Source organism: Methylobacterium sp. ap11 (assembly GCF_900110515.1).
Classification (GTDB): domain Bacteria; phylum Pseudomonadota; class Alphaproteobacteria; order Rhizobiales; family Beijerinckiaceae; genus Methylobacterium; species Methylobacterium ajmalii.
On the sequence record NZ_FOEB01000005.1, the window covers coordinates 112,108 to 223,232 of the forward strand.

The following is a 111,125-nucleotide window of genomic DNA, read 5'->3' on the forward strand; positions in this document are numbered from 1 at the left end:
GCAGGGTCCAGCTTTCGTCACCGTTGAAGGCCGGCAGGTCGTTCTTCAGGCTCTTGTAGAGGTCGACCAGATAGTCGGGCAGCGCGAAGCGCAGGCCGAAGGCGGCAGCGACTGTGTTGTGCGGGTCCGACAGGATCGGGAAGGCGAGCCCGTTCTGGCGGACCGATTTGCGGCTGTTGGCTCCGTTCTGCGGCGAGATCGCCATGAGGCTCGCCCCGAGCTTCCGGAACTCCGGCAGCACCTCCTGGAGCGACTGCAGCTCCATGTTGCAGTAGGGGCACCACACGCCCCGGTAGAAGCTGATCACCAGCGACCCCTGGGCCAGCAGGTCGGCGGAGGCGATGGAACGCCCGTCGGGATCGTCGAGGGTGAAGGCGGGCGCCCGGTCGCCGGCCTTCAGGGCGCGGGCGGCCGCTCCGGAGGCGATCAGTTCCGCGGTGGCCCTTTGCATCGTCGCGATCACCGAGGGCGGGACGTTGTAGGGCGGCTTGCCAGCCTGGAAGTCGGCCTTGAACGCGTCGAGCTTGGCTTGAAGGGTCATGGATCGGCTCCTCGATGAAGAGTTGGGGCAGGACGGCTCGCGGCAGCCATCCGCGTCGGGGTCATGTCCGCTGCGGGGCGGCCCGCGGCGAGTGGACGGATGCCGGTCAGGCCTGCGGGACGAGGGCGTTCACCCGCTCGACCGCGCGCTGCACAGAGGGGCGCGCCGCCACGGCCTCGTACCAGCGCGCGACGTGCGGCGTGTCTTCGAGATTGACGCCCGCGAATTCGCGCCGCCAGAGCCAGCCGAAATGCGCGATGTCGGCCACCGTGAACGCGTCGCCGGCGACGAAGCGCCGCTCGGCCAGCACGCCATCGAGCACGGCCAGCGTCCGCCTCGCCTCGGCCGAGAAGCGCGCGATGGCAAGCGGCTGCGGCTCGGAAGCCTGGCGCTGGAAGAAGCCGGCTTGGCCGAAGGCCGGCCCGAGCCCGGAGGCGTGGAAGAACAGCTGCTCGAACACCTGCGCCCGGCCCTCGCCAGTGGCCGGCAGTAGCCGGCCGGTCGTCTCGGCCAGGTAGACGAGGATCGCGGCGGACTCGGTCAGGACCAGACCGCCCCCGGCTGCCGCGGGATCGACCAAGACCGGCACCTTCGCGTTCGGGTTCAACGCGACGAAGCCGGGGGCTTTCTGCTCGCCGCGGCGCACGTTCACCCCGTGCAGGCGGTAGGGGAGACCGAGTTCCTCCAGGGCGATCGGCACCTTGATGCTGTTGGGCGTGGCGAAGGCGTATACCTCGAACATGGCAACCGGGCTCCGGACGGGTCACCGCGGCGTCGCGGTGGGTACGGTCACCGTGATGCTCCTCGGGCGATGGACAGGGCAGCCGGCCCGGGGCGATAACGCTCATTCCCACGGGGAATGACCTTCGAGGAGAAATCGAGTGGACCGCTACCAGGCGATGGCCACCTTCGTGCGGGTGGTGGAGGCCGGCTCGTTCTCGGGCGCCGCCCGGCTCCTGAACGTCGGCCAGCCCGCCGTCTCGAAGACAATCGCGCAGCTGGAGAACCGGCTGCAGGTCAGCCTGCTCCTGCGCTCGACCCATGGCCTGAGCCCGACGGAAGCGGGCTTGCGCTTCTACGAGCGGGCGCGGGCGGCCATCGCCGAAGCCGACGAGGCCGAGCTCGCCGCCCGCGGCGCGGGAGCCGGGCTCGCGGGCCGCCTGCGGGTGTCCGCGGCGACCACCTTCGCGCGGCTCCACGTCGTGCCAATGCTGCCGCGCTTCCTCGGCCAGCATCCCGACCTCGACATCGAGGTGATCCTCGACGACCGGGTGATCGACCTCGTGAGCGAGGGGGTCGACCTGTCCCTGCGCATGGGGGCGCTGCCGGACTCCGCCGCCGTGGCGCGCCGGCTCGCGACCGGCGCCCGCTCAGTGCTCGCCACCCCCGGCTACCTCGCCCGGGCGGGCGAGCCGCACGCGCCCGCGGACCTCGCCGAGCACGAAGCGGTGATCTACAGCCAGCAGCCCGAGATCTGGGCCTTTACCCGGGAGGGCACCGAGGTCTCCGTGGCGGTACGCGGGCGCGTCCGGGTCAGCGCGGCCGAGGGCCTGCGCGCGGCGGTCCTCACGGACATCGGCCTCACCATCGCGTCCGACTGGATGTTCGCCCCCGAGATCGCGAGCGGTGCGGTGCGGCAGCTGCTCCTGCCCTGGAGCCTGCCCGCCATCGACCTGTGGGCAGTCTTCCCCACCGGGCGCATGGCCAGCACCAAGGCCCGGCTCTTCGCCGGCTTCGTCGAGGCGGTGATGGCGGAAGCGAAGGCCCATTCCGCGGCGGCATAGGCTTTATCGCTCCGCGCCGTCATCCGTCTCCGGGTGTAAGTCCTTAACTCGTCCTCACGCCGACCGGACCAGGGCCGGCACGACAACGAGGACCGCACCCATGGCCCGCTTCGACAGCTACCGCGACGCCTTCCCCAATGCCCGCCTGACCCGCAAGCCGAACGGCGTCCTGGAAGTCGTGCTGCACACCGAGGGCGGCAAGCTCGTCTTCGACGGCCACACCCACGAGCAGTTCGTCGACCTGTTCCACGCCATCGGCGAGGACCGCGACATCCGCGCGGTGATCCTGACCGGATCGGGCGACGCGTTCATGGACGCGATCAGCCCCGAGGGCTTCGACTTCTTCACGCCCCAGGGCTACGACAAGATTTTTCGCGAAGGTCGCAAGGTGCTCGGCAACATCCTCGACATCGAGGTGCCGATGATCACCGCGCTCAACGGCCCGGTGCTGCTGCATAGCGAGTACGCGCTCCTGACCGACATCATCCTGGCGACGCCCGAGACGGTGTTCCAGGATAAGCCGCACTTCGAGTTCGGCATCGTGCCGGGCGACGGGATGCATATCCTGTGGCCGGAGGTGATCGGCTCGATCCGCGGGCGGTACTTCCTGCTGACGCGGCAGATCCTCGATGCGCGGACCGCCCAGGATTGGGGCGTCGTCAACGAGATCGTCCCGCGGGACCGGCTGCTGGCGCGGGCGCACGAGATCGCCGACGGCATCGCCGCGCTGCCGCCGCTCACCGGACGCTACACCCGGATCGCGCTGACGCAGCGCCTGCGCCGGCTCGTCGAGGAGGGCACCGGCTACGGCCTGGCGCTCGAGGGCATCAGCGCCGCCGACGTGGCGAGGCGCATGGCCGCCCAGGTCTGACGCTCGCCCGTTCAGAACCGTTCTGGGGTTCTTGCAGCCGCCGTTTCATACCCTCGCGCCTTCGAACAGGTCTGTTCGAGGGTGCGACGTTGTCATGCCCATGACGTGTCCGGCTGTTCGATCGCCCGAGAAACGATCGTCTCGAGTCGAACGGCGCACCGGCTCCTACGCGTACGCGACGATGGCACCCAGGGATGCGCGAATGCGCGGCGTCGCGAAGTCGAGGAACGCCCGCAGCTTGAGCGGAAGGCGTCCACGCCCGACATGGACGACGCTGACCGGGACTGGGTCGAGCTCGAACGACCGCAGCACGAGGACCTGCCGCCCGGCGGCGACCAGAGGTGCCGCCTGGTAAGACAGCACCTGGGTGAGGCCGACGCCGGCCGCCGCCGCGTCGAGGGCTGCCTCCGCCGTGTTGACGTGCAGGCGCGAGCGCACCCGGACGGCCTGGACGGCCGTCCTGTCGGGCGTGGCGAAATGCCAGGCCGGACCGGCGGCCAGGTCGCTGAAGGTCACGCACGGCATCTCGGCGAGGTCGGCCAGCGTGCGGGGCGTTCCGTGGGCGGCGAGGAAGGTCGGGCAGCCGCAGACCACGCGGGTGACCGTGCCCAGCTGCGCCGTCACCAGGTCGCTGTCCGGCAGGTGCGAGATGCGGACAGCCAGGTCGACGTGATCCTCCACCAGGTCCAGGGCCCGGTCGGTCAGGACGAAGCGCACGGTGATGTCGGGGAACCGGGACAGGAAGGCGGTGACCACCGGCAGGACGTGGAGGCGCCCCAGGACCAGCGGGGCCGTCATCGTCAACTCGCCGCGGGGCTCGGTGTACTCGCCCTTCACCGCGCGCTCGGTCTCCTCGACCTCGCCGAGCAGGCGCCGGCACGCCTCAATGTAGGCGGCCCCCGCATCGGTCGGCGTGAGCTTCCGGGTGGTGCGGACGAGGAGCCGGGCTCCGAGATGGGCTTCCAGATCGGCGATCTTGCGGCTGACGCTCGGCAGCGGGATGCCGAGCTTGCGCCCGGCGGCCGACAGGCTCCCCGTGTCCACGGCCGCGACCAGGAGCGTCATAGCCTCCAGCCGATCCATCGCGTTCTCTCATTTCCGGCAACAGTCATTCTCGGATAAGCCTGATTATACCGAGCGGTGCAAGCCGGTATCCAGGCCGTACCGACGGCGTGCAGCACAGGCTGCAACGCCCGCACCGGAGGGCAAACGATGACCCGGATCACCTATCGCACCGCCGACGTCGACGGCGTCTCGATCTTCTACCGGGAGGCCGGCGACCCCGCGAAGCCGGCGCTCCTGCTGCTGCACGGCTTCCCCTCATCCGGCCACATGTTCCGCGACCTGATCCCTCTGCTCGCGGACCGCTTCCATCTCGTCGCCCCCGACCTGCCGGGCTTCGGCCTGTCGGAGGTCAAGCCGCGCGATAGCTTCACCTACACCTTCGACGCCCTCGCGAAGGTCATCGGCCGCTTCACGGAGGTGGTGCGGCTGAAGACCTACGCGCTCTACGTCTTCGACTACGGCGCACCCACCGGCTTTCGCGTGGCCATGGCGCACCCGGAGCGGGTGACCGCCCTCATCTCGCAGAACGGCAACGCCTACGAGGAGGGGCTGAGCGAGGGTTGGAATCCGATCCAGCGTTACTGGCAGGACCGGGGCGATGCCAACCGGCAGGCCCTGCGCGAATTGCTGACCCCTGCCTCGATCCGCTGGCAGTACGAGCACGGCGTGCCCGACACGTCGCTGGTCTCGCCGGATGGGAGCGCCCTCGACGCCTGGTACATCCAGCGGCCGGAGGTCGACGAGATCCAGCTCGACCTGTTCGGCGACTACGCCAGCAACGTGGCGCTCTACCCCGCCTTCCAGACCTATTTCCGCACGCACCGGCCGAGGTTGCTGGCGATCTGGGGCCGGAACGACCCGTTCTTCCTGCCGGCCGGCGCGGAGGCGTTCCGGCGCGACATCCCGGATGCGCAGGTCCGCTTCCTCGACACGGGGCACTTCGCCCTGGAAACGCATGCCGCTGTCATCGCGGAGGCCATCGCGGACTTCCTGCATGCCTGAAGACGATTGTCAGGACGGCGTAGCTCGCTCCATCCTGACTTTCCGCCGGTTCGGGCAAGACAATCGTCCCGGAAAGGACGCTTTCCGTTGAGCGTGCCAGGCGCGATCCGATGCCCCGCTGGGGGCTGGTAGTGAACGTGGGGCGGGGGGCTCGGCGTGCCAGCCTACGTCCCCGTCGTTCTTCACCAACCAGACCGTGAGACCTTCCGAGGAGGCGAACCATGACGACAGGGACAATCCTTGCAGCCGCCACTGCCCTGATGCTTGGACAGAGCTCTCCGCAGCCGCTTCCCTCGATTGCGGCCACGACGACGTACCATCGCGTCGCGGTCGACGGTGTCGGCATCTTTTACCGCGAGGCCGGTCCACGGGACGCCCCCACTATCCTGCTACTGCACGGCTACCCGTCGTCGTCGCGGCAATGGGATACGCTGCTACCACTGCTCGCCGACCGCTACCACCTGATCGCCCCCGACTACCCGGGATTCGGTCAGAGCGACGCGCCATCGCCCGCGCAATACGCCTACACGTTCGACAACTTGGCGGCGACGATGGCGGGATTGGTCGCTCACCTCGGTCTCGAACGATACACGCTCTTCATGCAGGATTATGGAGGTCCGGTCGGCTTCCGCATGGCGATGGCCCGCCCCGAGCGGGTGAGCGCGCTGATCATCCAGAATGCCAACGCCTACACGGAGGGCCTCGGCGCCAAGTGGCAGGCCATCGCCCGGTACTGGGCCGATCCCACGTCCCATCCCGAGCAGGTCGACGCCTTTACCTCGCTCGAGGGTGCCAAGCAGCGCCACCTCGGGACGAGCCCCAATCCCGAGCGCTACAACCCGGACACATGGAGGGACGAGCACGCCATCCTGGGTCGCCCGGGCGAGCGGGAGATCCAGGCGGCACTCCTCTACGACTATCGCACGAACGTCGCATCCTATCCGGCCTGGCAAGCCTGGATGCGCAAGCATCCGCGGCCGGCCCTCATCCTCTGGGGGCGCTACGACCCCTCCTTCATCGTGCCAGGAGCAGAGGCCTATCTGCGTGATATGCCGAACGCGGAACTTCATCTCCTTGATGCCGGGCACTTCGCATTGGACGAAGCTACGGACGACGTCGCGCGACTGACTCGGGACTTCCTCGGCCGTATCACTGCCGCGGTGCCGTGATCGGGCGACTGCCACTCGACCTTGAGCCCAGCAAGGATTCAATCAGGATGACGGCGACGCTGTCATCAGCATTCACTTTCGAAAATATTCGCCGACGATTGCAATGTCCGCTCACAAGTGGCAAGCAGCTCATGTGCTGCTGTACGCCGGAAGTCCGCATATGGCGCACAGCCGAACGAACCGAGGGTGCCTCCGATATCATGCGGGTGGTTCGGTCGACGCCTCCGAAGAACTGCGGAGGATCCATGATCCCGCTCCGCTGCGACATAGCCACGGCCCTGCGTGTCGCGGCCGGATACCTGACGGGGCAGGGGAGGGGGCTTAGGACGACGAGAGGATCCGACAGACAATGGCGCGCAGCCGAACAAGCGGCATGCCAATATCTGGCGCGAAGCGGAAAAGGCCATGGTGAACTCCCGAGCCCACGGCTTGCCTTGCCAATCCTTCGAAGGACCGCTTGGGGCGCATGCCCTGCTCTGTTGCGACAACGTCACGATTCGCATGTGGCGACGGATTTTCTGAACGAGCTGGGGGATTCGATGCGAGAACTACGATAATAATCATAAAGCCACAACTTGCTGCAATGATTTTCATTTAAAATAGTGATTTCTCAGTCGCGCCGATAATCCCATGCATCTGCGCGAGCTCTATGCAATCTGCCCAAGACGCTCTGGAATGAAACCTGCTCGGATCTGCTTGGGCGTAGCTGGCCAGTGTGCGTTCCAGGCGCTATGAGCGCACTCTCGGCCGTTGTAGGCTTTTCGGCACAGCCGCGCGATTTGCTCTCCGGTCAAACGTCCGCGCTCCATAAGCGCCTCGGCTATCGCCTTGATAGCGGCGGACCCCGGCTTCGACCGCACTAAAGCGGCAGCTCTTAATTCGGACAGCCGTAGTAGTGCTTGCTGCTCTTCATATGGTAAATCCCAGGCATCAACCAAACCCCGGGCATGATGCATGTCTTGTATACCGCCTGCCAACATACAGGCGCTCACCGACGCATGTCGATAGTGCGCTTCGGCTGTAATGCCTGCGAAGCAATTAATAAGTTCTATATCTCGGTTGATGGCGCGGAGGTAGTTGGAGTAATCCTGCTCCTCTGCAGAGCCTGTGGTAAGCATAGGGCCATACGGATAGCCGTGAATGTCGTATCCTTCGACTATGCCCTCGCATCCGTCGATAACTACGCCCTTGCGGTTCCTTATAGTCTTGCCGGCGCAGACCTCATCAACAGTGAGTACTAAGGCACTATCTGTTTTATGTCCGAAATACCATCGCGTCAACGCATGTCCGGCTTCATGATGGCAGGTCAGCCGGCGACGACCTTTAGTCCGAGCCATTTGCCTAAGTGCTCCTCGGGGGTAGCGTTCCGGTACATGCCGGACTAGATGTCCATGCTCCACCATCATGCATGATAAACCTTGAGTCCTGCTTTAAAGGAGTCGTTCCCCTCGGGCTTTGTTGACTATGGTAGATGCTTTCTCTACGACGCTGCGGGCTAGGGACTCCGTTCACCGGCAAAACGGGGATCCACTGCCGAAACCGTATTACTCCCCTGAGCTTAGTACTTTCGGCCCCTCTCCAAGGGGGAAAGTGCGTGGTAACGAAAACGCCCGACCGTGGGCCGAACCCGTGACTTCCGAGGCGGCCGGCCCCAGGCCCCGTAAGTCAGCTGGATAGAGCGGCTGCCTTCTAAGCGGCTGATTGCAGGCTCTGCCGGACCCGTTTCCCTCTACGCGAAGCAGCCGCCGGACCGGCGGTCGAGCCTGACTCGGACGGCACTCGGACGGCCGGAACCGCGCCACAGGGCGCTCGGACGGCGGCGGGTGGCGGTATACGCGGTTCGAGGCGTTGCCGGCGCCTGCGCGAGCTGACACCGTGTCAGCATGAGTGATCCCACCACCCGCGAGGGGCTCATCGCCGAGGCGCTCCGCCTGCTCGACCTGGCGAACGCGATGCCCGTTCCGGTTCCCGCGGGAGGGGAGGGCTATGGGTCAGAGGGTATCAAGGTCCTGCGCGATCTGGCCCGGGGCCGCGGAAGCGTGCTCTACCCCTCCCAGGACGGCCCCGGCGCCGGCGCGGTCGTCGAGGTCGTGGTCCGCGTCATGGTCGGCCCGGACCGGTCCACGGTCGTCGTCCGCCGCGGCGGCGAGCCCGCCATCCTGCACGAGGTCCGCCCGCATGGGACGGAGGCGGACTGCCTGGGCGCCATCGTCGAGGCCGCCGTTCGGGAAGGCGTTAAGCTTGCCAAATAGTGAACGTCGATTCTTGAGCGATGCGTAGAGTTTTAAGGATTCGATTCAGGTAAATGCGACCGGCCTACAAGCATCGTGCCCCCATCGAGAGACAGGGGGGAGAGAACCATGCGCCTGTACCACTTCACTTCCCTGGGACACCTTCCGGTCATCGTCGCTACCGGAGGGCTGTGGCGGGGCGAGGTCCCCGTTGGCGATGGGAGCCGGACCCTGCGGGCCACCTGGTTCACGACGGACCCGGACCCCCGTGGCCACGGCCTTGACGGAAGCGCCGCCGACAAGCGGGAGGTGCGCATCACGGTCATCATTCCGTCGAGCGACCGTGGCCTCAAGCATTGGCTCAAGTTCACCCGGACCTCGTTCGGCAGGCTGGCCGATGAATGCGTCGAGCAGCTGGTTCGCACGGGAGGCGGCAAGCGCAAGGCGGAGACCTGGTACATCTACCCGGACCTGATCCCGCCGACGGAATTCCGCGCCATCGAGATCCGCAGACCCGATGGGACCTACACCCACATGGAGCCGGATGACTTGGCAGCGTCGGTCGCTCACGAGGGACTGGAAGAGGCAGTGCGTGCGGACTTCAGCGAAATGCGCGCCCGCATGCCCTCCCGCGCCGCCTAACTGGCGTCGGCTTTCCCGACCGCCGCTCGGCATCTCGCCGGGCGTAGCGGGCACCCAGACTCGCCAGACGGATGCGACCGGCCGTGCGGCATGGTGCCCACAACAGAAAGAGGAGAGCACGATGCAGAGGACTATCCTGAAGGGCATGACCGAGGCCGAGATGGCCAAGCACATCGCCCAGGGCATCGAGAACCGCCTCGTCATCGAGGCGGCGCCTGACCCGGAGGCCAAGCTGGCCGAGATCATCGACCTCGGCGACTTCGTTTATGCCGTCTGGGTCGAGACGGACAAGCGGAAGCCGAAGATCTCTGGCCACGCACTCGCCCTGTTGAAGGGGCGCCCCTTAATGCAGTCCATGATCGACAGCGGTTCGAGTGCTCCTATGGCACACATCACAATCATGCTCGACAACCACTCGTCCGCGTACGGCGCTTGCGCCCGGTACGGTGATGAGGCCGAGTTTGAGGCATCCTAACCGGCCTTCGCCTTCCCCGCCCGCCGCTCGGCATCCCGCCGGGCGTAGCGGGCCCCGAGCTCGGCGGCATCGCGGGGCGGCCCTTCCTGACAGGGGGCCGCCCCGCGCAGCGTTTGGGCGAACCGCGGCGCGAGGACGGCGACCGGGCGGGGCGGCCTCACGATTTCCCTCCCCGTCAGCAGGGCCGCCAGGCGCTCGACATGCGTGCCCTCCAGGCCGAGCTCGTAGCCGGTCTTCACGTAGCGGGGCATCTGCTCGGGGAGCATGTCGCTGTCGTCGTCGACGATGGCGTAGGTGGGGACGCCCGGGTGGACCACGAGCCAGTCCCGGATCTGCTTCCCGCGGGGCCGGTCCTCGTAGTAGCGTCCGTCGCTCTCGACTTGGTCCCGGGTGCGCCAGTCCCGATGGAAGTGCCCCCGAAACCCGAGGCGGCGGAGATGCGCCCGGCATCCGTCAGGACCGCGGTACGGGCCGAGCCGCTAGGTTGACGAGACGACGACCTAGCAGCGCGTGTGGGCGCACAAAGCGTTCAGGTTCGCCATCGCGTCCGGGTCACCACCGGGACGGTGAAGACCCGACCGCCGATGGCGGCGGCGTTTTCGAGGAAGAGGTTGTAGACGCGTACCGCCTCGTCGACGGCCAAGCCCCCGGACGGCGTCAGGACGATATCGGACCTGGCGCTGAAGACGATTCGCGTCTCGAACCGCTGCTCGCGCGGCGGAGCGGGCTCATCCTCGGCGACTTCCAGCGCGAGGGAACCAACGAACCCGTCGATGCTGCCCTGTATCCAGGCGTTGACCTGATCCCTTGGCACCGTCGTGAACAAGTCGGGCTTGGGAACGCGAGTGGTGGAGGTAGCCACGGCGCCGTCGGCGCGCTGCGCCGAGAGGTCGAGGACAGCCTCGTCGGCTCGGTCGAGCATGAGGCTGAACCGATAGCCGGTCTTATCGAAGAGGGACTGCTCCGCCTCGACGAGCGCCTTCCGAACGAAGCCCTCGTCCGGCACCTGAATGATCCTGCCCATGTCCGTCCCCGCGAATCCGTCGATGCAGGGAGGCTACCGGTTCGCGATGCGAGGGACCTACGGGGGACGCCGAAGGAGAGCTTGACAGGCCGTTAACAGTGTCTACATATCTGAGACACGCGAACCCGGTCGTCATCGGGTCGCTGGAAGCCCGAACTGACACTAGACATGCAGTACGTGCGCATCGACAACCCGCAGTACACCCACCTTTTCGAGACCGCTGACATCGGCGAGGCCCTGGACCGGGCCGCGCAGGCCGGCGGCGCTGCCTCCTTCGAGGCGTCTGCCGAAACCGCCGGAAAGACCGTCGACGAGGCGCGAGGCGAGCTCGACATCGCCGTCGTCGGCGCCGCGGATGTCGTCGCCGACATCGCAGCCGAGGCACTCGATTCGGATGCCCTCGCCGGTGGCGCCGAGACTCCGTTCGCTAGCGCCCGCGATTGGGCTGACTGGTGCATCGAGGGGTCCGACGGAGACGCCGTCCGCGCCCTCGCCCATCTGCACGATCTCGACGTCGACCCGCTTGTCGGAGCGCTACGCGAAGCCCTGAGCGAGCGCGACCTCGACGACATCAACAAGCCCTTCCTCGACCGCGCGAAGGAAGCCGTCCGCGAGGCTGAGAGCCTGGACGAGCTCCGGAGCGCGCTCATGGGCGTCCACGAGCTCATCGGCGACGACGGCATGCGCGCTTGGTTCGGGCGCAGCTTCTCCGATGGAGAAGTACCTCATTGGGGCCCCGAGCCGAGAGAACTCGACTACGTCTGGTCCTGGGACGACGAGCGGGTCCTCGTGGATGCCGAGGACGGTCCTTTCGACCTCGACTTCCGGGACCGCTGAGATCGAACGACGGAGGGGCCTTCGGGTCCCTTTTTCGTGCAAGGGAACCTTGACAGTTGGTTAACGCTGTCGCAAATATCTAGACACTGCGAGATCGGTTATCACCGAGCCGCTGGACGCCCGATGGGACCAGACACGATGGCCACCGCCACCTACGACCGCCCCTCTATATTCCGCGACGCCTGGGCCCGTGCCCGCCGCGCCGCCGCGCAGGCTGCCGAGAGCGTCCGCCGCCACATCGGCGCCGGCATGCGCGCCGCCTGGGCCGCCGCCAAAGCCGCCCTCGGGGCGCCGGCGAAGCCCGCCGCGCCGGCCGCGCCCGTTCCGCTGCAGCTTGACTTGGTCGAGTATATTGCCGCGCTCCCGCCGGTCCCTGTGGCGCCCGTGGCTCCGGCTGCTCCGGCATCCCCGCGTCGGTTCGAGCATGACGGGTACACGCTGCTTTTCACGCCCGTCACGGCCGATGGCGACTCCGACGTCACGATTCTCCGTCAAGCGGCGGATGGGTCGGAGCACATTGTCGGCGCGGTACGCCTAAAGCCGGCAGAGTACCGCGACTTCGCCGACATCCTCCAGGATTCCCTGAGCGTCCTGGAGGTGCCTGAGCCCGAGCAGCAGCCCGAGCCGGCGCAGGAGCCGCTCCATCTGGATCTCGGTCGCGGACGCGCGGTCCTCGACGATGCCGGCATCCGGTTCTACGGCCAGGTCACCGGCGGCGGCGCACACGGCCCCGGCGTCGTCTCTGTCGCGACCGGATTCAAGGCGAGCGACCGCCTGCGCTGGACCGATGACCGGCGCTCCGGCTCGGGCCGCTCCGGTTCGGTCGTGTGGACCCTCAAGCCCGATAGGCTCTATTCCCTCTCCAGGGTCGCCGCGGGCTCGAACCGTTCGGCCGACTACTATCTCTCGACGTTCGACGGCACGCTGACGGAGCTCTCCCGCGACGAGTACCGCGCCGAATGCGCCCGCCTGTGGCCCCTGCAGGCGTTCGAGGCCGAGCAGGAGGAGGCCCACCGGGCCGAGGCCGAGGCGGCCCGCGTCGAGGCCGAGCGCCGTGAGGTCGAGCGGCTCAAGGCGGAGGCCGAGGCGCGTAAGGCTGCCCTCGCCGACGAAGCGGTCCGCATCGAGCGTGAGGGCCAGCCGACCGTCGAGGGGCTTCCGTCGCTCACTGGGTCGCCGAAGCAAGTCGCGTACGCCCTCAAGATTCGCGCCGCCGTTCAGGCCAAAACGCCGTCCGACCGGGCGCTCAAGACGGCGACAACGGCGAGCTACTGGATCGACAATCGCCGCAGCGTCCTCTGGGCCTGAGGGAGGCCGTCATGCACAACAACCTCACCTCCTTCTTCCTCGGCGGCCTGAACGCCGTCCGAAAGGCCGACGGTCGCCAGCCGCTCCGCCTCGACGACCTCGCCGCCATGACGCCCGCCGCCGTCGTCGAGGACAGCACCCGATTCGACGAGGCCGCCCGCGAGCGTGTCGCGCACCTTGCGTCGGTCCCGCGCTACGACCTCGGCGGCGACCGGTTCGCTCGGGCGCAGCGTCTCCTCGGTCGTCTCGCCAACGGCACCGAGGCGGGCAAGGGCTCCCTCGTTCACATCGTGCCGGAGGACTCCAACAGCGCCCTGTGCGGGGCGACCTACGGGGCGGCCCGGTCGGTCGGCTGGTCGGATGAACTCCCGTCCCCCGCGACGTGCCCCCGCTGCCTCGCCCGCCTCGCCCGCATGGGCGGGCGCCTACTGCCCTCGACGAGGACTGACAGTGCGCATCGAGCTCCGCCCCAACGTCGTCTCCCCCGTCCCCGGCGCTCTCTGCGTCGGGACCGCTGACGGGCAGCCGCTCGCCTACATCGACCGGACGCCGTACATCGGGACGGAGCCGACAACGCACGCCGAGATCGCGGAGCCCCTGGCCGACGCCGCCGACCATGCGGCGACTAAAGTATTCGGTGGCGAGTGGAATGGTGATCTAAGCAGAGTTGCATACATCAATCGGCGCACGGTCACGCATGATCGAATAATGCGGTACGGCCTGCCGCCGTGGGTCCTGGCCCTGATCGGCCGGGCGGCGGCGCATAGCCATCCGCGCTTGTTAGGTTTCGTGCTCCTTAGCGTAGCCGGGCTGCGGGAAGTCGACGAGGGCGGCCGAGACAGATCGCCCGGGCGGGAGGAGATGCGACGCGCCGCTATGGAGATTCTCGACGAGGGCATCGACATCCTGCGGTACGCCATCACGGAACGCGGGAAACACCCTCGCGCGGGAGGCGTAACCAAGTCTTAACACCTCGCTTCCATAGTGGAGGCTCGTGCGCTCCGTTTTTCAGCGGCGCGCTGGATACCCGAAGGGACACCAGACAATGACGAGCACCCTCGACGAGGGCGCGCGCGCCTGCGCGCTCGAACGATACCTCTCAGGCGAGGCCGAGGCTCCCCGCCGCGGTGCCTTTCCCTTCGCGCCCGCCGCCTTGCTCTTGGCCGCCCGCTACGGCCGGTCAATTCCTTCGCTCCGGACCGCCGCCGCTGTCGGTGAGGACGTCCGCATCGTTGGCGTGTACCGGGCATTGAAGCTCGCCTTCGACAGCTACGCGCACGAAGTGAAGCGGAACCGCCGGGAGGCCGAGCAGACGCTTGCCGTGCAGTTCGCGGCCGCGTTCGATCAGACGCTCGTGTGGCTGCGCGAGGGCGGCTTCCGCGCCGACTTCAGCTTCGACTACACGGACGAGCAGCAGGCGAGCGACGAGCACCTGCGCCTCCTGGCCGGCGTCCTTGCGCTGTCCCTGTGGGAGGCCGGCCATCCCCCGGCCCGCGAGTACATCCGCGGACTCCTGCCGGATCTCCTCGGCGAGCCCAACGGCTGGCGCTATGTCCGGGCGAGCGTCGGCATGGCCGAGGACGTGCATGCCGCTCTGGACTGGAGGCCCGGCCGGGGTGCTCTCGGGTCCCTGAGCAACGCCCTGCTGCGCGGAGGCCGCCTGATCGAGGACGCATATGTCGGCGCGCCGGAGCCGGCGCCCGCGTGGGCGACCGCGGCCAAGGCGAAGGCCGCCGAGGAGAAGACGGCGCAGGAGCGGCTTGAAAGCGGGCCGTCGCTCCTCGTCCTGGCGTCCGTCGAGCACCTGCCCGGGGCGGCGAAGTCCGGCGAGAGCCGTCCCGGCGGGCTGACGGGTTCGACCGTCAGGGCCGAGTGGGCCCCTTTCGCCGGGCGGGCTTGGTCCCTGCTGCCGGTCCCTGACCTGAGAGCCGCGCGCGAGATCCTCGTCGGCGAGTTCCCGTATGCCGAGGCCGTCATCGACGCGGTCCTGCGCGACCTCTCGGGTCGCCCGCACGTCTTCATCCGACCCTTGCTGCTCGTCGGAAACCCCGGCTGCGGCAAGACCCGCTTGGCGCGCCGGATCGCCGAGGTGCTCGGGCTCGGCTTCCAGATCTGCTCGCTCTCGGGGACGTCAGATTCGGCCCTGATCGGCACCAGCCGCCAGTGGTCCACATACCGCGCCTCTACGCCGCTCCAGTTGCTGAAGCGGCTGTCGATGGCGTGCGCGGCCGTCATCGCGGACGAGATCGATAAGACCGCGACGAGCAAGCACAATGGCAGCGCCCTGGATGGGCTCCTGCCGTTCCTGACGCCCGACGCCTGCCGCATCGTCGACCCGGCGCTGGAGTGCCCCGTCGACCTGTCGGCGGTCTCGTGGATCGCGACGGCGAACGACCTCGACGGCCTCCGTCGGGACGCACCGGCGCTGCTTGACCGGTTCAAGGTCTACACGGTGCCCGATCCGCGTCGTGAGCACCTGCCCGCCCTCCTGCGTGGCGTCATGACCGAGCTCCGCGCGGAGCGGGGCCTCGACGAGCACTGGATGCCCGACCTCGCTCCCGACGAGGCCGAGCTTGTCGAGGCGCACTGGCGGGGCGGTTCCGTCCGCGGCGTGCGCCGGCTTGCCGAGGCCGTGCTCGCGGGGCGTGAAGCCCTCGCGACGCGGATGTGAGGGGGAGGCAGATCGTGCACGCTCCCGTCCTCGACTGTGATTAGGCGTGGAATAAGGACCCCGTTTCCGGGGGTGATCGGCGTCCAAACGGGACCCCCAGGATACTTCATCCAGACTGCCTCCCGCATTCGGAACGGGAGGCTCGCGGAGGATGTTGGTCGTGGAGACGGTCGCGAAGATCCGCCGCGCGTACTTCGTGCAGCATAAGCCGATCAAGCAGATCTGCCGGGAGTTGATGCTCTCCCGCAAGGTCGTCAGGAAGGTGATCCGCTCGGAGGCAACCGCCTTCCGCTACACCCGCAGCGTCCAGCCTGCACCCAAGCTCGGACCGTGGCGCGACGAACTCGACCAGATGCTAACGGCCAATGCCGGGAAGCCGGCGCGGGAGCGGCTGACGCTGACCCGGATCTTCGAGGCGCTGCGGGGGCTCGGCTACGAGGGCGGCTATGATGCCGTCCGCCGCTACGCCAAGACGTGGAAGCGCCAGCAGGCCAGCGTGACGGCTCCCGCCTTCGTGCCACTCGCCTTCGCCCCGGGTGAGGCCTACCAGTTCGACTGGAGCCACGAGATCGTGCTGATCGCCGGCGTCACCACGACGGTCAAGGTCGCCCACGTCCGGCTCTGCCACTCGCGCATGCTGTTCGTGCGGGCCTATCCGCGCGAGAGCCAGGAGATGGTCTTCGACGCCCACGACCGAGCGTTCGCCTTCTTCCGCGGCACCTGCCAGCGGGGCATCTACGACAACATGAAGACCGCGGTCGAGACGATCTTCGTCGGGCGCGAGCGCGCCTACAACCGCCGCTTCCTGCAGATGTGCTCGCACTACCTCGTTGAGCCCGTGGCCTGCACGCCTGCGTCCGGCTGGGAGAAGGGGCAGGTCGAGAACCAGGTCGGGCTGGTACGCGAGCGCCTGTTCACCCCGCGCGTCCGGGTGAGAAGCTACGACGAGCTCAACGCCCTGCTGCTCGACGGGGTCGTCGCCTACGCCAAGGCCCACCCGCATCCCGAGCAGCGCGACCTGACGATCTGGCAGGCCTTCGAAGCCGAACGGGGAGCCTTGGTCCCTTATGCCGGACGCTTCGACGGCTTCCACACCGTGCCGGCGGCCGTGTCCTCGACCTGCCTGGTGCGCTTCGACAACAACAAGTACTCGGTCATGGCATCGGCCATCGGTCGCCCGGTCGAGGTGCGCGCCTATGCCGAGCGCATCGAGATCCGCCAGGACGGACGCGTCGTCGCCGAGCACCCGCGGGCCTTCGGCCGCGGCCAGACGGTGTTCGACCCCTGGCACTACGTCCCCGTGCTCGCCCGCAAGCCCGGCGCGCTGCGCAACGGCGCACCGTTCAAGGACTGGGTCCTGCCCGCCGCCCTCGAACGGATCCGCCGCAAGCTCGCCGGCAGCGCCGACGGCGACCGCCAGATGGTGGAGATCCTCACCGCCGTGCTCGGCGACGGCTTGTCCGCGGTCGAAGCGGCCTGCGCCGAGGCACTGCGCGAGGGTGTGCACTCGGCCGACGTGGTGCTCAACATCCTGGCCCGCCAGCGGGAGCCGCCCGCGCCCGTCCCGCTGCTGACGCCCGAGAGCCTGCGGCTGCGCCACGAGCCAGTCGCCGACTGTGCCCGCTACGACAGCCTGAGGAGAGCCCCATGATGGAACGTCAGCAGATCCTCGCCACCATGGGCGAGCTGAAGCTGTTCGGGATGAAGGCGGCCTACGACGAGATCATCAAGGTCGCCCTCAAACGCAGCCACGAACCACAGCAGATCGTCGGTGACCTGTTGCAGGCCGAGATCAGCGAGAAGCAGGCGCGCTCGATCCGCTACCAGATGACGATTGCCAAGCTGCCCCTAGCCAAGGACCTCGCCGAGTTCGCCTTTGCCGGGACGCCGATCAACGAGGGTCTGGTGCGCGACCTCTGCGGTGGCGAGTTCCTGGCCCACCAGCGCAACGTCGTGCTGGTGGGCGGCACCGGCACGGGCAAGACGCACCTGGCCATCGCGGTCGCCCGGTCGTGCATCCGGGACGGGGCGCGGGCCCGGTTCTACAACGTGGTCGACCTCGTCAACCGGCTCGAGGCCGAGGCGCGAGCCGGCCGGCAGGGCCGCATCGCCGACCACCTCGCCCGGCTCGATCTGGTGGTGCTGGACGAGCTCGGCTACCTGCCGTTCGCGCAGTCGGGCGGTCAGCTGCTGTTCCACCTGATCAGCCGGCTCTACGAGACCACCTCGATCGTGGTGACGACCAACCTGGCGTTCGGGGAGTGGCCGAGCGTGTTTGCTGGCGACGCCAAGATGACGACGGCGCTGCTCGATCGGCTGACCCACCACTGCGAGATCGTCGAGACCGGCAACGAGAGCTGGCGCTTCAAGAACCGGGCGTGAAGGGCGGCCTGCGCGCAGCTCATCCTGGACCCCTGGTCAGCCCGGCTGCGCCACCCCGACCCGCTTCGCCGGGCTGACCAGGGGCGTCGCGCTACGCGCAACAAGGGGTCCCGATTGGACGCCGATCAGGGGTCCCGTTCCGATGCCGTTTGACACTCGACTACCTCCTCTCCGCTCTCAGGGCCCACCGCGCCTCTGGTCGCATCCACGTCGACGTCGCCCACGGCCTCGACGGCTACATCCAGCATGTCATCCGGCTGGCCGACACGCGCGTCCTCTCCGGTCCCGAGGCGCTCATCGCCGAGAACCGGGCGCAGGCGCTGGCCCTGTCGCTGCCCGAGATTCCGGAGGACCGCCATGCCCCCCGTTCGTGACGACCTCGCCGCCGTCGCCGCCCGCATCCAGGCCATGTGGGAAACCGGCCGCATCTGCAGCCTTGTCGGGCGCGGCATGCGCGCCCGCGTCCTGAGGGCTGCCCGTTTGGTCGAGGCCGGGCGCTTGACGCTCGACGAGGCTCGCCAGGTCGCGCGGGAGGCCGAGGGCGTCGCGACTTCCTTCGCCCCGCTTCCGGAGCCGCCGCATGACTGACGTCTACCGCAACCTGCGCCTCCGCCCGCGGGCGTGGTCCGTACGCGAGGGCGGCCGCGTCTCCCGGTACGTCAGGGCGATCACGCTGCGGGACGTGCGCTTCCACGTCCATCCCGCCGCTGTCGCTCGCGTGCAGGCCCTCCGCCAGCGCGCCGTCTGCGCATACGCCTGGGGGACGCCCATCGACGCGCCCGGTTACCCATCCGCCATCAGGGTCACGTTCGACCACTACGTCGGCCCCGCCTTCACGCTGGAGGACGGCACCGTCGTCCTCCGCGCTTCCCTTGTTCACTTCGAGGAGGACGGTTCATGTTGGTGCGTTCTGTAGCCCTTGCCCTCGTGCTCGCCGCGGCCCCGGCCGCCACCAAGCCCGGCGCCGCAGTCCCCGTCGAGCTGTCGTTCCCCGCCGCCGGCGACCGGTTCCTGCTCAGTGTCCGCGGTCCGGTCGAGGCCGGCCGGTCCCGATTCGCCCGCCTGTACGCGTCACCGGCCGGCCGGGATGGATGGACGACTACCATCGTGTGCGGGACCGCCGATCTGCGCGGCCGCGAGCGGGTCGAGGCACAGGGCGCCGGTTCCGCATGGCTCGACAGGGGGAAGCTCGCCGGGACGTGGTCGCCGGTCGGCGGCGGCTACGGCGAGGCTCAGATGCGCGTCTGGTCCGTTGACCAGCAGGACGGCCTCGATGTGGTGGTGTCGATGAGCGGCCCGTGCCCCGGCCGGGGCCGAGGCGAGCTCTCGTCCGGAGACTGATGCTGGCAAGCTTGGCCTTTTCCACGGAAGGCCGTCCCATGATCGTCTGCGAGCTCGTCGCCGCCCTCGCCCTGTGCGCTTTCGACCTGACAGTCGCAGGCGCCGCTGCAACCCGCCCGGCGCTTGCCGTCATTGTCTTAACGTAGACCAGTGTGTCCCTATCGAGGTGACAGCAGTGCTCGCTCTAAGGGCGGAAACAAAAAGGGGCCCGCGGCGGAATGCCAACGGGCCCGAAGTTGGCTGCACCGAACCTCGCCCTCAGGACGTGCGGTGACAAAACGATTCATAGCATAATTAGGCGCAGCACGCACTATCATTCCATCTACGGCACTATTTTTACACCAAGGGCGATAATCCGCAGGTGCCTTCTTGTCACTATCGCACCATGCGACCAAACATCTAAGGTGCAGGCCCTGAGAGCGATTACATCATGCTGACGCCACTCTGTCCCGTGCCTGGCGCCCTCGCCACCATATGCGCAGATCCCATCTCAGTTGCCCGATCACGCGGGTTAGGCTCGCCTCGACACACCGATGCCCTGCGGTCGACCTTCGCGTTCGTGGTGCGCAAGGGTTGCTGGTGCTGCCAAATGGCCACGCCAGCCATGAACACACTATAAGCTTCCCGCCGCGATGCGCAGGGAAGGCCGTACAGCCGGGTTCGGGGCGCGGATGCCCCCAAATACGTCTAGCTTCGGTTAGGCCCGCAGACGGCCCGTTTCCGTCCATGAAAGGGGTGGAGCGCGGCGGGCACCGACATGCGGACCCGGTGCCCCCTCCCTAAAACGACGCGCGTAGCGCGCAGAGGAAAGCCCTGCATGCCGCATCCCCGATGCATTCGGCGAGGCGGAGCGGAAGCGGAGCCTCGCCTAGGGGCGAGCTCAGCCATCCCGTGGTCTACGATTGCATGAGCCCGAGCAATTCCCCTCTCGGCTGGTGGAACCCCCCTATAGTCCCCCCTTAAAGCTAGGGAGGAAATCGCCCTAAGCCTTTGAAAAATAAGAGTTATATTGGCAAATCACGAACGAAGGCGAATCTCGGGGTCATGACGCGGGTTTTCCCCTCTCGCGTCATCTCGCGACCGGCTTGGTCTTGGCCGCGGGAACAGGTGCCAGGGTCGAAGTGACGGCGGCTGTACGGCTCCTACTGGCGGTTCTGTCTTGCGAGGCTTCGGTTGTCGATGACGACGAAAATGTAAGGTCGTTGCGCAACCGGCACCGAAACGCCGCCGCCGCCTCCAGAACCAGCATCGGCCGTTTAGGCCATAGCACTCCATCGCTACGAAGAAGCGGTTAGCCCGTACCGCCTTCAGAACCGTCGCCGTTCGACTGGCGTCGAATGTCGCGGCCAACTCGACACTCGAGGTGCTCCTCTACCAAGCCGGCGATGACCGCACCGGGTGATGTTCCACACCGAGGCGCAGGGAAGGCCGTACAGCCGGGTCTAGGGTGGAGATGAGTAGAGACCCGTCCAGCCTCCATCTGACCTGCAGGCGCCCCGTTTCCGTCCAAGGACGGGGGTAGCGCGGCGTGCGGCGGCTTCGACACGGTCATCCACCTTGGAAAAACGCGCGGCAGCGCGCAGAGGAAAACCCTACATGCGCTCCTCCCCCCTCTCGTTCGGCGAGGCGGAGCGGAAGCGTAGCCAAGCCTACGGGTAAGCCCAGCCGTCTCGTGGCTCACGCCAGCAGGAGCCAGAACGAATCCCCTCCCGGATTGTGGAACCCCCCTATAGTCCCCCCTTAAACTTAGGGAGGAAGCTAGCCTAAGATGCTGAAAGAGCGCATATTATCTTGATAATTCATGGTACAGATGGCATCCCCGCCTATGACCCGGTTTCAGCCTCTATCGCACCATGTCGCAGCCCGGCTGACCATGGCCGTACGAGCCTCCACCAAGGTCGAGGTAACCGCCGCGGCCGTACGACTCCTCCTAGCGGTCCTGTCTTGCGAGGCGTCCGTCGTCGATGACGACGAAACCGCATTCGAGCGACTAATCCGCCGCCAGGAACATGCAGCGACCGGCGAGGTGCACTTCGATGCCCTCTGGATCAGCCCAAAAGCGATCCGCGAGACGCTTGGCGGGATCTCTCCGGCCGCACTTCGAGGTGACTTGGCCCGTGTCCGATCCATGCGCTTTCGGCTACTCGGCGACGATTCCGGCCCGGAGGGCTCGCCCATATCTGGCGGCTTTTTCGACCGCGACGGCAAACCGTCCGGCGGCCAGGGCGAGGTCGCGTGCGTACGGGTCGAACGCACTCTGCTCGCACATGCCGGAGGCACCGATGCCGGTCGGGCCGGCGCCGTGCTTTGGGTCAATTTTGAACGGATGGAACATTTCAGGTGCCGCCATTCGCCGCTGGCCTATATCCGGGTCATGGCGTGGGTCGCCGCTCCAGAGCGCCTGCCGGACGCATGGAGAGCACATAGGACGGCGGGCGGGGCGCTGTCCGTGACCATTCCTGCAAGCGAGATCGCGCCGGCGCTCGGATACGACGGGCGTCACCCGCCCTCGGATCTCGTCGTCAAGGTACTCAAGCCCGTGGCGGCGGACCTCGCCTGGGCCGGCATGCAGTTCGCATTCTCGCGGGTCCGCAATCGTAGAGACACGGTCATCGCCTGGCGCCTGCAGGTAGCCGAGGACGAGGCGCTCAGGACGGAGCGCCTGAGGGAAGAGGCCCGGATGCGGCGCGCACGGCGGGCTGAACGGAAGCTCGTGCGGAGGGCCAACAGGCCGGCGATCCCGCCGATCCCCGATCCTCAGCCGTCCGAGTCGAATGCCTCTCCGGCCAAGGGATTGGCGCGGTTTCCGCGAACAGGGTCGCCTCCACCGAAGGGGTCTCGGGGACGAGCCCCTAGGAAGCCTCGTCCTCCTCGGTGAATGTCGACGGAAGACCCTGCGTCACCAGAACTACATCCGCGGCGACGTCGTCCTGACCCGGCTCCGTGACAAGCGGGAAGCCAACCTCCGGGCGGCGTCGCGGACCGGCCGGCGGCTCGCCTCGCTTGCCTGCGACGACCGCGTCGCGGGCGGCCGCTTCAGCCTCAGCGCGCTCGTCGGAAGTCCCGATCTCTGCGTCGATCCTGTCGAGGATCTTCCGCCGGCTCGGCTCCGAATCGCTCCCTTTCGCCACGAGGCGCACCCCCTGCACGGACAGGCCCGAGCGGTCGTACGCTTCGCAGACCGCCGAGACCGGATCGATGTGGTAGGCCGGGACCGGGACGAAACGCTCCTCGCCGCCGACCTTGACCGCGTACAGGTCGAAGCCCCCGCCGAACGCGGACGCCTTGCCTGCCTTGTCGAGGTCGAGGGCCCGCATCTGCGCTGGCAAGCCCTGGACGCCCGAGAGATCGCGGGCCTGCCCCGCCAGCAGCTCCGGATCGACGACGCCGACACGGCGGATGGCATCGAGCAGCTTCCCGGCCCCGCGAGGATCGGACAGCTTGTCCAGCGATGTCACCGCGTCGATGACAATGCCTTCGGGCAGGACCTTGGACATCGCCACCCACACCGGCGGCTCGCCCTCGCGGTAGACCGGCCGCAGGCGACCGGCGGCCTGCAACTGCTCCTCCTCCCGGAACTGCCTCTGGATCGCCTTGCCCCAGCGGCCTGGCATTTCCGAGACCATGATCTTGAGGTCGCGCCCGTCCCGGAGCGGGTAAGATCGCTCGACTTGATGGGGCCTCAGCGGCTCGCCGTCCGCTCGCAGGCCGTTGCCGTTCACGTCGAAAGGCGACTCGGGTTCCGGGTCATCGTAAGCGAGGCAGGCGGCCAGAGCGTCCACGATCCACGTCGGGAATTCGTGCCGCCCGACGGTCAGCACCGCCTTGTGCGCTTTCGCGAAATCCAGGCCGCGCATGGCGCCATAATGGCCGGTGTCGATGTTCTCGGTTTCTGCGTAGGCGACGCGCAGCGCCTTACGGACGCGGCGGGGGGCCACGGTCAGGACGCGCCCCTGGCCGAACACAGTCGACAGGACCGTCTCGGCCCGGCGCACTTTCACGACCCGGCGGGCAATCGCCTTCGCGAGCTTCGGATCCTCGACGCCGGCCGGATCGAGGCTGGACGTCGCGTAGGACGCGTCCAGTACCGCCACGGTTTGCAGATGCAGGTAGGCTGGGATTTCGACCGCATCGACGTCGCGCCCATCCCAGACCTTACGGATCATGCCCACATCCGCAGAGGCGTCGAGCAGGACGAGCGGCAAGTCGCCCAGATTGGGCTTCCGGCGCCAGGACATGCGCACGGTCATGGGCGCGTCCTTGCCCAGCATGCCCGGCGCCAGCACCTGCAGGCGCACGTCCCGCTCGCCGGTGACCTTAAGCAAATCAGGTTGCGGCCGACCTCCGGCGAGATCCGATATCTGGTCATCCTCGGCCAGCAGGGCGAGGCGCTCCTCGACCAGAGCCCAGAATTTGGTTTCCTCTCGCAAGTCCCCCTGAATCGGCTTGCTCACGAGGGCTTTAAGCTCGCCGATGGGCATGTTCGGGCGGACGTCCTGCACGCCGCGCTGGGCCCGGCGCACGACTGTTAGTGCGGATCCGACACACTCGCGAACGCGGTGATCGGGGTGCCGGTGGATGGCGAGCGCCACATCCTCACCTCGTTCCAGGGCAGCGATTGCGATATCGGCCACGCGCCGCCGCTCGGCCAACAAACCATCCGGCGTGGTGCCCGGCGGGTCGGTGTCTTTGATCTGCGGGGCTGCACGCTCACGCTCCAATCTCGAGACCGGCATGGTCGCGTAGGCCATCATTTCAAAGGAAACGCGCTCGTCGACCGCGACCGCGCAGAACGCCTCCGACAACTCGGCAGGGATCGCGGCGGTGATAAAGGCAGTCGGCGCGAACACGACGTCCTTAGCTGCGAGCGCCCTTCGGGCCAGGATGACCGGGCAGTCGCCGCCGGCGAGCGGGTGGTGGCGGCAGTACGCCTTCGGTGCTTTTTCCGCCGGAGGAGCGTCTTCGCCGGCCTTGCGCCGGGCGATGTTCGCCCGGTTCGAGCGGATGCGCATCTTGCGCTGGGCCGGCGTCTCGTCGTCGCCCGAGCACAGGCCCGATGCTGGCAGCTTGGCGCCACGCAGCAGGGTCAGGTGCTCGGTCATCCGGCAGCCACCACGCTCCTTGCCGGTGAGGATGCCGACGTCAAGGCCGAGTCCCTCGGCCTCCAGCGTGGCGTCCGCCGCGGAGCGCTTGAACCTGTCGGTCGCCACCGGCGCGCCAGGCTGGCGGCCCTGGGAGCGGGCGATGCTCTCGTCGATGTTCACGTAGCTAGGCATCAGCACCAGGATGGGCGCACCGGCTGCGCCGCGCCGGCGCTTCGCCTCAGCGAGACGCTCGATCAGGGTCGAGGTTTTGCCCGCACCGGTCGGCGCCTTGAGAACCTGAATCGGCGCGAGCGGGGCTCGTTCGCTGGCGGCACGGCGGTAGGCCTGGTCGATCCAGAGGTCGATGCCCGCGCGGACGGCCTCGGCGACCCGGTCCTGCTCGGCCCGGCGGACAGCCCCGTCGAACACGAGCGCGCGGGCCACGGCCTTCTCGGACTGACCGTCGGTGGTCACCGACTTGAACGAGACCGACCCGAGCAGGTCGTCGGAAAGCCACTCGAGCGAGCCGGTCCGAGTCTCCCGCTGGACCTTGACCGCGGCGCGGACGGCGAGGATGGGCTTCCCGTTCTCCTCGCGTCCGACGCGGCGCATGAGATTGGGTGTGCGCTCAATGTAACCTTGCGCCGAACAGACCCGTTGTAACGCCGGCCCCTGGACGCCTTGGCGGGATTCAAAGCTTCCCCAACCGGCCCAACTCCGCTCGGCCTCGTCTGTGAGGTGGCGGGCGAGCAAGCGGCGGCCGGGGTCCGTCGCGGCCATCTTGGGGTTGCTGACGCACCAGGCTATCGCACGATCACGCAGCCACGCCTCGCGACCGTCGACTACCTTGCCGTTGACGTAGGTCGTGTCCTTGACGGGCGGGCCGCCCGGTTTGACGAGGCCATGAGCGTCGATTTCCGCGCCCGCTATGGCCCCCGTGGCTGGCGCAGCGCCATCGAACGCTTTGATTTTGGAAAGTGGGCATACCTCACGGTCGATGCGGTCGAGGATCCGCTGGAGGGCGGCCCGGCCGACCACGGCGAGGTCGGAGATCGCCGTCGTGAGCGGGTTGCGGCCGTGGAGAAAGCCGAAGGGCTGGCCGGTCCGATGATGGCGCCCGAAGAGGGTGAGCGATTTCCCCTTCCCCAGGACTTCGATGGCATGGTCCGTCTCGCATCCCTCGCCGTCGAGGAGGCTGAGCTTGCGGCTATTCCAGATCGGGTCCTTATGATCCCAGCCGAGCAGTATGGCGCATTTGATGTTGCGTGCGTGCCGAAGGAGGTAGGGCCGTCCGCCGAGTTCCTCCTCCACGATGGCCAGCGCAGCCCGGCATAGGTTTGCGTCGGTAATGTCGAGGTCGAGGGCGAAAACCCCGCCCGCCGGGCCCATCACGGCGGCGATGTTCTCGTAGGGATGGTTGATCGCCCACCAGCGCAATTTATCGGGATCGGGAAGCGTCTTGCTCAACTCCCTGGGGCTGACCTCCGGCCTGCCGGCGATGCGGAGGCCCGGCGGCTGGAGCGGCGCACGGCGATCGCGGCCCTGCGGGTAGACCGCCCATCCGCGTGCGAGGAGGCGTGGCCCGAGGGGGCCGAATATCGGCCAGCGTTGTGTAAGCTCCTCGACGCCCCCGCCGCTTTGGCTAGGTGGCACGATGATGCCGCCGTAGGCGGCCGCAACGCGGACGAGGTGCTCGGGAGGAGCAATCGGTTGTGTCATCAGCACCGTGGGAGTGCGTGTCGGCAGCCGCGGGTGATGGCTCTTTGTGTCCGGACACGTCTCTCACGAGCGCGAATCCAGGCTTGTCCCTCATCCCAGCGGGGAGGCTGCCATCGGACCCTGAAAGCGGCAACGATCTTAAACAGCCTTGATTAACGAGGCCGCATGTTGCGTTCATCTTCGGCTTCGACAACCGGCAAACGTTGCAGCAGATCGAGTCCGGCCAGCGCAGGCTCACGGCCGAGGGACTCGTCGTCGCCGTGCGCGAGGTCGACGTGCCGCTGGATATCTTCATCAACCCGTTACTCATCGCGGGAGAGGCCCGGTTCTCGTGGCGGCGGGATGCGGACACGCCCGTTTCCGACCTCGACGCCTTCGAGCGGCAGGCGGGCGAGTGGATCGGCACCTACGGGGAGCTCCGCGCCATGATTGGAGACCCGGTCTCGCCCATCGTACACCGTTTGAACCTGACGCGCGCGAGCAGCTACGAGGACGCCACGGACGCCGGCGAGGCGGTCGCCCGGTTCCTCGAACTCGGTCCGGTGCCCTCGCGGGACCTCGCGCAGGCCATGTACGACCGGATGTCGATCCTGGTCCTCATGGTCGACGCCGGGGAAGGCATCTCCGGCTTCGCCTGCCTGGTGCGGAACCTGGGCGCGGTACTGGTCAACCGGAACGAGATCCCGGGCCAGCGCAGCTACGACCTGGCGCACGAGCTCTTCCACATCCTCACGTGGGATGCGATGCCGCCGGAGCGGCTCGACGATGGCGAGGGCAGCGGCAAGCTTCAGAAGCGCGTCGAGACCATGGCCGAAAAGTTCGCCTCGGCGCTCCTGATGCCGTCTTGGCTCCTCCGGACCATGACCGGTGACGCGACCGACCCCGCCTGGCTCAACGCCACGGCGACGGGTCTCGGCGTGTCGGCGAAGGCCCTCAAGTGGCGGATGGTCGATCTCGGCCGGATCGACCGGGGGACGGCGCGCGCCTACGACGACGACCTCCTCGTCAACAACGGCGGTTTGGTCTCCGGGGACCGCGAGCTCCTGAAGTTCGGTCGCCCGTTCATGGACGTCATGGCGGCCGCCATCCTGCAGGGGCACATCTCGGTAGGCCGAACCGCCGAGCTGCTCGCCATCCCGGTTGACGGTCTCGGCGAACTCTTCGAGGCGCACGGCATCGCCCGCCCGTTCGACATGTGACCGGGACTTTGTTTGCTGCCTTGCGCCGGCAACCGTGCCGCCTGGGAGCGGGCAAGCCGCCGGGCTCTCGACGCCTCCGGGGAGGCTGCGTCACGCGAGGGCGCACCCGTGCCGCATGACGCCGTCTGGCAGTGGTGGGATGAACCCGAGCCGGACCCTATCCATCAGGGGTCTGCGGCGCGCGCTCCGTCGTGAGTCTGGAACAGCCAGCGGACGGGTCGCGATGGCTCGGAGTGTCTTGTCGCTTCCTGCAAAACGGAGGCATCCGATGCCCGGTCCGTGAGGACGGCGAACGTCCCACCGGCGGACGCGGCGTCCACGAGCGCCTCCAACGCCTCGATGGTGGCGCCCCTGACTCTCCATCGCGCCCCCTGGTCGTCCGGGCGGCGTAGGTCGATATGCCGGTGCACGTACCTAGCGGCCACGTTGGCGAATAACCTGAATGCCCGCTCGCGGTCGAGGTTCGTCAGGTCGAAGTACGGGTAGGCGCGCGCGTCTAGGACGACGGTCGGTCGATGCGCCTCGACAAGCCGGACGAAAGAATTTCCATGCAGCTCGACCATCGGGAGGCAGAGCAGTCGATAGGTGGGGCGGTAGTCGAATAGCGACAACTGCTCGCCGCGGGACACCTCTTGCCCGGCGGCCGCAGGGCCGGGTCTGCCGGCGAAGGCCAAGCGGACGACGGGATTGCTCATGGCGCGGTTATCCCCAACGCCTTCTCCATCTCGGTGTAGCGGTGCTTGAAGATGTCGGACGGGCCTCCCCAGTCCGGTTCGCCGATCCTGAAGTCCCCGGTCAGTTTGTCCTTGTAGTCCCGGTCCTTGAGGAAGACGCGCTCGTACATGCGCGGGGCCACCCCGACGAACGGCCTGAACAGCACCTTGGGCGGCATGGGCTGCCCGTCCGTACCCTCCTTGTCCGACCATCTGGACGGCGGAACCCATCCCGTCTCGTCCGTCGTGATCGAGTCGCAGTGGAGGTGCAGTGCCCGGCTCTTTGGGTACGGCTCAATGTATTGGACCTCGTCGATGCCGGCGGCAACGATGTGGCGGGCGCAGTAGTGGCAGGGGAACGTGCTGACGTAGAGACGTCCCCCGACAGGCGAGGTGCCGACGCGGCCGGCGGACAGGAGTGCGTCCATCTCGGCATGGACTGCGCGGCTGAACTCGATCAGCCCCCCGAGGCGGGTGCGCCTGAGCTCGGCGACGACGACAGCGCGGGGCCGGTCCCCCACGAGCGCGGGGAAACTGTCCAGGAGTTCGGAGATGATCGCGTTCTGCTCCCTATTGCTGCTGCAGAACTTGTCTTCCCGGAACGCGCAGCGGCTTTCCTCGGCGGGATGCCCGAAGCCCTCGCCGTAGACGCCGCCGCCCGCCCTGGGGACTTCGTTCGTCCCCGTCGAGATCAGGTTTCCCTTAGCGTCGACGACGGCGGCGCCGACCTGCCGGGACAGGCATGCGCTGCGAAGCTGAGCCGAGTGCGCCTGGTCCATCGCCGTCTCGGCGACGGTGGGACGTATGACGTCCCCGGAGGTCAGCAGGCGGACGAACCGGCGGAGCGGCTCGTTCATGCCGGTGTTGTTGGGGTCGTCCTGAGCGTCGCGGGTGTTGTCGACGAAATAGTCGGCCTCGTGGAAGGCGTCGGTGACGTGCTGTCCGTGACGATCTGGCGCGTCGGCGTCGCGGTTCATGAACTCGGCCACGGCCTTGACGGTCGTGGGCAGCCTCCTGTCCTTGAAGTCGAAGAGCTCGGCCTTCAACCGACGCTCGCGCTCCTCCGGTGCGCAAACGACGCCGACGAGCGTGAACGCGTCCTGGTACAGGCGGCGGAGAAGATGGGCCTCCGCGGGGTGCCTGAGCGAGTCGATGACGTAGGCGCGCGGCTTGCCATCCGGCTCACCCGAGGGATCAGACGAATACTCGGCGCGGATCTCGTGAATGCGGGCTATTACCCCGCGCGCGACCGCGGCGTTGTCCTTGGTTGCCAACCGCATGGCGTCGCCGTGGTCCTGCATGTCGACGATGCCCTGAAGGGTCTTGCGTGCGCCGTCGGGGGCGACGTTGCGTCCGGCGCCCCGTGCCCACGCCTTGATGGCCGCGCTCGCCTTCACGATATGCACCTCGTACGGCTGCCCGGCGACCGACTCGGCCTGCAGGTAGCCGCGGATGATCTCAGCGGCCCGGCCTGCTCCGGCGCCGGCCGGTCCCACGACCGCGATGAACAGTTCGTTGGCCCGGGACCGCCCCAGCAACGACTGGCTCGACTCGCCAGACGCGTCTGCGTCGGGTTGGGCCGCTATCCTCGGTACGCCCCTGGCCTTGACCATCGAGTTATGTGCCCGTCCCTATCCGCCCCGCCATGACTAACAGATTCAGCGTGGCGGTCGCCGTGGTTGACATACCATCGAACAGCCGAAGAAAGCGTTGCTGCGCCCGGGAGCCTAACCCGTGCCGACGCAACCCACGTTCCCCGACGCCCGTGCCGAGCATTCTTTGTTCATGTTATGTTCTATCGGATGGAATTTTCAAGGACGCCTTCAGGATGCGGTGCTGGCCGGCAGGAAGGCCACAATGACGGCCACCGCCTCCAGGTGGCGCGCGGCTGTCGTGGTGCTGTTGGCGATGAGCATCTCGTCGTGCTCCTCGATGGTGGCGAAGGGCCGATTGAGGCCCAGGCGTGCCGTCAGGGTGGCTTGGTGGTGTTAATGTGTGTCGGCGACGAAGAGAACTCGGGGTGGCATGGTGGCCTCATGGGATTGCGGAGGCACGGCACGCGGCGGTACTCCGGGATCAGTCGGACTGGTGTAGGCTGGCGTGTTTCATGTCGTGCGATCTCCGAACGGTCCTTACGATCGCCTTGAGCGTAGGGCTCGTACAAGCGGGGTATCTCCGCCTCCAACGCAGCCGTCCCTAGGTGAATGCGGACGATAGCCTCAGTCGCTCTCCTCGGACCCGCCGTCGGGCCGCTTAAGGATGGGCTTGGCCGCCTGCCGCTTCCGACCTTGGCCCTTGGCTCCTGCCGCGCCGTCTGCCGCCTTCTTCTCCGCTCGTTCCTGGCGTCGCTTCTCCGCCCTCGCCGCCGAGATTGCCCGTTTGGCCCTCTCGGTCGCCGCGCTCGGCGGGATCTTGCGCGCCGGAACACGAACGACGAGTACGCCACGCAGCAGCCCGTCCCCGAACAGTTCGCCCACCTTGGGATGGTAGAGGGTTCGGAAATGACCGGGGAGCCCCTCGCTCGTGGTGAGGTCAAGTACGAGGAGCATGCCGACCGGGATGTTCGTGTTCTGGTAGAGGGCGGTCTGGTCGCCGTAGGACGCCAACAGGTTCGCGAACGACGCGTCCGTCTCCTCGCGCTTCACCTCGGTGACGAACCTGATGCCGTCGACCTGATGGGCGACGTCTGCCCGTCCGCCGCCGACCCCGCGCACCTCGTCCACCGTCCCGAACCTGGAGCGGCGCAGGGACGCCATGTAGTCCTGCTGCAGGGCCTTCTCGTGCGGGTTGGGCTGCCCTTCCTCGACGAAGAGGTAGGCCACTGCCGGATCCACGCCTGCCGTAAGGTCGAGACGGTCTTCGAGAAACAGCAGGGTCTTGTAGACCAGCGACCGCACGATAGCCCGGACCTTCGGCTGCTCGTAGTACCGCAGCCCTTTGAAGGTGAGATGGACGGCCGTTACTGCCTCCATTAGGGGCGGCGAAACCTGACGGAACTCGAAAGCGTTGACGTCAGCGAGGGTCTCGCGGACGACCCTCGCCTGGAGCTCGATGGGGAGCTCCCCCTGCTCAAGAATGGCGGCGACCGATGAGCCTTCGGCCGCCGCCGGCTGAGGGTCCGAGGAGCCCTCCATACCCAAGGCGGCCTCGGCGCGGACGATGAGCTCGGTTGCAGCGGCCCCGTGCTCGGATAGAGGGTTTGCGCCCAGCCAGTCGCGCAGCACGTAGAGCTGCTGCCTTTGGAGGCTAACGTATTCCTCGATGCGGGGCCGGACCACCCATTCCAACCCGCCATCCTCCCCACGTCGGAAAATGGTCCGACTGGCTGAGTAGACCGCGAGCAGCTCGCCCTCGATGATGCGCGCGGCGTCCCACCACGCAGGCTTGCCGAGATTGGGGGTGAGGCTGCCCAGGCGGACCGCGAGCGCCCCCCATGCGGCAACCTCCGCGGTCTTGGCGCCGTTCAGGAAGTCGTCTTCCTGCCCGGAATAGGCCGAGTAGGCGAAAGCTTCCCTGCTGAGGTCCTGCAACCGCTCAGCCCAACCGTCGGACCGCTTCTCGTAGAAGTCGTCGAGGAGCCCGATGGCCAGCGAGAGCACCCTGGCGTCTGCGCGTGCCTCACGGCGGGCCGAGGCGGCCTCGAACCTGGAACGTGCCTGGCGCAGCCTGGCCAGCACCTGGGCGCCTTCCACGGCCCGCAGCGCCGAGCCTACCTGATCCAGGCCGAGTTCGAACGAAGCCTCGTCTGCGGCGTCGGCCACGTTGAGCAGGTCTTCGAGGAAGCTGACGATTCCCGGGTTCGGGCTCTCGGCGTGGAGGAAGCCCCCGACCCTCGCGGCATGCGCGAGGAAGTCGGGTTCGTCATCGAGTTCGCTTGCGACCACGAAGCCCGCCAGCTGGAGGGCGCGGCGGCTATCCTGACGCTTCATGAGCAGGGCGCCGCGCAGGGCCGCCGTTCGCACGCTCGCGGCGGCGTCCCTATCGCCGGCCAGGGCCAGCCAGCGCCGGAAGAACTGGCGCTCGGTCGGCTCGGGCAATGGTCGGCGGCCAGCGGCCCAATCGACGACGGCGTTGATCGCGAAATCGTTGTCGAGGTGCTCGACCACCTTGCCGGCGAAAGCCATGGCGGCATCGTTCACGTCGTCGCTCCCGTCGACGACGAGGGACACGAACTCCGGGGCGTAATGAGAGCGCGCGATGGCCATCGCCTCGCCCAGGATCGGGTCGAGGCCGCCGAAATCCGCGGCCGACGGCTTTCGCCCGGCCGTCAGCACCGCTTCCATCTTGGCGTCGAGGGCGTCCACTGCCTCACCAGAGGTAATTGTCCCCGGAAGCGTAGCGCACCTTGTCGCCTGACACATGCCCGCGGATGGTATCGTTGTTGACGGCCGCCACGAACACCTGGATGTGGCCGATCTCCTCGACGAGTTCCGCTAGGCCGGCGACGAGGCTGGCGTAATCCTGGCCCACCATCTCGTTCGCACCGGGCGAATCGATCAGGAGGAGTCCGGGGTGGCGCCCCAGTCCGCGGCGCTCGGCGACCGTGATGATGGCGATGGTCGTGGCGATCTTGAGCCGCGCCCGTTCGCCGTCCGTCTGCGCCCCGAAGAAGGCCGTGCCGCCGCCTTTCTTCAGGGCCATGGTGCAGTTGCCGCGCAGCTCGACCCCTTCGAGGCTCTCGACGCCGAACCGGACCGCATAGTCTCTGGTCAGTTCGGACACCTCCGCGAGGAGATCCTCCTGCAGCGGCTTGAAGGCCTGCTTCGTCACCTTCTCGGCAATCTCCAGGATGGCCGTGTCGTCCAGCGGCTCCGGGGCTGGCTCCTCCTCGTCCTCCAACTCCTCCTTCCGGGCCTCCTTGCGCATGATCTCCATTTCAAGGGCATGCGCTCCCGAAGGCTGAGCGAGCGCAGCTTCGAGACGGCGGCAGTCCGCCTCGAAGCGTTCCCTGTCGGCCTTGGCCTGAGAGACGGCTCCCTGGGCCGCCTCGCGGCGAAGCTTCTGGGCCCTCACTTCCGCCTCCGAGGCCGCGACGGCGTCCTTCAACCCTGCCTCCTGGGCTGCCGGGTTGCCCTCGGGCACCTCGTCGGTCCCGCACACGACGCAGACGTGTCGCTCACGGGTCTCCTGCCTGCGCTCCTCGTCGAAGATCTCATCGCATCGCGGGCAGCCGAGAGGGTCGAGGGATCGGAAGACCCGGCGCGCGGCCCGGCCCTCCTTGAAATCATGCAGGTCGCGCCGGGCCTCCGCATACGCCTCCTTCGCCGCATCCAGATCCTCGTCCACGGAAGCGAGCGTCCGCTCCCCGGCGCGCAGCCGCGCCTCGGCCGCCGCGACCTCTCTGTTCGCCCGCCTAAGTGCCTGTCGCTGGTCCTCCTCGCGCGGCAGCTTGGCCAACCTGGCACGAAGCGAGGCAAGCTCGGCATCCAGTTCGGCGAGCCGTGCCTTGCGACGCCCGCGCGTCCGCTCGATCTCCGCCGTGACCTGCCGCGTCTCGGTCGCGATCCGGTTCTTGGCCGACAGCACGTCGTTCGTGGCGTCCGCCCAGGGCACCCCGAGGTACATCTGCATCATGCGGATGCGCAGGTGCTGGGCCGAACCGAACAGGTGCTTCGGGCTGGGCTCGATCACCATGGCGCCGGACAGCCATGGCCAGTGGTGTGTCTGGTCGATGCCCTGGCCCTTCTGGTCGACGTGGACGACCAACGTCTGCAGTCCGAGCTGCCCCATGAAGAAGTCCGACATCACGGCCTCGAACCCTTCATGGGACCCGAACGGCGCCTGCTCGAACCGCTTCTCGCCCTCGACCCTCCACAGCGTGCCCGCGGGCGTCACCGCGTCCGAGATGTCCACCTCGTAGGCCTGCTCGTCGAGTGTGAACGCCATCTTCACGGCGTCGAACCACTCGGCCATCTCGCCGGGGATGTTCTCGGCGCGGCGGCCCGTGAGGCACCACCTCATCATGCCCAGTAGCGTCGACTTGCCCCGGAAGTTCCTGTCGCTGAGCATGGCCATCAGGCCAGGCCCGAGGTCTTCCCAGGCGAACGAGATCGGGCCCGACGCCTTCTCGCCCTTCTTCTCCCCGGTGAAGGCGAGTGACCGGATGCAGAGGTGCTTGGGGACTGCGATGGACGGCTTATAGGCGACGCCGTGACGGGTCAGGACGCCGCGAACCTCGTCCACGGTCCGGCCTGACTTGTCCGCGATCTCCGCAAGCAGGGACGCCGCGTCGAACGGCTTCGGTTCGTCAGCCATCAGGCGGCCTTCTGCAGGGTTTCGAGCCGTTTGCGGACGCGTTCGGCGGTGGTCGGGATCAGGTCGCCGGTCGCGGCATCGTGGTACTCCTTCTGCCGATGCTGGCGTTCCTTCAGGGCGTAGCCGCCACGGCCGGCGGCAACGCGCAGCACCAAGTCCACCCGTCGGTCGTACCAGCCCAATTCAGGCAGGTCGGCGACCACCCGGGGTATCAGTTCACTGGCCTTGGCGGCGACCAGGAAGTCATGCTCGTCAGTGCCGCGCTCCATCTGGCGCGACCGCGGCAGGACCAGCCCTCGGCTCTTGAGGATGCTCAAGACCATGTCGAGCGGCTCGTAGGCACCGAAGTACCGCCGCAGCATCGGCACCCGCCGTAGGTCCGGTTCTTCGTCGGCGAAAATCCGATCCGCTGTGTCGAGGTGCTGCCGGTCGCTCGTGAGCTCGTAGAGCGAGAGAAGCTCGTCCGCCAAATAGTCAGGGTAGCGCACCCAAAAATCGAGCGCCTGCACCTTGGTCTCGCCCCGAAACACGCGGTCGAACCCGTTGACGGGCTCACCCGTGTACGGTCGGCTGCCCTTCACCAGGATGAAGAGGATGCGCAGGGCGTTGCGATGGTAGTCGACCGTGGGCATGGCCGGAATGCCGTTTGGAATCAGAGAGCCGTCATGTGCCATGCGGGATGAATTGCCGCCAAGCTCAAGTCTGAGGGACGGCTTTGCACGACAGGTTCACGGCGTCCCAAGGCCCGGCTTCCTCCCGCGAACGGAGTACCCCTGGCCGGGGTCTCCGGCATGGGGAGGGGGGTGTCCGGGCGCGTCGCACGAGCTTCCGTCGCGCCCAGGTCGTCCCCCGCAACTTCAAACGGCCGCGTTCAACGTTTGTTCCGTGGCGTTGGCGGCCGTCTGACCGAGCTTGGTCTCGCGGAAACCTTGATGCTTGTCGCGCCTCAAGGCCGGCCTCACCTACAGCCCCATGAACAGCGAGTTCGACGTCATCATCGTAGGGGGAGGCGCCGCCGGCATCGGCGCCGCGCGGCGGCTTGCGGCGCACGGGAAGGCGACGCTGCTCCTTGAGGCGTCCTCGCGCCTCGGGGGCCGCGCGTTCACGCAGGACCTCGGCGGCTACCCGCTCGACCTCGGCTGCGAATGGCTGCACTCGGGCGACCGCAACGCCTGGGTCGGCATCGCCGAGGCGTCCGGGTTTCCGGTTGACCGCAGCGACCCGCCGTGGGCGAAGGCGCACCCCGGCATCGCCTGGAGCGAGGACGACGAGGAGGCGGCCCGGAAGGGGTTCGGCGATTGGGAGGAGCGGCTCCGGGCGGTCGCGCAGGTCAGCGACCGGGCGAGCGACGCCTTGGACCCCGATGGCGATTGGAACCCCTACGTCCGGGCCATCGCCGGCTTCATGAGCGGGGTCGCGCCCGAGCGGATCTCCGCCACCGACTACCTCGCCTACGACGATGCCTCGACGGGCAAGAACTGGAACTTGCCGCTCGGCTACGGCACCCTGGTCGCCGCCAGCCTCCCGCCCTCGGTGACGCTGCGCCTGGCCACCCCCGTCGAGCGGATCGACCTGACGGCGGACGGCGTCGCCATCACCACCCGCGCCGGCACCGTCCGCGCCCGGGCCGCCATCCTCACGGTCTCGACCGCGGTCCTGGCCGGTAACGCGATCCGCCTGCCTCCCGGGACCGAACCCTGGCGCGAGGCGGCGGCCGCCCTGCCGCTGGGGCGCAACGAGAAGGTCTTCCTTGAGATCACGCGCAAGTCCGCATTCGAGCCGGACTCCCACGCCTACGGGAACCTGCGCGACGCGCGGTCCGCCGCCTACTCGATCCAACCGAACGGCTGGCCTGTCATCGAGGCGTTCCTCGGCGGCGAGGGGGCCCGCATCCTCGACGAGGAAGGCCCCGCCGCCGGCTTTGCGTTCGTGTCGGCCGAGTTGACCGGCCTGTTCGGCAGCGACGTGGCGTCGGCGGTCCGCCCGCTCGCGGCGACTTCTTGGAGCCGGATGTCGTCCATCGGCGGCGCGTATAGCTGCGCCCTGCCGGGGCAATCGAGCGCGAGGGCACGGCTGGCCCGGCCGTTCGAGGACCGACTGTTCTTCGCGGGCGAGGCGACGCATCCCTTCGACTTCACGACCGCCCACGGGGCGCACGACAGCGGGCAGCGGGCTGCCGACGAGGTTCTGGCGGCCCTGCGGGACAGGGACCGCCAGGGACGGCGCGTCGCCATCGCCGAGCCGACGCGAGCGGCCGGGTAGGGACCTCAGCCGCGGTAGCGCAGCGCGTCGACCAGCACGGCCAGCGCCGGCTCCGGCTCACGCCGGCTCGAGTAGTAGATGTGATAGCCCGGGAACGGGTCGCACCAATCCTCCAGCACCCGGACGAGGGTCCCCGCTTCCAGGTGCGCCCGCACGCCGTCCTCGAACAGGTAGGCGATCCCGAACCCGTCCAGCGCGGCCTGAAGGAGCAGCGGCTCAGTGTTGAACGTGACCTGTCCCTCGACCCACACCCGGAACTCGCGCTCGTCCTTCTGGAACTCCCAGGCGTAGAGGCCGCCATGGGTCGGCAGGCGCAGGTTGATGCAAGCGTGCGCGGTGAGGTCCTCCGGGCGCTGCGGCTTGGCTCGCCCGGCGAAGTAAGAGGGGGCCGCGACGGCGGCCATGCGCATGTCCGGCCCGATCCGGACCGCGGTCATGTCCTTGGCCACGATGCCACCCCAGCGCACCCCGGCGTCGAACCGCTCAGCGACGATGTCCGTCAGGACGCTGCTGACGACGACCTCCACCTTGATGTCGGGGTGGTCCGGCAGGATGCGCCGCAACGCCGGCCAGAGCACCGTGGGTGCCGCGTGCTCGTCGGCGGTGATCCGGAGGTTGCCTGCCGGCTTGCCCCGCATCTCGGCGAGGCCGGCGAGACCCGCCTCGATCTCCTCGAACCGGGGGCCCACCGCCTTGAGGAGCCGCTCGCCGGCCACGGTCGGCGCGACGCTACGGGTGGTGCGGGACAGGAGCCGTACGCCCAGGCGCGCCTCCAACCCCCGGACGGTCTGGCTCAGCGCCGGCTGCGAGACGCCGAGCTGCGCCGCGGCCGAGAACGAAGAAGCCGGTGATGGTCGTGAGGGGGGCGCCAGCGCGTCGCGTGCCGCCCTCGACGTGGATGTCGAGGTAGAGGGCGGTCTGGTCACGGATGTAGATGAGCGCCGACCGGTCGCCGCCGTCCGTGCGGGCCGTCGCCCGATACAACGTCACGCCCGCCAGCGTGAAGGGCGTGGGCCGGTCGAACGCCGTCGCCATGCCCTTGCGGACCGAGCGCACCACGGACCTCGCCCGCTGCGTTCAGGCCCGCCACCATGGCGGCCTGGACGTCGGCGGCGACCTGGCGGTCGACGACGCGCTGGAAGGATTCGGCGTCGACTTCGAGGGATAGGGATAGACGTGCCATGGGCCACGGTCGCCGGGGCGCACGCAACGGCCACCCCCCCGCACGTCACGTAGCGCCTTGTCCCATGCGTGACGTACGGGCACCATGCCGGCATGCAGACCGAAACTGAACGCGCCCGCTGGGCCGCCGCCTTCGCCGACCAGTTGGCCGGATTCGCGCCCGGCCCCTATCCGGACGTGCCCGAGAAGGCGCCGGCCCGGCCCGCCTCTCCGGCGACGCGCCTCAAGCGGTCCCAGGAGAACGCCAGGGCGCGCGCCCAGCGCGCCCGCGACAAGGCGAGGCGGGCCGCCGAGCTCGACGGCGCCATCGCCGACGGACTGCGGTCGGTGATGCGTCGGCGGAAGGTGCTCGAACGCCTGCGCGACGGCGAGGAGATGTCGCGAATGGCTGTCTGCATCGAACCCGCCCTCGGCGTCGCGATGGAGCGGCTCGTTGATGTGTATGGCTGGGAGCGCCCGCTCGCGAGCCGCGCCCTCACGGCCCGCCTGCTGCGCCCGAGCAAGCCCCCGCCCGCGTAGCCGCCAACGCCACTCCGCCTTCGAGGCCGCCCCATCCCGGGCGGCCTTTTTCGTGCCCGGCCGTGACGTTCGCGGCGGCCCCGTGACGTGCGCGCCTGGTCCACAGGCGTGCCGTACGCCGAAGTAACGGAGACGTCGTTGCAGGCAGGAATCCCGGCCTTAAGGACACGTTTACCACGGCGCCCAGGGATTCTGTTACCGAGTTCACAGGCTGTCGGCGGGGGACTCTTGGCAGCGGATTCGCGAGCTGCGATCTCAGATGCACACCGCAACGAGGAGGCCCGCCATGTCGTATCACCGCACTGCCCATGACGTTGCCGGCGCCTTCGACCGCGGCGCGCAGGGCCTCGCAATGAGCCTCGGCACCGTCCTGATCGAGCAGCGCATGATCCGCCAGGCCGACCGCCAGGCCGCGAACGCGATCAGGGCCCAGACGGCCCGCCTCGTCTACGACCGCGTCCTCGCCGAGGAGATGGCCGCCCACCGCGCTGCGACCGCCCGCCAGGAGCAGGCCGCCCGCGCCGAGCGGTTCCGGATGCAGCGCGCTCTGGCGGCGTTGGCGGCCAAGCGCGCCCGGGGCTAACTCGTACCGCGCTGCGCACGAATCGTGCGCACGCAGCAAGAGTCCAGGGCCCGGCGGGCCGCCAGCGCAAATAAAGAAGGCCGCCCCTCATCAGGGCGGCCTTCTTCGTTCCGGTGGGGGCTGCGGGCGTCAGGCGGCCCGGGGGCGTAGCGCCGGGACGGGCTCGTAGCCGTGTTCGCGCATCGTGGCGGCGACCTCGTCGACCTTCGCCTGGAGCAAGGCGCGGCCTTCGCGGACGGGGCCGGCCAGCGCGGCCAAACGAGCCTTCTCCGCGTCGGTCCACTGCGCCGCCGTCGGGACCGGCGGCAGGTTCTTGAGCTTGCGCTCGCCGAGGAGGTGCTGCCCGATATGACGGGCCTCGTACGCCAGCAGCGCGGCCCGCTCCTCCACGTCGAGGCTATCGAGATACGAGCGAGCACGCTCGTCGAGGATGCCGGCCGCGCGCTCCTCGCCGCATGGGAACAGGTGGTCGCCGGCGGCGCGGCCCCACTCCTCGCGGGGATCGGCCTCGACCACGTCGGCCTTCACGAGCTCCCTCGGGCGGGAGAGCTCCCGCACCAGCTCCTCTTCGGCGAGCGCCTCTTCCTGCGGGGGCGTCGGCACGAGCGCGGCCGCCGCGCGCAGGACGAATTTCGTGCCGTCCCAAACGAGGCGGGGCGCGCGAGCCATGGCGAGGGCCGCGGCGCGGAAGACGGCGGCGAAGAAGCTGCGAACGGACATCGGTGTCTCCTGTCTGTGGGGTGATGCTACGGGTGGTGTCGAAATCGACTAGGCGGTGACGCTGAGCTCGCGGGCCCCGGCATACGTCGCGCGGCGGACCCAGACGTGCCTGCCGCGGACTTTGGCGCAGTGGACGAGCGCCCCGTCGCCGGTCGGGTAGGCCGTGCCCGCCTCCCAGTCGTCGCCGGGCGCGGTCACGATTCGCTTGAGCTTGTCGGTCCAGCCGGCGGCGAGGCATGCCGCGCGGTAGCGGCGCTGCGCGGCGCCCGCCGGATCGACGAGGTCCTCAGACTGCTGCTCCGACACCGGCACCAGGGCCCCGTCACGGACGACGGCGTGGCCGGCGCGCGTGTCCACGACCGTCCCGTCGGCGGGCATCGATTCGAGGGGCGCGACGCAGCGGAGGCGGCCGCCAGGGCGGGCCTCCAGCATCACGGTCCATAGGGGGTCTCTCACGGGCAAGCTCCTTCCGTTCAACGATCCCTGGACTGTGCCAGCCGTCCCCGAAAGTAAAAAGGGGTTCGCCGCATTTTTCTTTTCTGATGTCATTCCGCAGTTTTTTGATACCACTTAATCTATGGGCGATCCTTCGAATTTCGAAGCATTCATCCCACTTGTATTGGGCGGGAACCAGCGTACATTAAACGCTGAACTACGCACCCAGAGGGACTCCCATGGCACGAGCACTACGTGAGAGGGACGTCGCCGCGCGCCTGCGGTCGGCGTGCCGTGAGGTCGGGGGGCAGGCGTCGTGGGCCGCCTTGGCTGGCGTTTCGCGCTCATACGTGACCGAGGTCTTGGCGGGTCGCTGCGCCCCGGGGGAGGCGATCCTGCTAGCGCTCGGCCTGGAGCGGGACGTGCGCTACGTCGCCCGCCGACCGCGCGAGATCGCGCTCTACGACGAGCACGGTGTCACGCTCCTGACGGCGGAGATGCTCTGATGGGCCGCCCTGTCCGTCCCCGTGGCAGCCTCGATGAGGTCGGCACCACTGCGTGCTCGGAGATCGACGCCGCCTGTTACGTCCGCCCCTCCGTCGAGACCGTCGCCCGTCTTTGGGATTCGCACGGCTGGGAGGCCTGCGTCGAAAGGTGGGCCTGGCTCGGCCGGTCGGCCATCGAGCGCATGGCGGCCGACGGCCGCCGCGTCCTGCGCGCCCGAGCTGGCGAGGCCCCAACCCGCAACGTCCGCCGCAAGACGACCGTCGAGCAGGAGGAGGCGATCTGCGCCATGGCCATGGCGCAGGGTGTCCACCGGGCCTCGATGGCGCACGGCCTCCGGTCGACCTTCGTCTATCGCCTCCTCCGCGAGCGCGGCGTCACGGAGATGCCGCGGCTCTCAACCGAGGAGCGCCTTCGCCTGAACACCGCGAGCATGGCCGCGGCCCGGGCGGCGAGGTGGGCCAACCACTTCAACTCCGAGAGGACCGCAGCATGAGCAAGAAGCCGTCAGCCACGCGTTCCTTCGTCATCCGTCTCGACGGCTTCCCGCCTGAGACGTTATCGGCCCGCTCGAAGGCTGCTGCCCGGGCCGCTTCCTTCCGGGCTTTCCGCGAGGCCGGCTACACGGCTGACTTCCTCTGGTTCTGCCGGAACGTCCGTGTCGAGGCCGCGGCATGACCCGGCGCGCCTTCGACGACTTCGACTTCGATTCCCGCCAGCGCTCCACCGAGCAGGCGCACGAGGACGATCTGCACGCGGCGACGACGTTCCTCTGCCGCGGCTGCGCGGAGGAGCACGACATCGTCGACCGGGTGGTCCTGCGGGCCCATCCCGAGATGCCCTCCCTCTGCTGGGTCTGCGCCACGTACGCCGGCGTCGGCGGGAGGAGCTACCCGTGACCGCCGTTCAGCCCCGCGGCGTCTTCGTCGACCACCTCTGGCGCCTCGACCTCGCCGAGACGAAGCGCCGCCTCGCCCTGGTGCGGGCCGCCTGCCGCGCCGCTTCCATCGAGGCCGGGGGGACAAGGAGCTCGATGCCGCGCTCGCCCGCGTCGACGCCGATCTCCTCTACGCCGCGCAGCGGGTCGTCGAGACGCTCGCGACGGAGCTCGCCCTGCACGAGCGCGACCGCGGCCCGCCGCCGGACACTCCAGCCGCGGAGCCTGCACCGCCGCCGGTTCGCTACGCCCGCCTTCCCCGCCTCAATCCCAGGACCTCGCCATGACCGACACGACACAGGCCCTCCACGCCCTCGCCGGGGAAGTCGCTGCCTCCGGCGGCCGCCCCGCCATGCAAGTCGCCCGCTCGATGATCGCGCGTCTCGACCGCGCGGGGCTCGTCATCGTCCCCCGCGACCAGTCCGGCGCCTACGCGGCCCTCGCCGACCTCGACGCCCTCCTGTCGCTGCGAGACGCCGCCGGCGATCCGGAGTTCGTGACCGAATGGGCCGGGCAGCTTGGGCTCGATAGTCCGGCCCGGCTGACGTCCGCCCTCGTCGCCGTTCGTGACGCCCTCGATCAGGGAGCGGCCGTGTGAGCGCCGTCGTCATCGTGGAGTGCGGGCGCGAGGCCCGCACCGCCTTCGTCCATCTCGCCCTCTTCTAGGAGCCCGTCCGTGTCGCATCTCCGCCTCGTCACCGATTCCCCGCCGCTAGCGCCCGAGCCGGCCATGCCGCGGGCCTACGCGCCCCCGCCGGCGCCGGTCCGCGGTTTCCCGTACCCGTCGCAGGCCTTCGCCGTGCATGGCGCGCGCCTAGCTCCGTCGCGGCTCTACCCGGACCGCATCCCAGCGCCGCCAGGCGGCCGCGCGCATCTGACGGAGAGGCGGGCGGCATCCAGCCGGACGTCGCCTACACCCAAGTCGTCGAGTTCGAATGGGGTCGCTTCGGCATCAGCCGGTACTGCCTTGACGGCCGCTGCCGGGCCGAGGACGCCAACCCGCCGCGCAGGCCGGACCCCGAATGGGGGCCCGACGATCTTCCCTTCTGAAACCTCAACTCACCCCGGTTTCCGCGAGCGGACCGACATGCATTACGTCTCTGAACTCCGTGACGGCGCCGACCGCCACTTTTGCGACTGGCTCGCCCGGCTTGCGGCCGGCGACGCCTCCGCCCGCACGACGGCGTGGGGCCTCGGCGTCGATCTCGCCGGCCTGGCGCCCGAGGCGGCCCTTGAGGCTTTAGCCGTAGCGTTCGTCGCCCAGGGCGCGTTCGAGCAGCTTCTCTACGCCAGCGCCATCTTCGGGGGCCCGGCCGATGACGACGCGACGGATTCCGCCGTCCACGTGATCTACGACCTCAACGAGGAGCGCGGCCTGTCCGAGGGTGAGCGCGAGACCCGCCTGCGCGACCGCATCGTCAAACGCATCCGTCTCGGGTCCTATGACACCGCCGACATCGAGTGGGTGGAGATCCGCGCCGCCGCCATGGAGGACGCCGAGGTGTTGAAGATGGAGCCCTTCGGCGAGGAGCGCATCCTGGAGCTCGCCCGCCGCGTCGTCACCGCGTCGACGCCGCAGGTCGACTTCTGGACGAGGAGGGAGATCGCGCCGGACGAGCGGCACCTGATGCTGCGCGAGAGCGTCGGCGGCCGGGAGAGGGAAAGCAGGCACAGCTTGCTCTCGGCCTACCTGCACGTCGTCTGCGGGGACGGCGGCGCGAGCGAGTTCCTAGCCGGGTACGACGAGCACGTCGCCCTCGCGAGTTAACCACTCGTTAACCGTGTTCAAGCACAGGACGGTCGCCGTACCGCTTAAGTCTTGCGGGGCGGCGCCGTTTTGAGGCATCAAGTGGGCCAGCGTCGGCGGTAACCACGACGTCAAGATCGACTCGACGGATTTGGTCTTTTGACCCTTCTTCCTGCGCATGGGGCGACGTGCCCCGCGTGGGAGTTTCGGCATGTCGAATACGGACCGTGACTGGCACCCGACAGGGGATTTCATCTTCGAGCGCATGACGGAGGCGGACCGCGAGGCGTTCCGCCGCTTCATGTTCGCTGCAAACGGGGATGACGAAGACGACGTCGGGTACTCCAAGCTCTGCTACCTCGGCATCAACGTCGCGCGCAGCAGCAGATGCGCCGAGCGGGTCGAGGACGACCACATCCGTCTCCAGCTGGCGTGGATGGCGGAGGCCAGGCTCATCGACGAGGAGATGGACGAGCACGACTGGAACGTCCTGACGTTCTTCGCGAGCCGCGAGGATAAGGCGGTCGCGGCACGCCTGAGGCACCTGTTCGAACTCGCGAGCGGGGTCACCGACGCGGACGCATTCAACGAGCGCCTCAGGGCCGAGCGGCGCGCGAAGGAGGCGGCCCGTGGCTAAGCGCCCCCGCCGTAAGTCCCGCCTGAACCGGCGGCCTGTCCCGGTGGCGACCGACGCCGCCATCGAGCGCCTGATGAGATTCCTCACCTGGCGCTTCAAGTGGCTGCCCCGCCCAGTCACGCACGTCTCTCGGGCCAGGACGCTGGACAACGGCTTTGCCGCCGATCTCCAGCTTTTCGACGGCACCCGCTGCATCCTCGTCGTGCGCAACTGGCAGGGAGATGATCCTGACGAGCGGTGGTACATGAAGGGCAAGTACAAGCCGGCGGGACCTTCCGGCTTCTACTGGAACCCCGTCGACAAGGTCTGGGTCCGCGCCACCGAAGAGGAGGCCAAGGCGGCTACTGCGGCAGGGAACTGCCTGTAACACCAGAAGCCGTGCCTAAGGGCACGGATGAACCAGCCTTCACATCTGAGGCCACCACCGTGAACCCCCGTGCCAACATGAGCACGGATTACCCATCGTGCGCGATTCCACCGGTCAGTTGTCCAACCCCGTGCCATTGCGAGCACGGATTGCCCCTCCTTCACTTGCGCGGCCACTACCGCGAACTCCCCGTGCCTCTGAGCACGGATAACTCAAAGGGCTCTGCAGGCCCACCTCCGTGGCGGCCACACACGGGTCAAAGTGGCCATGAACGCGCTGCCCGCCGGGAGGCCCTGCGGCGCGGTCGAAACCGAACCGCATTCCGAGAGGCGGGGCTAGTCGTCCCCGCCGTCGGCCTCCATCGCGCGCCCGAGCCGGATCTCCTCCGGCATGTCGGGCGTCGTCGCCATGCGCTCCCTGATCTCCTCCAACGACGCCGGCCGGTAGCTCCACCGGTCGACGCCGACGTCGCAACTCTGCGCGGTGTCCGGCAGTAGCCCGTGCGTGTGCCCGAAGCAGTGTCGCGAGCCCCGGAAGGCGCCCGGCCAGGCCCTCATCGGGTAGTGGCAAAAGACCCAGCGCTCCCCCGCCAACTTGGGCGTCGCCAGGTCGTGCTGGCTGTGCCACGCCAGGTCGGTCGTCTTCTTCCTATCGTGGTTGCCCCGGACGAGGATCTTGCGGCCGCGCAGGCGACGGAAGATCTGCGCGCACCGCTCCGCGCTCGCCCCGAGGGCGAAGTCGCCGAGGTGCCATACTTCGTCGCGCGGGCCTACGACGGAGTTCCAGGCCGCGATCAGGGCCTCGTCGTGCTCCTCGATGTCGGTGAAGGGCCGGCCTGCCATGGTCAGGATTCCGGCGTGGCCCCAATGGTGGTCGGCGGTAGCGAAAATGGTCATGAAGGCAGCCTCCGTGGAAGGGGCTGCCGCCGCGCGGTCACGCCCCGGGATGGGTCTCGGTCGGGTCGGGGCGTATGCTCGGCTTCACGGGTCGCTCCGTCATGCGGGAGGCCAGGGATCGCAGCTCCCGATTCCCCCGGTCAAGCGGGGTCGTCGGGCACGGTTAACGGAAACCCTGGGCGGTCCGGCGGCCGGCGGCTTCCGAGTTCGGCGAACCGCGCCCGGCACCAGGGCGTGTATTTCGCCGGACGCCTGACGTGCCACGGCTTCGGCCACCGGCACCGGACGAGGGCCGCGAGGACGTCCTCCGGTGTCGCCCGAGGACCGAGGCGAGCGGTCAGGCGCTCGACGCAGTAGTCCCCCTTACGCCCCGGGCACCACGGACAGACCAGCCGCACGCGCCGGTACGGGAACTCGCCCAGCGTCCGCGGTACCCGCATCCGTCCCCCGCCGTTGAACCTGCCTTCTTGTTCCCTATCTGTTCTTCAAGGAGAGACGGTCAATGCCAAGCCTGGACGACATCGTGGCCGCGGCCGCCGGGGACGAGCGGGACGCCCTCCGGCGGGCGATGGCGGAGGACATCGAGGCCCTTCGATCCGATAGGGGAGGGAGGGGATTCCTCCCGGCCGAGCGCCCGGCCGACCTGGCGAGGGCGCTCGGCCGGGATCGGCGGGCTCAGGCTTCGAGGCGCGCCCGCTCCTGATCGACCGCCTCCAGGATGGCCTTGACCCAGACCAGCATCCCCTCCGCCTTCAGTTCGAGGCGCTGCGAGTAAATGTAGTGCCGGAGGGTGATGGCCTGCGCGAGCTCGCGCTCCTCGTCGGCGTCGCCCTTCGCCTTCCGTGCGTGCGCGAGGATGGCCGATCCCGCGCCGCCCAGCCGCTCCATGTCGAGGAAGGTCGGCAGCGTCCGCCTGACGTCGTGCGGGGTCCAATGCCGGATGCCGTTGGCCGTCAGAAGGTCGTCCTCGGGCCGGAGCGTCACGCCGCCCTTCCGGGCCGCCTTGGTCTTTCCCTTCATGCGGTCCAGGAACTGCGTCATCCCGACGGCGGTCGTCCGCTTGCCCGGGACGCGGCTCGGGAACAAGTACACGCCCTCCCGGGGCGCGCCGATGCGGTCGAGCGCCGCCAGGGCCTCGGGCGGGACGGGAAGGGCGTGCGGCCGCGCCCGCTTCTTCGGCGACGCGTTACGCCCCGACCCCTTCATCTCGACGGCGGTCCAAGTCCAGATCTTCCAGCCGGGCCGCTCGGGCCAGTCCCGCGTCGTCGCCCGCAGCGTCCCGGTCAGGGCGGTGGCGCGCTGCCCGGTCAGGACGACGGCCCATAGCGCCGCGAGCATCCCGGGCCCGGTTTCCTTGGCGGTTCCCCCGAGCGCCTTGAACCGCTCCGCCAGTACGAGCGTCCGGGCGAGTTCCTCGACGGTGGGCGTGTGCTCGCGCGTGCCGGAGGCGTACTCGACGGTGAGCCGCTCCCGCCACCACGGGAACTCGACATCCGCCAGACCGGCCCGCGGGGCGTGGTGGCGCCAGGCCCAGTCGAGCGCTGCCTTGACCGCCTCGACACTGTCGGCGGCCGCGGACAGCGTGTGGGCCTTCGTGACCCGATCCCGCATCGCGACGAGGTCCTTGAGCTCGACCGCCGCGACGCGCCTCATGGCGAACCCGTCGTCGAGCGTCCGGCGCAGGTGGCGCTCGAACTGGACCCGCCAGCGGTCCTTCAGGGTGGGGAGCTTGGTCTCCAGGAACAGGTCGACGAGGTCGCGCCACTCCCACGGCCCGCGCCGGCGCCGCTCCTCCTCGGTCATCTCCGGCGGGTCGTCGGGGTGGGGCTCGGTGAAGGCGACGTCCAGCGCCGTCTCCAGGTTGTGCCCCTTCTCGAACACGTTGCTAAAGGCGCCGAGCTCGACGTCGATGAGGCGCTTTGGCGTGCCCTTGAGCTGCTCGGCCCGGACCTTCGTGGCGGCGACGCGGGCCGCGGCCACCGGCAGCGTGTCCATGTCCCCGAGGGTCGTGGACCCGGTCCGGCTCTTGAGGATGAATTTGCCCGACCGCCTCCGGACGCGGAGGACGAGCCCCTGGCAGACGGTGTCGGCGAACTCCATGCCGTTCCCCTGCAGGGTGTCCTTGGCGACGAGGGCCTGGGCCTGCTTGACGTGGGACTGGGTGAGCCGCACCCGCTCCCGGGTGAACGTTTCCTTGCCTGCCATCGACGCGTCCGCCTCCGTACCACGGGCGTACCACGCTCGATATGGCGGGCCAGGGCAAGGCGTCAGGGTGCGTAGAGGCGGGAAAAAGCCTTAAGGATCAAGGCGAGGGTTAACGGTCGACGGCGTCAGCCGCGGGTCACGAAAAGGGCCTTATCAGCTTCCCAAGCTGAATGTCGTCGGTTCGATCCCGATCGCCCGCTCCATATAGCCCGTGGAAGCATTCGATCTTTCGACGGTCTGCCGCCGATCTCGTGGACCTCATGGTCCCCATCGCGGTCTTCATTTCCGTTCGGGCGTGCTCTTCGCCTCTCGATGGGCCAGGCGCAGCTCCGCCACCGTCCGCGATCTCCCGACTGCATCCCGCGAGTAGCACGCCGTGGTCTTCGCGTCCGTGGATGCCGCCGTGGCCCGGATCGCGTCGAGGTCGGCGCCAGCCGGTCGCCGATGGTCTCGGGCGCCGTCGGTTCGACGGTGGAGAGCCCGGAATGCCTCGGGGAGTGCCCTGGACCACCAGCCAGGGCTGGCCACCCATCGGGGGATCGACCGTCGGAAGGCCGTCGCGCTCCAGGATCTCTGCCGTCGCGGCCCACTCGGCCGGGTCCTGGCGGAGGCGCCGGGCCGCCTCGGCCTTTGCATGGAAAGGGGCCCCGGTCGCGGGGGGAGGGGCGCGGCATGGTCAGGGTCGCTCACATCTTTTGGGAGCCCGCTGGAACGTATCGAGCGCCAAATCGTAATTCGGGCAGATGAGGCGCGCGCGAGCAGCGCCCAACACCTCACTCCCGAAAGCTGTACAGTCATGTTGCTCCACGAAGTGACGGACGCCCTTGGCGTGGGCGGCCTCTTCCGCGATGTCATGAAGCCGCTCGACACCTACCTCTCCAACGGCGAGGCCGAGGCGGGGGAACCGGTGGGCCGCGCGGATGTCGGCCCGTCAGTGTTCGGGCTTCGCGACGGGGCCACCCGGCGCGACGCCGGTCGCCGCGTGCCGGAGACCGTCTCGGCTCACGGTTGAGAGCAGCGGGCTCACTGCGCGGGGGCCCGCGGAATCGGTCCGACGAGCCGTTGATCCCGTGCAGATGGTGCCGCCGGGACGCCTGGAATCAGGATTGCGGATCGCTCCCTTCGGGGCGGCCCCGGGGGGCCGCAGGTGCCGGCCGCGCGCCTATCGGCTCGGCTTCCTCGCTGTCCCCGGCATGGAACTCGGCCGGGGACAGCGGCCCTGCTCGGCTGGGCCGCCTCATCGACGAGGCGCGACGGTGTCGGGCGCGGGCGTCTCCCGGCGAGCCTCGCCTGGCGTAGGCTCGGCGACGAGACGGTAGAGCGCCATGCCGGCGAGCATCGCGGCGACGAACACGCCCGCCTCGGGCAGGCCGAGGGCCAAGCCGGCGAGCGCCGGGCCGGGGCAGAAGCCGGCGAGGCCCCAGCCAGTGCCGAACAGGGCCGCGCCGGCGATCAGCCGGGCATCGACCCGCCGCTTCGTCGGCACCGCGAAGGTCGGGGTGAGGATGGGCCGCGCCATGCGCGCCATGGCGAGCGTGCCGAGCGCCGAGACGCCGACCGCGCCGGCGAGCACGAAGGCGAGGCTCGGATCCCACGCGCCGGCGACATCGAGGAAGCCGAGAACCCGGTGCGGGTCCATCATGCCCGAGAGGGCGAGGCCGAGACCGAAGAGGAGGCCGCTCGCGAGCGCGGCGAGCAGACGGGGGGCGGTCATCGGGCGACCCCGTGGCGGACGAGAAAGACGGTCACGATCGCCGCCGCCATGAAGGTCGCGACCGCCGCGACGGAGCGCGGCGACAGCCGGGCGAGGCCGCAGACTCCGTGCCCGCTGGTGCAGCCCGAGCCGAGCCGCGTCCCGAAGCCGACGAGGAGCCCCGCCGCGACCAGTCCCGGCCAGGACGCCGCGACGCAGACCTCCGGCCACCCGCCCGACAGGAGGCGGAACAGCCCCGGCCCGGCGAGCAGCCCGGCGAGGAAGGCCAGCCGCCAGGCCCGGTCCCGCCCGGCGGGGCCGAGGAGGACTCCGAGAATGCCGCTGATGCCGGCGATGCGGCCGTTGAGCAGGAGGAGCAGGGCCGCCGAGGCACCGATCAGGGCGCCGCCGGCGAGGGGGGCGAGGAAGACGGTCACGATTGTCTCCGGATCGATCGAGCTGCGCGGCTCGGCCGGCAGCGTAAGCCCGAGCCCGCGCTCCGCGAAAGGCCGGGCGGCGGTCGCGGGGACGGAGGCGACCGGCGCACGAGGCGTTCCAGAATCCGTGAGGATCGCGTGCCGGCTGCTGCAGCCCCGACCGTGACGGCCGGCTCGGCAGTTCTCGGCCAAGCGCAGTTCTCGGCCAGGCGCAGTTCTCGGCCAGGCGCAGTTCTCGGCCAGGCGCAGTTCTCGGCCAAGCGCAGGTCTCGGGCAAGCGTAGGCCTCGGACAAGAACAGTTACGATCGGCAACATTCGACTGCGGAGAGACTTGCGATTGCGTCAACATTTGCGGACGGGAGAGGTATAACGACGCTTTAACGAATGCGTGGGTAATTTTCACACGGCCGCCATTGGCCCTCCCACCCGTCCCACGATCGAGAGACGCATGACGACGATCTCCAGCGCTTCGCCCTCACCGGTCACCGCGCAGCGCCTGCCGCTGCCGCCGCGAGGCCCCGATTCCGACCGGATGGCCGAGACGATCGGCAGCGAGGTGGCCTCCGGCGCTCTCAGCGGAGCCGATGCCACCGCCCTGACGAGCGCGCTCGGCGCGATCCGGTCGAGCCTCGCCTCGGGCGGCGCCCCGGCGGCCTCCACGTCCGACACCGCGGGCGCGGCCGGCTCCCGGCGCGATCCGGCGGCGATGAAGAGCCGGATCGACGGTCTGATCGCCGAGCAGGTCGGCAACGGCACGCTGACCAGCGATCAGGCCTCCGAGCTGAAGAACCTGTTCGCGAGCCACGGCCGGAGCACGACGGCCTCGACCGAAACGGGCCGCGCGCAGGGCAGCCACGAGCCGCCCCCCGGCCCTCCCCCGGGCGACGCCGAGACCCCGGGCGACGCACGGGCCGACGGACCGTCCGACGACCTCGCCTCCGGCGGCGGCGCGTCTGCCGCCGACGCGCTCTCCACCTTCGTCAAGCAGCTCCAGGCATCCCAGCAGAGCCGCGCGGGCTACGGCGCGGGCGGCACGCCAACGGGCGCGGCCGACGGCGCCGCGATCCTGCTGGACTTCCACGCGTGACGTGACGCGCCCCCGCTCCGGGCGGGGCGGCGCCCGCCATGGCGGACGTCCGACGCGGCCTCGACGCCGGGATCAGGGTTGTCTCGCCCGAGAGAGCGCCTTCTTCCGCGATCCCTGCGCATGGGAAAACGAAATTCTCGAAGAACCGCAAAATAAGCCGATTGCTTCGTTTGACGGCCGCATCGTCTTCGGCGAGGATTCTTGCGACATCGAGGGGCAACGGGCAGTCGCGCCGACGAACATCCCCGCTCCTCATGGCAATTTCATGTGTCATCTGTCGCGGATGTCGTCACCGGATCCGATCGCTCCGGCCGGGTGGCCGCTATGGGCGTCGGCGTGCCGTCCGAGATCCCGATCCCTCCCCCGATAAGCGGAGTCATCGATGAATATCGCCGTCAATCCGAGCCTCGTATCCGCCGGGCCGGTGCCGCAGGGCGCTCCCGGGCCCGTGCGGCCCGCCGCGCCCGCCCACGTCATCCGCGACGACGCGGAGGCGATCCGGGTCGCCCACGAGCTCGCGGCGCGGTTCCGGGTCGGGGCCTCGGAGCGCGACCGCGCCGGTGCCCGCCCGCTGGCCGAGCTCGACGCCTTCTCGCAGAGCGGGCTCTGGTCGATCAACGTGCCGCGCGCCCATGGCGGGCCGGAGGTGTCCTACCGGACCCTGGCGCAGGTCATCGCGATCGTCGCGGCGGCCGATCCGTCGATCGCCCAGATCGCCCAGAACCACCTCGGCATCGTCGCGGCGATCCGCACCGTATCGGAGCCCGAGCAGCAGGCGCGGCTCTTCTCCGCGGTGCTCTCCGGCACCCGCTTCGGCAACGCCTTCTCGGAGAAGGGCACGAAGCGGGCGGCCGAGTTCGAGACCCGCTTCACCGACCACGGCGACCACGTGATCGTGCGGGGCCGGAAATTCTACGCCACCGGCGCGCTGCTTGCCCACCTCGTTCCCATCGTCGCCGTCGACGACGAGGGACGCGCTTGGTACGCCATCGCCGAGCGGGACGCGCCGGGCCTCACGGTCATCGACGACTGGTCGAGCTTCGGCCAGCGCGGCACGGCGAGCGGCACCGTGATCATCGACGACGTGCGGGTCGAGAAGAGCCACCTCGTGCCGGCCTGGCGCGGCTACGAGGCGCCGCGGGTCGACGGCGCCATCTTCCAGATCATCCAGGCGGCGATCGATGCCGGGATCGGGCGGGCCGCCCTCGACGACACCATCGCGTTCGTGCGCGAGAAGGCCCGGCCCTGGATCGACAGCGGGCAGGAGCGGGCCTCGGACGATCCCTACACGATCCGCGCCGTCGGCGACCTGACGATCCGCCAGCACGCCGCCGAGGCGCTGCTCGACCGGGCCGGCCTCGCCATCGACGCGGCGGTCGCCGCCCCGACGCCCGAGAGCGTGGCGGCGGCCCAACTTGCGGTGGCCGAATCCAAGGTGCTCACCACCGAGGTGGCGCTTGCGGCGTCCAACACCCTGTTCGAACTCTCCGGCACCCGCTCGACGCTGGCAGAGCACAACCTCGACCGGCATTGGCGCAACGCCCGCACCCACACCCTGCACGATCCGGTGCGCTGGAAGGTGGCGATCGTCGGCAACCACGCGCTCAACGGGGTGAACCCGCCGTTCCACGCCTGGAGCTGAACCGCCCGGCTACATCAGCTTCACGGTGTCGCGCCGCCTCTGGGCCTGGGCCTGGAGGCGGCGGCGGCGGGCGGCGATCACCGTGCCGTTGATCTCGCCGCCGAACAGGAACATCGCGGCGAGCCAGTAGACGAAGACCAGGAAGACCATCGCGGTGGCGAGGCCCCCGTAGGTCGACACGTAGGCGCTCGAGAACCGGTCGAGGTACATCCCGAAGCCGAGGCCGGCGAGCACCCACAGGCAGAGCGTCACGCCGATGCCGGGCAGCACCAGGACGACCGGGCGGCGCCCCGCGGCGATGAACTTGTGGGCGATCACCAGCACGGTGGCGACGAGCAGCACCGTCACGCCGATCCGGCCGACCGCCACGGTGAGGCCGAGGGGCTCGAGCCCCGGCGCCACCAGCACCAGCCCGCGCCAGACCAGGGGTCCCAGCACCACCAGGAAGGTGAAGGCCAGCATCGCGAAGGCGGCGCAGACGACGTAGCCGATCGATTCGAGCCGCGTCAGCCACCACGGCCGCGTCTCGCGCAGGCCGTAGGCCCGGTTGAGGCCGACCCGCAGGCTCTCGACCCCGCTCGACGAGAAGTAGAGCGCCAGCACCGCGCCGAGGGTGAGGAGGCCGCCGCGCTGCTCGGTCAGCACCCGGTGGACCTCCCCGGCGATCGGCCCCGCCACCTCGCTCGGCCAGATCTCGAACAGCAGGTTGCCGGCCTCGTCGGCGAGCGACTTGGTGCCGAACACGCTCGCGAGCGCGGTCAGCAGGATCAGGAACGGAAACAGCGAGGTCAGCAGCGAGAGCGCGATGTGGCTCGCGATCGCCCAGCCGTCATGGGCGACGAAGCGCTGGGCCGCGATGGCGGCGATCTCCAGGGCGGTGCGGGGACGGATCACGGCGCGCGGACTCTCGGGCTGGTCGACATCGCGTGTCGTCCGGTGGATGGCCGCGTCCGGCCGGGGACGCGTCCGACGGGCTTGCCGCCTCAGGTAGAGCGCGGGGCCCCGTCCTGGAAAGCCGGGCGGCCAGAAATCCGCGCCCCGCGTCCTTCCGGGCACGGGGGAGGGGGCCTTCGAGCCTCTCGGGGGACTCTCGCGGTAGCGCAGCCCCGCGTGCCGGGCGGGGTGGTCCGTTGGCGGCGCCGGTTGCACAAAGGCCGCGCACGTGCTCGTTGCGGCGGCATCATGAGCCGCCTCCTGCCCCTGCCCGCCGCCGCCTGGCCCACCCGCCTGGCGCCCGGCCTGTTCGTGCTGATCTGGGCCACGGGCTTCGTCGTGGCGCGGCTCGTCGCGCCGCATGCCGACCCGCTGACCTTCCTCTGCGTCCGCTTCGGCCTCACCGCGATCGTGCTGACCGGCCTCGCCGTCTCGTCCCGGTCGACCTGGCCCCGGGGCTGGCGCGGCTGGCGCGACGCGATGGTGGCCGGGATCCTGATCCACGGCATCTACCTCGATGCGGTGTTCTGGGCGGTGCATCGCGGGCTGCCGGCCGGCATCGCCGCCCTGGTGGCGAGCCTGCAGCCGCTGCTCACCGCGGCGGTGGCCGGGCCGCTCCTCGGCGAGCGGGTGTCGCCCCGGCGCTGGCTCGGCATCGCGGTCGGGCTCGTCGGTGCCGGGCTGGTGCTGGCGCCCAAGCTCGGCGCGGCCGGCGGCATCCCGCCGGAAGCCCTCGGGATCTGCTTCTGCGGCACGGTCGCGATCACGTTCGGCACCCTGTGGCAGAAGCGCAAGGCCGTCTCGGTCGACCTGCGCACCAACGCGGCGGCGCAGTTCGTCGGCGCCCTGCTGTTCACCCTGCCGCTCGCGCTCCTCACCGAGACCGGGCAGTTCGACCTCTCGACGCCGCTGCTCCTCGGCCTCGCCTGGGCGGTGCTCGGCCTCTCGGTCGGCGGCATCCTGATCCTGCTCGGGCTGATCCGCCGCGGCGCGGTGGCGGGCGTCGCGGCCCTGTTCTACCTCGTGCCGCCGGTCTCGGCCGCGATGGCGTTCGGGCTGTTCGGCGAGACCCTGGCGCCGGTCCAGCTCCTCGGCATGGTGGTGGCGGTGCTGGGCGTGGCGATCGCGAGCCGCGGGTGACGCCCCGCCGGGGATGCGCGCCCCGGGTTAAGTCCCTGGTGGGACTCGTGGCCCTAGGCTGGCGCGACCTTCGGAGACCGCCCGCATGCTGCGCCCCGCCCTGATTGCCGCCGGCCTGACCCTCGCCGCGAGCGTATCGCTCGCCGTCCCCGCGGCGGCGGACGGGTTCGCGGAGCCCGACGCCCCGGCCGGGTTCGGCCGCGGCCCTGCGGGATACGCGGCCCCCGGCGACCAGGGGCCCGCCCCGCGGATGGTTCGCCGGACGCACCGGATCGCGCTGCGCCGGGGCGTCGCGGTCCGTCCGGTCTCCTACGGCGAGCCCGCCGGCCCGGCCTTCCACGCCTGGCTGCCGCGCAACACCAACCTGCCGATCTACAACGTCCCGCCGCCGTTCTTCCCGGAAGACTGAGGGCTTCGAGGCCGGAGTTTCGGGGTGCCTTGCGCGCCGGTCCCCGGATCGAAGCGGGGCAACGGGCGTTGATGCCGGCGAGGACCACCGCCAGGGAGCCGAGCCGTGCCCGATCCGAACGTGTCCGACGTGATCGCATCGACCCGCGACGCCGCGCCGTCGCCGATCCTGCCCGACGCCGATCGGCGCGCGATCGATCTCGCGGCGAGCCCGCCCGGGCGCCTCGACGCCGGCGAGCGCGAGCGCTTCGCCCGTGCCGGCCAGGAGGCCCTCGACGCCTGCCTGCGCCGCTTCGCCCCCGAGGAGCGCGCCGCGATCTGGCAGGCGATCTGCCGCTGCTACAACCGGCCCTACAATCCGCCCGAGGCCGACCGTGCCGAAACGCTGTCGGCCGGGGCCGTGCCCGCCCCCCACGTGATCGAGGCGGTGCGCCCGGGCGCGGAGGCCGCGCGGCCGGAAGCGGCCCCGCGCTGAGCCGGCCGGCGGGTCAGTTTCCGTAGCTCTGCACCAGCGAGCCGGCCACCAGGGTCCAGCCGTCGACCAATACGAAGAAGATCAGCTTGAACGGCAGCGCCACGGTGGCGGGCGGCAGCATCATCATGCCGACCGACATCAGGACCGATGCGACCACGAGGTCGATGATTAGGAACGGGATGAACAGCAGGAAGCCCATCTCGAAGGCGCGCCTGAGCTCGGAGATCATGAAGGCCGGGGTCAGCACCTCGAGGCCGACCGCCTCGGGCGTGGCCGGCGTCCCGGCCCGGGCGAGGTCGAGGAAGAGCTTCAGGTCCTTCTCGCGCACGCTGCGCAGCATGAACGCCTTGAAAGGCTGGCTCGCCCGCTCGAAGGCCTGGCTCTGCTGGATCTGCCCGGCCAGCAGCGGCTCGATGCCGGTGCGGTAGGCCTCCCGCGCCGTCGGCGCCATCACGAAGGCGGTCAGGAACAGCGACAGGCTGACGATCACGGCGTTGGGCGGCGCCGTCTGGGTGCCGAGGGCCGAGCGCAGGATCGACAGCACCACCACGATGCGGGTGAACGAGGTCGCCATCACCAGGACCGACGGCGCCAGCGCCAGCACGGTGATGAGGGCGACGAGCTGCAGGGCCCGCTCGGTGACGCCGCCGCTCGGGCCGAGATCGACCGTCAGGCTCTGCGCCAGCGCAGGCGCGCCCGACAGGAGCAGGAGGGCCGCGGCGGGCGGCAGGACCCGCGCGAGGGTCCGCAGGGGAAGGCGACGATTCGGGGGCACCATGGCGGCGCACCCTGGGCCGCGGCGCCCCGGCCCGCAAGCGCCGCGCCCGCCGCGCCCTGTCGAGGGCGGGCGGGCGCGGTTCCGGTGCAACAGAAGGGTCGAGAGGCGGGTGCCGGTCGGGCTCAGCGCTTGTCGAGCGGCCGGCCGAGGAGGCGGGCGAACTCGGCCTCGATCTCCTCGACCGAGAACGGGTTCTGGACCGAGGCCGGCTTCGCCGCCGGGGCGGGCTCCTCCGCGGGCGGGGGAGGCGGGGGCGGCGGCTCGGGGGCCGGCTCGGGCTCGGGCGCCGGAGGAAGCAGCTCGGGCACAGGCTCCGGCGGCGGCGGGGGCGGCGGGAGAGGGGCCGGTTCCGGCTGGGGCTCCGGCTCGGGCGGCGGGGGCGGCGGCGGGGCGGGCTCGGGCGCCTGCGCGGCCGGCTCGTGCACCGCCGGCTCATGCAGGGCGGGTTCCTGCATGACGGGTTCCTGCACGACGAGCTCTTGTATGGTGGGCTCTTGCGCGACCGGCTCTTGCCCGACCGGTTCTTGCACGACCGGCGCGGGCAGGGCGCTCATCGCCGGAGCGGCCGGGCGGGCCGGCGCCACCGCGGAGGAGGGGCGCCGCAACGCTTCCTCGAGCTGGCGGGCCATGTCGTTGAGGATCGACGCGTCGACGGTGCGCGGCTCGCCGCTGCGGGTGCCGGCCGGCGCGGGCACCGGCTCGGGCGGCAGGACCGGCTCGGGCATCGGCACGTTCACCACAGGCGGCACCGGTGCCGCGAACGGCGGCGTCTCGAGGGGCGGCGGCGCCTGGCGGGCGGCGCGCAGGCTCGGCGGCTCGGCCCGGCGGGCGCCGCCGAAGCGCGGACCGCGGGCCGGCTCGGGCGCCGGGTCGGATTGCCGCTCCGGGGCGGCCTGGGGCGGCAGTGGCGCGAAGGCGGCCGCGACTCGCTCGGGCTCGATGCCCCGTCCCGGCATGTCCGGCTCGGGGAAGGGCGGGGGCAGCGGCGGCGGCTCGACGCCCGGCGGCAGGGTGAGGGGGGGCTCCGCGCCGTCGGAGCCGTCCGACCGGTCGGCCAGCTCCGCCGAGACCCGGTTGCCGCCGGCCCGCACGATGTTGCGCTCGACCACGACGTCGTTCGGCCCGCCGACCAGCAGCAGGTGCTCGGTGTTGTCGCGCCGCAACAGGATCAGCTGGCGCTGGCGGTCGAGCTCGTAGATGTCGACGATGCCGAGCCGCGGCTGGCGGCTGCGGCCCGCGCTCCCGTTGCCCCCGAGGGTGAGGCGGCCCCGCGCGAACCTCTTCGCCCCGAAGGCGAACAGGCTGAGGAGCACGACCATGATCAGGAAGACGACCAGGTAGGAGAGCAAGGGCGAACCGTCCGTCCCGAGGATCGAGGAGAGCAAAGCGCAGTCTCTCAAGTGAGGCGGGCACGGGGCACGCCGACGATGTGGGGCCTTCTAGCACGACCCTGCTCGGCCTGCGCAGGGGACATTAAGATACCGTTAACAGCTTTGACACCGATGAGGCCGCGCCGGCCGGGACGCAGTGCCCTCGTCGGGCTTAACCGGATTTTAACCATGCGATAGGCAGATTGTGCCGGTCTAAACCGGAAGGCCCGCCCGTGTCGGTCACCGATCTCCCCATCGTCGCGATGTTGCGCAACCGGATGCAATGGCAGCAGACGCGCCAGAAGGTCCTGGCGGAGAACGTCGCCAATGCCGACACGCCGGGCTTCCGGGCCCGCGAGCTCAAGGCGCCGCGCTTCCAGCTCGACGGCTCCGTGGCGGCGGCGGGCCTGCCGGGCGTCGGCCTGGAGCGGACCTCCGGCGTGCACCTCGCCGGCACCGGCCAGGCCGCCCCGTCCGAGGAGCGGACGGGCACGCGCTTCGAGATGATGCCGAGCGGCAACGCGGTGAGCCTCGAGGACGAGATGCTGAAGGCGGCCGACAACCAGGGCGACTACCAGCTCGCGAGCCTGCTCTACCGCAAGAGCCTGCAGACCCTGCGCACCGCGGTCGGCCGGTAGGTCCGTTCCGCTCCCCCGTAGCAACCGGCCGTCTCCCCGAGACTTTCGCCCGACCGACCCGAGGTGGCTTCCATGGATTTCAGCAAGGCTCTCGGCATCGCGGCCTCCGGGCTCAAGGTCCAGTCGGGCCGGATGCGGGTGATCTCGGAGAACATCGCCAACGCGGATTCGGCGCCGACCAGCCCGACCGCCGAGCCCTATCGGCGCAAGATCGCGACCTTCAACAACCACCTCGACCGCGAGCTCGACGCCTCGGTGGTCGATCTCGGCAAGATCCGCCGCGACCAGAGCCCGTTCCGCACCAAGCAGGACCCGGGCAACCCGGCCGCCGACGCCAACGGCGAGGTGCGGATGCCCAACGTCAACGTCCTCGTCGAGACCGTCGACATGCGCGAGGCCCAGCGCTCCTACGAGGCGAACCTCAACATGGTCTCGCTCACCAACCGGATGGTGTCCCGCACCATCGACATCCTGAAGGCCTGACCATGCCCACCAATGCCTTCGCGGCCGGCGCCTATGCCGCGATCCAGAACATGGGCCGCACCCCCGCCGCCGGCACCGCCGGCGTGGGCGAGGGCGGCTTCACCCAGCTCCTGTCCTCCGCCCTCGACGGGGTGTCGGAGGCCGGCAAGCGCGCCGACGGCCAGGCCATGGCGGTCGCCGCCGGCAAGGCCAACGTCGTCGACGTCGTGACCGCGGTCGCCGAGAGCGAGACCGCGATCCAGACCCTGGTGGCGGTGCGCGACCGTGTGATCTCGGCCTACGAGGACATCATGCGGATGCAGATTTAAGGATCCGTTGAGCCCGATGACCGGTCTCGCCATTCTCGACGTCGCCCGCGACGGCATCCTGACCTTCCTCAAGGTCGCCGGCCCGATGATGGCCGTCGCCCTGGTGGTCGGCCTCGCCGTGTCGCTGTTCCAGGCCCTGACGCAGATCCAGGAGCAGACGCTCATCTACGTGCCGAAGATCGTCGCGGTCTTCGCCACGATGCTGCTGATGCTGCCCTTCATGGGCGACGCGCTCGCCGCCTACATGACCCGCATCGCCGCCCGGATCGCGGCCGGGGGTTGAGCGGGCGCGGAATCCGGCCGAAGAACCCCGACATCCCGCTCGCGCGAATCGGTCCCGCGGGTCGCTCCGGACGCGAACCCACCGACGTGAACCTCCTCCTGCCCGGCCTCGCCTCGGCCTACCTCCTCACCTTCGCGCGGGTCGGCACGCTGGTGATGCTGATGCCGGGCATCGGCGAGGCGATGGTGAGCCCGCGCCTGCGCCTCGCCTTCGCGCTGCTGCTCTCGCTGGTGCTGTTTCCCGTTGCGCGCCCGCTCCTGCCCGGGGGCGCGGGGCCGGAGCCCGGCGGCGCCGGCACGGCGCTGATCGGGGTGCTGATCGGCGAGATCGCGGTCGGGCTGGTGCTGGGCCTGAGCGTGCGGGCGATCGTCGCCGCGCTCCAGACCGCCGGCACCATCATCGCCCAGCAGCTCGGCCTCGCCTTCGCGATGACCGTCGATCCCTCGGTCGGCAACCAGCAGGCGACGCTCGGCAGCTTCCTGAGCCTGCTCGGCCTCACGCTGGTGCTCGCCGCCGACCTGCACCACCTGGCGCTGGTGGCGATCCGCGATTCCTACGCCCTGATGCCGCCGGTCGGCATGCCGGCGACCGGCGACGCGGCGGCCTTCGCGGTGCAGGCGGTGGCCCGCAGCTTCACCCTGTCGGTGCAGATCGCGGCGCCGTTCATCGCCTTCGGCATCCTGTTCAACCTCGGCCTCGGCGTGCTCTCGCGCCTGATGCCGCAGATGCAGGTGTTCTTCGTCGCCACCCCGGCCTCGATCATGATCGGCATGCTGGTCTTCCTCGCCACGGTCGGGGTGATCATGGGGGTGTTCGTCGACGACCTCGGCCGCTTCCTGGCCGACCTCGGGAGGACCTGACGGGATGTCGGACGGGACCGACCAGGAAGACCGCACCGAGGACGCGACCCAGAAGCGCCTCGACGACGCGGTCAAGCGCGGCGACGTCGCCACCAGCCAGGAGGTCAACACCTTCCTGATGCTCGGCACCTTCACGCTGGTGCTCGTCCTGGCCGGGCCCGCCCTCGCCCGCGGCCTGCTGGTCGATCTGCGCGGCCTGCTGATCCACCTGCACGACGTGCCCTCGGATCCAGCCTCCTACATGGCCTTCGGCCGCCGCGCCCTCGTCGCCGCGGGCCTCGCCCTGGCGATCCCGGTCGGGGCCGTGCTGGCGGCCGGCGTGATCGGCGGCCTCGTCCAGCACCCCCTGGTCTGGACCACCGAGATGCTGGGGGCGAAGTGGTCCCGCGTCTCGCCGATGGCCGGCCTGTCGCGGATGTTCGGCCCGGAGGCGTGGTTCCAGTTCGCCAAGGGCCTGGTGAAGATCCTGCTCGTCGGCATCGCCGCCGGCTTCGTGCTGTGGAGCGACCGCGACCGGCTCGAGGTCTTCGCCCGGCTCGAGCCGCCGGCTTTGCTCCAGGGCACCCTCTCGCTCTGCCTGCGGCTGATGGGCGCGGTGCTCGCCACCTACGTGGTCGTCACCGTCGGCGACGCGCTCTACCAGCGCTACCGCTGGCGGGCGCGCCACCGGATGTCGAAGCAGGAACTGAAGGACGAGCACAAGGAGCAGGACGGCAACCCGGAGGTGAAGGGCCGGATGCGCCGGATCCGCGCCCAGCGGGTCCGGACCCGGATGATGGCGGCGGTGCCGAGCGCCAGCGTGATCGTCACCAACCCGACCCACTACGCGGTGGCCCTGCGCTACGAGGCCGGCATGGCCGCGCCGGTCTGCGTCGCCAAGGGCGTCGACGCGCTCGCCCTGCGCATCCGCGAGGTCGCGGGCGAGCACGGCGTGCCGGTGGTCGAGAATCCGCCGCTGGCGCGCGCGCTCCATGCCACCGTCGAGATCGACGCCGCGGTGCCGCCCGAGCACTATCGCGCGGTGGCCGAGGTGATCGGCTACGTGATGCGCCTGCGCCGGCGCCACTGATTCGTCCGGGTGGGCGCCCGGAACGAACCGGGTTCATTCCACGGAAACGCCGCGCCTGCTAGGGAACGGCCGAGAGACAGGTCCGCCCGCCCGCGGACCGCGCGAAGGATCGGGGCCCGGCCGCGGGTGCGGGCCCCCGGGGAGTGTCGAGGCGACATGCCGGAGTTGAGCCCATCCGCGGCTGAGACCGCCCTCGACCGCTCCGAGCGGCCCGGCCGGGTCAGCCTGCTCCTGCTGCTGGCCGGCCTCCTCGTCGGCGCGGCGGTGGGCCTGAGCTTCGTCGCCAACGAGCAGGCGCAGCCGATCATCCTCGGCCTCCTGGCGCTGCTCGCCATGGCGGGCGTGTTCTGCCTGTTCGCCTTCGCGATCGGGGCGATCCAGCTCACCGGCCAGGGCACCCGCAACGACGTGACGAAGGCGGTGGTCGACGCCGCGCCCGACGGCATGATCGCCGTGGAGGAGGGCGGCCGGCCGATCTACGCCAACGCCGCCTATCTCCAGCTCGCCGGCAGCGACACCTTCACCAACCTGCGGCCCGTCGAGCGGGTCTTCGTCGGCTCGCCCGAGGTCTCCGAGGCGGTCTACCGCCTGGCGCAGGCCGCCCGCGAGGGCCGCTCGCTGTCGGAGGAGATCCGCATGGCGCCGCCGCCCGGCGGCACGGCGGAGCGCGACTTCGCGTGGTTCCGCATCGGCGTGCGGCCGCTGCCGCTGCCGCGCCGGCCGGTCTCGCTGTGGAGCGTCGCCGACATCACCCACGAGCGCGAGCGCCAGGAGAACGTCTTCCAGGAGCTCCAGCACGCGATCGACTACCTCGACCACGCGCCGGCGGGCTTCATGGCGGTCGATCCCAAGGGCTCGGTCGTCTACATGAACGCGACGCTGGCGGCCTGGCTCGGCCACGACCTCGCCCAGGTCGGCTCGGGGGGCTTGCGCCTCTCCGAGATCCTGCCCGACGACCTCGGCCCGGTGCTGATCGGCGGCAGGGGCGAGCCCGGCGAGGTCCGCACCGACCGGTTCGACCTGGATCTGCGCCGGCGCAACGGCCACCCGCTCTCGGCCCGGCTCTACCACCGCGTCGCCTACGGCCAGGACGGGAGGCCGGGCGATTCCCGCACCCTCGTGCTCAACCGTTCGGCCGGCGAGGAGAGCAGCGACGATCCCGGCCAGGCGGCCGAGCTGCGCTTCGACCGCTTCTTCAACACCAGCCCGGTCGCGGTGGCGACGCTCGCCGCCGACGGGCGGCTGGTGCGCGCCAACGCCTCCTTCGCGCGCCTGTTCGGCACCCTGCCGCGCACCGGTGACGGCAGCGAGGCGGGTCCCCCGGTGCGCGACTTCGTGGTCGAACGCGATCGCCACGTGATCGAGGCCGCCGCGCGCGCCGCCGCCGAGGGGCGGGGCGACGTGCCGCCGGTCGAGATCGGCGTCTCGGCGCCGGTCAACCGCTCGGCCCGGATCTGGCTCAGCCCCGCCGGCACCGCCGGCGGCGCGGAGGGCGCGGTGATCCTCTATGCCCTGGACACCACGGCCCAGCACCAGCTCCAGCAGCAGGTGAACCAGGCCCAGAAGATGGAGATGGTCGGCCAGCTCGCCGGCGGCATCGCGCACGACTTCAACAACGTGCTCCAGGCGATCATCGGCTACTCGGACCTGCTGCTGGCGAGCCACCGGCCGGCCGATCCGGCGTTCCAGGATATCATGCAGATCAAGCAGAACGCCAACCGGGCCGCGAGCCTGGTGCGGCAGCTGCTGGCCTTCTCGCGCCGCCAGACCCTGCGGCCGGAGGTGATCCACCTCGGCGAGGCGCTCTCCGACCTGACCCTCCTCCTGAAGCGCCTGCTCGGCGAGCGGGTCGAGCTCGACCTCAAGCACGGCCGCGACCTCTGGCCGGTCAAGGCCGACGTCAACCAGTTCGAGCAGGTGATCGTGAACCTCGCGGTCAACGCCCGCGACGCGATGCCGGAGGGCGGGCGCCTGCTGATCCGCACCGCCAACATGACCGCGGAAGCCGTCGGGGCGCTTCGCCTCAACGGCCTGCCGGGCGCCGACCACGTCCTCATCGAGGTCAGCGACACCGGCACCGGCATGACCCCGGAGGTGATGGAGAAGATCTTCGAGCCGTTCTTCACCACCAAGGAGGTCAACAAGGGCACGGGCCTCGGCCTCTCGACGGTGTTCGGCATCGTCAAGCAGTCCGGCGGCTACATCGACGTGCGCTCCACCATCGGCCAGGGGACGGTCTTCGCCATCTACCTGCCGCGCCACGTCCCGGTGCCGGAGGCCGAGGCGCCCGAGGCGCTGCCCGACACCGCCCCGGTCGCGCCGGGCGCCGCCCCGGCCGCGGCGGAGACCTCGAAGGCGCCCGCCCGCGACCTCACCGGCCAGGGCACGATCCTGCTCGTCGAGGACGAGGATCCGGTCCGCGCGGTCAACGCCCGGGCGCTCACCGCCCGCGGCTACACCGTGCTCGAGGCCGCCTCCGGCCTCGAGGCCCTGCAGATCATGGAGGAGCGCGACGTCCCGGTCGACCTCGTCGTCTCCGACGTGGTGATGCCCGAGATGGACGGCCCGACCCTGCTGCGCGAGCTGCGCAAGGGCCACCCTTCGCTCAAGGTGATCTTCGTCTCCGGCTATGCCGAGGACGCTTTCCGCAAGAACCTGCCCTCCGGCGAGGAGTTCAACTTCCTGCCCAAGCCCTTCAGCCTCAAGCAGCTCGTCGAGACGGTGAAGACCACGATTGCCGGGTGAGGGCGCTCGGATCGCCCTCCTTGTGGCCGCCACCCGCCGGACTTACATCCATGTGGGTAACGAGGCGGCGGCCATGAAGAGCGCGATCAGCATGCGCGAACTCCAGAAGATGTCGGCCGGCGCGATCCAGGCGCTGCCGCATCCGGTGCCGATCAAGAACGGCACTGCCACCGTCGGCGTCCTGCTGCCGATCCACAGTGTGTCTCCGGAAACTATGCGCAAGGTGCTGGCCGACATCGATGCGGCGGCCACTCGGCGGACACCGGAGGAGAATGCCGCAATCGATCGGTTGCTGGCGGAGCGCGGCATCGAATAACGATCTGATCGATCATCCCCTTGGGAACGCCGCGTCCTCCCTCCCCCGTCATCGTCATCGATACCAACATCATCCTGGGAGTCGTCCTCGGACGACGGTCCCGCCCTGTCTTCGAAGCCGTCCAAGCATGCCCAAAGCTCGTCTCGTCGGTTCGTACTGCCGACGAGGTTCTCGGCGTGCTGCGCGACCTACCAGGCGTGCGGGAGGAAACGATGGCGAAGGCGGAAGCGCTCCTGAGCAGCCTCACGATGGTCGAGGCCGATGCTTATGCCGCACAAATGCCCGAGTGCCCGAGGCGGTCCGCGTCCTCACCGAAGCCGTCGCGTCCCGCAACGGATCGACGTCCGATGCGTATCTTCTCGCCTGCGCCTGGCTCCTCGACGCCGACATCTGGAGCCACGACCGCGACTTCGCCGGGACCGGATGGCCGTCCTGGTCGAACGCCAACCTGCTGCGCGCCCTCGGCGACGCCTGATCCACCGGCAATCCTCCCTTTCCCTCTTGCCGAATGAGAACAAAACAGGTACATAAGCCCCAGCCGCGCGATTGAGACTTGTCGCCCCTCCTGCCATAAGGACCCGCCGAGATGGCTCAGCCCCAGATGCGACTGGTGGAAAACCCGACCATGGACAAAGACAAGTCGAAGGCGATCGACGCCGCCCTCGCCCAGATCGAGCGCGCCTTCGGCAAGGGCTCGATCATGCGGCTCGGCAAGGGCGACAAGGTGCAGGAGGTCGAGGTCGTCTCGACCGGCTCGCTGGGCCTCGACATCGCGCTCGGCGTCGGCGGCCTGCCGCGCGGCCGCGTGATCGAGATCTACGGGCCGGAATCCTCCGGCAAGACCACGCTCGCCCTCCACACCATCGCCGAGGCCCAGAAGAAGGGCGGCGTCTGCGCCTTCGTGGATGCCGAGCACGCCCTCGACCCGGTCTATGCCCGCAAGCTCGGCGTCAACCTCGACGACCTCCTGATCTCGCAGCCCGATACCGGCGAGCAGGCCCTCGAGATCACCGACACCCTGGTGCGCTCCGGCGCCATCGACATCCTGGTGGTCGATTCGGTGGCCGCGCTGACCCCGCGGGCCGAGATCGAGGGCGAGATGGGCGACCAGCAGCCGGGCCTCCAGGCCCGCCTGATGAGCCAGGCCCTGCGCAAGCTCACCGGCTCGATCTCGCGCTCGAACTGCATGGTCATCTTCATCAACCAGATCCGGATGAAGATCGGCGTGATGTACGGCAGCCCCGAGACCACGACGGGCGGCAACGCCCTGAAGTTCTACGCCTCGGTGCGTCTCGACATCCGCCGCATCTCGACCCTCAAGGACCGCGACCAGCCGATCGGCAACAGCGTCCGGGTCAAGGTGGTCAAGAACAAGGTGGCGCCGCCGTTCAAGCAGGTCGAGTTCGACATCATGTTCGGCGAGGGCGTGTCGAAGGTCGGCGAGCTGATCGACCTCGGCGTCAAGGCCGGCATCGTCGAGAAGTCGGGCGCCTGGTTCTCCTACGACAGCCAGCGCCTCGGCCAGGGCCGCGAGAACTCGAAGGGCTTCCTGCGCGACAACCCCGACATCGCCAACAAGATCGAGGCCTCGATCCGGCAGAATTCAGGCCTCGTCGCCGACAAGATCCTGGAGAACGCCACGCCGACGGCGGACGACCTCGACGAGGGGTCTGCCTGATCCGATCGATCGGTTCCAGGGACGTAAGGGGCCGCCGCGCGACGAGCGCGGCGGCCCTTTTTCCGTTCTACGGGACTGTAAAGAACCCGAAAAAGGCGCGGGCATCCCCCTCTCCCCGCGGGCGGGGAGAGAGGAAACCCGCGCCTCGATCGGCTGCCGGAAGACCTGCTCATGTTACGGGGCGCCCGGACCGGCCCAGCCGAACAGCCCGGCAAACACGAAGCCGATGCCGACGATCGCCACGCCCCAGACCGGCGTACGGATCCACGGGATGCCGAAGCCGTAGATCGGCAGGTAGAGGAGCCGGGCCCAGAAGTAGAGCTGTGCCCCCCACGCCACCGCGCCGCCCTGACGGCCCGAGACGGCTGCCGCCAGCACCAGGGCGGCGAAGAGCGGGAAGGTCTCGAAGAAGTTGGCCGACGCCCGCTTCAGCCGGGCGGCCGCCCCGGTGACCTCCCCTTCGCTCTCGCGGTTGCCCGCCGCCCAGGTCAGGCCGCCGCGCTGGGCGAGGCCCGAGGTCGAGGCCGCCATGATGTGCGCGAAGCCGAGAGCGGCCGAGAGGGCGAGGAGACGGATTTCGTCGGTCATCGAAGCACAAGTCCCGGGACGAGGAATCTGCCGGCGGGCCGGCGGCCGCGCCTGCTTCCGACGCACATAGCGGCGGCGCTCCGCCTCGACACGGGGGGAGCGCGTGACTAAAGACACGCGGATGCATCCGCGGGCCGCCCGCCGGTGCGCCATGTTTCGATGCCCGCCCGCCCGGCCCGCCTTCCGCAGAGACGATTCTTCCCATGAGTGGCGTCAACGAGATCCGGTCCACCTTCCTGGACTACTTCGCCAAGCACGGCCACGAAGCGGTGCCGTCCTCGCCGCTGGTGCCGCGCAACGACCCGACGTTGATGTTCACCAACGCCGGCATGGTGCAGTTCAAGAACGTCTTCACCGGCGTCGAGAAGCGGCCCTACCAGCGCGCCGTCACGGCCCAGAAATGCGTGCGCGCCGGCGGCAAGCACAACGATCTCGACAACGTCGGGTACACAGCGCGCCACCACACCTTCTTCGAGATGCTGGGCAACTTCTCGTTCGGCGACTATTTCAAGCCGCTGGCGATCGAGCTGGCCTGGAACCTCGTCACCAAGGAATTCGGGCTCTCGCCCGAGAAGCTGCTGGTCACGGTCTACGCCGACGACGAGGACGCCGCCACCCTGTGGCGCAAGATCGCCGGCTTCTCCGACGACCGCATCATCCGCATCGGCACCTCCGACAATTTCTGGCAGATGGGCGATACCGGCCCGTGCGGGCCGTGCTCGGAGATCTTCATCGACCAGGGCCCGGAGCTCTGGGGCGGCCCGCCCGGCAGCCCGGAGGAGGACGGCGACCGCTTCCTCGAGTTCTGGAACCTGGTGTTCATGCAGTACGAGCAGATCGAGCCGGGCAACCGGGTCGGCCTGCCGCGGCCCTCGATCGATACCGGCATGGGCCTCGAGCGCATGTCGGCGATCCTCCAGGGCGTGAAGAGCAATTACGACACCGACCTCTTTCGCAGCCTGATCGATGCCGTGGCGCATCAGGTCGGGCGCGCGCCCGAGGGCAAGCAGACGGCGTCCTACCGGGTGATCGCCGACCACCTGCGCGCCTCGTCGTTCCTCGTCGCCGACGGCGTGCTGCCGAGCAACGAGGGCCGCGGCTACGTGCTGCGCCGGATCATGCGGCGCGCCATGCGCCACGCCCAGCTGCTGGGCTCGCGCGACCCGATGATGTACCGCCTCGTGCCGACGCTGGTGCGCGAGATGGGCCAGGCCTACCCCGAGCTGGTGCGGGCCGAGAGCCTGATCGCCGAGACCCTGCGCCTCGAGGAGACGCGGTTCCGCCGCACCCTGGAGCGCGGCCTGTCGATCCTCGACGCCGAGACCCGCGACCTCTCGGAGGGCGGAAGCCTGTCGGGCGAGACCGCCTTCACGCTCTACGACACCTACGGCTTCCCCCTCGACCTGACCCAGGACGCGCTCAAGTCGCGCGGCATCGCGGTCGACACGGAGGGCTTCACCGCCGCGATGCAGCGCCAGCGCGCCGCGGCGCGGGCCGCCTGGTCCGGCTCGGGCGAGGCCGCCACCGAGACCCTGTGGTACGGGCTTCGCGAGCGCACCGGCGCCACCGAGTTCCTCGGCTACGATACCGAGGAGGCCGAGGCGGTCGTCACCGCGCTGGTGCGCGGCGGGGCCGAGGTCGAGGCGATCCGGGCCGGCGAGGAGGGTCTCCTCGTCGTCACCCAGACCCCGTTCTACGCGGAGTCCGGCGGCCAGGTCGGCGATACCGGCACGATCACGGGCCAGGGTCTCAAGGTCCGCGTCACCGCGACCGAGAAGAAGCTCGGCGACCTCTTCGTCCACCACGTCGCGGTGGAGGAGGGCTCGCTCACCCTCGACCAGCCGGTCGAGCTGAAGGTCGATCACGGACGCCGCTCGGCGATCCGCTCCAACCACTCGGCCACCCACCTGCTGCACGAGGCCCTGCGCCAGGTGCTCGGCGACCACGTCGCCCAGAAGGGGTCGCTCGTCGCCCCCGAGCGCCTGCGCTTCGACATCAGCCACCCCAAGCCGATCGAGGCCGAGGAGCTGGCCCGGGTCGAGGAGATCGCCAACCGGGTGCTGCTCCAGAACGAGCCGGTGGTGACGAAGCTGATGGCGGTCGACGACGCCATCGCGTCGGGCGCCCGCGCGCTGTTCGGCGAGAAGTACGGCGAGGAGGTCCGGGTCGTCTCGATGGGCCGCGACGCCGCCGCCGACGGCCGGGCCAGGACGTTCTCGGTCGAGCTCTGCGGCGGGACCCATGTCGGGCGCACCGGCGACATCGGCGTGGTGACGATCCTGGGCGACAGCGCCGTCGGCGCCGGCGTGCGCCGGATCGAGGCGATGACGGGCGACGCCGCCCGTCGCCACCTGGCCGGCGAGAGCCGCCAGCTCGCCGCGATCGCCGCCCTGCTCAAGGCACCGGTGGCCGAGGCGCCCGAGCGCCTGGCGATCCTGCTCGAGGAGCGCCGCCGGATGGAGCGGGAACTCTCCGACGCCCGCCGCAAGCTCGCGATGGGCGGGGGCACGGGCGGTGCCGCCGACGAGGGCGTGCGCGAGGTCGCCGGCACCAAGCTGATGGCACGCGTCGTGCAAGGCGTGGAGATGCGCGACCTCAAGAGCCTGGCGGACGAGGGCAAGAAGCGGCTCGGCTCCGGGATCGTGGCGATCGTCGGCGTGGCGCCGGACGGCAAGGCCGGCCTCGTCGTCGGCGTCACCGAGGATCTGACCGGCCGGTTCGACGCCGTCGCCCTGGTGCGGGCGGGCTCGGAGCGACTCGGCGGCAAGGGCGGCGGCGGGCGTCGCGACATGGCCCAGGCCGGCGGTCCCGACGGGGCGGCGGCCGAGGCGGCCCTGGAGGCGATCACCGCGGCCGTGGGCGCCGCGTGAGACAATCGGGACGGCGCCCGACCGGGCGCCGTCCGACGCTTCCGTCGGCGGCCGACACCGAAGCGTCACAGGTGATGCTTTAGGGTCACAGACCGGGGCGTGGCCGGCGAGGCGGGACCGGGCCGGCGGGCCGGGAGCGAAAAACTCTCTCTCGGGAGGGCATCTCCGCTCCGTCAGCCGACGCGACGTCGCGGTCGTACCAAATATTCGTTCCCCTGTCCTGAAATTCCCGCTGCCCGGCCGCGCGCGATCTCCTGTCGATGCGCCGCGGCTGTGCCGATAGGTGTTGCGGATCGTCTCCGTTCGGCGGGCCTGGCCCGCGGCCGACCTTGCTCATCTCGCATCAGCGAAGTAGAGGCTGCGGGATTGCGGCTCGCCCCGACTCGACCGACGTGGTTGTGCCACGATTGCCGGTCATGAGCCGCGGGCGAATCGGCCACGCGATATCGGAAGGTGGGCAGGAATGCAGGTCATCGATCAGGCGATCCCGGCGGTGAAGCTCGTGATCCCGAAGCGTCACGGCGACGCGCGCGGCTGGTTCTCGGAGACCTACCGGGCCGACATCCTGGCCGCCCACGGCGTCGAGGACCACTTCATCCAGGACAACCAGTCCTTCTCGGCGCAACAGGGCACCGTCCGCGGCCTGCACTTCCAGCGCCACCCCTTCGCCCAGGCCAAGCTGATCCGCGTGCTGTCCGGCGCGATCCTCGACGTCGCGGTCGACCTGCGCCGCGACCAGCCGACCTACGGCCGGCACGTCGCCGTGCGCCTCGACGCCGAGAACGGCCACCAGCTCTACATCCCGATCGGGTTCGGCCACGGCTTCTGCACCCTCGAGCCGGACACGATGGTAGCCTACAAGGTCGCCGGCGGCGTCTACAGCCCCGAGCACGACGGCAACCTGCTCTGGAACGACCCCGACCTCGGCATCGACTGGCCGGTGAGCGAGGCCGAGGCCCAGCTCTCCGCCAAGGACAAGGTCGCGCCCCGCTTCGCCGACCTGGCCCCCCTGTTCTGACGGCTCGCGCCGCTTCCACACCCTCTCGCTCCGGAGATCACCCACCCCATGCGCATCCTCGTCACGGGCGGCTGCGGCTTCATCGGCTCGGCCCTGGTCCTTCACCTCGTCCAGGATCTCGGCCACGAGGTCCTGACCCTCGACGCGCTGACCTACGCGGCGAACCCGATCTCGCTGATGCCGCTCAAGGGCGACAACCGGCATCGCTTCGCCGAGGCCGACATCTGCGACCACGAGAAGGTGTCGGGGCTTTTCGCGGAGTTCCGCCCCGAGGCCGTGATGCACCTCGCTGCCGAGAGCCACGTCGACCGCTCGATCACCGGGCCGGGCGCCTTCATCCGCACCAACGTGGTCGGCACCCAGGTGATGCTGGAGGCCGCCCGCGCCTACTACAACACGCTCCAGGGGCCTGAGCGCGACGCCTTCCGGTTCCTGCACGTCTCGACCGACGAGGTCTACGGCTCGCTGCCCCCGGGCGCCTTCTTCACCGAGGACAGCCGCTACGACCCGCGCTCGCCCTACTCGGCCTCGAAGGCGGCCTCCGACCACCTGGCGCGCGCCTGGCACGAGACCTACGGCCTGCCGGTGCTGGTGACCAACTGCTCGAACAATTACGGGCCGCGGCACTTCCCCGAGAAGCTGATCCCGCTGATGATCCTCAACGCCCTCGACGGCAAGGACCTGCCGGTCTACGGCGACGGCCAGAACGAGCGCGACTGGATCCACGTCGAGGACCACGCCCGCGGCCTCGTCGCGGTGCTGGAGAAGGGCCGGATCGGCGAGACCTACCTGCTCGGCGGCCGCTCGGTGCGCAACAACCTCGAGGTCGTGAAGACGCTCTGCGCGATCTTCGACCGCCTGCGTCCCGAGGCCGGTCCGCACGAGCGCCTGATCAAGTTCGTCACCGACCGCCCCGGCCACGACCGGCGCTACGCCATCGATCCGAGCAAGGCCGAGGCCGAGGTCGGCTACAAGCCGAGCCGCACCTTCGAGCAGGCGCTCGAGGACACCGTGCGCTGGTACCTCGACAACGAGTCGTGGTGGCGCCCGATCCGCGAGGGCCGCTATTCCGGCGAGCGCCTCGGCCTGAGTGCGGAGTAAGGCGATGACGCGGGAGATCTTGACGCGGGAGATCCTGGTCCTCGGCGGCGGCGGGCAGGTCGGCACCGAGCTGCAGCGGCAATCCTTCGGGGAGGGCGTGGTCGTCCACGCTCCCACCCGGGAGGCGCTGGACATCACCGACGAGGCGGCGGTCGCCCGCGCGGTCGCCGAGCGCCCCTACGCGGCGGTGATCAACACCGCCGCCTACACGGCGGTCGACAAGGCCGAGAGCGACGTGGCCGCCGCCTGGCGGCTCAATGCGCTGGCTCCCGCCTACCTCGCTGCGGAGACCGCCAAGGCCGGCATCCCGCTGATCCACGTCTCGACCGACTACGTCTTCGACGGCTCGGGCACCGGCGCCTACCCGACCGACGCGCCGGTGCACCCGGTCAGCGTCTACGGCGCCAGCAAGGCCGCCGGCGAGATGGCGGTGCGCACCGGCAACCCGCGCCACGCGGTGGTGCGCACGGCCTGGGTGGTGAGCCCGCACCGGGCGAACTTCGTCAAGACGATGCTGCGGCTTTCGGCAGAGCGCGACAAGCTGACGGTGGTCGCCGACCAGCGCGGCTGCCCGACCTCGGCCGGCGACCTCGCGGCGGCGCTCGTCGCGATCGCGCTCCGCTTCGCCGAGGATGAGGCGGCGCCCGCCGGCACCTATCACTGCGTCAATGCCGGGGCGACGACCTGGTACGACTTCGCGGTCGCCATCATGGCGGGGGCGGCCGCCCGCGGCGCCCGCTCGGTGCCGGTCGAGCCGATCCCGAGCACCGCCTTCAAGACCCCGGTCACCCGGCCGGCCAATTCCGAGCTCTCGACCGAGACGCTGACCTCCGCCTTCGGCCTCGTGCCGCGGCCGTGGCAGGCGGCCCTCGACGACATCCTGGACCAGCTGATCGGTCCCGCTGCGAAACAAGCCTGAGGAGATTTCTGTCATGAAGGGCATCGTGCTCGCCGGCGGGTCCGGCACGCGGCTGCATCCGGCGACGCTGGCGATCAACAAGCAGCTGCTGCCGGTCTACGACAAGCCGATGATCTACTATCCGGTGTCGGTGCTGATGCTGGCCGGCATCCGCGACATCCTGCTGATCTCGTCGCCGGAGCACATCGACAACTACAAGCGCCTGTTCGGCACCGGCGAGCAGTTCGGGATCAACATCTCGTACGCGCTGCAGCCGAAGCCGGAAGGCCTGGCCCAGGCGTTCATCATCGGCCGCGAGTTCGTCGGCGACGACTCGGTCGCGCTGGTGCTCGGCGACAACCTGTTCTTCGGCGCCGGCATGCGCGAGCTGCTGGCCAAGGCCCGTGCCCGGAAGACCGGCGCCTCGGTCTTCGCCTACCATGTCGACCAGCCCGAGGCCTACGGCGTCGTCACCCTCGACAAGGACGGCCGCGCCACCAAGCTCGTCGAGAAGCCGAAGAACCCGGAATCGCCCTGGGCGGTGACCGGCCTCTACTTCTACGACAACCAGGTGCTCGACATCGCCGCCGCGGTGAAGCCCTCGCCCCGCGGCGAGCTCGAGATCACCGACGTCAACCAGGCCTATCTCGACCGCGGCCAGCTCCACGTCGAGTGCATGTCGCGCGGCTATGCCTGGCTCGACACCGGGACCCACGACAACCTGCTCGAGGCCGGCGAGTTCGTCCGCGTCATCCAGCACCGCCAGGGCATGCAGGTCGCCTGCCTGGAGGAGATCGCCTACGTCCAGGGGTTCATCACCCGCGAGCAGGTGGTGGCCCGCGGCCAGCTCTTCGCCAAGACCAATTACGGCCAGAGCCTGCTGCGCCTCGCCCGTGAGCACGAGCCGGGCCAGGCCCTGCTCTGACACCACACCCGCTCTGAAACGAGCCGTGCTCCAACACGAGCGTCGCTCGAGGAGCCTGTCGTAGGCCCGCCTGCGGGCCGAGGGCCGCGCCGTCCCGCCGGGGAGGGCGCGGCCCTTCGCGTTTCCCTCCCGGCTCGCCCAAAAAGACCGAGTTTTCGCCGCGCCCTGACGCGTGCTAAGGCCGCAGGCACGGTCAAGCCTTCCGGCGGGCGGACGACATTTCTTCAGGGACGGGCGACAGCATGAAGGACATCCTCGATCGGCTGGACCAGCGGCGCGCGCAGGCCCGGCTCGGCGGCGGCGAGAGCCGGGTGGCGGCGCAGCACAAGCGCGGCAAGCTCACGGCCCGCGAGCGCATCGAGCTCCTCCTCGATTCCGGGTCGTTCGAAGAGTTCGACATGTTCGTGCAGCACCGCTCGAACGACTTCGGCATGGAGAACCAGAAGATCCCCGGCGACGGCGTCGTCACCGGCTGGGGCACCATCAACGGCCGCGCCGTCTTCGTGTTCTCGAAGGACTTCACCGTCTTCGGCGGCTCGCTCTCCGAGGCGCATGCCCAGAAGATCATCAAGGTCCAGGACATGGCGCTCAAGATGCGCGCCCCGATCATCGGCATCTTCGATGCCGGCGGCGCCCGCATCCAGGAGGGCGTGGCCGCGCTCGGCGGCTACGGCGAGGTGTTCAAGCGCAACGTCACCGCGTCCGGCGTGATCCCGCAGATCTCGGTCATCATGGGCCCGTGCGCGGGCGGCGACGTCTATTCGCCGGCGATGACCGACTTCATCTTCATGGTGCGCGACACGAGCTACATGTTCGTGACCGGCCCGGACGTAGTGAAGACCGTGACCAACGAGGTGGTGACGGCCGAGGAGCTCGGCGGCGCCAAGGTCCATACCTCGAAATCCTCCATCGCCGACGGCTCCTACGAGAACGACGTCGAGGCGCTGCTCCAGATCCGGCGCCTGATGGACTTCCTGCCGGCCAACAACCAGGCCGGCGTGCCGGAGATCGAGAGCTTCGACGATCCCTCCCGCCTCGACCGCAGCCTCGACACCCTGATCCCCGACAACCCGAACAAGCCCTACGATATGGGCGAGCTGATCCGGCGGGTGGTCGACGAGGGCGACTTCTTCGAGATCCAGGCGGCGTATGCCCGCAACATCATCACGGGCTTTGCCCGGGTCGAGGGCCGCACCGTCGGCTTCGTCGCCAACCAGCCGATGGTGCTGGCCGGCGTGCTCGATTCGGACGCCTCGCGCAAGGCCGCCCGCTTCGTGCGCTTCTGCGACGCATTCTCGATCCCGATCGTGACCTTCGTCGACGTGCCGGGCTTCCTGCCGGGCACCGCGCAGGAATACGGCGGCCTGATCAAGCACGGCGCGAAGCTGCTCTTCGCCTACAGCCAGGCGACGGTGCCGCTCGTCACCGTCATCACCCGCAAGGCCTTCGGCGGCGCCTACGACGTGATGGCCTCCAAGCACGTCGGCGGCGACGTGAACTACGCCTGGCCGACCGCCCAGATCGCCGTGATGGGCGCCAAGGGCGCGGTCGAGATCATCTTCCGCCAGGACCTCGGCGACCCGGACAAGATCGCGGCCCGCACCGCCGAGTACGAGGAGCGCTTCATGTCGCCGTTCGTGGCCGCCGAGCGCGGCTACATCGACGAGGTGATCATGCCGCACTCGACGCGCCGCCGCATCGCCCGGGCCCTCGCCATGCTCCGCACCAAGGAGAGCGAGCAGCCCTGGAAGAAGCACGACAACATCCCGCTGTGAGGGGCGGGAAGGGAACGGGAAAATCCGTTTCCTTCGCCTTGCGCGGGTCCGGCATGTCCGCGCAGGCAGCCATCTTATCGGCTGTCCCACCCGCGACCTCAGGATGAGGTCGCGGGTGGGATGAGAAATGTCGGCGACGCTCCGATCTCAGGATTGGGCGGCGTCTCACCCCGCCTTCAGGAACTTCTCCACGCTGCCGGTCAGGCCGCTCGAATGGCCGGCGAGGCTCTGCGACACCGCCCGGACGCTCTCGGCGATCCGGCCGGTGGCGTTCGCGGCGTCCGACACCGCCAGGATGTTCGCCGACACCTCCTGGGTCGAGGCGGCCTGCTCCTCGACGGCGCTGGCGATGGCGAGCGTCAGCCGCGACAGCTCCGCCACCGCGTTGCTGATCGTGGCGATCGCCGCCACCGCCTCGCCGGTCGCCCCCTGGATGTCGCCGATGCGCTGGGTGATCTCGCCGGTGGCCTTGGCGGTCTGGCCGGCGAGCTCCTTGACTTCCGCCGCGACGACCGCGAAGCCGCGGCCCGCCGCCCCCGCCCGGGCCGCCTCGATGGTGGCGTTCAGCGCCAGCAGGTTGGTCTGGTCGGCGATCGTCGAGATCATGCCGACGACCGAATCGACCTCGCGGGCCTTGGCCGAGAGGCTGCGCACCGTGGCGTCCGTCGCCTCGGCCTGGGCGGCGATCTGCTGGGCGCGCTCGGAGACGCGGCCGACCTGGCCCGAGATCTCCCGGATCGAGGCGGTCATCTCCTCCGAGCCCGCCGCCACCGTCGCGGCGCGCTCGCGGGCCTCATCGGCCGACTGGCCGAGGCCGTTGGCGGAGCGCTGCATCTCCTCGACGGCCGAGCTCATGGCGTTCACGACCTGCGACACGTCCGAGGCCATGGTCGCCTGCGCGGTCACCACCGCCCAGGTCAGCATCGGCCCGATATAGGCGCCGTCCGGGCCCATGATCGCCGAGACCTGCAGGTCGAGCAGTTCGGGCCCGAGCTTGATCCGGGTCCGGTGCGGCAGGCGGCTCGCATCCGCCAGCATCCGGCGCTGATGCGACGGATCCTTGTGGAAGACGTCGATCGAGGTGCCGATCATCAGGTCCGTCGCGACCGGCAGGTACTGCCCCAGCGGGCCGAGGGTGCGCCGCGACGCGCCGTTCATGTAGTTGATGCGGAACTCGTTGTTTGGGTCGGCGGTCATCACCGCGACCGGCATCCCCTCGATCATCGTCAGGAGGCGGCTGATCTCGTTCTTCTTCTCGGTGATGTCGGCGGCGAGCTTCACCACCTTGACCGGCTTGCCCGAGGCGCCGAGGACCGGGTTGTAGGTCGCCTCGAGCCAGACGCGCTTGCCGTTCTTGCCGAAGCGCAGGAACTCGTCGGCGAAAAACTGCCCGGCGCGCAAGGTCTCCCAGAATTTCGCGTACTCGGCCGACCCGATCGTCGCCTCGTCGAGGAACATCCGGTGGTGCCGGCCGACGATCTCGTCCGCCCGATAGCCCATCAGGTCGAGAAAATTCGCGTTGGCCCGGGTTACGATGCCATCCAGGTCGAACTCGATCACGGCCAGCGACTTGTCGAGCGCAGTCAGTGTCGCTTCGGACATGGTGTCCGGCCGCTTGCGAAACATGGCGAAATCCCTCGGTGACCAAATTTCACTCAAAATCTGACCGCGAAGAGTGAAGCGCTGCTTAAGATTACCAATCGTGATTGGTGTATGGCGGCGCACGCCGACCGTCGGGCGCGGCGGCCGCCCGTATCTCCGCCGGGAATTGTCGTCCGATACCAAGCGCTTACGGAGAGGCGCCGACAATTGCCGAGGCCGCGCGGTTCCACCGCCCGGACCTACCTAACGGTAACGTCGTATCCCTGGTGCGCCCGCACGCCCTGCGCGTAGGAGCCAGGCCGGCCCGGCGCTCGGCCGGCTTGCGGGCCGGGCGCGACCGGGCACCGCTTCGCCGGGCGCGACCGGCCCCGATGCGCTCCCCGGTCCGGCACCGGACGCGGTGCGGGACCGGGGATCTTGGCGGAGCGGCCCCGGGCCGCCCCGCCGGGGCCTCAAGGCTCGGATCAGGCCGCCGTCAGGCCCTGCTCGCGGATCCACGCCTGGGTGCGGTCGAGGGCGGTGCCGAGGCGGTCGAACAGGGTGTCGATCTCGTCCGGGCGGATCACCAGGGGCGGGCAGACCGCGACGCGGTCGCCGGTGAGGAAGCGCACGATCAGCCCCTCCTCCTGGGCGAAGGCGACGCAGCGGGCGGCCACGCCCGCCTTCGGGTCGTACTGGCGCTTCGTCGCCTTGTCGGCGACGATCTCGAGGCCGCCGATCAGGCCCATTCCCTTGGCCTCGCCGACGAGCGGGTGCTCCTCGAGCGCCGAGAGCCGGCGCTGGAAGTGCGGCGCCTTCTCGGCCGCGCCCTCGATGATCTTGTCGCGCCGGTAGATCTCGATGGTCTTGAGCGCCACCGCGCTCGCCACCGGGTGACCCGAATAGGTGGTGCCGTGGCCGAACGTGCCGATCTTGCGGCTCTGGTCCTGCATCGCCTGGTACAGCGTCTCGTCGACCGTGACGCCGCCGAGCGGCATGTAGGCCGAGGTCAGCGCCTTGGCGAAGGACAGGCTGTGGGGCGTCATGCCCAGGGCCTCGGAGCCGAACCAGGTGCCGAGGCGCCCGAAGCCGCAGATCACCTCGTCGGCGATGAACCGCACGTCGTAGCGGGCGAGCACCGGCTCGATGGCGGCGAAGTAGCCCTTCGGCGGCACGATGGCGCCGCCGGCACCCATCACCGGCTCGGCGATGAAGGCGGCGACGGTCTCCGGGCCCTCGCGCAGGATCATCTCTTCGAGTTCAGTCGCGAGCCGCGCCGAGTAGGCCTCCTCGGTCTCGCCGGGGTGGGCGCCGCGATAGTGGTGCGGGCAGGCGGCGTGCAGGAAGCCCGGCAGCGGCAGGTCCCAGTCGGCGTGGTTGGCGGTGAGGCCCGTCAGCGAGGCCGACGCCACGGTGACGCCGTGATAGCCCTTGTGCCGGCCGATGATCTTCTTCTTCTGCGGCCGGCCGAGCGCGTTGTTGAGGTACCAGGTCAGCTTGACCTGGGTGTCGTTGGCCTCCGAACCCGAGGAGGTGAAGAACACCTTGGAGACCGGGATCGGCGCCAGCTCCTTGAGGGTCTCGGCGAGCTCGATCGCCGGATCGTGGCTGCGGCCCGAGAAGAGATGGGTGAACGGCAGCCGCGACATCTGCTCGCGGGCGGCCTCGACCAGCTCCTCGTTGGAATAGCCGAGCGCGGTGCACCACAGGCCCGCCATGCCCTCGAGATAGGGCCGTCCGTCGGTGTCGTAGACCCAGACGCCGTGGCCGCGCTCCAGCACCAGCGGGCCGGTCTGCCGGAAGGCCGCCAGGTTGGTGTAGGGGTGGATCAGGGTTTCGACGTCGCGGGTGGCGAGGTTCGAGAGCATCGTCTCTGTCGCTTTCCTTCATGCGGGAGCTGGAGCAGCCCCCGACTGGCCGAGCAGAATTCGCTTGCGCCGTCACACTAGCGGCGCGATGCCGACGCACAACCCGGGCCGCCCTCGCGGCACCTTCGCACAATCCAGGTCAGACCGACGCGCATGCTCGACCCCGCCGAACTCGTCTCGACGCCCGCGCCCGGCCGCGCCTGCGGCGCCTGCACCCTGTGCTGCAAGGTCTACGACGTGCCGGCGGTCGAGAGCGTGGCCGGGGAATGGTGCCGCCACGCCAAGCCGGGCCGCGGCTGCGGCATCCACGAGACCCGGCCCGGCCATTGCCGCGCCTTCCACTGCCTCTGGATGACCGAGGGCTGGATCGGCCCGGAATGGAAGCCCGACAAGGCCAAGATGGTGCTCAGCATCGATCCGACGACGCGCTTCCTTCACGTCCAGGTCGATCCGAGCCAGCCGGCGGTGTGGCGGCGCGAGCCCTATTACGCCCAGCTCAAGCGCTGGGCGGTCGCCTCGCTGCCGCAGCGCCGGCACGTGCTCGTCTTCGTCAACCGCAGCGCCACCGTGGTGCTGCCGGACCGCGACGTGCCGCTCGGCGTCTTCCTGCCGGGGGACCGGCTCGTCGCCCGCGAGCGGATGACGCCGGACGGCGTCGTCCTCGACGTGGAGAAGCGGACCGTGACGTGACGGCGGGCGGGACGCCGCCGGAGGGCGGGGAGGGGGCCGGAGCGCCACCGCGCGAGACCCTCGTGCTGCCGCTCGCCTCCGCCTCGCGGCGCCTCAACGGCACGGTGGCCCGGGACCTCGGCATCGCGATCCTGTCCGGCCGCCACCCGCCCGGCACCGTCCTGCCCGGGGAGATCGCCGCCGCCGGGAGTCTCGCGGTCTCGCGCACCGCCTACCGGGAGGCGATCCGCACGCTGAGCGCCAAGGGGCTGGTGGAGAGCCGGCCCAAGACCGGCACGCGGGTGAGCGCGCGCGGCCGCTGGAACCTCCTCGATCCCGACATCCTGGCCTGGGCCTTCGAGGCCGAGCCGGGCGAGGCTTTCATCCGCGACCTGTTCGAGCTGCGCCGGATCGTCGAGCCGGCGGCGGCGGAACTGGCGGCCCTGAGGCGCTCCGAGCGCGACCTCGCCCGGATGGGCGCCGCCCTCGACGGGATGGCGCGCCACGGCCTCGCCGTCCCGGCCGGCCGCGCCGCCGACCAGGCCTTCCACCACGCCATCCTGGAGGCGACCGGCAACGCCCCGCTGATCGCCCTGTCGAGCTCGATCGCCGCCTCCGTCACCTGGACCACGATCCACAAGCAGCGCCGCCGCGCCCTTCCCCGCGACCCCCTGCCGGAGCACCGCGCCCTCCACGAGGCGATCGTCGCCCGGGACGCCGCCCTGGCGCGGGCCCGGATGGCCGAGCTGATCCGGCTCGCCCTGGCGGACACGGAACTGGCGATGGGGCGCTCCGATGTAATTTAAGCACGATATCGTCATAATAATTATGTAAAATGTATATCTTTATGTTGTTAAGCGTCGAAAAACTAATTTATAGTTTTGTACAGTATAAAATTAAATTCTATGATTGATTTCAGCGTTTTAAGAGTATTATTAATTCTAGCAGGCGCTGGGGGCCGCCTTCGAGTTCGGTCATTTTCAACCGCGCGATTTTCGATCGCCAACATTTCAGGATGAATTTGCGTGTGGGAGGCAAGATCATCCGTTGATCTATTGTGTGTGTCGAACGGGCTCTCAGGCCACAAGGGGCGCTGCTATAGGCCAATCCCCGATCCGCGGCGCACGCCTCAGGGTCAATCAATCCCAGTCAGAGCCCTGCCATCGGAGCGGGTCACGGCGCAGCGGACACCGCACGAGACGCGGCTACGCCTCCCGCATTCCCATGCAGCCGAAGTGCCGTCGGTGCTCAGCCGTCGACGGGCATCCTGACATAGGCATCCAGTCGGAGCAGCAGGGCCTGGCGTTCCTCTTCCGTCACGAACGCCGCCTCCAGGCCGTTGCGGACGAGCCGGACGATCGCGTCCCGCGACAAGCCGAGGGCCTCCCGGCAGGCCAGGAGGTTCTCCGTCACGTAGCCGCCGAAGTACGGCGGGTCGTCCGAGTTGACGGTGACGTGAAGCCCATGTGCCATCATGGCCTTCAGCGGATGCTCCTCCAGGGACGGCACGACCTTCAGCCGCAGGTTGGAGAGCGGACAGACCGTGAGCGGCACGCGCCGGATCGCGAGTTCCCGCACGAGGTCCGGATCGGCGAGGCAGGCGTTGCCATGGTCGATCCGGTCGACGTGCAGCAGGTCCAGGGCCTCGCGCACGTAGCTAGCCGGGCCTTCCTCGCCGGCATGGACGGCGGTGCGAAAGCCGCGTTCGCGGGCGGCTCGGAAGAAGCGGGCGAACTTGGAGGGCGGGTTGCCGACCTCGGCGCCCCCCATGCCGATGCCGATGATGTCGTCCTTCCACGGCATGACCTGATTCAGCACGGCGAAGGCGTCCGGCTCGGTCCGGTGGCGATGGACGCTGATCATGAGACCGACGCTCATGCCGTGCGCGCCGCGCGCGTCTTCCATGGCGGCGAGCACGCCCGACATCAGCGCCTCGATCGGGATTCCCCGCTCTGTGAAGCTCTGCGGGCCGATGAACAGCTCGGCGCGGACGACGCCGTCCTCGTGGGCCCGGCGCAGATAGGCGCGGGTCACATCGCGAAAATCCCTCTCCGTCACCAGGACCTTGCAGCCCTCGAAATACAGGTCGAGGAACGACTGCAGGTTCTCGAACCGGTAGGCACCCCGCAGAGCCTCCGGCGTATCCCAGCGAAGCGTCACGCCGTTGCGGGCGGCGAGCTCCAGCATCAGCTCCGGCTCGATGCTGCCCTCGATGTGCATGTGCAGGTCGGTCTTGGGCAGGCCGCGGACGAACGCTTCGATACCGGTCATCAAGGACCCTCTCCTGAACCTTGTCGGTCAGGCCCTCTCCCGGACCTGGCCACAGCCGGGGACCGCAGCGCGCTCCCCGGCAAGTCTCGTTTATCCAAGTTCCACTTATGGAAGTCTCGCTTATCTCAGAGGCTCGGGTGCAGGTCGCGAACCGGGCTCACGCGCTCCAGCACCATAGCGGCGTTCAGGAGCGTGGTCTCCGCCTGCCAGCTCCCCACCAGCTGCACGTTGATCGGCAACCCCTCGCGGCTCGTTCCGAAGCGCATCGACACCCCGGGCAGGCCGGTCACGTTCAGCGGTACCGTCGCCCCCTGGAGGTAGGTCAGGTCGACGGTCTCGCCGTTGACGACGAGTTCCTTGATGCCGTGCTTGTGTGCCGGGACCGGCAGCACGGGGGTCAGGAGGATGTCGTAGTCCCGGAAATAGGCCGCGTAGCCGTCCCGCAGCCGCTCCGCCGCCTGCTCGGCCGCAAGGTAATCCTCCATCGACGCGTCCGGCAGCGACAGCATGGTCCTGGCCATCTTGTACATCTTGTCCTCGTGCCCGGCGGTCGCCTGGCGGAAGGCCGGCTTCATCTCCATGACGTGAAGCGTGTTGAACACGTCGAGGGCGAAGTCGCGCTCCAGCGCCGGGATGCGCACCTCCTCGACATGATGCCCCTCGCCCTTGAGGGCCTCGGCCGCGTCCCGCACGGTCGCGGCGACCTCGGTGTCGATGGGTCCGAAGCCCGGCCCGACCATCCAGCCGACGCGCAGCTTGCGGTCGGTCGTGACGCCGGTGTCGAACGGGACGGTGCTGGTGGCGAAGGCGTCCTCGCCGTCCGGGCCGGAGAGCTGCGAGAAGGCGAGGGCGAGGTCGCGGATCGAGCGCGCCATCGGGCCGACGTGCCAGAAGCGGCGCGGCGCGCGCGGCCAGATCCCGGTCATCGGCACGCGCCCGTGGGTGGCCTTGAGCGAGACGATGCCGGTCTGGGCGGCCGGGCCGCGCACCGAGATGGCGAGGTCGGTGCCGAGACCCAGCGGCGACATGCCGGCCGCGATGGCCGCCGACTCGCCGCCGCTCGACCCGCCGGGCGTCCGGTCGAGGTCCCACGGGTTGTTCGACCGGCCGGAGAGCAGGTTGTCGCTCTCGATCCAGTAGGAGAACTCCGGAAGGTTGGTCTTGGCGAGCAGGATGCCGCCGGCCTTCTTCAGGCGGGCGACACTGGTCGCGTCGGCGTCCGGCACCCGGCCCTCGAAGATCGGCGAGCCGCGCTGGGTCATCACGCCGGCGGTGTCGATCGAGTCCTTCACGGTGAAGGGCACGCCGTGCAGCGGCCCGAGCTCCCCGCCCGCCATGACTGCCGCCTCTGCCTGCTTCGCGGCCGCCAGCGCACCCGCCGCGACGGTGACGATCGCGTTGACCTTGGGGTCGACGGCCTCGATGCGGTCGAGGTGGGCGCGGACGACCTCGACGGGCGAGATCTGCTTGGTCCGGACCAGCGCGGCGAGGGCGGTGGCGTCGGAGAAGATGATGTCCTGTGTCACGGTGGCTTCCCTACCTGTCGTTAGGCAGGACAAAATTAGGGCTGGATTTTTCGACCGTCAACCCCTAACTAACGATCGTTAGTCTTTTCGTGCCGATCGGGAGGCGGGAGTGAGTGCGAACGCGAAGGAGACGATCCTGGCGGCTGCCCGGAAGACCGCGCAGGCGCACGGCTACGGGGGCTTGAGCTACCGCGACCTCGCCGCCGAGGTCGGCATCAAGGCGGCGAGCATCTACCACCACTTCGCCAGCAAGGCGGATCTCGGTGCGGCCGTGGCGCGGCGCTACTGGGAGGACATCGCGGTCGAGCTCGACGCGATGCTGGCGGCCACAGGCGACCCGCTGGAATGCCTGCGGCTCTACCCGGGCACCTTCCGGCGGTCGCTCGAGGATGGGAACAGGCTCTGCCTGTGCAGCTTCATGTCGGCGGAGTATGCCAACCTGCCCGAGTCCGTGCAGCGAGAGGCGCAAGGCTTCGCCGACGTCAACGTCGCCTGGCTCGCCAAGGTGCTGGTCATGGCCGGGGCGGTGAAGCCCGAGGAGGGCGAGGCGCGGGCCCGGGCCATCTTCGCGGCGGTGTCGGGCGCCCAGCTCTACGCGAGGAGCCGCTCGGACGTCGCGCAATTCGATGCCCTGATTACGACCTACCGCGCCTCGGGGCTCCTGCCGGCATAGGCCCTGGCCGACTCCGCGACACGCGGCCGTCATCGGAAGGGGATGACGTGGCCGCCCCGGCGAGGTTCGCTTCTGTGCCCAGGTCGTGTGAAAATGAGTTTTTGTCAGCTGGGTCGCTGAGTGAGGCCTTGCCGCGAACTCGCGTGCAGAGGGGGCTTACGCCTGGATCGCCGTGATCAGCGCTCCGACCCCGACGATCTGGATCATTTGCTTCATGTTGTAGGTTAGAGCGCTTCACGATCGCGTTGCAATCGCGAAGCTCTCTAGGTTTTTGATTTTGCCGCATTTTCGTCGACGAACCGGCATCCACTTCGTCGGAAAATGCTCTAGAACCCGCAGGCTCATCTCGGTTCTGACCGTCGCGAGTGCTCGGGTCAGAAAGTGCGTCGCCCCCATCCGGGCCTTCATCGTGCCGAACGGATGCTCGACGGTCTGGCGACGGATCGGCATCGCCTCCGGCATCCGGTCGAGCCGCTCCTGCATCACATCGAGCACGCCCTCGTGCACCTAACGCTTGATCCGCCGCGCCTTCGTTGTCGTGCGACGGGGTTAGACCTCACAACTCGAGCAAGCTGTTGGATTACTGTAGGGATCCATGGCGTCATCGCCGGACTGGCGGCCGGACTGGCGGCCCCACTGTTCAGATGCTGGCCGGCGGGGCATGTGTCATGATCCTTCTTCGGTGTCGTAGACGAAGTCTTGTCCGGTGAAGAGACATCGCTTGGCATGGTTCGAGGTGAGGGTCTTTTGCACGCACGGCAGGAGGCCGGTGCCTTCACACGCCAGAACTTGATCGCCATCGAGGGAGCCCCGGTCGGTCAGCATCGGGAGTGTGGCGCATCCCGTCGCCTCTTGGGCCAGGAGCCCCATCGGGACGAGCTGAGCGCGGTCGTTGCCGATGTCGGTCACGGTGTGGGCGACGATCAGATGATGCTCGGTATCGACGGCCGCCTGAACGGTGTAGCCGACGATCCCGGTTCCCCTGCCGCTGGTGGCCATCGAGCGAGCATCGGGGTCGGTCAACGCGATCTGTGGGTCGGGGATCTTCTCGACCTGCTGACGCATCGCTTGCAGATCCTTCATCTGCTCGCACAGAGCGGCGATCTTCTCAGTAAGCCGTGCCATCCGTGCCTTGGCGAGATCACTCGGCTGGCGGTCGGCCTGGTTCAGGGGGAAGATAGCGCGCGACGCTTGCCTCGACCTGAGCCAGGCGTGCCTCGACCTTGGCGACCGGGAAATTCTTGTCGCGATTGTTGACAGCCTTGAGCTTGCTGCCGTCGATCGCGACCACCGCCTTGCTGAACAGGTTCAGGCGACGGCACAGAACGACGAACTGTGTGTAGGTGGCCTGGATCGCCGGCCCATTGTCCTTGCGGAAGTCGGCCAGGGTCTTGAGGTCGGGCATCGGCCGGCCGGTCAGCGACATCAACTCGATGTTGCGCTGGGTCTGGCGTTCGAGACGGCGGTTCGAGGGGACGCGGTTGAGATAGTCGTAGATGTCGATCTTGAGTAGCGTCGCCGGATCGTAGGCCGGACGTCCGGGCGCTTCAGGCACGGCTCTGGTAAATCCCAGGGTAGCGAGATCAAGCTCGTCGACGGAAACTTCGACGAATCGGACCGGGTTGTACGCCGCCACGTAATCACCGAAGCGGTCGGGCAGGAACGTACTATGGCGGCGGTCCTCACCGGCGATGAAGCGGGCCATTCCGACCTCCCCGAATCGGCGACAAGCTTAGCAGATCACGGCGTTTTCACATAGCCGCGGTGTTTTGCGGACCTCGACTGCTCTGCCAAGATGGCCATCGTGCAGTACGGCCCTGACATTACAGTTGCAGATTTGGGCCCCTATCCGACGGCGAGCGATGGGAGGTTTTCATGCTAACTGCCTCGCTTGAAGCGATGCTGGAGTTCTGGTCGACGAGCCTGCGTGAGGGCAAGGACCTGACCCGTCACACCGTCTCCGTCGGCCTTCCTCACGCCCCCGGATCGTTCTCCAGCAGGATCGGCTGCCCGTGCGGCGTCGCCGCCGCCGCGCGGGCGAAGGCGGCCCGGCGCGCCTCCAGGGCCGACGCGTCGGTGAGGCCGCGCGCGGCGAGGAGCGCCTCGATCGTCTCCAGCCACAGGGCGTAATCCGCCGTGCGGTGGCCCGACCGGCCGAGGGCGTCCGCCCATTCCGTCCAGGTGAACAGCCCGGCATCGTGCAGCGACACGACGAGCGCGAAGGTCTGCGCCTCCCAGGGGGCGGAAAAGACCGGGGCGTCCGGCGGGCGGCTCATGCGGCTTGGCCCCGGGCCGGTTCGAGGTAGCTCTCGAAGGCGGCGACCGAGACGGTGAGGCCGGGATCCGCGTCCTCGCCCCACAATTCGATGGCGGCGAACCGCACGGTGTAGAGCCATTGCGGCGCCTCGCCCGCGAAGGCGGCGTTCGAATCCGGGAAGACGAAGCCGCCATGGACACGCTCGACCGTGCCGGTGCGGCCGCGGACGTAGCGGGGCAGGCGGGTGTGTCCCGCCGGGTGGATCACCTTGGCGCGCACCTCGTCGCCGGGGGCGAAGCGGGCGGGCGTCGCCACCGGGCGGTCGCTCGGGAAGCCGCGGGCGAAGAGCGGTCCCACCTCCTCGGCCTTCGGCACCCGGGCCACGGGGGCGGGCGGCGCCAGCGCCGCGCCGGCGGCGAGCTCGCCGGCCTCCACGAGGCCGTGCTGCTGCACTTGGCGTTCCAGCGCCCGGAACCAGATCCGGTAGTAGCTCGAGGTCAGGTACTCGCCCGGCGGCAGCGATTCGCGGGCCGCGCGGCTGGCATCGAGGTTCCAGGTGCCGGTGAGGCCCATCGCCATCGCCATGGCGAAGACCCGCTTCTCCCAGGGTGCGTGGAACCAGGGCTCGTCCGCCTCCAGGCCGAGCGGGCCGAAGCCCTGCATCCCGCCGAGATCCTGTCCACCGTTCATGCGCGCACCACCTGGTCGGGGCTCAAGGGCAGCCCGGTGCCGATCATCGCGTCGCGGGTGACGAGGTCGGCCAGCGCCGCCTCGTCGAGGTGGTCGGTGCCGGGGGGGCGCATCGGCAGCACCATGTAGCGCAGCTCGGCGGTCGAATCCCACACCCGGATCCGGGTCTCCGGCGCCAGCACGGTGCCGAACTCGGCGAGCACCCCGCGCGGGTCGATGACGGCGCGGGAGCGGTAGGGCGGCGACTTGTACCAGACCGGCGGAAGGCCGAGCACCGGCCAGGGGTAGCAGGAGCAGAGCGTGCAGACGACGACGTTGTGCTCGTCGGCCGTGTTCTCGACCACCACCATGTGCTCGCCGCCGCGCCCGCCGACATCGAGCTCGCGCATCGCCGCGCTACCGTCCTCCAGGAGGCGCGCCTTGAAGGCGGGATCGACCCAGGCCCGCGCCACCACCCGGGCGCCGTTATGCGGCCCGACCTTGGTCTCGTAGGTCTCGATCAGGGTGTCGAGGGCGGCCGGGTCGACGTAGCCCTTCTCGACCAGGATCGATTCGAGGGCCCGCACCCGCAGCTCCATCGGCGACAGCTCGCTGCCATGCGGGTGGTCGTGGTCATGACCGTGGTGGTCGTGACCGTGGTGATCGTGGTCTTGCGCCATGCGGGCCCTCCCGGTGGCGGGAGGATACGCCCCTGGCTCTCACACCGCCACCATCACGGACGCAAGGCCGTCACGGACGCACGGCCGGGCTCTCGACGGGCAGGGGCGCGGCGCGCTCGGCCAGGTAGAGCGCGAGCGCCACGACCTCCGCCGAGCCCGGGGTGAACGGCTCGGCCCGCATGCCGGTGAGGCAGTTGCGCAGGCGCCGCTCCAGCGAGCCGAGGTCCTGCCATTCGAGCCGGTAGAGCGGGTAGCCGGTCGGGTGTCCCTGCGGGATCGTGGCGGCGCCGAGGCGTCGGCCCCAGTGCCGGTCGTGGCAGGCCGCGCAGGAGAAGCCGAGCTGGCCCATCGGCGTCGCGAACAGGCGCCGGCCCTCGGCCCGGGCCGGCGCGAGGCGGGGATCGTCCGGGGGCGAGAGGGGCAGGCCGCGCGAGAGGTTCGCCAGGTAGGCGGTGAGCGCCAGGAGGTCGTGGCTCTCCCGCGGCAGCGCCATCGCCCCCTGGTGGCGGGTGCGGCACAGGTCGATCCGGCCCTCGAGGTCGACGGGTCGGCCCGTCGCCTCGTCGAAAGCCGGGTAGCGGGCGGCGACGCCGCGCATCGCCGATTCTGCGTGGCAGCCGGCGCAGGGCGGCGATCCGGGAGCGGGCGCGCGGGCGAAGAGGTCGGCCCCGTCGCGAACCCAGAGCATGCCCGGATTGGCGGTGTCGTCGGCCTGCATCGCCCGGGTCTCGGGTGCCATCTGGTCGAAGCCGGAGCGGCGCGCCTCGGGCGGGATGCCGAGCGGCGGCGCATCCCCGCCATCCTGCGCCGCCGCGGTGCCGGGCAGCAGCCCTGCGAAGGCGAGGACGACGGCCAGCACGCCGAGCATCGGACGGCCCGACACCCACGGGCGGAGGACGGACGCCCGGAGCCGGCGGTTCGCCGCCACGGGGCGGATCAGATCGGCCGCACCTCGCCGGGGCGCAGCTTGAGGCGCGCGGCGAGGCGGTCGGACAGGGTGCCGCTCAGCTCCACCGAGGCCTCCGGTGCCACCGCCTGCACGGCCGCGACGGCAGCCAGGGGATCGGTCGCCAGGGCGACGAACACCCGCAAGGCCGGGGCGCTGGCCCCGTCATCGGCGGCCGAGACGGCGACGGTAAAGGCGGTATGCTTCGGCTTCTTCGGGGGCATGGCCCGGTATCGCATGGGGCAGCGCCCCTGTCTCCGCCGAAGCCGTTACGGGAGATACGCGTTTCGCCGCGGCAAAGCCTCGCCGACTTGGACTTGCCGACTTGGACCTGCCGACCTGGGCCTACCGACTTGGACCCGCCGACCTGCACCTCGCTGACCTGTGACTTGCACAGCCGGCCGTTCGCCCCGATGTCCGCTGGCAGACACGGCTTCACGTCGCGGCTTCGCCGGCCCGAGGAACTGGATCATGCACATCAAGGTCAAGCGCGCCTGGGAGATGCCCGAGCGCCTCGCCACCCCCGAATCGGTCTTCCTCGACCGGCGGGCGCTGCTCGGCGGCGGCCTCGGCCTCGCCGCGGCCTCGCTCGCGGGCGGGCCGGCGCTCGCGGCCCTGCCGGGGGAGGGGACGGGCGCGGTCAAGACCGCCGGCCTCTATCCGGCCAAGCAGAACCCGGCCTACACCCTCGACCGTCCGCTGACGGCCGAGCGCTATAGCGCCGACTACAACAACTTCTACGAGTATGGCACCAACAAGACCGTGACCCCGGGCTCGAACGCCCTGAAGGTCGAGCCCTGGACGATCAAGATCGACGGGCTGGTCGAGAAGCCGTTCGAGATCGGCTTCGAGGACCTGGTGCGCAAAATGGCGCTGGAGGAGCGGCTCTACCGCCACCGCTGCGTCGAGGCGTGGTCGATGGCGGTGCCGTGGACCGGCTTCCCGCTCTCCGCCCTGGTGGCCCTCGCCAAGCCGAAGGGCGACGCGAAGTACATCCAGATGCAGACCTTCATGGACAAGGCGATGGCGCCCGGCCAGCGGGCGTTCTTCTATCCCTGGCCCTACACCGAGGGCCTGACGATGGCCGAGGCCGCCAACGACCTGGCCTTCATGGTCACCGGCGTCTACGGCAAGCCGCTGCTCAACCAGTTCGGCGCACCCCTGCGGCTGGCCGTGCCGTGGAAGTACGGCTTCAAGTCGGTGAAGTCGATCAACCGTATCACCTTCACGGCCGAGCGGCCCAAGACCTTCTGGGAGGGGCTGCAGGCCTCCGAATACGGCTTCTGGGCCAACGTGAACCCGGCGGTGCCGCATCCGCGCTGGAGCCAGGCGAGCGAGCGGGTGCTGGGCACCGACGAGCGGGTGCCGACGCTGATCTACAACGGCTACGGCGCGCAGGTCGCCGACCTCTACAAGGGGCTCGAGAAGGAGCGCCTGTTCGTCTGACGAAAGCGGCCGGCGCATCCGCGATGCGCCGGCCCCGTCGCCGGTCAATCCGCTCCCGGCCGGGGGCGGCTCACGCCGTCCCGTCGCCCTGCAGGTAGCCGGACTTGCGGCTGTCGGGCATCTGCAGCGAGACCAGGAACGCCACGGCGCACATCGCCGTCACGTACCAGAAGAAGGTGGTCTCGTAGCCGGCCTCCTTGAAGGTCAGCGCCACGAACTCGGCCGAGCCGCCGAAGATCGCGTTGGCGATGGCGTAGGACAGGCCGACGCCGAGCGCCCGCACCTCGGCCGGGAACATCTCGGCTTTCACGAGCCCGCTGATCGAGGTGTAGAACGAGACGCACATCAGGGCCGCGGTGATCAACGCATAGGCCAGGATCGGATTCTGCGCGTCGCGGATCGCGTGCAGCAGCGGCACGGTGAGCAGCGTGGTGAGCCCGCCGAACAGCAGCATCGCGGTCTTGCGGCCGAACTTGTCGGCGAACATGCCGAAGAACGGCTGCGCCACCATGTAGGTGAACAGCACCGCCGTCATCACCAGGTTGGCGGTCTTCTTGTCCATGTGGGTCGTGTTCACCAGGTACTTCTGCATGTACGTGGTGAAGGTATAGAAGATCAGCGAGCCGCCGGCGGTGTAGCCGAGCACGGTGAGGAAGGCGCGGCGATGGTTGCGCCAGATCGACGCCATGCTGCCGGCCTCGCGCGAGGTGCGGGTCTCGGCGGTCGAGGTCTCGTGCAGCGAGCGCCGCAGGTAGAGGGCGACCACGGCGGCCGCGGCGCCGATGAAGAACGGGATGCGCCAGCCCCAGGCGGTCATCGCCTTGTCGTCGAGGGTGAGGGTCACCATTACCACGACCAGCGAGGCCAGGAGCTGGCCGCCGATCAGCGTGACGTACTGGAACGAGCCGTAGAAGCCGCGCTTCCCCTTCAGCGCCACCTCGCTCATGTAGGTCGCCGAGGTGCCGTACTCGCCGCCGACCGACAGGCCCTGCGCCATGCGGGCGAAGAGCAGCAGGATCGGCGCGAAGATGCCGATCTGGGCGTATGTCGGCAGGATCGCGATGACGAGCGAGCCGGCGCACATCATCACCACGGAGATCAGCATCGAGGTCTTGCGGCCGTAGCGGTCGGCGACGCGGCCGAACAGCCAGCCGCCGATCGGCCGCATCAGGAAGCCGATGGCGAACACCGCCGCGGTGTTGATCAGCTGCACCGTCGGGTCGGAGCCGGGGAAGAACACGTCCTTGAAGTAGATCGCCGTGAAGGCGTAGGCGTAGAAATCGTACCACTCGACGAGGTTGCCCGACGACGAGCCGATGATCGCCTTGATGCGGGCCTTGTTGTCGTAGGCGGCGATGGTCGGGTTCGGCGAGGCGAGGTTGTCGGCGGCGGGCCGGCTCTGGGCGCTGGATGTCATCGCGGGTTCGGTCTCCTCCCGGAGGTGGGATTCTGGCGGCGCGACGGGGCCGCGGGCCCGCGCGTCGTGCAACGCACTAGGAGAATGCAGGCCCTGGGTACAGCCCCCGCAGCGCACCAATCCGACGTTTTCGACATCCCCGACCAAGATGCCCCAAGGATAGGGCGGCGTGACGCTGTCGTCTTTTGACGTCGCCGCCGCCGGATCGGGGCGGGAGAAGTTTCCGGAAACCGACCGGAATCACGCGGACAGGTTTTTGCAGCGCAACATGCTTGCGAAATCGCTCACGGGCTTCCCGCGCAGCTTGCGCGGGCGGCCGGGCCCGCCGTCCCGGTCTCGCCGGCGACGCGCTCGGCCTGGGCCGCCACCACGGCGTCGAGATGCGGCGTCAGGAGCGCCTGCGGCGCCAGGATCTCGTCGCCGATCTGCACCCAGCGGGCCCCGGTCCATTCCTGCACCGTGGCAGGACGGTGGCCGCTGTGGTCGGCGCAGGTGAGACGCAGCCGGCGGGCGAAGCCGACGAGGCCGAGCTCCTTCCAGCGCACCGGATCGAGGTCGATCGTCTCGAGGCCGCGGCGCATCTCGGGGCCGTCGATCCGCCTGCGGCCGGCGAGGCGTTGCGCGTTGCGGATACCCTCGGCCAGGATCACCCCGGCATAGACGCCGCGGTTGTAGAGCGGGCCGAAACTCTCCTCCTTGGGCGTGCGCGACAGGCCGGCATCGACCACCAGGAGGTCGATCTGGTCGAAGGCCGGGAAGCTGTCGCCGGGCGCGTGCCAGGTCACGACGCGCAGGCCCTTGGCGGTGAGGTCGCGGGCGCCGGAGGCCGGCTGCAGCAGGTCGTCCTCGCCGGTCCAGCCGACCGTCACCACCCGGTTGAGGGGAAAGCCCGCCGCCGCCGCGTCGCGAAGCGGCGTGCCGGAGAGGCCCGCGGTCGCGTCGAGGATCACGTAGTCGGGGTCCGCCGCCCGGGCGGCGCGCCAGGGATCGCTGCCCCCCGCGTCGGGTGCGTCGGGCAGCGCGTAGGCGCGGAAGGCGAGGCCGGCCTCCGCGGCGAGCGCCCGCATCACCGGCACCGGCTCGCGCCCGGCCGGGCTGTCGCGGTGCAGGTAGGCGAGGCTGCGCCCCTGCGGGCTGCCCTCGCTGCCGTCCTGGGAGAGGTGGACCAGCGCGGCGCCGAGGCCGTCCCAGACCGTGGCGGGCGGCGCGAAGGCCCAGGGAAACACGTCGCCGCGCGCCATCGCGGCCGGGCCGTACCCCGCGGCGACGAGGGGCATCCGGTCCCCGGCGAGGCGCGGCAGCAGCGCCAGGGCCGCGTCGGCGCTGGCCGGCACCAGGGCGATGCTGCCCCGCGCGGTCGCGGCCTCGTAGCAGGCGAGCGCCCGAGCCGGCTCGCCGCCGGTCTCGCATTCCTCGACCGCGAGCGGGACGCCGCCGACTCCGCCGTCGCGCCGCCCGAGCATCGTGAGATAGTCGGCAAGACCGTTTGCGAGCGGCGTGCCCGCCGCCGCCGCCGGGCCGGTGCGCTCGGTCAGCACGGTCAGCGGCAGGCCCTCGGCGGCGACGGCCGGGCCCGGCAGGGCGGCCAGCACGGCGAGGAGGAGGGCGACGGGGCGGGGCGGCATGGCCGGGTCCTGGAATCGGGTCGGACCCGACCCTACGCCCGGGGCCGGCCCGGCGATAGACCACCTGCGGGCCCCCCGCCCGCGGGAGGCCTCAGGCTTCGAGCACGCGGCCTGCCGGAAACAGCACCTCGACGAGGGTGCCCTCGCCCTTGCGGCTGGTCAGGTGCAGCGTGGCGCGGTTGGCCTCGACCAGGGCCTTGGTGAGCGGCAGGCCGAGGCCGGTGCCGCCGCCGCGGCGGGTCTGTGCGGTGGCGACCTGGCGGAACGGCTGAAGCGCTACCTCGACCTCTTCCGGGCTCATGCCGATGCCGGTGTCGCGCACCCTGAGCGCCACGCCGCCCCGGTCGGTCGTCGCCGTCGAGACGATCACCTGGCCGCCCGCATCGGTGAACTTGATCGCGTTCGAGATCACGTTCAGCACACCCTGGCGCAGGGAGCGCTGGTCGGCCAGCACCGCCGGCAGGCCGGCGGCGAAGCTCGTGCGCATCACCACCCGCTGCCGGGCGGCCTGGGGCTGCATCAGGGCGACCGACGCGGCCACGAGGTCGTTGAGGGGAAGCCCCGCGAAGGCGAGGTCGAGGTGGCCGGCCTCGATCTTGGCGAGGTCGAGGAGGTCGTTGACCAGGCTGACGACGTGCTCGCCCGAGGAGCGGATGTCGCGCAGGTAGTCGCGGTAGCGCTCGTTGCCGACGGGGCCGAACTGCTCCTCCAGCATCACCTCGGCAAAGCCGATGATGGCATTGAGCGGCGTGCGCACCTCGTGGCTGATGGTGGCGAGGAAGTCGGATTTCTGGGCACTGGCGCGCTCGGCCTCGCGCCGGGCCCGCACCAGGTCGGCCTCGGTGCGCCGGAACGCCGAGACGTCGCGCAGCACGGCCGCGACGCGGCGCTGGGTTCCGGTCGCCACCGGGGCCAGGGTGAGGAGGACGGGCAGCGGGCCGTCGGGCCCGCGCGCCAGCACCTCCTCGCCGGTGGTGGCGGTCTGGCCGGCGCTCGCCCGCAGGAGGGCGGCCTGGGCCGCCGGCCGGCTCTCGGGCGCGAACAGGCCGAGCAGCGGCTCGCCCGCGACCTCGCGGGGGTCGGCGGCGAGGAGATCCCGCGCGCCCCGGTTCATCCCGACGACGCGGCCCTCGTCGTCGAGCACCACCACGCCGTCGGTGACCGCGTCGAGGACCGCGGTGGTCTCGCGCAGATGCGCGTCGCGGTGGGCGAGGTGGGCTTCGGCCGCCGCGAGGGACTGGGTCGGGTCCGCATCGGGCAGGCGCCGGACGGTCAAGACGCTGGCAGGCGCCCCGTCCCACTCCACCACCGCGACGCTGACGCCGACCGGCACGCTGCCGCCGGCCCCGGTCGCCAGCACGATCGGCGCACCCTCGCCGGAGCCGGCCGCCGACGCCGCCGGGTCGCGGCCGCGAAAGATCGCCCCGGGGCCGCCGGCCGCCGCCAGGGCCTCCTGGGTGTCGTACTCCGCGAGCGCCAGGAGATGGCGGTTGGCGAGCAGCACCTCGTCGCCGCGATGGACCAGGATCCCGACCGGCAGCCGCTCGACGAGGCGGGCCAGCGCCGCCTCTGTGCCGCGCTCGGGCAGGCGGGCGAGGGCCTGCGCCCCGCGGAACGGCGTCACCGCGCCCCTCCCCGACGAGCCCTGCGGCGGCGCTCCGCCCCCGAGGCCGCCCGGGTCGCCACCGAAGCGGGCACCGAGCGCCCGGGCGATCTCGCGGAACGCCGCGTGCTCGTTGAGGGTGAGAGCGGCGGCGTGCGGCGTCTCCTCGTCCGAGGGGGATTCGTCCCGAGCCGCCCGATCCGCCGAGGAGTCCGGATCCTCGGCCGCCGGGGCCGGCGTCTCGGTGAGGTCCGGCGTGGACGTCTGCGCGGTCGAGGCCTCGTCGCCGGACGCCTCATCGCCGGATGCCTCGTCGGCGGGGGGCCGGACGGCCTCGGAGACGGCCTGCGCGGCGGGAGATTCAGGCTCCGTCGACTCCGGGGTGAGTGCCTCCGGGGCGAGCGCCTGTGTCGAGTCGCTCGCCGTCGGGGCCGCCGCCTCGGAGGCGTCCGGCAAGGTGTCCGATTCGGCCGCCTCGGCGGTGGGTGTACCGTCGTGGGGAAGCGCCTGGTCCGTCGTGTCCGCGCCGGACGCCTCCGGCGCGGCCGGAGCGCCGGTCGTCTCGTCGGAGGGCGGCGCCGGAGCGACCGGCTCGCCCGGGTCCGGTGCGGCGGCCGGGACCGGGGCGGCGCCGGCCGGCCGGACGGACGGCTTGCCGGCGAAGCCCCAGCTCATCCCGAGCTGGGCGAACGGCACCGCCATCAGGCCGGCGAACTCCGCCATGGTCGCCCCGGCGATCGAGGCGAGGTCGGGCGTCTCGGCGGTGGCGCCCGGCGCGGCATCGGGAGAGGGGGCCGCGACCGGGCGGGGCCGGGCGGGGCCGGGGGGCGGCGCGTCCGCGCCGGGCGCGTGGCGACCGACGGCGATCACCGCGGCGGCGCGCTCGCGCAGGCTCGGGCGCGGCGGCTTGGGCGGCGCCGGCTCGGGCCGGTCGGCCGCCGGCACGATCCGCTCGGGATGGATGACCCCGAAGCCGCTGAATCCCGCGAAGCTGCGGCCGGCGCCGAGCCGCGGCGCCCCCGACAGGTCGACCGCCACCGCCTGCCGGGTCCCGGCGAGGCGCCAGCGCACCGGCACGGCCCGGAAGGTGCGCTGCCGCGCCAGCGCCTCGGCGAGAGCCGGCTCCGCCTCGACCGGCCCGGCGAGGAGCGCGTCCCAGCTCTGGCCGACCGGGGAGGCGCCGACGGTCTCGGACAGGCGTCCGGTCGCCTCGATCACGAGGCCGTGGGCGTCGCTGCGCCACAGGAAGCGGAGGCCCGGACCGGCGGCCGGCCGCGGCTCCGCCGGGGCGGGGCCGGCCTCGGGGGCTTGGATAGGGGCTTGGATGGCGGCCTGAACGTGAGGTTGGGTTTGCGATGCGGGGGTCTCGACCGGAGCCTCGGCGGCTTCGGGCGCGGGATGCTCCCGCGCGGCGGCGAGAGCGGGCGTGACGGGTTCCCGCGTCTCGGGAACCGGCGCGCCGGATTCCCGTGCCGCCGCCCGGCGTCCGCGTTGCGCGGGCAGGGGATCGACGATCGCGACGGCGAGGCCCGTGGTCCCGTCCGGCAGGAGCGCCGGGAGGCAGGCGCAGAGCAGGGGCGGGGCGAGGCGGCCGGCGGCGAAGCGCAGGCGCTCCAGCCGCGGCTGCGCCGTGCCGGTGGGCAGGCCTGCGGCGCCGCGCAGCTGCCGCGCGAGGTCGAGGGCCGGGTCGACCCGGCCCTCCGCATCGGCGATCACGTCGCGCAGGGACGCCGCCGCCGGGGAGGCGTACAGCACGCGTCCGGCGCCCGGATCGAGCAGCAGGACGGCGCGGTCGGCTCCGGCGATTCGCTGACCGAAGGCCGGATGGGCCCGCAGGGCCTCGATCGTCGTCTCGAAGAGCACGTCCCGACCCACTGCCACTCCTTTGGCGCCCCTCACCGTGCCGGATCCTGCGAGATCCGGGCCGAACCCTCTTCGCTTTAACCCAACTGACATCGTCCCGCACCGGCACGAAATGCGCAGTCGTTGCGTTATCGTGCCGTCAACCTTAACGAACCCCGGAAAGGTGGCGTTTCACCCAAAGCGTGCTATTGTGCAGCGCACAATACGTGCCGGGTCCCGACCGCGCTGCGGCAAGGTTCCAAGAGTGCCGCGCCGAGGGCCGCGTCAAAAAACGAGGAGACGAACATGACCCAGACCCCGAACTACGAGATCCCGACCGAGATGCGCGATTTCGCGGAGAAGAGCGTCGAGCAGGCCCGGAAGGCGTTCGACTCCTTCATCGGCGCGGCCCGCAAGACCTCCGACACCCTCCAGGGCTCGGCCGAGATGGCGCGCAACAACGCCCAGGACGTTTCCGGCCGCGGCTTCTCCTTCGCCGAGCAGAACGTGAACGCCGCGTTCGACCTCGCGCAGAAGCTCGTCCGCTCGCGCGACATCCAGGAGGCGATGCAGCATCAGGCCGAGTTCGTGCGCAGCCAGTTCGCCGCGATGCAGAACCAGGCCCGCGAGTTCGGCGGCCTCGCCCAGAGCGCGATGCAGCAGAGCGCCGAGAACGCCAAGCAGGCGATGCAGCAGAGCGCCGAGCAGGCCCGCTCGGCCATGCAGCAGGGTGCCGAGCAGGCCCGCCAGGCGATGCAGAAGGGCACCGACGCCGCCCGCAGCGCCACCGACCAGGCGACCAACGCCGCCAAGGACGCCGCGTCCTAAGGCAGGGCGCACGGGCCCGCTCTGGCGGGCCCCGGCACGTTCGGGCCGCGCTCCCCCCGGGAGCGCGGTTTTTTTCATACCGGGTGGAGTCTCCGGTCAGGCCGGGGCGTAGCCCGGCTTCTTCAGGATCGTGTCGGCCTTGGCGACAATGTCGGGCTCGTAGACGGACGCGGTCCAGGCGCTCGGCTCGACGTCCTCGACGCCGACCGAGACCGAGCCCTCGGAGCAGCCGGTGGCGGTCATGATCGCCTTCGTGACCTCGTCGGCGATGCGCTGCTTCTGCTCGTCGCTGCGGCCGGCATAGAGCTTGACGATGATGTGCGGCATGGAGCGTGGTCTCCTCTCTTAGCGGGCGCCGTACTCGGCGTCGGTGACCGGCTCGAGCCAGGTCACGGCGCTGCCGTCGAGTTTTTCCTGGATGGCGATGTGGCTCATCCCGGTCGTGGCGCTCGCCCCGTGCCAGTGGCGCTCGCCGGGTTCGAACCACACCACGTCGCCGGGGCGGATCTCCGCGATCGCGCCGCCCTCGGTCTGGGCCCAGCCGAGGCCCGCGGTGACGATGAGGGTCTGGCCGAGGGGATGGGTGTGCCAAGCCGTGCGCGCGCCCGGCTCGAAGGTGACGTGGGCGCCGGCGACCCGGGCCGGCTCGCCCGGGCTCATGAGCGGATCGATCCGCACCCGGCCGGTGAAGTACTCCGCGGACCCCGCCTGCGAGGGGCGGGATCCGCTCCGGTTGATCTCCATGATGCTCTCCTGGCGTGCGAACCGGGATCTAGAGCGCTTCACGATCGCATTGCAATCGCGAAGCTCTCTAGGTTTTTGATTTTGCTGCATTTTCTTCGACGAACCGGCATTCACTTCGTCGGAAAATGCTCTAGCCCGGTCCCGGCCCGTCCCGCCAGGGGAAGGCGATCAGCGCGCCGCGTCGCGGCCGACCCGGCTGTGGCGCCGGCCGTAGCCGAAATAGATCGCGAGCCCGATCGCCAGCCAGACCACCAGCCGCAGCCAGGTCTCGCCGTCGAGGGACAGCATCATCGCGAGGCAGACCAGGATGCCGGCCGCCGGCACGATCGGCACCAGCGGCACGCGGTAGCCGCGCGGCTCGTCCGGGTGGGTGCGCCGCATGATGACGACGCCGGCGCATACGATGATGAAGGCGAGCAGCGTGCCGATGCTGGTCATGTGGCCGAGCGTGCTGATCGGCGTCAGGCCGCCGAGCAGCGCGGCGAACACCATGAAGAACAGGTTCGAGCGGTACGGCGTGCGCCAGGTCGGATGGATCGCCGCGAAGAACTTCGGCAGCAGCCGGTCGTTCGCCATGGCGTAGAACACCCGCGACTGGCCGTAGAGCAGCACCAGCATCACGGTGGTGAAGCCCGCGATCACGCCGAGCGTCACCAGGGTCTGGAGCCAGGGGAACGGGGTCTGCTTGATCGCGGTGGCGACCGGGGCGGCGTCGCCCTTCATCGACGCGTAGGGGACGAGACCGGTCAGCACCGCCGCGAAGGCGATGTAGAGCACGGTGCAGACCGCGAGCGAGCCGAGGATGCCGACCATCATCGTGCGCTGCGGGTTCTTCACCTCCTGGGCCGCCGTCGAGACCGCATCGAAGCCGATATAGGCGAAGAACACCACGCCGGCCGCCCGCATGATCCCGCTCCAGCCGTACTCGCCGAAGGTGCCGGTGTTGTCGGGGATGAACGGCACGTAGTTCTGGGCCTTGACGTAGAACAGGCCGACGCCGACCACCGCCAGCACCACCGCGACCTTGACCACGACGATCACGCTGTTGACCCGGGTCGATTCGCGCACGCCCCGCATCAGCAGAAGCGAGATCAGGCACAGTATCAGCACCGCCGGCAGGTTGACGAAGCCGTGCACGCTCGTGCCGTCGGCGAGCTGCACCGTCTCGAACGGCGAGTGCAGCAGCCGCGGCGGTAGCGTGATGCCCCAGTCCTGGAGCAGGCTGGCGACGTATTTCGACCAGCTCACCGAGACGGTGGCGGCGCCGACCGCGTATTCGAGGACGAGGTCCCAGCCGATGATCCAGGCGACGAACTCGCCCATCGTGGCATAGGCGTAGGTGTAGGCGCTGCCCGAGACCGGGATCATGCTGGCGAGCTCGCTGTAGCACATGCCGGCGAGCGCGCAGCCGACCGCCGCGATGGCGAACGAGATCACCACCGCCGGCCCGGCATTCTCCGCCGCCGCGATGCCGGTGAGCGAAAAAAGCCCGGCGCCGATGATCGCCCCGATGCCGAGCCCAATCAGGCTGAGCGGCCCGATAGTCCGCTCCAGGGCGTGGCCGCTGCCTTCAGCATCCTGCCGCAGGCGGTCGATGGGCTTCGTGCGCATCAACCCGTCCGTCATGCTCTCCGCCATCTATGTCCTCCCGCTCGGGTTTCTTTCTCAACGCAGCGTCAGCGCGGACGCTGCATATATCGACATCGTGAAGAATGCCGGAGCATGCGTCGCGCAGGATGTCCCGTCGATCGCAACCCCGCGATCCCCTCGCCCGCGACGCATCGGCGGCTTGCCGACCCGGCCCCCGCCTCCGTACTCTCGCGGCAACAGATACGAGGAGGAGCCCCCATGTGCCGGATCTTCGCCGAGCAGACGCCGGAGCGCTACGCCTACGAGACGCGCTCGCTGCGGATCGGCGGGCACTGCACCTCGCTTCGCCTCGAGACCGCGTTCTGGACCATCCTGGAGGAGATCGCCCGCCAGGAGGGTCTCAGCGTCGCCAAGTTCGCCACCAAGCTGCACGACGAGGTGCTGGAGCGCCACGGCGAGGTGCGGAACTTCGCCTCGCTGCTGCGCTGCTCCTGCCTGATCTACCTATCGCAGGGCCGCCCGGCCGCCGCCCCGGTGCTGATCGCCGCCGAATAGTCCGTCACCCGGCATCCTCCAGGATCATCGCGGCGCCCTTCTCGGCCAGCATGATCGTCGGCGAGTTGGTGTTGCCCGAGGTGATGCGCGGCATCGCCGAGGCGTCGGCGACCCGCAAGCCCCGCACCCCGCGCACCCGCAGGCGCGCGTCGAGCACCGCGCCCGCATCGTGGTCGGCCCCCATCCGAGCGGTGCCGACGGGATGGAAGATCGTGGTGCCGAGGTCTCCCGCCGCCTGCAGCAGGTCGGCGTCGCTGGCGATCGAGGGACCGGGCAGGTGCTCCTCCGGCCGGTAGCGGGCGAGCGGCGCCTGGGCGACGATGCGGCGGGTGAGCTTGAGCGAATCCACCGCCACCCGGCGGTCCTCCTCGGTCGAAAGGTAATTGGGCCGGATCTCCGGCGGCGCCGCGGGGTCGGGGCTGCCGGCATGCACGCTGCCGCGGCTCGACGGGCGCAGGTTGCACACGCTCGCCGTGAAGGCGCCGAACGGGTGCAGGCCCTCGCCCCACTTGTCGAGCGAGAGCGGCTGGAAGTGGTATTCGAGGTTCGCCGTGGCGTAATCGGGCGAGGAGCGGGTGAACACCCCGACCTGGCTCGGCGCCATGGTGAGCGGCCCGGTGCGAAACAGCGCGTACTCGACGCCCATCCAGCCGCGCTTGATCAGGTTGGCGTAGGTCAGGTTGAGGGTCGGCACCCCCGTCACCTTGTAGACCGGGCGGATCTGCAGGTGGTCCTGCAGATTCTCGCCCACGCCCGGCGCGTGATGCGCGACCTCGATCCCGAGGCCCCGGAGCCGCGCCCCGTCGCCGATGCCCGACAGTTCGAGGAGCTTCGGGGTCGCGACGGCGCCGGCCGACAGCACCACCTCGCCGTTCGCCCGGGCGAGGTAGCGGCGCCCGCCGCGCTCGAACGTCACGCCGACGGCGCGGCCGTCCTCGATCACCACCCGCTCGACATGCACGCCCGTCTCGAGCCGCAGGTTCGGGCGGTTCAGGGCCGGCTTGAGGAAGCCGCGGGCCGCGCTCCAGCGCCGGCCCCGGCGCTGGTTGACCTGGAAGTAGGACGAGCCCTCGTTGTCGCCGGTGTTGAAGTCGGGGATCTTGGCGATGCCGGCCGCCTCCGCGGCGTCGCGGATCGCGTCCAGGATCGCCCAGCGGATCCGCGGCGGCTCGACCCGCCATTCGCCGCCGGAGCGGTGGAAGCTGTTGGGCGGCGCGATGTGATCCTCGTGCTTGAGGAAGTAGGGCAGCACGTCGTCCCAGCCCCAGCCCGCGAGGCCGAGCTGGCGCCAGCCGTCGTAATCGGCGGCCTGGCCGCGCATGTAGATCATCGCGTTGATGGCCGAGGAGCCGCCGATGACCTTGCCTCGAGGATAGGCGAGCCGGCGCCCGTTCAGGCCGGCCTCGTCCTGGGTGGTGAACAGCCAGTCCGCCCGCTTGTTGCCGATGGCGAAGAGGTAGCCGGCCGGGATGTGGAACCAGATCCAGTTGTCGCGCCCGCCCGCCTCCAGCACCAGCACCCGCCGGCGCGGATCCGCCGAGAGGCGGTTGGCGAGCACGCAGCCCGCCGAGCCCGCCCCGACCACGACGTAATCGTAGCTGCCGAAATCCTCGAACCCACTGCCGGCCGTGGTGCCTGCCATCGCGCGTTCCGCCCTGGTGTCTCGTTTTCTGGCGGCCGGTGTAGCGCATTCCCCCGGCGACGGCGCAAGAGGTTGCCGCTAAGCTCGCCGAAAAGCGGGGAGGGGACCGATGGGGCGGAGTTTCGGAATCGCGGCAGGGCTCTCGGCAGGGCTCTCGGCAGGGCTCTTGGCCGGCCTGATGGCGGCGCCGGCGCTCGCCGGAGAGTGCGGCGCGCTCGCCAATCTCAGGATCGAGGCGGTGAACCTCCATTCCGCCGCTGAGGTGCCGGCTTCCGGCGACCTGCCGGCCTATTGCCGGGTGCTCGGCACGGTGCGGCCGGCGATCAGCTTCGAGGTGCGGCTGCCGCTGCGAGACTGGAACGGCAAGTATTACGGCACCGGCTGCGGCGGCTTCTGCGGCACGCTCCTGTCGGACGCGCCCGGCTTCACCAACGCGATGAATTACGGCCTGCGCCGGGGCTACGCCGCCTCGACGATGGACGGGGGCCACTGGGGCACCGGCTCGGCCGACGGACGCTGGGCCGCTGGCGACCTCGTCGCCCGGATGGATTGGGGCCAGCGCGCCGTGACCGAGACCGCCCGGGTCAGCAAGGTGCTGGTGCGGGCCTTCTACGACCGGACGCAACGGAAATCCTACTTCGCCGGCTGCTCCACCGGCGGCCGCATGGCGGCGATGGAGGCGCTGAAATACCCGAAGGACTTCGACGGGATCATCAGCGGGGCGCCGGCCCTCGACTATACCGGCCTCGTCGCCACCGGCTTTGCCTGGGTGGCGAAGGCCAATACCGGCCCGGACGGCAAGCCGATCCTGACGACGGCGCGGGCCAGGCTCGTGACCGAGGCGGTCGCCGCCGCCTGCGGGGCCAAGGAGCAGGGCGGCCTCGTCGCCGACCCGCGGCAATGCCGCTTCGAGCCCGCGTCGCTGCGCTGCACCGGCGGCGGCGCGCAGGCATGCCTGAGCGAGGCCGAGATCGGGGTGCTGGAGACGTGGTACGCCGGCCCGACCGACGCCTCCGGCCGCGCCCTCTATCCGGGCGGCATCCCGCTCGGCTCGGAGGCGCATTGGCCGCGCTGGCTCACGGGGCTCGGCAACGCGCCGGCGATCCTGCCGCTCTTTGCCGGCGACTTCCTGCGCTACATGGCGTTCTGGCCCTCGCCCGGGCCGGGCTACCGGGTGACGGATTTCGACTTTTCCGCCGACCCGGCGCGGCTGGCGCCGCAGGCGCAGACCTACAACGCCGCCACCTACGATCCGGCGAGCGCGACGGTGCGCCCGGCCGCCGACCTCTCGGCCTTTCGCGAGGCCGGCGGCAAGCTCCTGATCTATCACGGCTGGGCCGATTCCCTGGTGACGCCGTTCATGACGGTCGCCTTCTACGAGGCGCTGGCGAAAGGTGCGGGCGGCCTCGACGCCCTGGGCCAGACCGCGCGCCTGTTCATGGTGCCGGGCATGGACCATTGCGGCATCGGCACCGAGGGGCCGGGCATTGCCGACACCGGGATCGATCCCCTGACCGCGCTCGAGCGCTGGGTCGAGGCCGGCGAGGCGCCGCGCGAACTCGTGGCGACGAAGCGCGATGCCGGCGGGTCGGCGTTGTGGTCGCGCCCGGTCTGCGCCTACCCGCAGGTGCCGCGGGCCGACGGGGCCGGCCTCGCCTGCCCGGCGCCGTGACGCGCGACCGAGTGCGGGACTTTTTCCCGCACCCAATTGGCTTGGCCAATCGGATTAGGGCGAGACTCTGCCAATGCGGGCGGATTTTCTTCAACTTCTGACGTGTTAGAAATTGCCGACAGCCGCTTTCGTGGCATTCAATGCCGCAGGAGTGGCGGACATGACCGACGACGCACGACCCCGGGTCCTCGCGATCACCAGCATCACGGCCGTCAGCACGATCGACGGCGGCGATACCCTGGCGGCCGAGGTGAGCGGCCCGGACGGCGGCACGGTCTTCCTGCTGATCCCCCTCGGGGCCGCCGGCGCCCTGATCACCCAGCTCACCGACGCCGCCGAGCGCGGTGCGCAGGAGCGGCGCCAGCACAGCCGCGGCCGCTTGCCGGCGGTGGAGCTGTCGGCCTTCGATCCGTCGGCGTGAAAATCGTTCAAATGTGAACGATCGGCTGCACCGATCGTTTCGAGGGACCGGCGAGAACGGGCCTCCGCCGTGGAGGTCCCTCTCTTGTCGTTCAGGAACCGGTTGCGATTCGAGCACCAGCTCGCCGCCCTCGTCGGGCTGCTCTGCCTCGCCCTCGTGGGGGCGACGGTGGGCGGGGCGATCTGGCTCGAGCGGCGCAGCGCCGTGCGGCTGGCCGAGGACCGTCTCGAACGCCTCGCCGGCGGCATGGCCGAGAGCCTCGACGCCACCTTGCGCGAACGCTTTCGCGAGATCCAGGTCGTGGCCGGCCTCGCGCTCCTGCGCGAGCGCTGGACCGCCGACCCGGCGGCCGCCCGCGGCGTCCTCGCGGCGATGCGCACGACCGCCCCGGACTATGCCTGGCTCGGCTTCGTCGCCGCCGACGGCCGCGTGACGATCGGCACGGAGGGGATGCTGGAAGGCGTGGCGCTGAACGGCCGGACCTGGTTCGAGGCCGGCCTGACCCAGCCCAATGTCGGCGACGTCCACGAGGCGGTCCTGCTGAACCGCCTCCTCCATCGCGCCGGTCCCGAGCCGCTGCGCCTCGTCGACCTCGCCGCCCCGGTGCGCGACGCCGCCGGTACCGTCATCGGCGTCCTCGGCGGGCACCTGAGCTGGGACTGGGCCTCCCGCGTCCGCAGGCGCCTGCTCGAGACGGCGGCCCCCGGCACCGAACTGTGGGTGCTCGACCGGCGCGGCCACGTGCTGCTCGGGCCCGAGGTCGGTGCGGTGCCGTTCGGCCCGGCCCGGACCGGCGGCATGGTCGAGCGCGGCAGCGGCACCTTCGCGGTAGAACTCGGCGGCGAGGCGATGCGGGCCGGCTTCGCCTCGGCGGCCAAGGGCGAACGGGCCGAGATCGCCGGCGGCGATCCCGCCCTCGGCTGGATCGTGGTTGCGACCCGCCCGCAGGCCCGGATCCTCGCCCCGGTACACCAGTCGATCCGGCCGCTCCTCGCCCTCGGCGCCGCCGTGGCCCTGGTCGGCGTCGTGCTGGCCTGGTGCCTCGGCCGCGGCGTGGCCGCCCCGCTGCGCCGGATGACCGCGGCGGCCGACCGGATCGGCCGCGAGCCCGACGCCACCACCCTGCCGCACCTCGATCACGCCCGGGAGTTCCGCGAACTGTCCGCCTCCCTGCAGGCGCTCCTGCGGCGGATCGGCACCGCCGAGCGCGAGCTGAGCGACGCCACCGACCGCTCGACCCGCGTCGCCGCCTTCTACCGGCGCCAGATCGAGGCCCTGCGCCAGGTCGCCGGGACCGACATGCTCACCGGGCTCCTCAACCGCCGCGGCTTCGTCGTGCCGGCCGAGGAGGCCTTCGCCAGCGGCCGCAGCGGCCGCGGCGCCGCGGTGCTCGTGATCGACATCGACCACTTCAAGCGCGTCAACGACGAGCACGGCCACGATGCCGGCGACGCGGTCATCCGCCATGTCGGCGCCCTGCTGGCGGAGGCGGTGCGCGGCTCCGACACCGTGGCCCGTTTCGGCGGCGAGGAATTCGTGGTCCTGCTCGTCGGCCTCGGCTCCGCCGAGGCGGTGCTGATCGCCGGGCGCCTGTGCGCGGCGGTGCGGGAGACGACGGTCACCCATCCGGGCGGCACGATCGCGGTCACGGTCAGCATCGGCGTCGCGATGGTCGTGGGAGAGGATCCCGACATCCACGCGGCGATCGCCCGCGCCGACGCGGCGCTCTACGACGCCAAGGCGCGCGGCCGCGACCGGGTCGGCATCGCCCCGGGCACCGACGGGGTCGAGCGGGCGGCGTGACTGCCTGCTCAGCCCCGCTCCAGGCGGATCGACCGACGCACGACGCCGAACGCGGAAGCGAAGCCGGCGCTGGCGGCCTCGGCGGCAGCCTGGACCGCGTCGCCTGCCACTTGCAGTGCATGGCCGGCCTGAGCCTCGGGGACGGGGAGGGCCGCGACCCTCAGGGCCGCACGCGCGAAACCGACGCGCAGCACGTCGCGGTCATGGATCACCAGGGCGGCCAGCCGCGTATCCGCGAGGGCGACGACGAAGCCGCCATCCGCGAAGGCGATCTCGACCAGGGCCTTGGGCTGGCTCTCGTCCGCCTCGACCGCCGCCAAGGCCGAGGCCGCCAAGCCCGCAGCACCGGTCAGGTCCAGCGTCGATGCCAGGCCCAGGCTGCCCTTGAGGCCGGTCAGTACTTGCTCGCCCCAGCCACGCTCACCCGCTACGCCACCATGCGACTCGATGGTGACGACCGTGTCAACGCCACGCTCGATCCCGTCCGGGGTCGTGAAGACGCCGGCCTCATACTGTCCGCGTCCCTTCCCGCAACTGCCCGCGACAATCTTGATCTCGGCCATGTCGCGTTCCCAGCGATGACGGCGTCCTGCCGACGAGGGGCATTGGATCGACGACTCGATCCTCATCTCGTGCCCCATCGTATGCCGGAGCTTAATTCTGCTGGCGTGGCCCTGTCGAGAGGATCGATCCCATCGCGCCGAGCGTGGCAGAACCTTGCCTTGAAGCCGGAACCGGGGCAGCTGCCCGCCCATTGTTACTCCATGTGAGTATCGTGGAGCGATGGAGGCGACGATGATGAAAGGCGGATTGCTCTGGCTGATCGGCATACCGCTGCCGATCATCCTGATCCTGTTCTTCCTCGGCTACCTGCACTGACGAGGCCGGTTCCCTGGTCGGGCCAAGCCGTCTCCTGCGCCCGGCCGGTTCGCGGACAGCAGCGACAGGCAGGGCGTGGGTTACCCTCCGCTCCCCGTCGGCGGCGAAGAGCCTGGCCCGCACTCCTTCTCATCTCGATGCCGTCCCCGGTCGCCCCGCGGCTTGCGGGGAGAGACCCCGCGCGTCATCCTCGGCGCCGCCTCTCCGAATCCTCTCGCGTGCCTCGAACGTCGCGGCCGCCGTCCCGGCTCCGATATCCCGGCCTCCGCTCTTGCGCCGGGTCTTGCGCTGGGCGCCGGAGGCTTGGCAGACAGGGCCCCGGGCGGGAGCGCGAATGCGACGCCGCCCATGGCGGGAGCCGTCGGCCTCCCGCGCCAGGACGGGAGGAGACGGACATGACGGACGAACGCGCGGGCCAGCCGCTCGCAGGATCCCTGGCGGGCAAGGTTGCCTGGGTGACGGGCGCGGGCAGCGGCATCGGCGAGGCGGCGGCGCTGGCCCTCGCGGGCGCGGGGGCCCGGGTGGTCCTCACCGGGCGCCGCCAGGAACCGCTGCAAGACCTCGCCGCGCGCATCGCCGCGGCCGGCGGCGCGGCGGAGGTCGAGGTCGGCGACGTGACCGACGCGGCCCGCGTCGGCGCCATCGTCGCGCGGATCGGCGAGCGCTTCGGCCGCCTCGACGTGCTGGTGAGCAATGCCGGCAGCAACGTGCGCGAGCGGCGCTGGGACGCCTTGTCGCCGCAGGGCGCGCAAGAGGTGATCGCCGCCAACCTGTCGAGCGCGTTCTACGCCTCGCTCGCCGTGCTGCCGCTGATGCGCGCCCAGGGCGACGGCGTGCTCATCCACACCGCCTCCTGGGCCGGGCGCTTCGTCAGCCCGGTGAGCGGGCCGGCCTACACGGCGGCCAAGCACGCCGTGGTGGCGATGAGCCACAGCATCAACATGGAGGAATGCGTCAACGGGATCCGCTCGACGGTCCTGTGCCCGGCCGAGGTCGCGACCCCGATCCTCGACAAGCGCCCGGTGCCGGTGACGCCCGAGGACCGCGCCCGCATGCTCCAGCCCGACGACATGGCGGCGCTGATCCTGTTCGTCGCGACGCGCCCCCGGCACGTCTGCCTCAACGAGGTGGTGATCAGCCCGACCTGGAACCGCGGCTACGTGCCGGATGCCCGCCTGGGCTCGCGCCTCGGCGCCTGAAGAACGGGAGCCGGGCGACCTCCCGCAGGGCCCCGGGTGACCGTCGCGCGGTCGCCCGGGGCCCTGCGGGAGGTCGCCCGGGGGCCTGCGGGAGGTCGCCCGGGGGCCTGCGGGAGGTCACCCAGGGCCCTGCGGGAGGTCACCCAGGGCCCTGCGGGAGGTCACCCAGGGCCCTGCGGGAGGTCACCCAGGGCCCTGCGGGAGGTCACCTAGGGCCCTGCGGGAGCCTGGGTCTCAGGCGCCCCGGCCGGCGGCGTCGGCCTGCTCGGCTTGCGCCTTCAGCTCCAGCTCGCTCCGATGGAGCCGGCTGAGCAGCATGAGCATGCGGCCCGGCAGGGCCGTATCCTCGGCGGTGAGCGGCGCCGCGCGGCGCCAGGGGGCGGCATCCCGGGCGGGAGCCGGCCGGGCGGAGGGGTGAGCGGTCTCTGCGGAAACTTCCGGCTCGACCTGCTCGCGGAGTCGGGTACGCATCGCACGATCCTTCGACGGCCGGTTTCTGGCGACCGGCGCCGCTATGAACGCCGACCCGGTGCTGCGGTTCCGTCGCGACAGGCGGATCTTCCGCAGGGGCAGGGCGAGTGTGGCGTGAGTGCCACGGCGGGCCGGGGCAGCCGGTGGGCCGGCCGCGGCGCCCTCTTGCCGGAGGGGCGTGACGGGGCGGTGACGGCGGGCGGCGCGGATGCTATTGGCGCGGGCATGCTCGAAGGCCTGCCGCCCCACCGCCCGACCCACGTGCTCCGTCTCGACACGAGCGAGCGCGCGGCCCGCGCCATGACCGACCTGATCGGCGAGGTCTTCGACCCGACCGAGACCGCGGTCGCGGCCTTCGAGGCCGAGGACGGAAAGACCTGGCACCTCGAGGCCTACTTCTCCGAGGAGCCCGACGAGGAGGCGGTGCGCGAGCTGATCCGCCCGATCCTCGGCGACGCCGCCGACGAGGCGGTCTTCGCGGCGATCGACCAGCAGGACTGGGTCCGCGCCTCCCTCGAGGGGCTGAAGCCCGTGCGCGCCGGCCGCATCCTGGTCCACGGCTCGCACGACCGCGGCCGGGTCCAGCCGAACGACCTGCCGATCGAGATCGAGGCGGCGCTCGCCTTCGGCACCGGCCACCACGGCACCACGCTCGGCTGCCTCCTCGCCCTCGTCGACGAGGTCAAGCGCCGCCGGCCCCAGCGCGTCCTCGACGTCGGCACCGGCACCGGCATCCTGGGCCTCGCCGCCGCGCGCCTGCTGCACAGCCGGGTCATCGCCGGCGACCTCGACCCGGAGGCGGTGGCGACCGCCCGGACCAACGCCGCCTTCAACGGCATGGCCAACCTGATGGCGTTCTACGAGGCGCCGGGCCTGCGCCACCCGCTCGCCCGGGTCGCCCGCGGCTACGACCTCGTCTTCGCCAACATCCTGGCCCGGCCGCTGCGCGGCCTCGCCCCCAGCCTCGCCCGCGCGGTGGCGACGGACGGCACGCTGGTCCTGTCGGGCCTGATCCCCCGCGACGTGCCGGGCGTGCTCTCGGCCTATGCCGCGCAGGGCTTCCGCCTGCGCCGGCGCCGGCTGATCGAGGGCTGGGCCACCCTGGAGCTGCGCCGCGGCGGCGCGGCGCCCAGGCCGCGCTAAGAGGCTATGCCATAATGCCAAGCTTCTCCACCAGGAGACGAAGCGCGGCAGTAGGTCCAAGTAGGATAGCCTCTAAGCAGAGTTGCACGCACGGTACACGGCAATGGTGTGCTGTTTGTCGGCATAGGGCTATCCCATCTGCAACCTCGTCCTGAGGTGTTGGTCGATCGAAGATCGACCGACCTCGAAGGAGGGCTCCAGAAATCCCCGAGATCCCTGGAGCCCTCCTTCGAGGCTCCCTTTGGTCGCACTTCAGGATGAGGTTGGGGAGTGGGACGGGCCGGTGACGGACCGCGTTGTCGATCCCATGATCTGCGCCGGGTGCTCTCGCTCAGCTTATTGGTCTTGAATCGCTCTTGTCGCCGAGCCGGTGACCACGGCGGCGAATGATGCGGGGGTCTCACGGAACGGCGCCAACGTTGATCGGTTGTCCGGGCATCGCCGCTTACCGGTAGGGGGTATATGTATCTCGAGCCGGGGCGGCCCGTGCGCGGACCGCCAATCCCGGCCCTCCGCGGCACGCGCCTCGGAGACCGATCGGCATGAAGGCCCTCGTCTGGCACGGCACCGCGGATATCCGGTGCGACACCGTTCCCGATCCGACGATCGAGGACGGGCGCGACGCGATCATCAAGGTCACCGCCTGCGCCATCTGCGGCTCCGACCTGCACCTCTACGACCATGTCATGCCGGGCATGAAGTCGGGCGACATCATGGGCCACGAGACCATGGGCGAGGTGGTCGAGGTCGGGCGGGACAACAAGGCGCTCAAGGTCGGCGACCGGATCGTCGTGCCGTTCACGATCATCTGCGGCCAGTGCGACCAGTGCAAGCGCGGCAACTTCTCGGTCTGCGAGCGCACCAACCGCAACGCCAAGCTCGCCGAAGCCGCCTTCGGCCACACCACCGCGGGCCTGTTCGGCTACACCCATCTCACCGGCGGCTATGCCGGGGGCCAGGCCGAATACCTGCGGGTGCCCTTCGCGGACGCCACCCACATCAAGGTGCCGCGCGGCCTCTCCGACGAGACGCTGCTCTTCCTCTCCGACATCTTTCCGACCGGCTGGCAGGCGGCGGTCCAGTGCGACATCCAGCCGGAGGACACGGTGGCGATCTGGGGCTGCGGCCCGGTCGGCCAGATGGCGATCCGCTCGGCGATCCTGCTCGGGGCGCGGCGCGTCATCGCGATCGACCGGGTGCCCGAGCGCCTCACCATGGCGCGGGCCGGCGGCGCCGAGACGATCGACCTCGACCGGGAACCGAACGTCGTGGCGCGCCTCAACGACATGACCGGCGGCAAGGGACCGGAGAAGTGCATCGATTCGGTCGGGATGGAGGCCCACGCCACCACCTCGCTCGATGCGATCTACGACCGCGCCAAGCAGGCGGTGATGCTGGAGAGCGACCGGCCGCACGTGCTGCGCCAGATGATCATGGCCTGCCGGCCGGCCGGCGTGCTGTCGATCCCCGGCGTCTATGGCGGCCTGATCGACAAGGTGCCGTTCGGCGCGGCGATGAACAAGGGGCTGACCTTCCGGATGGGCCAGACCCACGTCAACCGCTGGAGCGACGACCTCCTGCGGCGGATCGAGGAGGGCCAGATCGACCCGTCCTTCGTCATCACCCACACGGTCGGCCTCGAGCAGGGACCGGAGATGTACCGCACGTTCCGCGACAAGCAGGACGGCTGCATCAAGGTGGTGATCAAGCCGTGAGCGGGAAAACCATGAACCACGCGCGCACCAACCGCTCCGTCGACCCCCGCTCCCGCTCCGCGCACGACGCGCTCGCCCGCGGCCTCGGCTGGTTCTCGATCGGCCTCGGCCTCGCCGAGATCCTGGCGCCCCGGGCCCTGTGCCGGGCGCTCGGGATGGAGGGCCGCGAGGCCCTGGTCCAGGCCTACGGCGCCCGCGAGGTCGCCACCGGCGCGGCGATCCTGATGAGCCACGATCCGACGCCGTGGATCTGGGGCCGGGTCGCGGGCGACGCCCTCGACCTCGCTACCCTGGCGACCGGCTTCGAGGGCGACAATCCCCGCGCCGGCACCCTGGCGCTCGCCACCGCGGCGGTGGCCGGGGTGACGCTCGCCGACGTCGTCTGCGTCCAGGGGCTGACCGCCGACAAGCGGCTGCCGCCGCCCGGGACCTACGAGTACCACCACCGCAGCGGCTTTCCCCGCGGCCTTGCCGCCGCCCACGGCGCCGCCCGCGATTTCGCGGTGCCGCGGGACTTCCGCATTCCCGACGCCTTGCGCCCCTGGCGCGACGGCCGGCCCGAAG

Annotated in this window: 108 protein-coding genes, 1 tRNA gene and 1 pseudogene (2 of these 110 only partly in view); 67 read left to right on the top strand and 43 right to left on the bottom strand. The window is 70.1% G+C overall.

The annotated features are described in order from the left end of the window. On the bottom strand, positions 1–541 hold the 5' portion of the coding sequence (locus BMX97_RS08915) for a peroxiredoxin-like family protein (RefSeq protein WP_091748272.1). 131 nt of this gene lie to the left of the window's left edge; only the first 541 of its 672 coding nucleotides appear in the window; its start codon is at positions 539–541; the stop codon falls past the left edge of the window. A 106-nt stretch (positions 542–647) separates the two neighbouring features. Then, entirely contained in the window at positions 648–1,283 is a 636-nt protein-coding gene (locus tag BMX97_RS08920) for a glutathione S-transferase family protein (protein WP_091748275.1), read from the bottom strand. A gap of 139 nt (positions 1,284–1,422) precedes the next feature. Here BMX97_RS08920 and BMX97_RS08925 point away from each other — a divergent pair, with 139 nt between their 5' ends. Both BMX97_RS08925 and BMX97_RS08930 read left to right on the top strand, forming a co-directional pair. Then, on the top strand, positions 1,423–2,325 hold the full coding sequence (locus BMX97_RS08925) for a LysR family transcriptional regulator (RefSeq protein ID WP_091748278.1): 903 nt from the start codon (positions 1,423–1,425) through the stop codon (positions 2,323–2,325). A 100-nt stretch (positions 2,326–2,425) separates the two neighbouring features. Continuing rightward, positions 2,426–3,196, top strand: coding sequence for an enoyl-CoA hydratase/isomerase family protein (locus BMX97_RS08930; protein WP_091748281.1), 771 nt, complete (start codon positions 2,426–2,428; stop codon positions 3,194–3,196). 165 nt (positions 3,197–3,361) lie between these two features. On the opposite strand, the gene BMX97_RS08935 is transcribed toward BMX97_RS08930, so the two are convergent. Next, positions 3,362–4,279 (bottom strand): LysR family transcriptional regulator, encoded by a 918-nt coding sequence (locus BMX97_RS08935; RefSeq protein WP_060851045.1) that lies wholly within the window; start codon positions 4,277–4,279, stop codon positions 3,362–3,364. Between the two features lie 129 nt (positions 4,280–4,408). Here BMX97_RS08935 and BMX97_RS08940 point away from each other — a divergent pair, with 129 nt between their 5' ends. Beyond that, positions 4,409–5,263, top strand: a complete 855-nt coding sequence (locus BMX97_RS08940) for an alpha/beta fold hydrolase (RefSeq protein ID WP_091748284.1) — start codon at positions 4,409–4,411, stop codon at positions 5,261–5,263. A 221-nt stretch (positions 5,264–5,484) separates the two neighbouring features. Beyond that, entirely contained in the window at positions 5,485–6,432 is a 948-nt protein-coding gene (locus BMX97_RS08945; protein ID WP_091748287.1) for an alpha/beta fold hydrolase, read from the top strand. 647 nt (positions 6,433–7,079) lie between these two features. Here the strand turns inward: BMX97_RS08945 and BMX97_RS31985 are convergent. Further along, complete coding sequence (locus BMX97_RS31985) at positions 7,080–7,769, bottom strand: hypothetical protein (RefSeq protein ID WP_143074585.1); 690 nt, start codon at positions 7,767–7,769, stop codon at positions 7,080–7,082. A gap of 546 nt (positions 7,770–8,315) precedes the next feature. Between BMX97_RS31985 and BMX97_RS08950 the strand changes: the two genes are divergently transcribed. The 3 genes from BMX97_RS08950 to BMX97_RS08960 all read left to right on the top strand — a co-directional run bounded on the left by BMX97_RS08950 (position 8,316) and on the right by BMX97_RS08960 (position 9,780). After that, positions 8,316–8,684: a hypothetical protein gene (locus BMX97_RS08950; RefSeq protein ID WP_091748290.1), complete on the top strand. Its 369-nt coding sequence runs from the start codon at positions 8,316–8,318 to the stop codon at positions 8,682–8,684. 108 nt (positions 8,685–8,792) lie between these two features. Then, positions 8,793–9,305, top strand: a complete 513-nt coding sequence (locus BMX97_RS08955) for a hypothetical protein (protein ID WP_244538351.1) — start codon at positions 8,793–8,795, stop codon at positions 9,303–9,305. Between the two features lie 121 nt (positions 9,306–9,426). After that, positions 9,427–9,780 carry a hypothetical protein gene (locus BMX97_RS08960; protein ID WP_091748293.1) on the top strand — a complete coding sequence of 118 codons (354 nt, stop codon included), beginning with the start codon at positions 9,427–9,429 and terminating at the stop codon, positions 9,778–9,780. Here the strand turns inward: BMX97_RS08960 and BMX97_RS08965 are convergent. Both BMX97_RS08965 and BMX97_RS08970 read right to left on the bottom strand, forming a co-directional pair. Beyond that, positions 9,777–10,097, bottom strand: a complete 321-nt coding sequence (locus BMX97_RS08965) for a hypothetical protein (protein ID WP_091748296.1) — start codon at positions 10,095–10,097, stop codon at positions 9,777–9,779. The two genes, BMX97_RS08960 and BMX97_RS08965, sit on opposite strands and share 4 nt — an antisense overlap. Before the next feature lie 212 nt (positions 10,098–10,309). Continuing rightward, the gene (locus BMX97_RS08970) at positions 10,310–10,804 is read right to left on the bottom strand and encodes a hypothetical protein (protein WP_091748300.1); all 495 of its coding nucleotides are present in this window, start codon (positions 10,802–10,804) and stop codon (positions 10,310–10,312) included. Positions 10,805–10,972: 168 nt separating this feature from the next. Between BMX97_RS08970 and BMX97_RS32760 the strand changes: the two genes are divergently transcribed. Both BMX97_RS32760 and BMX97_RS08980 read left to right on the top strand, forming a co-directional pair. After that, the gene (locus tag BMX97_RS32760; protein WP_091748303.1) at positions 10,973–11,641 is read left to right on the top strand and encodes a hypothetical protein; all 669 of its coding nucleotides are present in this window, start codon (positions 10,973–10,975) and stop codon (positions 11,639–11,641) included. Positions 11,642–11,779: 138 nt separating this feature from the next. Then, positions 11,780–12,949: a hypothetical protein gene (locus tag BMX97_RS08980; protein WP_143074586.1), complete on the top strand. Its 1,170-nt coding sequence runs from the start codon at positions 11,780–11,782 to the stop codon at positions 12,947–12,949. Here the strand turns inward: BMX97_RS08980 and BMX97_RS31995 are convergent. After that, positions 12,910–13,236: a hypothetical protein gene (locus BMX97_RS31995; protein WP_143074587.1), complete on the bottom strand. Its 327-nt coding sequence runs from the start codon at positions 13,234–13,236 to the stop codon at positions 12,910–12,912. The two genes, BMX97_RS08980 and BMX97_RS31995, sit on opposite strands and share 40 nt — an antisense overlap. Positions 13,237–13,399: 163 nt before the next feature. Between BMX97_RS31995 and BMX97_RS32765 the strand changes: the two genes are divergently transcribed. The 9 genes from BMX97_RS32765 (at position 13,400) to BMX97_RS32005 (ending at position 22,221) form a co-directional block, all read left to right on the top strand. Next, positions 13,400–13,918, top strand: a complete 519-nt coding sequence (locus BMX97_RS32765) for a hypothetical protein (RefSeq protein WP_091748312.1) — start codon at positions 13,400–13,402, stop codon at positions 13,916–13,918. Between the two features lie 76 nt (positions 13,919–13,994). Continuing rightward, positions 13,995–15,620 carry an AAA family ATPase gene (locus tag BMX97_RS08995; protein WP_091748315.1) on the top strand — a complete coding sequence of 542 codons (1,626 nt, stop codon included), beginning with the start codon at positions 13,995–13,997 and terminating at the stop codon, positions 15,618–15,620. Between the two features lie 151 nt (positions 15,621–15,771). Then, complete coding sequence (gene istA / locus BMX97_RS09000) at positions 15,772–17,271, top strand: IS21 family transposase (protein WP_091748318.1); 1,500 nt, start codon at positions 15,772–15,774, stop codon at positions 17,269–17,271. After that, positions 17,271–18,002 carry an IS21-like element helper ATPase IstB gene (gene istB, locus BMX97_RS09005; protein ID WP_058619611.1) on the top strand — a complete coding sequence of 244 codons (732 nt, stop codon included), beginning with the start codon at positions 17,271–17,273 and terminating at the stop codon, positions 18,000–18,002. Before istA ends, istB begins: the two co-directional genes overlap by 1 nt. Before the next feature lie 149 nt (positions 18,003–18,151). Next, positions 18,152–18,376, top strand: a complete 225-nt coding sequence (locus BMX97_RS09010) for a hypothetical protein (protein WP_091748321.1) — start codon at positions 18,152–18,154, stop codon at positions 18,374–18,376. Further along, positions 18,360–18,590, top strand: coding sequence for a hypothetical protein (locus BMX97_RS09015; protein WP_091748325.1), 231 nt, complete (start codon positions 18,360–18,362; stop codon positions 18,588–18,590). Before BMX97_RS09010 ends, BMX97_RS09015 begins: the two co-directional genes overlap by 17 nt. Beyond that, positions 18,583–18,918 (top strand): hypothetical protein, encoded by a 336-nt coding sequence (locus BMX97_RS09020; protein WP_091748328.1) that lies wholly within the window; start codon positions 18,583–18,585, stop codon positions 18,916–18,918. Before BMX97_RS09015 ends, BMX97_RS09020 begins: the two co-directional genes overlap by 8 nt. Next, entirely contained in the window at positions 18,900–19,343 is a 444-nt protein-coding gene (locus BMX97_RS09025) for a hypothetical protein (protein WP_091748331.1), read from the top strand. The genes BMX97_RS09020 and BMX97_RS09025 overlap by 19 nt, the downstream gene beginning before the upstream one ends. Before the next feature lie 1,873 nt (positions 19,344–21,216). Then, the gene (locus tag BMX97_RS32005; protein ID WP_177202166.1) at positions 21,217–22,221 is read left to right on the top strand and encodes a hypothetical protein; all 1,005 of its coding nucleotides are present in this window, start codon (positions 21,217–21,219) and stop codon (positions 22,219–22,221) included. On the opposite strand, the gene BMX97_RS09035 is transcribed toward BMX97_RS32005, so the two are convergent. Continuing rightward, on the bottom strand, positions 22,196–26,146 hold the full coding sequence (locus BMX97_RS09035; RefSeq protein WP_143074590.1) for a bifunctional DNA primase/polymerase: 3,951 nt from the start codon (positions 26,144–26,146) through the stop codon (positions 22,196–22,198). The two genes, BMX97_RS32005 and BMX97_RS09035, sit on opposite strands and share 26 nt — an antisense overlap. Before the next feature lie 203 nt (positions 26,147–26,349). Between BMX97_RS09035 and BMX97_RS09040 the strand changes: the two genes are divergently transcribed. Next, entirely contained in the window at positions 26,350–27,345 is a 996-nt protein-coding gene (locus BMX97_RS09040) for an ImmA/IrrE family metallo-endopeptidase (RefSeq protein WP_091748340.1), read from the top strand. 164 nt (positions 27,346–27,509) lie between these two features. Here BMX97_RS09040 and BMX97_RS09045 read toward each other — a convergent pair whose 3' ends face one another. The 5 genes from BMX97_RS09045 to BMX97_RS09070 all read right to left on the bottom strand — a co-directional run bounded on the left by BMX97_RS09045 (position 27,510) and on the right by BMX97_RS09070 (position 34,987). Further along, entirely contained in the window at positions 27,510–28,040 is a 531-nt protein-coding gene (locus tag BMX97_RS09045) for a hypothetical protein (protein WP_091748343.1), read from the bottom strand. Next, on the bottom strand, positions 28,037–29,596 hold the full coding sequence (locus tag BMX97_RS09050) for an anti-phage dCTP deaminase (RefSeq protein ID WP_244538352.1): 1,560 nt from the start codon (positions 29,594–29,596) through the stop codon (positions 28,037–28,039). Before BMX97_RS09050 ends, BMX97_RS09045 begins: the two co-directional genes overlap by 4 nt. Before the next feature lie 681 nt (positions 29,597–30,277). Continuing rightward, positions 30,278–32,362: a hypothetical protein gene (locus BMX97_RS09060; RefSeq protein WP_091748349.1), complete on the bottom strand. Its 2,085-nt coding sequence runs from the start codon at positions 32,360–32,362 to the stop codon at positions 30,278–30,280. A gap of 4 nt (positions 32,363–32,366) precedes the next feature. Beyond that, a complete protein-coding gene (locus BMX97_RS09065; protein WP_091748352.1) occupies positions 32,367–34,313 on the bottom strand; it encodes a coiled-coil domain-containing protein in 1,947 nt (648 codons plus the stop codon). After that, positions 34,313–34,987: a hypothetical protein gene (locus BMX97_RS09070; RefSeq protein WP_143074591.1), complete on the bottom strand. Its 675-nt coding sequence runs from the start codon at positions 34,985–34,987 to the stop codon at positions 34,313–34,315. The genes BMX97_RS09065 and BMX97_RS09070 overlap by 1 nt, the downstream gene beginning before the upstream one ends. A gap of 298 nt (positions 34,988–35,285) precedes the next feature. On the opposite strand from BMX97_RS09070, the gene BMX97_RS09075 reads away from it, so the two are divergent. Then, positions 35,286–36,575 carry a flavin monoamine oxidase family protein gene (locus BMX97_RS09075; RefSeq protein ID WP_091748983.1) on the top strand — a complete coding sequence of 430 codons (1,290 nt, stop codon included), beginning with the start codon at positions 35,286–35,288 and terminating at the stop codon, positions 36,573–36,575. Positions 36,576–36,580: 5 nt separating this feature from the next. Here the strand turns inward: BMX97_RS09075 and BMX97_RS09080 are convergent, their stop codons facing one another. Then, positions 36,581–37,447 carry a LysR family transcriptional regulator gene (locus tag BMX97_RS09080; protein ID WP_091748986.1) on the bottom strand — a complete coding sequence of 289 codons (867 nt, stop codon included), beginning with the start codon at positions 37,445–37,447 and terminating at the stop codon, positions 36,581–36,583. Between the two features lie 62 nt (positions 37,448–37,509). Between BMX97_RS09080 and BMX97_RS09085 the strand changes: the two genes are divergently transcribed. The 3 genes from BMX97_RS09085 (at position 37,510) to BMX97_RS09095 (ending at position 38,859) form a co-directional block, all read left to right on the top strand. Further along, the gene (locus BMX97_RS09085) at positions 37,510–37,743 is read left to right on the top strand and encodes a hypothetical protein (RefSeq protein WP_091748357.1); all 234 of its coding nucleotides are present in this window, start codon (positions 37,510–37,512) and stop codon (positions 37,741–37,743) included. A gap of 107 nt (positions 37,744–37,850) precedes the next feature. Next, positions 37,851–38,276, top strand: a complete 426-nt coding sequence (locus BMX97_RS09090; protein WP_091748361.1) for a hypothetical protein — start codon at positions 37,851–37,853, stop codon at positions 38,274–38,276. Between the two features lie 286 nt (positions 38,277–38,562). Further along, positions 38,563–38,859, top strand: a complete 297-nt coding sequence (locus BMX97_RS09095; protein ID WP_091748365.1) for a hypothetical protein — start codon at positions 38,563–38,565, stop codon at positions 38,857–38,859. Positions 38,860–38,988: 129 nt separating this feature from the next. On the opposite strand, the gene BMX97_RS09100 is transcribed toward BMX97_RS09095, so the two are convergent. Next, entirely contained in the window at positions 38,989–39,579 is a 591-nt protein-coding gene (locus BMX97_RS09100) for a hypothetical protein (RefSeq protein WP_091748368.1), read from the bottom strand. Between the two features lie 48 nt (positions 39,580–39,627). Next, entirely contained in the window at positions 39,628–40,035 is a 408-nt protein-coding gene (locus BMX97_RS09105) for a hypothetical protein (protein ID WP_143074592.1), read from the bottom strand. A gap of 329 nt (positions 40,036–40,364) precedes the next feature. On the opposite strand from BMX97_RS09105, the gene BMX97_RS32770 reads away from it, so the two are divergent. From BMX97_RS32770 to BMX97_RS09150, 8 genes are all read left to right on the top strand, one after another. Continuing rightward, positions 40,365–40,520: a hypothetical protein gene (locus BMX97_RS32770; protein ID WP_177202167.1), complete on the top strand. Its 156-nt coding sequence runs from the start codon at positions 40,365–40,367 to the stop codon at positions 40,518–40,520. Then, a complete protein-coding gene (locus BMX97_RS09115) occupies positions 40,520–41,014 on the top strand; it encodes a hypothetical protein (RefSeq protein WP_091748375.1) in 495 nt (164 codons plus the stop codon). Before BMX97_RS32770 ends, BMX97_RS09115 begins: the two co-directional genes overlap by 1 nt. Next, entirely contained in the window at positions 41,011–41,196 is a 186-nt protein-coding gene (locus BMX97_RS09120) for a hypothetical protein (RefSeq protein WP_091748378.1), read from the top strand. The genes BMX97_RS09115 and BMX97_RS09120 overlap by 4 nt, the downstream gene beginning before the upstream one ends. Then, the gene (locus BMX97_RS09125; RefSeq protein WP_091748382.1) at positions 41,193–41,417 is read left to right on the top strand and encodes a hypothetical protein; all 225 of its coding nucleotides are present in this window, start codon (positions 41,193–41,195) and stop codon (positions 41,415–41,417) included. Before BMX97_RS09120 ends, BMX97_RS09125 begins: the two co-directional genes overlap by 4 nt. A gap of 321 nt (positions 41,418–41,738) precedes the next feature. Further along, positions 41,739–42,053, top strand: coding sequence for a hypothetical protein (locus tag BMX97_RS09135; protein WP_091748387.1), 315 nt, complete (start codon positions 41,739–41,741; stop codon positions 42,051–42,053). Between the two features lie 489 nt (positions 42,054–42,542). Continuing rightward, complete coding sequence (locus BMX97_RS09140; RefSeq protein WP_091748390.1) at positions 42,543–43,223, top strand: hypothetical protein; 681 nt, start codon at positions 42,543–42,545, stop codon at positions 43,221–43,223. 190 nt (positions 43,224–43,413) lie between these two features. After that, on the top strand, positions 43,414–43,839 hold the full coding sequence (locus BMX97_RS09145) for a hypothetical protein (protein WP_091748393.1): 426 nt from the start codon (positions 43,414–43,416) through the stop codon (positions 43,837–43,839). Beyond that, complete coding sequence (locus tag BMX97_RS09150) at positions 43,832–44,206, top strand: hypothetical protein (RefSeq protein ID WP_143074593.1); 375 nt, start codon at positions 43,832–43,834, stop codon at positions 44,204–44,206. The genes BMX97_RS09145 and BMX97_RS09150 overlap by 8 nt, the downstream gene beginning before the upstream one ends. A gap of 335 nt (positions 44,207–44,541) precedes the next feature. Here BMX97_RS09150 and BMX97_RS09155 read toward each other — a convergent pair whose 3' ends face one another. Then, entirely contained in the window at positions 44,542–45,102 is a 561-nt protein-coding gene (locus BMX97_RS09155; RefSeq protein WP_091748399.1) for a metallophosphoesterase family protein, read from the bottom strand. 675 nt (positions 45,103–45,777) lie between these two features. Beyond that, positions 45,778–47,307, bottom strand: coding sequence for a site-specific integrase (locus tag BMX97_RS09165; RefSeq protein WP_091748403.1), 1,530 nt, complete (start codon positions 47,305–47,307; stop codon positions 45,778–45,780). Between the two features lie 102 nt (positions 47,308–47,409). On the opposite strand from BMX97_RS09165, the gene BMX97_RS09170 reads away from it, so the two are divergent. Both BMX97_RS09170 and BMX97_RS09180 read left to right on the top strand, forming a co-directional pair. Further along, positions 47,410–47,510, top strand: a tRNA-Ser gene (locus tag BMX97_RS09170). A 593-nt stretch (positions 47,511–48,103) separates the two neighbouring features. Beyond that, positions 48,104–48,319: a hypothetical protein gene (locus BMX97_RS09180; protein WP_091748407.1), complete on the top strand. Its 216-nt coding sequence runs from the start codon at positions 48,104–48,106 to the stop codon at positions 48,317–48,319. Positions 48,320–48,544: 225 nt separating this feature from the next. On the opposite strand, the gene BMX97_RS09185 is transcribed toward BMX97_RS09180, so the two are convergent. Together BMX97_RS09185 and BMX97_RS09190 are read right to left on the bottom strand one after the other, a co-directional pair. After that, on the bottom strand, positions 48,545–49,021 hold the full coding sequence (locus tag BMX97_RS09185) for a YeeE/YedE family protein (RefSeq protein ID WP_091748410.1): 477 nt from the start codon (positions 49,019–49,021) through the stop codon (positions 48,545–48,547). Then, positions 49,018–49,437, bottom strand: coding sequence for a YeeE/YedE family protein (locus BMX97_RS09190; protein ID WP_091748413.1), 420 nt, complete (start codon positions 49,435–49,437; stop codon positions 49,018–49,020). The genes BMX97_RS09185 and BMX97_RS09190 overlap by 4 nt, the downstream gene beginning before the upstream one ends. 449 nt (positions 49,438–49,886) lie before the next feature. On the opposite strand from BMX97_RS09190, the gene BMX97_RS09195 reads away from it, so the two are divergent. Both BMX97_RS09195 and BMX97_RS09200 read left to right on the top strand, forming a co-directional pair. Continuing rightward, positions 49,887–50,525, top strand: a complete 639-nt coding sequence (locus tag BMX97_RS09195; protein WP_091748416.1) for a hypothetical protein — start codon at positions 49,887–49,889, stop codon at positions 50,523–50,525. A gap of 382 nt (positions 50,526–50,907) precedes the next feature. Beyond that, entirely contained in the window at positions 50,908–52,167 is a 1,260-nt protein-coding gene (locus tag BMX97_RS09200) for an SfnB family sulfur acquisition oxidoreductase (protein ID WP_091748420.1), read from the top strand. Between the two features lie 9 nt (positions 52,168–52,176). On the opposite strand, the gene BMX97_RS09205 is transcribed toward BMX97_RS09200, so the two are convergent. Then, on the bottom strand, positions 52,177–53,058 hold the full coding sequence (locus BMX97_RS09205) for a YihY/virulence factor BrkB family protein (protein ID WP_060850881.1): 882 nt from the start codon (positions 53,056–53,058) through the stop codon (positions 52,177–52,179). Positions 53,059–53,349: 291 nt separating this feature from the next. Between BMX97_RS09205 and BMX97_RS09210 the strand changes: the two genes are divergently transcribed. The 3 genes from BMX97_RS09210 (at position 53,350) to BMX97_RS09220 (ending at position 55,123) form a co-directional block, all read left to right on the top strand. Then, positions 53,350–54,240: a DMT family transporter gene (locus tag BMX97_RS09210; protein ID WP_091748423.1), complete on the top strand. Its 891-nt coding sequence runs from the start codon at positions 53,350–53,352 to the stop codon at positions 54,238–54,240. An 85-nt stretch (positions 54,241–54,325) separates the two neighbouring features. Continuing rightward, positions 54,326–54,649 carry a hypothetical protein gene (locus BMX97_RS09215; RefSeq protein WP_091748426.1) on the top strand — a complete coding sequence of 108 codons (324 nt, stop codon included), beginning with the start codon at positions 54,326–54,328 and terminating at the stop codon, positions 54,647–54,649. Between the two features lie 105 nt (positions 54,650–54,754). Continuing rightward, the gene (locus BMX97_RS09220) at positions 54,755–55,123 is read left to right on the top strand and encodes a hypothetical protein (RefSeq protein WP_244538353.1); all 369 of its coding nucleotides are present in this window, start codon (positions 54,755–54,757) and stop codon (positions 55,121–55,123) included. 13 nt (positions 55,124–55,136) lie between these two features. Here BMX97_RS09220 and fliP read toward each other — a convergent pair whose 3' ends face one another. After that, entirely contained in the window at positions 55,137–55,901 is a 765-nt protein-coding gene (fliP, locus tag BMX97_RS09225; RefSeq protein ID WP_091748430.1) for a flagellar type III secretion system pore protein FliP, read from the bottom strand. 122 nt (positions 55,902–56,023) lie between these two features. Next, complete coding sequence (locus tag BMX97_RS09230; protein WP_091748992.1) at positions 56,024–57,250, bottom strand: hypothetical protein; 1,227 nt, start codon at positions 57,248–57,250, stop codon at positions 56,024–56,026. A 254-nt stretch (positions 57,251–57,504) separates the two neighbouring features. On the opposite strand from BMX97_RS09230, the gene flgB reads away from it, so the two are divergent. From flgB to recA, 10 genes are all read left to right on the top strand, one after another. After that, positions 57,505–57,909: a flagellar basal body rod protein FlgB gene (gene flgB, locus BMX97_RS09235; protein WP_091748433.1), complete on the top strand. Its 405-nt coding sequence runs from the start codon at positions 57,505–57,507 to the stop codon at positions 57,907–57,909. A 72-nt stretch (positions 57,910–57,981) separates the two neighbouring features. Then, positions 57,982–58,392, top strand: coding sequence for a flagellar basal body rod protein FlgC (gene flgC / locus BMX97_RS09240; protein ID WP_060850201.1), 411 nt, complete (start codon positions 57,982–57,984; stop codon positions 58,390–58,392). Positions 58,393–58,394: 2 nt separating this feature from the next. Next, a complete protein-coding gene (gene fliE, locus BMX97_RS09245) occupies positions 58,395–58,700 on the top strand; it encodes a flagellar hook-basal body complex protein FliE (RefSeq protein WP_060850200.1) in 306 nt (101 codons plus the stop codon). A gap of 16 nt (positions 58,701–58,716) precedes the next feature. Then, complete coding sequence (gene fliQ / locus BMX97_RS09250; RefSeq protein WP_091748436.1) at positions 58,717–58,983, top strand: flagellar biosynthesis protein FliQ; 267 nt, start codon at positions 58,717–58,719, stop codon at positions 58,981–58,983. Positions 58,984–59,069: 86 nt separating this feature from the next. Beyond that, on the top strand, positions 59,070–59,843 hold the full coding sequence (fliR, locus tag BMX97_RS09255) for a flagellar biosynthetic protein FliR (protein WP_091748439.1): 774 nt from the start codon (positions 59,070–59,072) through the stop codon (positions 59,841–59,843). 4 nt (positions 59,844–59,847) lie between these two features. After that, on the top strand, positions 59,848–60,912 hold the full coding sequence (gene flhB / locus BMX97_RS09260) for a flagellar biosynthesis protein FlhB (RefSeq protein ID WP_091748442.1): 1,065 nt from the start codon (positions 59,848–59,850) through the stop codon (positions 60,910–60,912). A 156-nt stretch (positions 60,913–61,068) separates the two neighbouring features. After that, positions 61,069–63,657, top strand: a complete 2,589-nt coding sequence (locus BMX97_RS09265) for a cell cycle histidine kinase CckA (RefSeq protein WP_091748445.1) — start codon at positions 61,069–61,071, stop codon at positions 63,655–63,657. A gap of 73 nt (positions 63,658–63,730) precedes the next feature. Beyond that, positions 63,731–63,973, top strand: a complete 243-nt coding sequence (locus tag BMX97_RS32010) for a hypothetical protein (protein WP_143074594.1) — start codon at positions 63,731–63,733, stop codon at positions 63,971–63,973. Between the two features lie 286 nt (positions 63,974–64,259). After that, positions 64,260–64,448 (top strand): PIN domain-containing protein, encoded by a 189-nt coding sequence (locus BMX97_RS32775; RefSeq protein ID WP_177202168.1) that lies wholly within the window; start codon positions 64,260–64,262, stop codon positions 64,446–64,448. Positions 64,449–64,559: 111 nt separating this feature from the next. Beyond that, positions 64,560–65,651 carry a recombinase RecA gene (recA, locus tag BMX97_RS09280; RefSeq protein ID WP_048426181.1) on the top strand — a complete coding sequence of 364 codons (1,092 nt, stop codon included), beginning with the start codon at positions 64,560–64,562 and terminating at the stop codon, positions 65,649–65,651. Between the two features lie 174 nt (positions 65,652–65,825). Here recA and BMX97_RS09285 read toward each other — a convergent pair whose 3' ends face one another. After that, a complete protein-coding gene (locus tag BMX97_RS09285) occupies positions 65,826–66,239 on the bottom strand; it encodes an MAPEG family protein (RefSeq protein ID WP_091748454.1) in 414 nt (137 codons plus the stop codon). 203 nt (positions 66,240–66,442) lie between these two features. Here BMX97_RS09285 and alaS point away from each other — a divergent pair, with 203 nt between their 5' ends. The 6 genes from alaS to BMX97_RS09315 all read left to right on the top strand — a co-directional run bounded on the left by alaS (position 66,443) and on the right by BMX97_RS09315 (position 74,826). Continuing rightward, positions 66,443–69,109 carry an alanine--tRNA ligase gene (gene alaS, locus BMX97_RS09290; protein WP_091748457.1) on the top strand — a complete coding sequence of 889 codons (2,667 nt, stop codon included), beginning with the start codon at positions 66,443–66,445 and terminating at the stop codon, positions 69,107–69,109. A gap of 463 nt (positions 69,110–69,572) precedes the next feature. Then, positions 69,573–70,127 carry a dTDP-4-dehydrorhamnose 3,5-epimerase gene (gene rfbC / locus BMX97_RS09295; RefSeq protein WP_060850193.1) on the top strand — a complete coding sequence of 185 codons (555 nt, stop codon included), beginning with the start codon at positions 69,573–69,575 and terminating at the stop codon, positions 70,125–70,127. Between the two features lie 48 nt (positions 70,128–70,175). After that, complete coding sequence (rfbB, locus tag BMX97_RS09300) at positions 70,176–71,228, top strand: dTDP-glucose 4,6-dehydratase (RefSeq protein ID WP_091748460.1); 1,053 nt, start codon at positions 70,176–70,178, stop codon at positions 71,226–71,228. A 4-nt stretch (positions 71,229–71,232) separates the two neighbouring features. Further along, a complete protein-coding gene (rfbD, locus tag BMX97_RS09305) occupies positions 71,233–72,147 on the top strand; it encodes a dTDP-4-dehydrorhamnose reductase (RefSeq protein WP_091748463.1) in 915 nt (304 codons plus the stop codon). Positions 72,148–72,160: 13 nt separating this feature from the next. Beyond that, the gene (gene rfbA / locus BMX97_RS09310; protein ID WP_091748466.1) at positions 72,161–73,051 is read left to right on the top strand and encodes a glucose-1-phosphate thymidylyltransferase RfbA; all 891 of its coding nucleotides are present in this window, start codon (positions 72,161–72,163) and stop codon (positions 73,049–73,051) included. A 242-nt stretch (positions 73,052–73,293) separates the two neighbouring features. Further along, the gene (locus tag BMX97_RS09315) at positions 73,294–74,826 is read left to right on the top strand and encodes an acyl-CoA carboxylase subunit beta (RefSeq protein WP_091748469.1); all 1,533 of its coding nucleotides are present in this window, start codon (positions 73,294–73,296) and stop codon (positions 74,824–74,826) included. Positions 74,827–74,991: 165 nt separating this feature from the next. Here BMX97_RS09315 and BMX97_RS09320 read toward each other — a convergent pair whose 3' ends face one another. Together BMX97_RS09320 and BMX97_RS09325 are read right to left on the bottom strand one after the other, a co-directional pair. Continuing rightward, positions 74,992–76,452 carry a methyl-accepting chemotaxis protein gene (locus tag BMX97_RS09320; protein WP_091748472.1) on the bottom strand — a complete coding sequence of 487 codons (1,461 nt, stop codon included), beginning with the start codon at positions 76,450–76,452 and terminating at the stop codon, positions 74,992–74,994. Between the two features lie 440 nt (positions 76,453–76,892). Then, entirely contained in the window at positions 76,893–78,275 is a 1,383-nt protein-coding gene (locus BMX97_RS09325; RefSeq protein ID WP_091748474.1) for an aminotransferase, read from the bottom strand. A 153-nt stretch (positions 78,276–78,428) separates the two neighbouring features. Here BMX97_RS09325 and BMX97_RS09330 point away from each other — a divergent pair, with 153 nt between their 5' ends. After that, positions 78,429–78,965, top strand: coding sequence for a hypothetical protein (locus BMX97_RS09330; protein WP_060850186.1), 537 nt, complete (start codon positions 78,429–78,431; stop codon positions 78,963–78,965). Beyond that, a complete protein-coding gene (locus BMX97_RS09335; RefSeq protein WP_210187626.1) occupies positions 78,962–79,750 on the top strand; it encodes a FadR/GntR family transcriptional regulator in 789 nt (262 codons plus the stop codon). The genes BMX97_RS09330 and BMX97_RS09335 overlap by 4 nt, the downstream gene beginning before the upstream one ends. Positions 79,751–80,192: 442 nt before the next feature. Here BMX97_RS09335 and BMX97_RS09340 read toward each other — a convergent pair whose 3' ends face one another. Both BMX97_RS09340 and BMX97_RS09345 read right to left on the bottom strand, forming a co-directional pair. After that, positions 80,193–81,215 (bottom strand): adenosine deaminase, encoded by a 1,023-nt coding sequence (locus tag BMX97_RS09340; RefSeq protein ID WP_091748476.1) that lies wholly within the window; start codon positions 81,213–81,215, stop codon positions 80,193–80,195. Positions 81,216–81,340: 125 nt separating this feature from the next. Then, entirely contained in the window at positions 81,341–82,741 is a 1,401-nt protein-coding gene (locus BMX97_RS09345) for an amidase (RefSeq protein ID WP_091748478.1), read from the bottom strand. Between the two features lie 109 nt (positions 82,742–82,850). Here BMX97_RS09345 and BMX97_RS09350 point away from each other — a divergent pair, with 109 nt between their 5' ends. Continuing rightward, positions 82,851–83,414, top strand: a complete 564-nt coding sequence (locus BMX97_RS09350) for a TetR/AcrR family transcriptional regulator (RefSeq protein ID WP_091748480.1) — start codon at positions 82,851–82,853, stop codon at positions 83,412–83,414. 234 nt (positions 83,415–83,648) lie between these two features. Here BMX97_RS09350 and BMX97_RS09355 read toward each other — a convergent pair. The 6 genes and pseudogenes from BMX97_RS09355 to BMX97_RS09380 form a co-directional block, all read right to left on the bottom strand. Beyond that, a pseudogene (locus BMX97_RS09355) lies at positions 83,649–85,119 on the bottom strand (IS1182 family transposase). A gap of 268 nt (positions 85,120–85,387) precedes the next feature. Then, a complete protein-coding gene (locus BMX97_RS09360) occupies positions 85,388–85,690 on the bottom strand; it encodes a nitrile hydratase accessory protein (protein ID WP_091748485.1) in 303 nt (100 codons plus the stop codon). Beyond that, a complete protein-coding gene (gene nthB, locus BMX97_RS09365; protein ID WP_091748488.1) occupies positions 85,687–86,361 on the bottom strand; it encodes a nitrile hydratase subunit beta in 675 nt (224 codons plus the stop codon). Before nthB ends, BMX97_RS09360 begins: the two co-directional genes overlap by 4 nt. Then, positions 86,358–87,020, bottom strand: coding sequence for a nitrile hydratase subunit alpha (gene nthA, locus BMX97_RS09370; RefSeq protein ID WP_091748490.1), 663 nt, complete (start codon positions 87,018–87,020; stop codon positions 86,358–86,360). The genes nthB and nthA overlap by 4 nt, the downstream gene beginning before the upstream one ends. A 70-nt stretch (positions 87,021–87,090) precedes the next feature. After that, positions 87,091–87,888: a sulfur oxidation c-type cytochrome SoxA gene (soxA, locus tag BMX97_RS09375; RefSeq protein ID WP_091748998.1), complete on the bottom strand. Its 798-nt coding sequence runs from the start codon at positions 87,886–87,888 to the stop codon at positions 87,091–87,093. Positions 87,889–87,956: 68 nt separating this feature from the next. Continuing rightward, a complete protein-coding gene (locus BMX97_RS09380; protein ID WP_091748493.1) occupies positions 87,957–88,190 on the bottom strand; it encodes a hypothetical protein in 234 nt (77 codons plus the stop codon). A 247-nt stretch (positions 88,191–88,437) separates the two neighbouring features. On the opposite strand from BMX97_RS09380, the gene msrP reads away from it, so the two are divergent. Next, entirely contained in the window at positions 88,438–89,412 is a 975-nt protein-coding gene (msrP, locus tag BMX97_RS09385; RefSeq protein WP_091748496.1) for a protein-methionine-sulfoxide reductase catalytic subunit MsrP, read from the top strand. Positions 89,413–89,482: 70 nt separating this feature from the next. On the opposite strand, the gene BMX97_RS09390 is transcribed toward msrP, so the two are convergent. From BMX97_RS09390 to BMX97_RS09400, 3 genes are all read right to left on the bottom strand, one after another. Continuing rightward, positions 89,483–90,829 carry an MFS family transporter gene (locus BMX97_RS09390; protein WP_091748499.1) on the bottom strand — a complete coding sequence of 449 codons (1,347 nt, stop codon included), beginning with the start codon at positions 90,827–90,829 and terminating at the stop codon, positions 89,483–89,485. A 284-nt stretch (positions 90,830–91,113) separates the two neighbouring features. Continuing rightward, the gene (locus BMX97_RS09395) at positions 91,114–92,454 is read right to left on the bottom strand and encodes an ABC transporter substrate-binding protein (RefSeq protein WP_091748502.1); all 1,341 of its coding nucleotides are present in this window, start codon (positions 92,452–92,454) and stop codon (positions 91,114–91,116) included. A 91-nt stretch (positions 92,455–92,545) separates the two neighbouring features. Further along, a complete protein-coding gene (locus BMX97_RS09400; RefSeq protein WP_244538354.1) occupies positions 92,546–95,932 on the bottom strand; it encodes an ATP-binding protein in 3,387 nt (1,128 codons plus the stop codon). Between the two features lie 273 nt (positions 95,933–96,205). Here BMX97_RS09400 and BMX97_RS09405 point away from each other — a divergent pair, with 273 nt between their 5' ends. Next, entirely contained in the window at positions 96,206–96,727 is a 522-nt protein-coding gene (locus tag BMX97_RS09405; RefSeq protein WP_060848141.1) for a phasin, read from the top strand. A gap of 96 nt (positions 96,728–96,823) precedes the next feature. Here BMX97_RS09405 and BMX97_RS09410 read toward each other — a convergent pair whose 3' ends face one another. The 3 genes from BMX97_RS09410 to BMX97_RS09420 form a co-directional block, all read right to left on the bottom strand. Beyond that, entirely contained in the window at positions 96,824–97,054 is a 231-nt protein-coding gene (locus tag BMX97_RS09410; protein ID WP_060848140.1) for a tautomerase family protein, read from the bottom strand. Between the two features lie 18 nt (positions 97,055–97,072). Next, entirely contained in the window at positions 97,073–97,471 is a 399-nt protein-coding gene (locus BMX97_RS09415; RefSeq protein ID WP_091748505.1) for a (R)-mandelonitrile lyase, read from the bottom strand. Positions 97,472–97,639: 168 nt separating this feature from the next. Continuing rightward, entirely contained in the window at positions 97,640–99,109 is a 1,470-nt protein-coding gene (locus tag BMX97_RS09420; protein WP_091748508.1) for an amino acid permease, read from the bottom strand. A 210-nt stretch (positions 99,110–99,319) separates the two neighbouring features. Between BMX97_RS09420 and BMX97_RS09425 the strand changes: the two genes are divergently transcribed. Next, on the top strand, positions 99,320–99,616 hold the full coding sequence (locus tag BMX97_RS09425) for a ribbon-helix-helix domain-containing protein (RefSeq protein ID WP_048429858.1): 297 nt from the start codon (positions 99,320–99,322) through the stop codon (positions 99,614–99,616). A gap of 4 nt (positions 99,617–99,620) precedes the next feature. On the opposite strand, the gene BMX97_RS09430 is transcribed toward BMX97_RS09425, so the two are convergent. Next, the gene (locus BMX97_RS09430; RefSeq protein WP_091748511.1) at positions 99,621–101,258 is read right to left on the bottom strand and encodes a GMC family oxidoreductase; all 1,638 of its coding nucleotides are present in this window, start codon (positions 101,256–101,258) and stop codon (positions 99,621–99,623) included. Positions 101,259–101,367: 109 nt separating this feature from the next. On the opposite strand from BMX97_RS09430, the gene BMX97_RS09435 reads away from it, so the two are divergent. The 3 genes from BMX97_RS09435 (at position 101,368) to BMX97_RS09445 (ending at position 105,154) form a co-directional block, all read left to right on the top strand. Further along, positions 101,368–102,930, top strand: a complete 1,563-nt coding sequence (locus BMX97_RS09435) for a tannase/feruloyl esterase family alpha/beta hydrolase (RefSeq protein WP_091748514.1) — start codon at positions 101,368–101,370, stop codon at positions 102,928–102,930. A gap of 160 nt (positions 102,931–103,090) precedes the next feature. Further along, a complete protein-coding gene (locus tag BMX97_RS09440; protein ID WP_091748517.1) occupies positions 103,091–103,351 on the top strand; it encodes a hypothetical protein in 261 nt (86 codons plus the stop codon). Between the two features lie 84 nt (positions 103,352–103,435). Continuing rightward, the gene (locus BMX97_RS09445) at positions 103,436–105,154 is read left to right on the top strand and encodes a sensor domain-containing diguanylate cyclase (RefSeq protein ID WP_143074595.1); all 1,719 of its coding nucleotides are present in this window, start codon (positions 103,436–103,438) and stop codon (positions 105,152–105,154) included. A gap of 8 nt (positions 105,155–105,162) precedes the next feature. Here the strand turns inward: BMX97_RS09445 and BMX97_RS09450 are convergent, their stop codons facing one another. Further along, entirely contained in the window at positions 105,163–105,717 is a 555-nt protein-coding gene (locus tag BMX97_RS09450) for a hypothetical protein (RefSeq protein ID WP_091748523.1), read from the bottom strand. Between the two features lie 711 nt (positions 105,718–106,428). Here BMX97_RS09450 and BMX97_RS09455 point away from each other — a divergent pair. Beyond that, positions 106,429–107,232, top strand: coding sequence for an SDR family oxidoreductase (locus BMX97_RS09455; protein WP_091748526.1), 804 nt, complete (start codon positions 106,429–106,431; stop codon positions 107,230–107,232). A gap of 234 nt (positions 107,233–107,466) precedes the next feature. Here the strand turns inward: BMX97_RS09455 and BMX97_RS09460 are convergent, their stop codons facing one another. Continuing rightward, the gene (locus BMX97_RS09460; protein ID WP_091748529.1) at positions 107,467–107,703 is read right to left on the bottom strand and encodes a hypothetical protein; all 237 of its coding nucleotides are present in this window, start codon (positions 107,701–107,703) and stop codon (positions 107,467–107,469) included. 225 nt (positions 107,704–107,928) lie between these two features. Here BMX97_RS09460 and BMX97_RS09465 point away from each other — a divergent pair, with 225 nt between their 5' ends. The 3 genes from BMX97_RS09465 to BMX97_RS09475 form a co-directional block, all read left to right on the top strand. After that, positions 107,929–108,846, top strand: a complete 918-nt coding sequence (locus BMX97_RS09465; RefSeq protein ID WP_060848130.1) for a 50S ribosomal protein L11 methyltransferase — start codon at positions 107,929–107,931, stop codon at positions 108,844–108,846. A 542-nt stretch (positions 108,847–109,388) separates the two neighbouring features. After that, a complete protein-coding gene (locus tag BMX97_RS09470) occupies positions 109,389–110,561 on the top strand; it encodes a zinc-dependent alcohol dehydrogenase (RefSeq protein WP_091748532.1) in 1,173 nt (390 codons plus the stop codon). An 11-nt stretch (positions 110,562–110,572) separates the two neighbouring features. Next, positions 110,573–111,125: the 5' portion of a cyclase dehydrase gene (locus BMX97_RS09475; protein ID WP_091748535.1), read on the top strand. It continues 5 nt past the right edge of the window; 553 of the gene's 558 nt are visible here — the first part of the coding sequence; it begins with the start codon at positions 110,573–110,575; its stop codon lies beyond the right edge, outside the window.

What these genes read in the sequence shown, in the direction of transcription:
- BMX97_RS08920 (WP_091748275.1), bottom strand. Translation starts at nt 1,283, where the DNA reads ATGTTCGAGGTATACGCCTTCGCCACGCCCAACAGCATCAAGGTGCCG.
- BMX97_RS08930 (WP_091748281.1), top strand. Translation starts at nt 2,426, where the DNA reads ATGGCCCGCTTCGACAGCTACCGCGACGCCTTCCCCAATGCCCGCCTG.
- BMX97_RS08935 (WP_060851045.1), bottom strand. Translation starts at nt 4,279, where the DNA reads ATGGATCGGCTGGAGGCTATGACGCTCCTGGTCGCGGCCGTGGACACG.
- BMX97_RS08940 (WP_091748284.1), top strand. Translation starts at nt 4,409, where the DNA reads ATGACCCGGATCACCTATCGCACCGCCGACGTCGACGGCGTCTCGATC.
- BMX97_RS08945 (WP_091748287.1), top strand. Translation starts at nt 5,485, where the DNA reads ATGACGACAGGGACAATCCTTGCAGCCGCCACTGCCCTGATGCTTGGA.
- BMX97_RS31985 (WP_143074585.1), bottom strand. Translation starts at nt 7,769, where the DNA reads ATGGCTCGGACTAAAGGTCGTCGCCGGCTGACCTGCCATCATGAAGCC.
- BMX97_RS08950 (WP_091748290.1), top strand. Translation starts at nt 8,316, where the DNA reads ATGAGTGATCCCACCACCCGCGAGGGGCTCATCGCCGAGGCGCTCCGC.
- BMX97_RS08955 (WP_244538351.1), top strand. Translation starts at nt 8,793, where the DNA reads ATGCGCCTGTACCACTTCACTTCCCTGGGACACCTTCCGGTCATCGTC.
- BMX97_RS08960 (WP_091748293.1), top strand. Translation starts at nt 9,427, where the DNA reads ATGCAGAGGACTATCCTGAAGGGCATGACCGAGGCCGAGATGGCCAAG.
- BMX97_RS08970 (WP_091748300.1), bottom strand. Translation starts at nt 10,804, where the DNA reads ATGGGCAGGATCATTCAGGTGCCGGACGAGGGCTTCGTTCGGAAGGCG.
- BMX97_RS32760 (WP_091748303.1), top strand. Translation starts at nt 10,973, where the DNA reads ATGCAGTACGTGCGCATCGACAACCCGCAGTACACCCACCTTTTCGAG.
- BMX97_RS08980 (WP_143074586.1), top strand. Translation starts at nt 11,780, where the DNA reads ATGGCCACCGCCACCTACGACCGCCCCTCTATATTCCGCGACGCCTGG.
- BMX97_RS08995 (WP_091748315.1), top strand. Translation starts at nt 13,995, where the DNA reads ATGACGAGCACCCTCGACGAGGGCGCGCGCGCCTGCGCGCTCGAACGA.
- istA (WP_091748318.1), top strand. Translation starts at nt 15,772, where the DNA reads ATGTTGGTCGTGGAGACGGTCGCGAAGATCCGCCGCGCGTACTTCGTG.
- istB (WP_058619611.1), top strand. Translation starts at nt 17,271, where the DNA reads ATGGAACGTCAGCAGATCCTCGCCACCATGGGCGAGCTGAAGCTGTTC.
- BMX97_RS09015 (WP_091748325.1), top strand. Translation starts at nt 18,360, where the DNA reads ATGCCCCCCGTTCGTGACGACCTCGCCGCCGTCGCCGCCCGCATCCAG.
- BMX97_RS09020 (WP_091748328.1), top strand. Translation starts at nt 18,583, where the DNA reads ATGACTGACGTCTACCGCAACCTGCGCCTCCGCCCGCGGGCGTGGTCC.
- BMX97_RS09025 (WP_091748331.1), top strand. Translation starts at nt 18,900, where the DNA reads ATGTTGGTGCGTTCTGTAGCCCTTGCCCTCGTGCTCGCCGCGGCCCCG.
- BMX97_RS32005 (WP_177202166.1), top strand. Translation starts at nt 21,217, where the DNA reads ATGGCCGTACGAGCCTCCACCAAGGTCGAGGTAACCGCCGCGGCCGTA.
- BMX97_RS09035 (WP_143074590.1), bottom strand. Translation starts at nt 26,146, where the DNA reads ATGACACAACCGATTGCTCCTCCCGAGCACCTCGTCCGCGTTGCGGCC.
- BMX97_RS09045 (WP_091748343.1), bottom strand. Translation starts at nt 28,040, where the DNA reads ATGAGCAATCCCGTCGTCCGCTTGGCCTTCGCCGGCAGACCCGGCCCT.
- BMX97_RS09065 (WP_091748352.1), bottom strand. Translation starts at nt 34,313, where the DNA reads ATGGCTGACGAACCGAAGCCGTTCGACGCGGCGTCCCTGCTTGCGGAG.
- BMX97_RS09070 (WP_143074591.1), bottom strand. Translation starts at nt 34,987, where the DNA reads ATGGCACATGACGGCTCTCTGATTCCAAACGGCATTCCGGCCATGCCC.
- BMX97_RS09075 (WP_091748983.1), top strand. Translation starts at nt 35,286, where the DNA reads ATGAACAGCGAGTTCGACGTCATCATCGTAGGGGGAGGCGCCGCCGGC.
- BMX97_RS09085 (WP_091748357.1), top strand. Translation starts at nt 37,510, where the DNA reads ATGAGCGCCGACCGGTCGCCGCCGTCCGTGCGGGCCGTCGCCCGATAC.
- BMX97_RS09090 (WP_091748361.1), top strand. Translation starts at nt 37,851, where the DNA reads ATGCAGACCGAAACTGAACGCGCCCGCTGGGCCGCCGCCTTCGCCGAC.
- BMX97_RS09095 (WP_091748365.1), top strand. Translation starts at nt 38,563, where the DNA reads ATGTCGTATCACCGCACTGCCCATGACGTTGCCGGCGCCTTCGACCGC.
- BMX97_RS09100 (WP_091748368.1), bottom strand. Translation starts at nt 39,579, where the DNA reads ATGTCCGTTCGCAGCTTCTTCGCCGCCGTCTTCCGCGCCGCGGCCCTC.
- BMX97_RS09115 (WP_091748375.1), top strand. Translation starts at nt 40,520, where the DNA reads ATGGGCCGCCCTGTCCGTCCCCGTGGCAGCCTCGATGAGGTCGGCACC.
- BMX97_RS09120 (WP_091748378.1), top strand. Translation starts at nt 41,011, where the DNA reads ATGAGCAAGAAGCCGTCAGCCACGCGTTCCTTCGTCATCCGTCTCGAC.
- BMX97_RS09125 (WP_091748382.1), top strand. Translation starts at nt 41,193, where the DNA reads ATGACCCGGCGCGCCTTCGACGACTTCGACTTCGATTCCCGCCAGCGC.
- BMX97_RS09135 (WP_091748387.1), top strand. Translation starts at nt 41,739, where the DNA reads ATGACCGACACGACACAGGCCCTCCACGCCCTCGCCGGGGAAGTCGCT.
- BMX97_RS09140 (WP_091748390.1), top strand. Translation starts at nt 42,543, where the DNA reads ATGCATTACGTCTCTGAACTCCGTGACGGCGCCGACCGCCACTTTTGC.
- BMX97_RS09145 (WP_091748393.1), top strand. Translation starts at nt 43,414, where the DNA reads ATGTCGAATACGGACCGTGACTGGCACCCGACAGGGGATTTCATCTTC.
- BMX97_RS09155 (WP_091748399.1), bottom strand. Translation starts at nt 45,102, where the DNA reads ATGACCATTTTCGCTACCGCCGACCACCATTGGGGCCACGCCGGAATC.
- BMX97_RS09165 (WP_091748403.1), bottom strand. Translation starts at nt 47,307, where the DNA reads ATGGCAGGCAAGGAAACGTTCACCCGGGAGCGGGTGCGGCTCACCCAG.
- BMX97_RS09180 (WP_091748407.1), top strand. Translation starts at nt 48,104, where the DNA reads ATGTTGCTCCACGAAGTGACGGACGCCCTTGGCGTGGGCGGCCTCTTC.
- BMX97_RS09185 (WP_091748410.1), bottom strand. Translation starts at nt 49,021, where the DNA reads ATGACCGCCCCCCGTCTGCTCGCCGCGCTCGCGAGCGGCCTCCTCTTC.
- BMX97_RS09195 (WP_091748416.1), top strand. Translation starts at nt 49,887, where the DNA reads ATGACGACGATCTCCAGCGCTTCGCCCTCACCGGTCACCGCGCAGCGC.
- BMX97_RS09200 (WP_091748420.1), top strand. Translation starts at nt 50,908, where the DNA reads ATGAATATCGCCGTCAATCCGAGCCTCGTATCCGCCGGGCCGGTGCCG.
- BMX97_RS09210 (WP_091748423.1), top strand. Translation starts at nt 53,350, where the DNA reads ATGAGCCGCCTCCTGCCCCTGCCCGCCGCCGCCTGGCCCACCCGCCTG.
- BMX97_RS09215 (WP_091748426.1), top strand. Translation starts at nt 54,326, where the DNA reads ATGCTGCGCCCCGCCCTGATTGCCGCCGGCCTGACCCTCGCCGCGAGC.
- fliP (WP_091748430.1), bottom strand. Translation starts at nt 55,901, where the DNA reads ATGGTGCCCCCGAATCGTCGCCTTCCCCTGCGGACCCTCGCGCGGGTC.
- flgC (WP_060850201.1), top strand. Translation starts at nt 57,982, where the DNA reads ATGGATTTCAGCAAGGCTCTCGGCATCGCGGCCTCCGGGCTCAAGGTC.
- fliE (WP_060850200.1), top strand. Translation starts at nt 58,395, where the DNA reads ATGCCCACCAATGCCTTCGCGGCCGGCGCCTATGCCGCGATCCAGAAC.
- fliQ (WP_091748436.1), top strand. Translation starts at nt 58,717, where the DNA reads ATGACCGGTCTCGCCATTCTCGACGTCGCCCGCGACGGCATCCTGACC.
- flhB (WP_091748442.1), top strand. Translation starts at nt 59,848, where the DNA reads ATGTCGGACGGGACCGACCAGGAAGACCGCACCGAGGACGCGACCCAG.
- BMX97_RS09265 (WP_091748445.1), top strand. Translation starts at nt 61,069, where the DNA reads ATGCCGGAGTTGAGCCCATCCGCGGCTGAGACCGCCCTCGACCGCTCC.
- BMX97_RS32010 (WP_143074594.1), top strand. Translation starts at nt 63,731, where the DNA reads ATGAAGAGCGCGATCAGCATGCGCGAACTCCAGAAGATGTCGGCCGGC.
- recA (WP_048426181.1), top strand. Translation starts at nt 64,560, where the DNA reads ATGGCTCAGCCCCAGATGCGACTGGTGGAAAACCCGACCATGGACAAA.
- BMX97_RS09285 (WP_091748454.1), bottom strand. Translation starts at nt 66,239, where the DNA reads ATGACCGACGAAATCCGTCTCCTCGCCCTCTCGGCCGCTCTCGGCTTC.
- alaS (WP_091748457.1), top strand. Translation starts at nt 66,443, where the DNA reads ATGAGTGGCGTCAACGAGATCCGGTCCACCTTCCTGGACTACTTCGCC.
- rfbC (WP_060850193.1), top strand. Translation starts at nt 69,573, where the DNA reads ATGCAGGTCATCGATCAGGCGATCCCGGCGGTGAAGCTCGTGATCCCG.
- rfbB (WP_091748460.1), top strand. Translation starts at nt 70,176, where the DNA reads ATGCGCATCCTCGTCACGGGCGGCTGCGGCTTCATCGGCTCGGCCCTG.
- rfbD (WP_091748463.1), top strand. Translation starts at nt 71,233, where the DNA reads ATGACGCGGGAGATCTTGACGCGGGAGATCCTGGTCCTCGGCGGCGGC.
- rfbA (WP_091748466.1), top strand. Translation starts at nt 72,161, where the DNA reads ATGAAGGGCATCGTGCTCGCCGGCGGGTCCGGCACGCGGCTGCATCCG.
- BMX97_RS09315 (WP_091748469.1), top strand. Translation starts at nt 73,294, where the DNA reads ATGAAGGACATCCTCGATCGGCTGGACCAGCGGCGCGCGCAGGCCCGG.
- BMX97_RS09320 (WP_091748472.1), bottom strand. Translation starts at nt 76,452, where the DNA reads ATGTTTCGCAAGCGGCCGGACACCATGTCCGAAGCGACACTGACTGCG.
- BMX97_RS09325 (WP_091748474.1), bottom strand. Translation starts at nt 78,275, where the DNA reads ATGCTCTCGAACCTCGCCACCCGCGACGTCGAAACCCTGATCCACCCC.
- BMX97_RS09330 (WP_060850186.1), top strand. Translation starts at nt 78,429, where the DNA reads ATGCTCGACCCCGCCGAACTCGTCTCGACGCCCGCGCCCGGCCGCGCC.
- BMX97_RS09340 (WP_091748476.1), bottom strand. Translation starts at nt 81,215, where the DNA reads ATGACCGGTATCGAAGCGTTCGTCCGCGGCCTGCCCAAGACCGACCTG.
- BMX97_RS09360 (WP_091748485.1), bottom strand. Translation starts at nt 85,690, where the DNA reads ATGAGCCGCCCGCCGGACGCCCCGGTCTTTTCCGCCCCCTGGGAGGCG.
- nthB (WP_091748488.1), bottom strand. Translation starts at nt 86,361, where the DNA reads ATGAACGGTGGACAGGATCTCGGCGGGATGCAGGGCTTCGGCCCGCTC.
- nthA (WP_091748490.1), bottom strand. Translation starts at nt 87,020, where the DNA reads ATGGCGCAAGACCACGATCACCACGGTCACGACCACCACGGTCATGAC.
- soxA (WP_091748998.1), bottom strand. Translation starts at nt 87,888, where the DNA reads ATGCTCGGCGTGCTGGCCGTCGTCCTCGCCTTCGCAGGGCTGCTGCCC.
- BMX97_RS09380 (WP_091748493.1), bottom strand. Translation starts at nt 88,190, where the DNA reads ATGCCCCCGAAGAAGCCGAAGCATACCGCCTTTACCGTCGCCGTCTCG.
- msrP (WP_091748496.1), top strand. Translation starts at nt 88,438, where the DNA reads ATGCACATCAAGGTCAAGCGCGCCTGGGAGATGCCCGAGCGCCTCGCC.
- BMX97_RS09390 (WP_091748499.1), bottom strand. Translation starts at nt 90,829, where the DNA reads ATGACATCCAGCGCCCAGAGCCGGCCCGCCGCCGACAACCTCGCCTCG.
- BMX97_RS09395 (WP_091748502.1), bottom strand. Translation starts at nt 92,454, where the DNA reads ATGCCGCCCCGCCCCGTCGCCCTCCTCCTCGCCGTGCTGGCCGCCCTG.
- BMX97_RS09405 (WP_060848141.1), top strand. Translation starts at nt 96,206, where the DNA reads ATGACCCAGACCCCGAACTACGAGATCCCGACCGAGATGCGCGATTTC.
- BMX97_RS09410 (WP_060848140.1), bottom strand. Translation starts at nt 97,054, where the DNA reads ATGCCGCACATCATCGTCAAGCTCTATGCCGGCCGCAGCGACGAGCAG.
- BMX97_RS09415 (WP_091748505.1), bottom strand. Translation starts at nt 97,471, where the DNA reads ATGGAGATCAACCGGAGCGGATCCCGCCCCTCGCAGGCGGGGTCCGCG.
- BMX97_RS09420 (WP_091748508.1), bottom strand. Translation starts at nt 99,109, where the DNA reads ATGGCGGAGAGCATGACGGACGGGTTGATGCGCACGAAGCCCATCGAC.
- BMX97_RS09425 (WP_048429858.1), top strand. Translation starts at nt 99,320, where the DNA reads ATGTGCCGGATCTTCGCCGAGCAGACGCCGGAGCGCTACGCCTACGAG.
- BMX97_RS09430 (WP_091748511.1), bottom strand. Translation starts at nt 101,258, where the DNA reads ATGGCAGGCACCACGGCCGGCAGTGGGTTCGAGGATTTCGGCAGCTAC.
- BMX97_RS09435 (WP_091748514.1), top strand. Translation starts at nt 101,368, where the DNA reads ATGGGGCGGAGTTTCGGAATCGCGGCAGGGCTCTCGGCAGGGCTCTCG.
- BMX97_RS09440 (WP_091748517.1), top strand. Translation starts at nt 103,091, where the DNA reads ATGACCGACGACGCACGACCCCGGGTCCTCGCGATCACCAGCATCACG.
- BMX97_RS09450 (WP_091748523.1), bottom strand. Translation starts at nt 105,717, where the DNA reads ATGGCCGAGATCAAGATTGTCGCGGGCAGTTGCGGGAAGGGACGCGGA.
- BMX97_RS09455 (WP_091748526.1), top strand. Translation starts at nt 106,429, where the DNA reads ATGACGGACGAACGCGCGGGCCAGCCGCTCGCAGGATCCCTGGCGGGC.
- BMX97_RS09460 (WP_091748529.1), bottom strand. Translation starts at nt 107,703, where the DNA reads ATGCGTACCCGACTCCGCGAGCAGGTCGAGCCGGAAGTTTCCGCAGAG.
- BMX97_RS09465 (WP_060848130.1), top strand. Translation starts at nt 107,929, where the DNA reads ATGCTCGAAGGCCTGCCGCCCCACCGCCCGACCCACGTGCTCCGTCTC.
- BMX97_RS09470 (WP_091748532.1), top strand. Translation starts at nt 109,389, where the DNA reads ATGAAGGCCCTCGTCTGGCACGGCACCGCGGATATCCGGTGCGACACC.